Origin of the sequence: Pseudomonas brassicacearum, from assembly GCF_000585995.1 — a bacterium.
GTDB classification, from domain to species: Bacteria; Pseudomonadota; Gammaproteobacteria; order Pseudomonadales; family Pseudomonadaceae; genus Aquipseudomonas; species Aquipseudomonas brassicacearum_A.
Window position 1 is genome coordinate 1,483,495 of record NZ_CP007410.1, and the last position, 113,900, is coordinate 1,597,394.

At 60.9% G+C, this 113,900-nt stretch carries 102 protein-coding genes and 1 pseudogene (1 of these 103 running past the window's edge); 62 read left to right on the forward strand and 41 right to left on the reverse strand.

The window, feature by feature from the left end; genetic code table 11:
• Positions 1-225: 225 nt before the first annotated feature.
• Positions 226-1,353, reverse strand: coding sequence for a branched-chain amino acid ABC transporter substrate-binding protein (locus CD58_RS06440; RefSeq protein ID WP_025212223.1), 1,128 nt, complete (start codon positions 1,351-1,353; stop codon positions 226-228).
• A 340-nt stretch (positions 1,354-1,693) separates the two neighbouring features.
• Here CD58_RS06440 and CD58_RS06445 point away from each other — a divergent pair, with 340 nt between their 5' ends.
• Positions 1,694-1,999, forward strand: a complete 306-nt coding sequence (locus CD58_RS06445) for a DUF2288 domain-containing protein (protein ID WP_025212224.1) — start codon at positions 1,694-1,696, stop codon at positions 1,997-1,999.
• 285 nt (positions 2,000-2,284) lie between these two features.
• On the opposite strand, the gene CD58_RS06450 is transcribed toward CD58_RS06445, so the two are convergent.
• Complete coding sequence (locus tag CD58_RS06450) at positions 2,285-4,462, reverse strand: hypothetical protein (protein WP_025212225.1); 2,178 nt, start codon at positions 4,460-4,462, stop codon at positions 2,285-2,287.
• Between the two features lie 350 nt (positions 4,463-4,812).
• On the opposite strand from CD58_RS06450, the gene CD58_RS06455 reads away from it, so the two are divergent.
• Together CD58_RS06455 and CD58_RS06460 are read left to right on the forward strand one after the other, a co-directional pair.
• Entirely contained in the window at positions 4,813-6,165 is a 1,353-nt protein-coding gene (locus CD58_RS06455; RefSeq protein ID WP_025212226.1) for a spinster family MFS transporter, read from the forward strand.
• 174 nt (positions 6,166-6,339) lie between these two features.
• Positions 6,340-7,590 (forward strand): IS256 family transposase, encoded by a 1,251-nt coding sequence (locus CD58_RS06460; protein ID WP_025211138.1) that lies wholly within the window; start codon positions 6,340-6,342, stop codon positions 7,588-7,590.
• 150 nt (positions 7,591-7,740) lie between these two features.
• On the opposite strand, the gene CD58_RS06465 is transcribed toward CD58_RS06460, so the two are convergent.
• Together CD58_RS06465 and pobA are read right to left on the reverse strand one after the other, a co-directional pair.
• Positions 7,741-9,276 carry an MDR family MFS transporter gene (locus CD58_RS06465; protein WP_419178822.1) on the reverse strand — a complete coding sequence of 512 codons (1,536 nt, stop codon included), beginning with the start codon at positions 9,274-9,276 and terminating at the stop codon, positions 7,741-7,743.
• Between the two features lie 51 nt (positions 9,277-9,327).
• Positions 9,328-10,518, reverse strand: coding sequence for a 4-hydroxybenzoate 3-monooxygenase (pobA, locus tag CD58_RS06470; RefSeq protein WP_025212228.1), 1,191 nt, complete (start codon positions 10,516-10,518; stop codon positions 9,328-9,330).
• A 175-nt stretch (positions 10,519-10,693) separates the two neighbouring features.
• Between pobA and CD58_RS06475 the strand changes: the two genes are divergently transcribed.
• Positions 10,694-11,587, forward strand: coding sequence for a helix-turn-helix domain-containing protein (locus CD58_RS06475; RefSeq protein ID WP_025212229.1), 894 nt, complete (start codon positions 10,694-10,696; stop codon positions 11,585-11,587).
• Positions 11,588-11,594: 7 nt separating this feature from the next.
• Here the strand turns inward: CD58_RS06475 and CD58_RS31190 are convergent, their stop codons facing one another.
• The 6 genes from CD58_RS31190 to arcD (CD58_RS06505) all read right to left on the reverse strand — a co-directional run bounded on the left by CD58_RS31190 (position 11,595) and on the right by arcD (CD58_RS06505) (position 17,322).
• Positions 11,595-11,771, reverse strand: a complete 177-nt coding sequence (locus tag CD58_RS31190) for a hypothetical protein (RefSeq protein WP_185045826.1) — start codon at positions 11,769-11,771, stop codon at positions 11,595-11,597.
• A gap of 232 nt (positions 11,772-12,003) precedes the next feature.
• Positions 12,004-12,363 (reverse strand): DUF5064 family protein, encoded by a 360-nt coding sequence (locus CD58_RS06485; protein ID WP_025212230.1) that lies wholly within the window; start codon positions 12,361-12,363, stop codon positions 12,004-12,006.
• 64 nt (positions 12,364-12,427) lie between these two features.
• A complete protein-coding gene (gene arcC / locus CD58_RS06490; RefSeq protein WP_025212231.1) occupies positions 12,428-13,357 on the reverse strand; it encodes a carbamate kinase in 930 nt (309 codons plus the stop codon).
• Between the two features lie 165 nt (positions 13,358-13,522).
• Positions 13,523-14,533: an ornithine carbamoyltransferase gene (locus CD58_RS06495; protein ID WP_025212232.1), complete on the reverse strand. Its 1,011-nt coding sequence runs from the start codon at positions 14,531-14,533 to the stop codon at positions 13,523-13,525.
• A 71-nt stretch (positions 14,534-14,604) separates the two neighbouring features.
• Positions 14,605-15,861: an arginine deiminase gene (arcA, locus tag CD58_RS06500; RefSeq protein WP_025212233.1), complete on the reverse strand. Its 1,257-nt coding sequence runs from the start codon at positions 15,859-15,861 to the stop codon at positions 14,605-14,607.
• A 33-nt stretch (positions 15,862-15,894) separates the two neighbouring features.
• Positions 15,895-17,322, reverse strand: a complete 1,428-nt coding sequence (gene arcD, locus CD58_RS06505) for an arginine-ornithine antiporter (RefSeq protein ID WP_025212234.1) — start codon at positions 17,320-17,322, stop codon at positions 15,895-15,897.
• A 383-nt stretch (positions 17,323-17,705) separates the two neighbouring features.
• On the opposite strand from arcD (CD58_RS06505), the gene arcD (CD58_RS06510) reads away from it, so the two are divergent.
• Positions 17,706-19,133, forward strand: coding sequence for an arginine-ornithine antiporter (gene arcD / locus CD58_RS06510; RefSeq protein WP_025212235.1), 1,428 nt, complete (start codon positions 17,706-17,708; stop codon positions 19,131-19,133).
• A gap of 218 nt (positions 19,134-19,351) precedes the next feature.
• Here arcD (CD58_RS06510) and CD58_RS06515 read toward each other — a convergent pair whose 3' ends face one another.
• Both CD58_RS06515 and gap read right to left on the reverse strand, forming a co-directional pair.
• Positions 19,352-20,698: a CoA transferase gene (locus CD58_RS06515; protein ID WP_025212236.1), complete on the reverse strand. Its 1,347-nt coding sequence runs from the start codon at positions 20,696-20,698 to the stop codon at positions 19,352-19,354.
• A 254-nt stretch (positions 20,699-20,952) separates the two neighbouring features.
• Positions 20,953-21,954 carry a type I glyceraldehyde-3-phosphate dehydrogenase gene (gene gap / locus CD58_RS06520; RefSeq protein ID WP_025212237.1) on the reverse strand — a complete coding sequence of 334 codons (1,002 nt, stop codon included), beginning with the start codon at positions 21,952-21,954 and terminating at the stop codon, positions 20,953-20,955.
• Between the two features lie 218 nt (positions 21,955-22,172).
• Here gap and edd point away from each other — a divergent pair, with 218 nt between their 5' ends.
• From edd to CD58_RS06575, 11 genes are all read left to right on the forward strand, one after another.
• Positions 22,173-23,999 carry a phosphogluconate dehydratase gene (edd, locus tag CD58_RS06525; protein ID WP_025212238.1) on the forward strand — a complete coding sequence of 609 codons (1,827 nt, stop codon included), beginning with the start codon at positions 22,173-22,175 and terminating at the stop codon, positions 23,997-23,999.
• Complete coding sequence (locus tag CD58_RS06530; protein ID WP_025212239.1) at positions 23,996-24,955, forward strand: glucokinase; 960 nt, start codon at positions 23,996-23,998, stop codon at positions 24,953-24,955. Before edd ends, CD58_RS06530 begins: the two co-directional genes overlap by 4 nt.
• Before the next feature lie 178 nt (positions 24,956-25,133).
• Positions 25,134-25,865, forward strand: a complete 732-nt coding sequence (locus tag CD58_RS06535) for a response regulator (protein WP_025212240.1) — start codon at positions 25,134-25,136, stop codon at positions 25,863-25,865.
• Positions 25,855-27,324: an ATP-binding protein gene (locus CD58_RS06540; protein WP_025212241.1), complete on the forward strand. Its 1,470-nt coding sequence runs from the start codon at positions 25,855-25,857 to the stop codon at positions 27,322-27,324. The genes CD58_RS06535 and CD58_RS06540 overlap by 11 nt, the downstream gene beginning before the upstream one ends.
• Positions 27,325-27,571: 247 nt before the next feature.
• Complete coding sequence (locus CD58_RS06545) at positions 27,572-28,831, forward strand: AGE family epimerase/isomerase (protein WP_025212242.1); 1,260 nt, start codon at positions 27,572-27,574, stop codon at positions 28,829-28,831.
• A gap of 116 nt (positions 28,832-28,947) precedes the next feature.
• Positions 28,948-30,249: an ABC transporter substrate-binding protein gene (locus CD58_RS06550; RefSeq protein WP_025212243.1), complete on the forward strand. Its 1,302-nt coding sequence runs from the start codon at positions 28,948-28,950 to the stop codon at positions 30,247-30,249.
• 142 nt (positions 30,250-30,391) lie between these two features.
• Entirely contained in the window at positions 30,392-31,300 is a 909-nt protein-coding gene (locus CD58_RS06555) for a carbohydrate ABC transporter permease (protein WP_025212244.1), read from the forward strand.
• On the forward strand, positions 31,293-32,138 hold the full coding sequence (locus CD58_RS06560; RefSeq protein ID WP_025212245.1) for a carbohydrate ABC transporter permease: 846 nt from the start codon (positions 31,293-31,295) through the stop codon (positions 32,136-32,138). Before CD58_RS06555 ends, CD58_RS06560 begins: the two co-directional genes overlap by 8 nt.
• Positions 32,139-32,140: 2 nt before the next feature.
• Positions 32,141-33,301 (forward strand): ABC transporter ATP-binding protein, encoded by a 1,161-nt coding sequence (locus tag CD58_RS06565; RefSeq protein WP_025212246.1) that lies wholly within the window; start codon positions 32,141-32,143, stop codon positions 33,299-33,301.
• Positions 33,302-33,431: 130 nt separating this feature from the next.
• On the forward strand, positions 33,432-34,778 hold the full coding sequence (locus tag CD58_RS06570; RefSeq protein WP_025212247.1) for a carbohydrate porin: 1,347 nt from the start codon (positions 33,432-33,434) through the stop codon (positions 34,776-34,778).
• Positions 34,779-35,070: 292 nt separating this feature from the next.
• Positions 35,071-35,925: a D-hexose-6-phosphate mutarotase gene (locus CD58_RS06575; protein ID WP_025212248.1), complete on the forward strand. Its 855-nt coding sequence runs from the start codon at positions 35,071-35,073 to the stop codon at positions 35,923-35,925.
• Between the two features lie 158 nt (positions 35,926-36,083).
• Here the strand turns inward: CD58_RS06575 and CD58_RS06580 are convergent, their stop codons facing one another.
• On the reverse strand, positions 36,084-36,944 hold the full coding sequence (locus CD58_RS06580) for a MurR/RpiR family transcriptional regulator (protein WP_171061416.1): 861 nt from the start codon (positions 36,942-36,944) through the stop codon (positions 36,084-36,086).
• Between the two features lie 196 nt (positions 36,945-37,140).
• On the opposite strand from CD58_RS06580, the gene zwf reads away from it, so the two are divergent.
• Genes zwf through CD58_RS06595 form a run of 3 tightly spaced genes read left to right on the forward strand, consistent with a single transcriptional unit; the run spans position 37,141 to position 39,993 of the window.
• A complete protein-coding gene (gene zwf / locus CD58_RS06585) occupies positions 37,141-38,610 on the forward strand; it encodes a glucose-6-phosphate dehydrogenase (RefSeq protein ID WP_025212250.1) in 1,470 nt (489 codons plus the stop codon).
• Positions 38,597-39,310, forward strand: coding sequence for a 6-phosphogluconolactonase (gene pgl / locus CD58_RS06590; protein WP_025212251.1), 714 nt, complete (start codon positions 38,597-38,599; stop codon positions 39,308-39,310). The genes zwf and pgl overlap by 14 nt, the downstream gene beginning before the upstream one ends.
• Before the next feature lie 17 nt (positions 39,311-39,327).
• Positions 39,328-39,993: a bifunctional 4-hydroxy-2-oxoglutarate aldolase/2-dehydro-3-deoxy-phosphogluconate aldolase gene (locus CD58_RS06595; RefSeq protein WP_025212252.1), complete on the forward strand. Its 666-nt coding sequence runs from the start codon at positions 39,328-39,330 to the stop codon at positions 39,991-39,993.
• 250 nt (positions 39,994-40,243) lie between these two features.
• Here CD58_RS06595 and CD58_RS06600 read toward each other — a convergent pair whose 3' ends face one another.
• Both CD58_RS06600 and CD58_RS06605 read right to left on the reverse strand, forming a co-directional pair.
• Entirely contained in the window at positions 40,244-41,431 is a 1,188-nt protein-coding gene (locus tag CD58_RS06600) for an aminotransferase class V-fold PLP-dependent enzyme (protein WP_025212253.1), read from the reverse strand.
• A 16-nt stretch (positions 41,432-41,447) separates the two neighbouring features.
• Positions 41,448-41,684, reverse strand: coding sequence for a DUF3820 family protein (locus tag CD58_RS06605; protein WP_025212254.1), 237 nt, complete (start codon positions 41,682-41,684; stop codon positions 41,448-41,450).
• Positions 41,685-41,890: 206 nt separating this feature from the next.
• Here CD58_RS06605 and CD58_RS06610 point away from each other — a divergent pair, with 206 nt between their 5' ends.
• From CD58_RS06610 to CD58_RS06625, 4 genes are all read left to right on the forward strand, one after another.
• Positions 41,891-42,358, forward strand: coding sequence for a ferritin-like domain-containing protein (locus CD58_RS06610; RefSeq protein WP_025212255.1), 468 nt, complete (start codon positions 41,891-41,893; stop codon positions 42,356-42,358).
• A gap of 316 nt (positions 42,359-42,674) precedes the next feature.
• On the forward strand, positions 42,675-44,675 hold the full coding sequence (locus tag CD58_RS06615; protein ID WP_025212256.1) for an FUSC family protein: 2,001 nt from the start codon (positions 42,675-42,677) through the stop codon (positions 44,673-44,675).
• Positions 44,662-44,868, forward strand: a complete 207-nt coding sequence (locus tag CD58_RS06620; RefSeq protein WP_003198565.1) for a DUF1656 domain-containing protein — start codon at positions 44,662-44,664, stop codon at positions 44,866-44,868. Before CD58_RS06615 ends, CD58_RS06620 begins: the two co-directional genes overlap by 14 nt.
• Before the next feature lie 9 nt (positions 44,869-44,877).
• Positions 44,878-45,741 (forward strand): HlyD family secretion protein, encoded by an 864-nt coding sequence (locus CD58_RS06625; RefSeq protein ID WP_025212257.1) that lies wholly within the window; start codon positions 44,878-44,880, stop codon positions 45,739-45,741.
• 160 nt (positions 45,742-45,901) lie between these two features.
• On the opposite strand, the gene CD58_RS06630 is transcribed toward CD58_RS06625, so the two are convergent.
• A complete protein-coding gene (locus CD58_RS06630) occupies positions 45,902-46,372 on the reverse strand; it encodes a MaoC family dehydratase (RefSeq protein WP_003184579.1) in 471 nt (156 codons plus the stop codon).
• A gap of 43 nt (positions 46,373-46,415) precedes the next feature.
• Positions 46,416-47,360: an alpha/beta hydrolase gene (locus tag CD58_RS06635; protein ID WP_025212258.1), complete on the reverse strand. Its 945-nt coding sequence runs from the start codon at positions 47,358-47,360 to the stop codon at positions 46,416-46,418.
• Positions 47,361-47,584: 224 nt separating this feature from the next.
• Between CD58_RS06635 and fadD2 the strand changes: the two genes are divergently transcribed.
• Entirely contained in the window at positions 47,585-49,273 is a 1,689-nt protein-coding gene (gene fadD2 / locus CD58_RS06640; RefSeq protein ID WP_025212259.1) for a long-chain-fatty-acid--CoA ligase FadD2, read from the forward strand.
• 363 nt (positions 49,274-49,636) lie between these two features.
• Positions 49,637-51,328, forward strand: coding sequence for a long-chain-fatty-acid--CoA ligase FadD1 (fadD1, locus tag CD58_RS06645; RefSeq protein WP_025212260.1), 1,692 nt, complete (start codon positions 49,637-49,639; stop codon positions 51,326-51,328).
• A gap of 209 nt (positions 51,329-51,537) precedes the next feature.
• Here the strand turns inward: fadD1 and CD58_RS06650 are convergent, their stop codons facing one another.
• Positions 51,538-51,915: a hypothetical protein gene (locus CD58_RS06650; protein WP_025212261.1), complete on the reverse strand. Its 378-nt coding sequence runs from the start codon at positions 51,913-51,915 to the stop codon at positions 51,538-51,540.
• Between the two features lie 194 nt (positions 51,916-52,109).
• Between CD58_RS06650 and CD58_RS06655 the strand changes: the two genes are divergently transcribed.
• The 3 genes from CD58_RS06655 to def all read left to right on the forward strand — a co-directional run bounded on the left by CD58_RS06655 (position 52,110) and on the right by def (position 53,961).
• Positions 52,110-52,301, forward strand: coding sequence for a CsbD family protein (locus tag CD58_RS06655; RefSeq protein WP_025212262.1), 192 nt, complete (start codon positions 52,110-52,112; stop codon positions 52,299-52,301).
• 173 nt (positions 52,302-52,474) lie between these two features.
• Positions 52,475-53,425 (forward strand): YihY/virulence factor BrkB family protein, encoded by a 951-nt coding sequence (locus CD58_RS06660; protein WP_025212263.1) that lies wholly within the window; start codon positions 52,475-52,477, stop codon positions 53,423-53,425.
• Positions 53,422-53,961, forward strand: coding sequence for a peptide deformylase (gene def / locus CD58_RS06665; protein WP_025212264.1), 540 nt, complete (start codon positions 53,422-53,424; stop codon positions 53,959-53,961). Before CD58_RS06660 ends, def begins: the two co-directional genes overlap by 4 nt.
• A 125-nt stretch (positions 53,962-54,086) precedes the next feature.
• Here the strand turns inward: def and CD58_RS06670 are convergent, their stop codons facing one another.
• From CD58_RS06670 to CD58_RS06680, 3 genes are all read right to left on the reverse strand, one after another.
• Positions 54,087-54,509, reverse strand: a complete 423-nt coding sequence (locus tag CD58_RS06670) for a GNAT family N-acetyltransferase (protein ID WP_025212265.1) — start codon at positions 54,507-54,509, stop codon at positions 54,087-54,089.
• Between the two features lie 302 nt (positions 54,510-54,811).
• The gene (locus CD58_RS06675) at positions 54,812-55,366 is read right to left on the reverse strand and encodes a hypothetical protein (RefSeq protein WP_025212266.1); all 555 of its coding nucleotides are present in this window, start codon (positions 55,364-55,366) and stop codon (positions 54,812-54,814) included.
• A gap of 169 nt (positions 55,367-55,535) precedes the next feature.
• Entirely contained in the window at positions 55,536-56,567 is a 1,032-nt protein-coding gene (locus tag CD58_RS06680; protein ID WP_025212267.1) for a LacI family DNA-binding transcriptional regulator, read from the reverse strand.
• 215 nt (positions 56,568-56,782) lie between these two features.
• Between CD58_RS06680 and CD58_RS06685 the strand changes: the two genes are divergently transcribed.
• The gene (locus CD58_RS06685; RefSeq protein WP_025212268.1) at positions 56,783-57,316 is read left to right on the forward strand and encodes a gluconokinase; all 534 of its coding nucleotides are present in this window, start codon (positions 56,783-56,785) and stop codon (positions 57,314-57,316) included.
• A 92-nt stretch (positions 57,317-57,408) separates the two neighbouring features.
• Positions 57,409-58,761 carry a GntP family permease gene (locus tag CD58_RS06690; protein WP_025212269.1) on the forward strand — a complete coding sequence of 451 codons (1,353 nt, stop codon included), beginning with the start codon at positions 57,409-57,411 and terminating at the stop codon, positions 58,759-58,761.
• 162 nt (positions 58,762-58,923) lie between these two features.
• Here the strand turns inward: CD58_RS06690 and alaC are convergent, their stop codons facing one another.
• Complete coding sequence (gene alaC, locus CD58_RS06695) at positions 58,924-60,141, reverse strand: alanine transaminase (RefSeq protein ID WP_025212270.1); 1,218 nt, start codon at positions 60,139-60,141, stop codon at positions 58,924-58,926.
• A 208-nt stretch (positions 60,142-60,349) separates the two neighbouring features.
• Between alaC and CD58_RS06700 the strand changes: the two genes are divergently transcribed.
• Together CD58_RS06700 and CD58_RS06705 are read left to right on the forward strand one after the other, a co-directional pair.
• Positions 60,350-61,012: a LysE family translocator gene (locus tag CD58_RS06700; protein ID WP_025212271.1), complete on the forward strand. Its 663-nt coding sequence runs from the start codon at positions 60,350-60,352 to the stop codon at positions 61,010-61,012.
• Positions 61,013-61,089: 77 nt separating this feature from the next.
• On the forward strand, positions 61,090-61,578 hold the full coding sequence (locus CD58_RS06705; protein WP_025212272.1) for a GyrI-like domain-containing protein: 489 nt from the start codon (positions 61,090-61,092) through the stop codon (positions 61,576-61,578).
• Positions 61,579-61,709: 131 nt separating this feature from the next.
• On the opposite strand, the gene CD58_RS06710 is transcribed toward CD58_RS06705, so the two are convergent.
• Positions 61,710-62,195 (reverse strand): GNAT family N-acetyltransferase, encoded by a 486-nt coding sequence (locus tag CD58_RS06710; protein WP_025212273.1) that lies wholly within the window; start codon positions 62,193-62,195, stop codon positions 61,710-61,712.
• Positions 62,196-62,335: 140 nt separating this feature from the next.
• Between CD58_RS06710 and CD58_RS06715 the strand changes: the two genes are divergently transcribed.
• The 4 genes from CD58_RS06715 (at position 62,336) to CD58_RS06730 (ending at position 64,921) form a co-directional block, all read left to right on the forward strand.
• Complete coding sequence (locus CD58_RS06715; protein WP_025212274.1) at positions 62,336-62,770, forward strand: YybH family protein; 435 nt, start codon at positions 62,336-62,338, stop codon at positions 62,768-62,770.
• A 67-nt stretch (positions 62,771-62,837) separates the two neighbouring features.
• Positions 62,838-63,182 (forward strand): YciI family protein, encoded by a 345-nt coding sequence (locus CD58_RS06720; protein ID WP_025212275.1) that lies wholly within the window; start codon positions 62,838-62,840, stop codon positions 63,180-63,182.
• A gap of 27 nt (positions 63,183-63,209) precedes the next feature.
• Positions 63,210-63,686 (forward strand): SRPBCC family protein, encoded by a 477-nt coding sequence (locus CD58_RS06725; RefSeq protein WP_025212276.1) that lies wholly within the window; start codon positions 63,210-63,212, stop codon positions 63,684-63,686.
• A complete protein-coding gene (locus tag CD58_RS06730; protein WP_025212277.1) occupies positions 63,686-64,921 on the forward strand; it encodes an RNA polymerase sigma factor in 1,236 nt (411 codons plus the stop codon). The genes CD58_RS06725 and CD58_RS06730 overlap by 1 nt, the downstream gene beginning before the upstream one ends.
• Before the next feature lie 174 nt (positions 64,922-65,095).
• On the opposite strand, the gene CD58_RS06735 is transcribed toward CD58_RS06730, so the two are convergent.
• From CD58_RS06735 to CD58_RS06750, 4 genes are all read right to left on the reverse strand, one after another.
• On the reverse strand, positions 65,096-66,439 hold the full coding sequence (locus tag CD58_RS06735) for an imelysin family protein (protein ID WP_025212278.1): 1,344 nt from the start codon (positions 66,437-66,439) through the stop codon (positions 65,096-65,098).
• Positions 66,440-66,616: 177 nt separating this feature from the next.
• A complete protein-coding gene (locus CD58_RS06740; RefSeq protein ID WP_025212279.1) occupies positions 66,617-68,668 on the reverse strand; it encodes a putative bifunctional diguanylate cyclase/phosphodiesterase in 2,052 nt (683 codons plus the stop codon).
• Positions 68,669-68,972: 304 nt separating this feature from the next.
• Positions 68,973-69,569 (reverse strand): superoxide dismutase, encoded by a 597-nt coding sequence (locus CD58_RS06745; RefSeq protein ID WP_025212280.1) that lies wholly within the window; start codon positions 69,567-69,569, stop codon positions 68,973-68,975.
• Between the two features lie 175 nt (positions 69,570-69,744).
• On the reverse strand, positions 69,745-70,347 hold the full coding sequence (locus CD58_RS06750) for a LysE/ArgO family amino acid transporter (RefSeq protein ID WP_025212281.1): 603 nt from the start codon (positions 70,345-70,347) through the stop codon (positions 69,745-69,747).
• A gap of 96 nt (positions 70,348-70,443) precedes the next feature.
• Here CD58_RS06750 and CD58_RS06755 point away from each other — a divergent pair, with 96 nt between their 5' ends.
• The 4 genes from CD58_RS06755 (at position 70,444) to CD58_RS06770 (ending at position 74,508) form a co-directional block, all read left to right on the forward strand.
• The gene (locus tag CD58_RS06755) at positions 70,444-71,343 is read left to right on the forward strand and encodes a LysR family transcriptional regulator ArgP (protein ID WP_025212282.1); all 900 of its coding nucleotides are present in this window, start codon (positions 70,444-70,446) and stop codon (positions 71,341-71,343) included.
• 86 nt (positions 71,344-71,429) lie between these two features.
• Positions 71,430-72,422: an NAD-dependent epimerase/dehydratase family protein gene (locus tag CD58_RS06760; RefSeq protein ID WP_025212283.1), complete on the forward strand. Its 993-nt coding sequence runs from the start codon at positions 71,430-71,432 to the stop codon at positions 72,420-72,422.
• Between the two features lie 128 nt (positions 72,423-72,550).
• Positions 72,551-73,426 (forward strand): ATPase, encoded by an 876-nt coding sequence (locus CD58_RS06765; protein WP_025212284.1) that lies wholly within the window; start codon positions 72,551-72,553, stop codon positions 73,424-73,426.
• 239 nt (positions 73,427-73,665) lie between these two features.
• The gene (locus tag CD58_RS06770) at positions 73,666-74,508 is read left to right on the forward strand and encodes a cache domain-containing protein (protein ID WP_025212285.1); all 843 of its coding nucleotides are present in this window, start codon (positions 73,666-73,668) and stop codon (positions 74,506-74,508) included.
• A 152-nt stretch (positions 74,509-74,660) separates the two neighbouring features.
• Here CD58_RS06770 and rapA read toward each other — a convergent pair whose 3' ends face one another.
• The gene (gene rapA / locus CD58_RS06775) at positions 74,661-77,507 is read right to left on the reverse strand and encodes an RNA polymerase-associated protein RapA (protein WP_025212286.1); all 2,847 of its coding nucleotides are present in this window, start codon (positions 77,505-77,507) and stop codon (positions 74,661-74,663) included.
• Between the two features lie 249 nt (positions 77,508-77,756).
• Here rapA and CD58_RS06780 point away from each other — a divergent pair, with 249 nt between their 5' ends.
• The 3 genes from CD58_RS06780 (at position 77,757) to ccoM (ending at position 78,616) form a co-directional block, all read left to right on the forward strand.
• Complete coding sequence (locus tag CD58_RS06780) at positions 77,757-78,098, forward strand: hypothetical protein (protein WP_025212287.1); 342 nt, start codon at positions 77,757-77,759, stop codon at positions 78,096-78,098.
• Positions 78,099-78,191: 93 nt separating this feature from the next.
• A complete protein-coding gene (locus tag CD58_RS31195; RefSeq protein WP_003198631.1) occupies positions 78,192-78,353 on the forward strand; it encodes a hypothetical protein in 162 nt (53 codons plus the stop codon).
• A 146-nt stretch (positions 78,354-78,499) separates the two neighbouring features.
• Positions 78,500-78,616 carry a cytochrome c oxidase subunit CcoM gene (gene ccoM / locus CD58_RS31650; protein WP_025212288.1) on the forward strand — a complete coding sequence of 39 codons (117 nt, stop codon included), beginning with the start codon at positions 78,500-78,502 and terminating at the stop codon, positions 78,614-78,616.
• Between the two features lie 244 nt (positions 78,617-78,860).
• Here ccoM and CD58_RS06790 read toward each other — a convergent pair whose 3' ends face one another.
• Together CD58_RS06790 and CD58_RS06795 are read right to left on the reverse strand one after the other, a co-directional pair.
• The gene (locus tag CD58_RS06790; RefSeq protein WP_025212289.1) at positions 78,861-80,336 is read right to left on the reverse strand and encodes an inorganic phosphate transporter; all 1,476 of its coding nucleotides are present in this window, start codon (positions 80,334-80,336) and stop codon (positions 78,861-78,863) included.
• A gap of 364 nt (positions 80,337-80,700) precedes the next feature.
• Positions 80,701-80,901: a hypothetical protein gene (locus tag CD58_RS06795; protein ID WP_003184509.1), complete on the reverse strand. Its 201-nt coding sequence runs from the start codon at positions 80,899-80,901 to the stop codon at positions 80,701-80,703.
• A gap of 594 nt (positions 80,902-81,495) precedes the next feature.
• Between CD58_RS06795 and pcaR the strand changes: the two genes are divergently transcribed.
• From pcaR to pcaC, 11 genes are all read left to right on the forward strand, one after another.
• On the forward strand, positions 81,496-82,338 hold the full coding sequence (gene pcaR, locus CD58_RS06800) for a pca regulon transcriptional regulator PcaR (protein ID WP_003184507.1): 843 nt from the start codon (positions 81,496-81,498) through the stop codon (positions 82,336-82,338).
• A gap of 158 nt (positions 82,339-82,496) precedes the next feature.
• Positions 82,497-83,843 (forward strand): MFS transporter, encoded by a 1,347-nt coding sequence (locus CD58_RS06805; protein ID WP_025212290.1) that lies wholly within the window; start codon positions 82,497-82,499, stop codon positions 83,841-83,843.
• A 298-nt stretch (positions 83,844-84,141) separates the two neighbouring features.
• The gene (locus CD58_RS06810) at positions 84,142-84,999 is read left to right on the forward strand and encodes a CoA transferase subunit A (protein WP_025212291.1); all 858 of its coding nucleotides are present in this window, start codon (positions 84,142-84,144) and stop codon (positions 84,997-84,999) included.
• Positions 84,996-85,778 carry a CoA-transferase subunit beta gene (locus CD58_RS06815; RefSeq protein WP_200868919.1) on the forward strand — a complete coding sequence of 261 codons (783 nt, stop codon included), beginning with the start codon at positions 84,996-84,998 and terminating at the stop codon, positions 85,776-85,778. The genes CD58_RS06810 and CD58_RS06815 overlap by 4 nt, the downstream gene beginning before the upstream one ends.
• The gene (pcaF, locus tag CD58_RS06820; RefSeq protein WP_200868920.1) at positions 85,775-86,980 is read left to right on the forward strand and encodes a 3-oxoadipyl-CoA thiolase; all 1,206 of its coding nucleotides are present in this window, start codon (positions 85,775-85,777) and stop codon (positions 86,978-86,980) included. The genes CD58_RS06815 and pcaF overlap by 4 nt, the downstream gene beginning before the upstream one ends.
• Before the next feature lie 37 nt (positions 86,981-87,017).
• Positions 87,018-87,722 (forward strand): protocatechuate 3,4-dioxygenase subunit beta, encoded by a 705-nt coding sequence (gene pcaH, locus CD58_RS06825; RefSeq protein ID WP_025212294.1) that lies wholly within the window; start codon positions 87,018-87,020, stop codon positions 87,720-87,722.
• A 1-nt stretch (position 87,723) separates the two neighbouring features.
• The gene (pcaG, locus tag CD58_RS06830) at positions 87,724-88,290 is read left to right on the forward strand and encodes a protocatechuate 3,4-dioxygenase subunit alpha (RefSeq protein ID WP_025212295.1); all 567 of its coding nucleotides are present in this window, start codon (positions 87,724-87,726) and stop codon (positions 88,288-88,290) included.
• Positions 88,291-88,618: 328 nt separating this feature from the next.
• Positions 88,619-89,917, forward strand: a complete 1,299-nt coding sequence (locus CD58_RS06835; RefSeq protein ID WP_025212296.1) for an MFS family transporter — start codon at positions 88,619-88,621, stop codon at positions 89,915-89,917.
• 152 nt (positions 89,918-90,069) lie between these two features.
• On the forward strand, positions 90,070-91,434 hold the full coding sequence (locus tag CD58_RS06840) for a 3-carboxy-cis,cis-muconate cycloisomerase (protein ID WP_025212297.1): 1,365 nt from the start codon (positions 90,070-90,072) through the stop codon (positions 91,432-91,434).
• Positions 91,435-91,446: 12 nt separating this feature from the next.
• Positions 91,447-92,247: a 3-oxoadipate enol-lactonase gene (pcaD, locus tag CD58_RS06845; RefSeq protein WP_025212298.1), complete on the forward strand. Its 801-nt coding sequence runs from the start codon at positions 91,447-91,449 to the stop codon at positions 92,245-92,247.
• Positions 92,248-92,257: 10 nt separating this feature from the next.
• Positions 92,258-92,650 carry a 4-carboxymuconolactone decarboxylase gene (gene pcaC, locus CD58_RS06850; protein ID WP_025212299.1) on the forward strand — a complete coding sequence of 131 codons (393 nt, stop codon included), beginning with the start codon at positions 92,258-92,260 and terminating at the stop codon, positions 92,648-92,650.
• 226 nt (positions 92,651-92,876) lie between these two features.
• Here the strand turns inward: pcaC and CD58_RS06855 are convergent, their stop codons facing one another.
• Positions 92,877-94,130 carry an OprD family porin gene (locus CD58_RS06855; protein WP_025212300.1) on the reverse strand — a complete coding sequence of 418 codons (1,254 nt, stop codon included), beginning with the start codon at positions 94,128-94,130 and terminating at the stop codon, positions 92,877-92,879.
• A gap of 1,339 nt (positions 94,131-95,469) precedes the next feature.
• Between CD58_RS06855 and CD58_RS06865 the strand changes: the two genes are divergently transcribed.
• Positions 95,470-95,820 carry a DUF6124 family protein gene (locus CD58_RS06865; RefSeq protein WP_025212302.1) on the forward strand — a complete coding sequence of 117 codons (351 nt, stop codon included), beginning with the start codon at positions 95,470-95,472 and terminating at the stop codon, positions 95,818-95,820.
• A gap of 295 nt (positions 95,821-96,115) precedes the next feature.
• Here the strand turns inward: CD58_RS06865 and adeC are convergent, their stop codons facing one another.
• The 3 genes from adeC to CD58_RS06880 are packed head-to-tail and all read right to left on the reverse strand — an operon-like array spanning position 96,116 to position 101,895.
• The gene (gene adeC, locus CD58_RS06870; protein WP_025212303.1) at positions 96,116-97,573 is read right to left on the reverse strand and encodes an AdeC/AdeK/OprM family multidrug efflux complex outer membrane factor; all 1,458 of its coding nucleotides are present in this window, start codon (positions 97,571-97,573) and stop codon (positions 96,116-96,118) included.
• Complete coding sequence (emhB, locus tag CD58_RS06875) at positions 97,570-100,734, reverse strand: efflux RND transporter permease subunit EmhB (protein ID WP_025212304.1); 3,165 nt, start codon at positions 100,732-100,734, stop codon at positions 97,570-97,572. Before emhB ends, adeC begins: the two co-directional genes overlap by 4 nt.
• Positions 100,735-100,737: 3 nt before the next feature.
• Entirely contained in the window at positions 100,738-101,895 is a 1,158-nt protein-coding gene (locus CD58_RS06880) for an efflux RND transporter periplasmic adaptor subunit (RefSeq protein WP_025212305.1), read from the reverse strand.
• 265 nt (positions 101,896-102,160) lie between these two features.
• Between CD58_RS06880 and CD58_RS06885 the strand changes: the two genes are divergently transcribed.
• A complete protein-coding gene (locus CD58_RS06885) occupies positions 102,161-102,793 on the forward strand; it encodes a TetR family transcriptional regulator (protein WP_025212306.1) in 633 nt (210 codons plus the stop codon).
• Between the two features lie 151 nt (positions 102,794-102,944).
• Here CD58_RS06885 and CD58_RS06890 read toward each other — a convergent pair whose 3' ends face one another.
• The 4 genes from CD58_RS06890 to CD58_RS06905 all read right to left on the reverse strand — a co-directional run bounded on the left by CD58_RS06890 (position 102,945) and on the right by CD58_RS06905 (position 106,352).
• Positions 102,945-103,457: a hypothetical protein gene (locus CD58_RS06890; RefSeq protein WP_025212307.1), complete on the reverse strand. Its 513-nt coding sequence runs from the start codon at positions 103,455-103,457 to the stop codon at positions 102,945-102,947.
• 320 nt (positions 103,458-103,777) lie between these two features.
• Positions 103,778-104,827 (reverse strand): alkene reductase, encoded by a 1,050-nt coding sequence (locus CD58_RS06895; RefSeq protein ID WP_025212308.1) that lies wholly within the window; start codon positions 104,825-104,827, stop codon positions 103,778-103,780.
• Between the two features lie 38 nt (positions 104,828-104,865).
• On the reverse strand, positions 104,866-106,032 hold the full coding sequence (locus tag CD58_RS06900) for an MFS transporter (protein WP_025212309.1): 1,167 nt from the start codon (positions 106,030-106,032) through the stop codon (positions 104,866-104,868).
• A 17-nt stretch (positions 106,033-106,049) separates the two neighbouring features.
• On the reverse strand, positions 106,050-106,352 hold the full coding sequence (locus CD58_RS06905) for an ArsR/SmtB family transcription factor (RefSeq protein ID WP_025212310.1): 303 nt from the start codon (positions 106,350-106,352) through the stop codon (positions 106,050-106,052).
• A 167-nt stretch (positions 106,353-106,519) separates the two neighbouring features.
• Here CD58_RS06905 and CD58_RS06910 point away from each other — a divergent pair, with 167 nt between their 5' ends.
• A complete protein-coding gene (locus CD58_RS06910; RefSeq protein WP_025212311.1) occupies positions 106,520-107,104 on the forward strand; it encodes an ACP phosphodiesterase in 585 nt (194 codons plus the stop codon).
• 112 nt (positions 107,105-107,216) lie between these two features.
• On the opposite strand, the gene CD58_RS06915 is transcribed toward CD58_RS06910, so the two are convergent.
• Both CD58_RS06915 and olsB read right to left on the reverse strand, forming a co-directional pair.
• Positions 107,217-108,011, reverse strand: coding sequence for a lysophospholipid acyltransferase family protein (locus tag CD58_RS06915; RefSeq protein ID WP_025212312.1), 795 nt, complete (start codon positions 108,009-108,011; stop codon positions 107,217-107,219).
• The gene (olsB, locus tag CD58_RS06920) at positions 108,011-108,766 is read right to left on the reverse strand and encodes an L-ornithine N(alpha)-acyltransferase (RefSeq protein WP_025212313.1); all 756 of its coding nucleotides are present in this window, start codon (positions 108,764-108,766) and stop codon (positions 108,011-108,013) included. Before olsB ends, CD58_RS06915 begins: the two co-directional genes overlap by 1 nt.
• A 144-nt stretch (positions 108,767-108,910) precedes the next feature.
• Between olsB and CD58_RS06925 the strand changes: the two genes are divergently transcribed.
• From CD58_RS06925 to CD58_RS06945, 5 genes and pseudogenes are all read left to right on the forward strand, one after another.
• A complete protein-coding gene (locus tag CD58_RS06925; protein WP_025212314.1) occupies positions 108,911-109,783 on the forward strand; it encodes an acyl-CoA dehydrogenase in 873 nt (290 codons plus the stop codon).
• Positions 109,784-109,964: 181 nt separating this feature from the next.
• The gene (locus CD58_RS06930; RefSeq protein WP_025212315.1) at positions 109,965-111,059 is read left to right on the forward strand and encodes a serine hydrolase domain-containing protein; all 1,095 of its coding nucleotides are present in this window, start codon (positions 109,965-109,967) and stop codon (positions 111,057-111,059) included.
• Positions 111,056-111,363, forward strand: a pseudogene (locus tag CD58_RS06935) (amidase). The gene CD58_RS06930 and the pseudogene CD58_RS06935 overlap by 4 nt, the downstream one beginning before the upstream one ends.
• Before the next feature lie 247 nt (positions 111,364-111,610).
• Positions 111,611-112,201 (forward strand): YceI family protein, encoded by a 591-nt coding sequence (locus tag CD58_RS06940; protein WP_025212316.1) that lies wholly within the window; start codon positions 111,611-111,613, stop codon positions 112,199-112,201.
• A gap of 1 nt (position 112,202) precedes the next feature.
• Positions 112,203-113,360: a phospholipase D-like domain-containing protein gene (locus CD58_RS06945; protein ID WP_025212317.1), complete on the forward strand. Its 1,158-nt coding sequence runs from the start codon at positions 112,203-112,205 to the stop codon at positions 113,358-113,360.
• A 129-nt stretch (positions 113,361-113,489) separates the two neighbouring features.
• Here CD58_RS06945 and bglX read toward each other — a convergent pair whose 3' ends face one another.
• Positions 113,490-113,900, reverse strand: partial view of a beta-glucosidase BglX gene (bglX, locus tag CD58_RS06950; RefSeq protein ID WP_025212318.1) — the 3' end only. 1,881 nt of this gene lie beyond the right edge of the window; 411 of the gene's 2,292 nt are visible here — the last part of the coding sequence; the start codon falls outside the window, past its right edge; it ends in the stop codon at positions 113,490-113,492.

Consider the following 113,900-nt stretch of genomic DNA (forward strand, 5'->3'; position numbering starts at 1 on the left):
GCGCTCCTAAAAACCTGATACGCATTTCACTGGTGGAGTCATTTTCCCGCCCGGCCCCGTGGATCTGCATCCACTTCGAGCACGAGGTTTGCCAGCGAACCGCTGATGACGGTTTTGAGATTTTCAGGTGGGGAGACTGGCGGATCACGCCAGCGCGGCCCAATACATTTAAAACAAAGCCCACGGCACGCCGTGGGCTTTATTGGCAGTCAGTAAGGCCAGGCCTTACTGAGGCGAAGCTTCGGTTTTAGGTTTGCCGAAATGCCACTCGTAAACCACGAACTTGAAGTCTTTCAGGTCGCCGTTCTTGTCGAAGCTCAAGTCACCGGTAGGGGTCTTGAAGGTGCCGGCGTGGATGGCTTCAGCCACTTTGCCTGCGTCTTCGCTCTTGGCAGCCTTGATGGCGTCAGCGATCACGGTCACTGCGGAGTAGGACGGGAACACGAACGGACCGCTTGGGTCTTCCTTCTTGGCTTTGAATGCGTCAGCCAGGGCGATGTTGGCTGGATCCTGGTCGAAGGATTTCGGCAGGGTCACCAGCAGGCCTTCGGAGGACTCCTTGGCGATCTGCGAAATCGAGTCGTTACCCACGCCTTCCGGACCCATGAACTTGGCTTTCAGGCCTTTTTCCTGGGATTGACGCAGGATCAGGCCCAGCTCTGGGTGGTAGCCGCCGTAGTAGACGAAGTCGACGTTGGCTTGCTTGAGCTTGGCGATCATCGAGGAGAAGTCTTTGTCGCCGGCGTTTACGCCTTCGAACACAGCAACCTTGACGCCTTTGCCTTCGAGGGTTTTCTTCACAGCGCTGGCAATGCCTTCACCGTACTGCTGCTTGTCGTGCAGGACCGCAACGATTTTCGGCTTGACGTGGTCGGCGATGTAGTTGCCGGCCGCAGGGCCTTGGGCGCTGTCCAGGCCGATGGTGCGGAAGATCATCTTGTAGCCGCGAGCGGTGATGTCCGGGCTGGTAGCGGCCGGGGTGATCATGATCACGCCTTCGTCTTCATAGATGTCCGAAGCCGGCTGGGTGGAGCTGGAGCACAGGTGGCCAACCACGAACTTGATGCCGTCGTTGACGACTTTGTTCGCGACCGCGACCGCTTGTTTTGGATCACAGGCGTCATCGTACTCAACGGCTTCAAGTTTCTTGCCGTCGACGCCACCCTTGGCGTTGATCTGTTCGATGGCCATCTTGGCGCCACTGAACTGCATGTCGCCGTACTGGGCTACAGGGCCGGTTTTTGGGCCGGCGATGCCGATCTTGATGGTGTCGGCGGCAAACGAATGGCTGGCAACCCCGGCCAGAACCATAGCGGCAAACAGTTTGGAAATCTGCTTAGTAGCCTTAGTCATAGTGCTCCACTCATGCTGTTGTAGTTTTTATAGTCCTGGCGCCGTAGCAGCAGAACCGGGTCAGATATCTTGGATATCCCCGCGGAAAATGCCCCCGGCAACTGTACCGGTACAGTGTAGAGCGCCGATTGTTGGCAAGGGAAGCTGGCGCTTGGGGGCAAAACCTGAGGGTGTCGCTTAATTGAAAGAAAAAGACAGAATGGCGGCGGGGTTTGTCCGGACATATCGGCAATCCTTGGCTTTCCTGCGCTTTTCAATCGGTGCTGCAAATTGCTACCGGGTTTTTCTGCCAGACCACCGACGTTATCATTCGCGCCGATTTCTTTTCCGGACAGGTCCCATGAATCAAGAACCTAGCACCCTCTATGCCAAACTGCTTGGTGAAACCGCACCTATTACTTGGAAAGAGCTGGAGCCGTTCTTCGCCAAGGGTGCCCTATTGTGGGTCGATCCGGCACTGGATTTGATCGCCGCTGCCGAGGCCGTTGCCCAGGACGAAGGTACCAAAGTCGCCGCCTGGCTGGCCGCCGAGCAGGTCGCCAAGCTGTCTGAAACGCGGGCGCTGGATTTTCTGGAGCGTGATCCGCAGCTTTGGGCAGTGGTGGTTTCACCCTGGATTTTGATCCAGGAAAGAGCGTCGAACTGATCGATGCACCAACTTGGGTCGTGTTTTTTGTCGCGGGAAAGTGTGTAGGTGAGTAGCGTGATGGCAGCCTGCCGTGGCGAAACGCCACAAGGTAGGGTGACGTATACGTAACGGGAACAGTTTATGGAGCAGCCTTTGGGCTGCTCAATTGTTTCTGGATGTTGTTTCTTTGGCTCTTTAAGGCCGCCATCGCGAGCAAGCTCGCTCCCACATGGCGTTGTGAATACTGTCCAATGTAGGAGCGAGCTTGCTCGCAAAAGGGGCGACGCGGTGTTGCGCCGGGCCTCAGTAAGTCTTGCCCGTATGGTTGTTCAGGGAAATAACCTTGGTCTTGCCAATGCGGTGACGGTAAATCTCGCGCAGGTACTTGATGGCCTTCTTCACGCAGTCGCGGGACAGGCGGATGTCGTTGATCGAGACGAACTTGTCCTTGTCGCTGATCAGCTCGCGGTATTTCTTCTCGTACATCGGTTTGATCGCGTACCAATTGGTGTCGAGGATTTTCGCCGGGTTTTCGAATTCGTTGAGCAACTCGTCGATCCGTTCTTCGTCGAAGTCTTCATTGATGATGAAGTCCAGGATCGAGTTGTCCAGGGTGTCGTCGAAACGGTACGGGTTACGGGCGAAGCAGCGTTTGATAAAGGCCACGATCAGGGTCAGGAAGTCATCCGACAGGCACGGGCTCTTGGCGATCAGGGTGGTCAGCGACAAGTTGGCCGAGGCGCCGATCACCAGCGCGTAACGCTTGAGCGTGGTGTTGGGGAACAGGCTGTTGAGGTGGGTCTTGAGCCGGTTCAGGTCCATGTAGGACAGCTTGTAGTCCTTGGGCAACGAGACGATGGACACCACCGACGAGCAGTTCTTGAAGAAGTGCAGGTCATGCAACGCCGCGGCGTCGTAGCCGGAGTTCTTGTACTGCTCAAGCGAGGCGCGGTAGCGCTTGGATTCGATCGGCAGCAGGCTGATACCTTCGATGGCCTGGGTGACTTTATTGAAGTGCGGCAGGTCGATGGAGCGGAAGAACAGGTCGTCGATGTTCAGGCGTGGCGGCTCTTTCTCGAACACCTTGAACTTGTCGCCGCTGGGCGCCGGCGTTTCCGGGACGACGGATTCGGCGTAGGCAATCGCCACCGGGCCGGCCAGGCTCATGAACAGGTCGTTGGCGTCCAGGCGAATGGTTTCGCCGATGTCGATGCCGGCACGCCGGAAATAGTTCTGGTCGTAGTCGGTGGTCACGGCCTGGGCCGTCAGGATGTTGAAGATCTGCTGGGAGATGTACTGGTTGGCGTGCTTTTCCATGGCATTGACATCAATGTTCTGGATGTTGCCGTCATCGCTCTCTTCGGCGTAGCGCATGATGTCGTTGGAGATCAGCATCATCGCGTTCCACGGACGGATACGGCCCATGACGCTGGCTTCGCTGCTGTCTTCATTGGCGAAGTTGTACGAGAAATCCCATTCTTCCGACAGGTACTTGCACAGCAGGCGTCCGGCGTTGATGTGCAGGGCTTCGGACATTTCGCTGCGGTGGTCGGAAATGTTCGGCAGCACGCAGATGCCACTGGTGAAGATCGGTTCGAAGACGAAGGAATGACCGCTCTTGCTGTCGTGTTCGTCCATCGGCTTGGTGTCGAACGTCTTGTTCATGTACGAATACTGCTGGGCCAGGCCGAACTCCGAGGCCATGCCCGAACCCGTACCGCCGCCGGCACTGAAGATCGAGAAGTACAGGCGCGACTGGTTGGCCTTGATGCCGCAGCTGTCGATCAGGTACGAGTGGATCATTTTCCAGTCGGGGCTGGAGAAACGCTGGGTGTCCTTGTTCAGGATGATCTTGGCCAGGTACTGGCCCAGGATCGGTGCGTTGCCGGCGCCACCGGCATGGACTTCCGACAGGTCCATGATTTTCATTTTGCTGTAGTCGCGCAAGAAGCCGCTTTTCTCGCCCTTGCGTGAGAAGCGGATGCGCCCCGCGATGTCTTTGTCCAAGTCACCGAGCATCACCAGCGGTTCCACCAGGAACACCGGTTTGCTGGCCTTGCTGGTGCCCAGGCGCAGGTTGTTGCGGATCCACTGCGCAGGGCTGTAGCCCTTGTCGCTGTAGCCCTTGTCTTCAGCATTGAATTCGTTGAGGTAGAACTTGCGGGCGTTGTACACCAGCTCCGCCACGTCCAGGGCGATGTTGGAACCGCAACGTCCCAAGCCGATCAGGCACACCGACGGGAACTCCTGCTGGTCGCGCTCGCTGTTGTCATCCACCAGATGCGGCGGGCGTGGGAACACGGTGTCGCGCAGGCCGTCGAGGTTGTCGAGGATACGGTCGGTGTTGGTTTCGGTGAAATACAGATACTGCTGGGTCGACAGAGGGCGCGGGGGGCTCGACGGCTTCGAGACTTCCGGGCCGTTGGCGGCCGGGCTCAAGGTCAGATCGGATACCGCAGTGGCTGTTTTTTTTGAGGTCATTGTGCGCCATGTGCCTGAACTGGTGGCTCGACGAATGCAGTCATCGAACCATCGCGGATGGGAGCTCGCGTCCTTGGATGGCGCGAAGGTCGGCCCGAGCGTTCAGGGCTATAGCCTGAGCGCCGCTCGGGAGATTCTTTCCTGATAGGTTGGATCGGCCACCGGAAGACGATCTTTAATCAAGAATGGGCGAAATGATGGCAATTGTTACAGGAAATTGACCGTTATCAAAAAACGCGCCGCTTGCCATGGGTGGGTATCAGCCTTGCGAATGATTGGAGACAGCCTGCGCGCCGCTGTCTAGATTGCAGATTCCGCTAATGCTCCATAACAATAAAAGAGACGGACCCATGCAGAACTCGACCCAAGCGGCGAATGCCTGGCGCATTCTGTTCCTGCTGTTTCTGGCCAATCTGTTCAACTTCTTCGACCGCACCATTCCGGCAATCATCATTGAGCCGATCCGTATGGAATGGAGCCTCAGCGACTTCCAGATCGGCATCATCGGCACCGCCTTCACCATCGTCTACGCCATTGCCGGGTTGCCGCTGGGGCGCATGGCCGATACCGGTTCGCGCAGCAAATTGATGGGTTGGGGCCTGGCGACCTGGAGCGCGCTGACGGCGGTCAACGGCCTGGTGGGCAGTTTCTGGGCGTTCCTGGTGGTGCGCATGGGCGTTGGCATCGGTGAAGCCAGTTACGCGCCGGCGGCCAACTCGCTGATTGGCGATCTGTTCCCGGCCCATCGCCGGGCGCGGGCCATGGGCATCTTTATGTTGGGCCTGCCAATTGGCTTGCTGTTGGCCTTCTTCACCATCGGGGCGATGGTCAAGGCTTTCGACAGCTGGCGTGCGCCGTTCTTTATCGCAGCCGTGCCGGGGTTGGTGCTGGCCTTGTTCATGTTCTTCATCAAGGAACCCAAGCGCGGCGCGGCGGAAACCGTGCAGGTGTCCCAGGAAAAGGTCGACCGGCCGATCCGTCGGGTGCTGGCGATTCCTACATTCCTGTGGTTGGTGCTGGCGGGGCTGTGCTTCAACTTCGCCACCTATGCCTGCAATTCATTCCTGGTGCCGATGCTGCAACGTTACTTCCTGATGCCGCTGCACGAGGCCGCGGTGGCCACCGGGATCATGGTGGGCGTGACCGGGTTGTTCGGCTTGACCCTTGGCGGTTGGGTCGCCGATAAGATTCATCAGCGGGTGCCCAATGGTCGGCTGCTGTTCGCGGCGTTCAGCCTGGCCATTTCGACGGTCACCACGGCGTGGGCACTGCATGCCGGGCGAATTGAAATCGGCGTGTTCGTGGCGGTGTTCAGTGTGGGGTGGTTGTTTGCCTATAACTTTTACACCTGCGTCTACACCGCGATCCAGGACGTGGTGGAACCACGCCTGCGGGCCACGGCGATGGCATTGTACTTTGCCGGTTTGTATTTGCTCGGCGGTGGCCTGGGTCCGGTGGTGGTCGGTGGCCTGTCCGATTATTTCGCTCGCACGGCCATGGCGGCTGCGGGTGTCGATCAAATGACCGAAGCGTTCAAGGCCATCGGCTTGCATGATGCGATGTACCTGATACCGGTCGGGCTGCTCTTGACCATGCTGTTTTTGTTTCTGGCGTCGCGCTGTTTTGTGCGCGATGCCAAGCGGATGAAGGAGGGGATGAGTGTGGTGGGGGAGCCGGGAGTGGTGGTGGCGGCGACGGCTTAGTAGGGCCAGGCACGGGCTCTGTGGCGAGGGGATTTATCCCCGCTGGGCTGCGCAGCAGCCCTAAAGCCAATGTCGCGGTGTGTCAGATCGATTGAGTGCTTTTTGGGGGCTGCTTCGCAGCCGGGGGTGTCAGAAATTTTGTGTTCGGGCATAACATGAGTAAGAGGTGCATGTATGCCAACCAAGAAGAAACCCGCGTTGCGAGAGCTGCCGAAAATCCCGAAAGAGCTGCTTGAGCAATTTACCGATGGACCGATGACCGCTGAAGCCATTGAGGATGCCTCTGCGGCGTTCAAGAAGGCTTTGATCGAGCGAGCCTTGAGTGCTGAGCTTGGCCACCACCTGGGCTATCCGCCGGGCGCGCAGCGCCCAGAGGATGAAACCAACCAGCGCAATGGCAAAAGCGGCAAGACGGTTCTAACCGGTGATGGTCCGCTCCGACTGGATATTCCTCGCGACCGGGACGGCAGTTTTTCTCCCATCCTGATCCCCAAACACGAGCGGCGTTACACTGGGTTCGACGACAAGATCATCGCCATGTATGCCCGCGGAATGACTGTTAGAGAGATCCGTGCGTTTCTTTCCGAGCAGTACGGTACGGACGTTTCTCCCGACTTCATTAGCTCTGTAACCGACGAAGTCATGGCAGAGATCGGTGCCTGGCAACAGCGGCCTTTGGAGCCGATGTATCCGGTTATTTTCTTCGATGCTCTGCGGGTCAAAATCCGCGAAGAGGGGCTGGTTCGCAACAAGGCAATCTACCTGGCCTTGGGTGTTTTGCCTGACGGAACACGCGATATTCTCGGCATTTGGATCGAAACGACCGAGGGCGCCAAATTCTGGATGAAGGTGTTCAACGACCTCAAGACACGCGGCGTCGAAGACGTGTTGATTGCTGTGACCGATGGCCTTAAAGGCATGCCGGAAGCTCTCAGCGCTGTATTTCCGGACACGACACTGCAAACATGCATTGTTCATCTGATCCGCAACAGTCTTGATTACGCGGCTTGGGATAAGCGCCGCGAACTGGCCAAGGCGCTCAAACCGATCTATCAGGCAGTCACCGCCGAAGCGGCCGAGCAAGCGCTGGATGCGTTTGAAAGCGGGCCATGGGGCAAGCAGTATCCGACGGTAGTGGCTGCTTGGCGCCGCGCTTGGGATCGTGTGATTCCTTTTTTCGTTTTCCCGCCGGCGATCCGAAAAGTGATCTACACGACCAACGCCATTGAGAGCATCAACGCTCAACTGCGCAAGATCATCAAGACCCGAGGCCACTTCCCGACCGACGATGCGGCGACCAAGCTGATCTGGCTTGGGCTGCGCAATATCACAGCAAACTGGGGTTCAGCGGCCCATGACTGGAAAAGTGCGATGAATCAATTCGCGATTCTGTACGGAGATCGATTTATCAGACCGACCTGGTAAAAGCATGGCCTGCCTAACGGCAGGCCGTTACCGGCCCGCACACAAAATATCTGACAGTCCCTCGCAGCCCAACGGGGATAAATCCCCTCGCCACAGGATTGTGGTTGTCTCAGGTTTTGTGTTTTATCGCAGATCTTGTGTGCGTTCTGGCTACCGAACCTTTTCATCCCGCCCCCGCAACACCCGATTGGGCATCGCCACCGCCGCCGCCAACCCCAGCAACGACACCGCCGCGCTAATCAACAGCAAATGCCGGAACGTCGCCTGCAACGCCTGGCGCAAGGTGCTCTGCGCCTCGCCCGGAGCAGCGTTGAGACCGTCCAGCAACACATTGCCGGAATGTCCTTCGCCAACCAGCGACGCGCCGGAAAGCTGGGCAAAGCTTGAATCCTGTAGCAAGGCCAGCAACAACGCCGACATCAGCGACACGCCCACCGCGCCGCCAAGGGCGCGGAACAGGTTGGTGGTGCTGGTGGCGACGCCGATGTCCGCTTGTTCCACGGAGTTCTGCGAGCCCACCAATGAGGTTGGAAACTGCATGCCCGAGGCGATGCCACTGAGCAGCATGAACACACCGCTCAACCAGAGCGCGTCGGGCGCAGTGACGGCCATGCCGAGGATGGCAAACGGAAAGAGCAGCGCGCCGCTCAGGATCATCGGTTTGTAGCGCCCCGTGACCGAAGTCCTCCGCCCGGCGAAATACGCGCCGATCGGCAGCCCCATTACCAGCGGCAACAAGTGCAACGCCGCGCTGTCGGCGCCCGCGCCGGTCACGCTCTGAAAGCGCAGCGGCACCAGCACGGTCAGGGAAATCGCCTGGAAACTGGTGAAGAACACCGTGCACCAACACAACACCGCGTTGCGGTTGACGAACAGGTGCATCGGCAGCAACGGCTCCCGGGCCCGGCGCTCATGCCAGACAAACACCCCCAACGCCACCACCGCGCAACCCAACAGCCCCAGCACTTCGCGGCTGTGCCAGGCATGGCCCTGGCCGATCTCGGTGATGCCCAGCAGCAGGGCGGTCAAGCCAATGATCAGCAACACAGTGCCCAGGTAATCGATGATCGGCGTGCGTTGCGGCAGTGGCAGCCCGACCAGGGTGCGTCGGGCCACCCACCAGGCCGCCAGGCCCAGCGGCAGGTTGATCCAGAACACCCAGCGCCACGACAGGTATTCGGTCATGTAGCCGCCCAGCACCGGCCCCGCCACGCTGGCCACCGCGTACATACTGCTGAAATAGCCCTGGTAGCGGCCACGTTCGCGGGGCGGCACGATGTCGCCGATGATCGCCTGGCTCACGGAAATCATCCCGCCGGCGCCGATGCCCTGGAGAATCCGCGCCAGTACCAGTTGCTCCATGTTTTGCGCCAGGCCACAAAACAGCGAGGCCAGGGTGAACAGGCCCATGCCGAACAGCATCAGCGGCCGGCGACCGTAGAGGTCGCCGAGCTTGCCGTAGATCGGTACGGCCACGGTCATGGCGACCATGTAGCCGGAAATCACCCAGGCCAGCAGGCTGACGTCCTTGAATTGTGCGGAGATGGCCGGCATCGACACGGCGACGATGGTCTGGTCCAACGCACCGAGGAAAATCGCCAGCATCAGGGCCACCAGCACGCTGCGTATGGCTGGCGTCGGGGCTTGGAGGGTATTGAGCTGTGTCACGGCAGAACCTGCGGGCATCACGCCAATGAGGCGAATGGGACGGAGCCCGCAGTTTAAGTCGGTAGGCGGCTATTCGATAGCCTCGTAAGGAAGTCCGACGTAATTCTCTGCGATGGTTTTTCGACCGGCCTCGGAGTCGACGAAATATTCCAGCTCCGCTTCGCTGATGCGCTGGTTGAAGGCGTCGTCGTCGAAGCGGTGCAACATCGAGGTCATCCACCAGGAGAAACGCTCGGCTTTCCAGACCCGCCGCAGGCAGATGGCGGAATATTTTTCCAGCAAATCCACCCGGCCGTCGCGATAGACCTTGAGCAGGATGTTGAACAACGTGCTGACATCGCTGGCGGCCAGGTTCAGCCCTTTGGCACCGGTGGGCGGGACGATGTGGGCCGCGTCGCCCACCAGGAACATCCGCCCGTACTGCATGGGCTCGACCACGAAGCTGCGCAACGGCGCGATGCTTTTCTCGATGGATGGGCCGGTCACCAGCGCTTCGGCCAGATCAGCGGGCAGGCGGGTCTTCAGTTCAGTCCAGAAGCGCTCGTCCGGCCAGTCGGCCACTTGTTCCTCGGCGGGCACTTGCAGGTAATAACGGGTGCGGGTCTTGGAGCGCATGCTGCACAGGGCAAAACCGCGTTCGTGACGGGCGTAGACCAGTTCCTCGTGAACCGGTGGGGTGTCGGCCAACACGCCAAGCCAGCCAAACGGGTAGACCCGCTCGAAGACTTTCAGTTTTTCCGCAGGAATCGACTGGCGCGCCACGCCATGGAAACCGTCACAACCGGCAATATAGTCGCAGTCCAGGCGCCAGGTTTCCCCGTGATGCTCGAAGGTCACGCAGGGGTGGTCGGTTTGCATGTCGTGGGGCTGGGCGTTATCGACCTGGTACAGCGTGCGGGCGCCGGCGGCTTCACGGGCGGCCATCAAGTCACGGGTGACTTCGGTCTGGCCATAGACCATCACGCCTTTGCCACCGGTCAGCCCCTTGAGGTCGATGTGCACCCGGCGATCATTGAGCGCCAACTCAAAACCGTCGTGGGGCAGGCCCTCGGCGTCCATGCGTTGGCCCACGCCGGCCTGACGCAGCAGTTCGACCATGCCTTGCTCCAACACACCGGCACGGATGCGGCCCAGTACATAGTCGGGGGTCTGGCGTTCGAGGATGACGGTGTCGATGCCGGCGTTGTGCAGCAACTGGCCGAGCAGCAGGCCAGAGGGGCCGGCGCCGATAATGGCGACTTGGGTCTTGAGGGTTTTCATTGTTCTTATGACTCGCACGAAGCACGCGACCAAAGTCGGTGGTGATTGTTATGGACCGAGTGCTTGCATTTTTCGCTTGCTGGCCTGTCAATTGAAGGGGAAAACTGAGCCGATACCTGTACTTTCTGCCAATCGGTGCGATTATCGCCCGCAACCCCTGGCCCGGATCCACGTTATGAAAAAACCTGACCTGCCTTCGATCCCGGTGTTCAAGCTCTACGGCGAAAGCCAGGACTGGCCGACCCCGGATTTGCTGCATTGCGAAACCATTTCCAAGCGCAGTCGCGAGCACCAGTGGGAAATCAAACCCCATCGGCATGCTGATCTTTGCCAATTGCTGTTTGTCTTCAAGGGCCAGGCAGAACTGGAAATCGAGGGGCAGCGCACACAACTCGGTGAGCCGGCGGTGCAGATCCTGCCGCCGCTGTCGGTCCATGGCTTTCGTTTTTCCGAGGATGTGGAAGGTTACGTGGTGACCCTGGCGGCACCGCTGGTGACGCACCTGCAATCGCAGCTGGGCCATTCGGTCAATATCCTGGCCCAGGCCGAAAGCTACCCGGCCGGTGAAAACGCCGCCTACCTCAACAGCCTGTTCAGTGCCTTGCAGGCCGAATACGTCGGCCATCAGCCGGCGCGGGAGATGCTGATGCATGCCCTGGTCAGCGTGATCATGGTCTGGGTCAGCCGCCAGGTGATGCAGCGGCGCACCTCTACCCAGCGTCCACAGCGGGCCCGGGAATACCTCAACGGGTTCATTCAGTTGGTGGAAGAAACCTATCGCCAGCACGTCAAGGTCGAAGACTTGGCCCATCGCCTGGGGATTTCCGTGTCGCACCTCAACGGCACCTGCCGGGAACTGGCGGGGCAACCGGCGTTGCAGATCATGCATGAGCGCCAGTTGTTGGAAGCCAAGCGGCTGCTGACCTACACCGGCCTGACGATTTACGAGATTTCCGAGATGCTCGGATTCTCTGACCCGACCAACTTCACCCGACTGTTCCGTCGGCGTGTGGGAATCTCGCCCAAAGCCTTCCGCGACCGGCTCAAGACCGATCAACAGGACGACTGAGTACGCCTCAGCGCAACGCGTTCAGGGTCGCGCTGTGGGGGATGCACCGTTCGAAGTTGCAACTGGCGTATTCACGAGGCAGTTGCCGGGTCTGCTCGACCCGATAGGCCGCAGTGCCATACAGCGCCAGCGTGGCGGTGCAGGTGACAAAGATGGCGAGGCGTCTTTTTGTTTTGATGTTCATGGCGGTGACCTCTGAACGAATACCCTGGGGTACTGCTTTCAGCATAGGTCAGCCGTGGCGGGTTGCCAGCCTGGTAAGCGTTGCATTTAACCCGACATTCAGAATGCTGATATCCCCTGTGGGAGCGGGCTTGCTCGCGAAAGCGGTGTGTCAGTCACCATCAATGTTGACTGTTGCTCCGTTTTCGCGAGCAAGCCCGCTCCCACAGGGATAGAGGTGTTTTTCGGGCCGGTTATGCCAGGTGTTCTGGCTTCATCGGATCACCCGGCTTCACATCCAGTTGCTGGCGCACGTCTTCGAACATTTCGTCGTAGTACTTGTGCATCGAGCCGATGCTGGCGCTTTTGGGCAGGCCGTATTTCTGGGCGATGCGCGTGGCATGGCGGGCGAAGTCGAAGGCCTGGTCCTTGGCCAGGAAAAAGGTCTCGTCCAGGCTTGTGTCCTCGACCGTGCCATGCACCCGGAACGACATGCCGGCGCCTTCCTTGGGGTCCTGTGCAACCTCGTAGTCGATGCACAGGTTGTAGCTGAAATCTTCCTTGTTCAGCGCGTGGCGTTCCATGTGCAGGTGACCGGGTTCGAACATGGCCATAAACGACTCTCCTTCGAATGCATGGGAGTAAGGCAGACCCTGGATCTGCCATGCAAGTTTCCTGTTACCGATAAACGATGCCTGGTGTCGCCGTGCTGATGCGGGTGCCGGCCTTGCCTTGGACGATGGCGTCGATCTCCGAGAGTGATCCGATCACCGCGACCTTGCCAGTGTTGCGGGCGAATTCGCAGGCGGCCTGCACCTTCGGTCCCATGGAGCCGGCGGCGAAACCGAGCCGCTCCAGTTCGTCGGGGTGGGCCTGGGCGATGGCTTTCTGGGTCGGTTTGCCAAAGTCGATGAACGCTGCGTTGACGTCGGTGGCGATCACCAGCAGATCGCTTTCCAGTTGTTCGGCCAGCAACGCCGAGCACAGGTCCTTGTCGATCACCGCTTCCACCCCTTGCAGCTTGCCGTTGGCGTCGTACATCGTCGGAATGCCGCCACCGCCGGCGCAGATCACGATGCTGCCTTTTTCCAGCAGCCACTTGATCGGACGGATTTCAAAGATGCGCTTGGGCCGCGGGCTGGCGACCACTCGGCGGAACTTGTCGCCGTCCGGGGCGATGGCCCAGCCTTTCTCGGCGGCGAGTTTTTCTGCGTCGGCTTTGCTGTAGACCGGGCCGATGGGTTTGGTGGGGTTTTGGAACGCCGGGTCGTTGCCATCCACTTCGACCTGGGTCAGCAGCGTGGCGAACGGTACTTCGAAGTCCAGCAGGTTGCCCAGTTCTTGCTCGATGATGTAGCCGATCATGCCTTCGGTTTCGGCGCCGAGCACGTCCAGCGGATATGGCGTGACCGAGGTGTAAGCCGCCGCTTGCAACGACAGCAGGCCAACCTGTGGGCCGTTGCCGTGGGCGATGACCAGCTCATTGCCAGGGTGGATTTTCGCGATCTGCTCGGTCGCGGTGCGGATGTTGCTGCGTTGGTTGTCTGCGGTCATGGGTTCACCCCGACGCAGGAGGGCGTTACCGCCCAGGGCAACGACGATGCGCATAGTGCTGTCCTCTGACAGAGAAATATGGACCACTCGGTCCCTTGTGGGAGCGGGCTTGCTCGCGAAGACGGAGTAACAGGCACAGTTATTTCGACTGACCCACCGCTTTCGCGAGCAAGCCCGCTCCCACATTGGATAGCATTCCAGCTTGGGATCGGGCGACGTTTAGATATCCGCCAGCGCCGACACCAGGATCGCCTTGATGGTGTGCATGCGGTTTTCCGCTTGCTCGAAGGCGATGTTGGCCGGGGATTCGAAGACCTCTTCGGTGACTTCCACGCCATTGGCCAGGTTCGGATAGCGGGCGGCGATGTCCTTGCCGACCTTGGTTTCGCTGTTATGGAACGCGGGCAGGCAGTGCATGAATTTCACCCGTGGGTTACCCGAGGCTTTCATCATCTGCGCGTTGACCTGGTAGGGCAGCAGTTGCTCGATGCGCTCATCCCAGGCTTCCACCGGCTCGCCCATGGACACCCAGATGTCGGTGTGGATGAAGTCCACGCCCTTGACGGCTTCCTTCGGGTCTTCGGTGATGGTGATGCGTGCGCCACTTTCGACGGCGAAGGCCTGGCACTGGTCGATGAAATCCTGATGCGGCCACAGGGCTTTTGGTGCGCCGATGCGCACGTCCATGCCCAGTTTGGCGCCGATCATCAATAGCGAATTGCCCATGTTGTAGCGGGCGTCACCCAGGTACGCGTAGCTGATGTCATGCAGCGGCTTGTCGCTGTGTTCACGCATGGTCAGGGTATCGGCGATCATCTGGGTGGGGTGGAATTCGGCAGTCAGGCCGTTGAACACCGGCACACCGGCGAACTTGGCCAGTTCCTCGACGATCTCCTGTTCGAAGCCGCGGTACTCGATGGCGTCGAACATCCGCCCCAGGACGCGGGCGGTGTCTTTCATGCTTTCCTTGTGGCCGATCTGCGACGACACCGGGTCGATGTAGGTGACGTGGGCGCCCTGGTCATGGGCCGCCACTTCGAAGGCGCAGCGGGTGCGGGTCGAGGTCTTTTCGAAGATCAGCGCGATGTTCTTGCCCTTGAGGTGCGGCTGTTCGGTGCCGGTGTATTTGGCACGCTTGAGGTCGCGGGACAGGTCCAGCAGGTAATGCAGCTCGCGGTTGGTGTGGTGCATCAAACTCAGCAGGCTGCGGTTGCGCATGTTGAAAGCCATGATGTGGATCTCCTTGGGTTTCGGTTATCCCCTGGGCGGCTATCGGGTCGATACCCGCCCAGGCTCAAAGGTCAGTAGTCGATCGGGTCGCGAATGATCGGGCAGGTCATGCAGTGGCCACCGCCGCGGCCCCGGCCCAGCTCGCTGGCGCTGATGGTGATGACTTCCACCCCGGCCTTGCGCAGCAGGGTATTGGTGTAGGTATTGCGGTCGTAGCCGATCACCACGCCCGGTTCCAGGGCCACCACGTTGTTGCCGTCGTCCCATTGTTCGCGCTCGGCGGCGAAGCTGTTGCCGCCGGTTTCCACCACCCGCAGTGCCGGCAGCTTGAGAGCGGCGGCCACGGTGTCGAGGAAGCTGCCGTCCTCGCGGCGTACGTCGATGCCGCCGGGCTTGCTCTCGTCAGGACGCAGGGAAAACGCGACGATCTGGCTCACCACTTCGGGGAAAATCGTCACCAGGTCGCGGTCGCAGAAACTGAACACGGTGTCCAAATGCATGGCGGCGCGGGATTTCGGCAGGCCGGCGACGATCACCCGTTCCACGGCGTTGTGCTTGAACAGGTTCAGCGCCAGTTGGCCGATGGCTTGGCGGGACGAGCGTTCGCCCATGCCGATCAGCACCACGCCGTTGCCAATGGGCATCACGTCGCCGCCTTCAAGGGTCGCGTTGCCATGCTCCCGGTCGGGGTCGCCGTACCAGATCTGGAAGTCGGCCTGGGTGAACTCGGGGTGGAATTTGTAGATGGCGCTGGCCAGCAGGGTTTCCTGGCGGCGTGCCGGCCAGTACATCGGGTTCAGGGTGACGCCGCCGTAGATCCAGCAGGTCGTGTCGCGGGTGAACTGGGTGTTGGGCAGCGGCGGCAGGATGAAGCTGGAGTGCCCGAGGAAGTCGCGGAACATCTGGATGGTCTTGCCACCGAAGCTGTCCGGCAGGTCGTCGGCCGAGACGCCGCCGATCAGGAATTCGGCGATATGGCGCGGCTCCAGGCTGCGCAGCCACGAGCCGACTTCATTCACCAGGCCCAGGCCCACCGAGTTGGCGGTGATCTTGCGCTGCAGGATCCAGTCGAGGGCTTCGGGAATGGCGACGATGTCGGTCAGCAGGTTGTGCATTTCCAGTACGTCGATGTCGCGCTCGCGCATCTTGGTGACGAAGTCGAAATGGTCGCGCTTGGCCTGGTTGACCCAGATCACGTCATCGAACAGCAGCTCGTCGCAGTTGTTCGGGGTCAAGCGTTGATGGGCCAGGCCTGGGGAACACACCATGACTTTGCGTAATTTGCCGGCTTCGGAATGAACGCCGTATTTCACTTTTTCTGTGGTCATTACAAAGATCCTCCAGATAAAACAATCAGTCAGTTACAGGGTCAGGAAGCCGTCGTAGAGCCCGTAGGCGGCCACCAGGGCGCCTGCGACTACTGCAGCGAAAATCAGCTTCTCGACAGCGGTGAAAACCGGTTTGCCCACCTCGAGCTTGGCCTTGGCGAACAGGATCGCGCCGGGCGCATAGAGCAGGGCGGAGAGCAGCAGGTACTTGATCCCGCCGGCGTACAGCAGCCACATCGCGTAGATCAGGGCGATGGCGCCGATGACCAGGTCCTTGCGGCGTTCGGCCAGGGCGTTCTGATAGGTCTCGCCGCGCACCGCCAGCAGCACGGCGTAGGCCGCCGACCACAGGTACGGCACCAGGATCATCGAGGTGGCGAGGTAGATCAGTGAAAGGTAAGTGCTGGCCGAGAACAGGGTGATGACCAAAAACAGCTGGACCATCGCGTTGGTCAGCCACAGGGCGTTGGCCGGTACGTGGTTGGCGTTCTCGCGGCGCAGAAACTCGGGCATGGTGTGGTCTTTGGCGGCGGCGAACATGATCTCGGCGCACAGCAGCACCCAGGACAGCAGGGCGCCGAGCAGCGAGATGATCAAGCCGACGCTGATCAGCACCGCGCCCCAGTGACCCACCACATGTTCCAGCACCGCGGCCATCGACGGGTTCTGCAACTTGGCCAATTCCGGCTGGGTCATGATGCCCAGGGACAGCACGTTCACCAGCATCAGGAACAACAACACGGTGATGAAGCCGATTACGGTGGCCTTGCCCACGTCGGTGCGTTTTTCGGCGCGGGCGGAGAAGATGCTCGCGCCTTCAATGCCGATGAACACCCACACGGTGACCAGCATCATGTTGCGCACCTGGTTCAGCACGCTACCCAGGTCCGGGTTCTTCAGGCCCCAGATGTCAGCGGTAAAGATATCCAGCTTGAAGGCGAACACGGCGATCAGCACGAACAGCACCAGCGGCACGACCTTGGCAATGGTGGTCACCAGGTTGATGAACGCCGCTTCCCGGATGCCGCGCAGTACCAAAAAATGCACCGCCCAGAGGAGCACAGACGAGCCGATCACTGCCGCTACGGTGTTGCCCTCACCAAAAACCGGGAAGAAATACCCCAGGGTGCTGAACAGCAGGACGAAGTAACCGACGTTGCCCAGCCAGGCGCTGATCCAGTAACCCCACGCCGACGAGAAACCCATGTAGTCGCCGAAACCGGCCTTGGCGTAGGCATAGACACCGCCGTCCAGATCGGGTTTGCGATTGGCCAGGGTCTGGAACACGAAGGCCAGGGTCAGCATGCCGACGGCGGTAATCGCCCAGCCGATCAGCACGGCACCGACGTCGGCGCTGGCGGCCATGTTTTGTGGCAGGGAAAAGATCCCGCCGCCGATCATGGAGCCGACAACCAGGGCAACCAACGCACCCAATCGAAGTTTTCCGGGGGTATCAGACATTCGTGAGACTCCAATGCAGGAGAAGAGAGTCGACAGCCTAAGTCGATTTGAAAGTTGAGTTTCTGATCTGGATCAGTGCATGACAACATTCCATTGTTATTTAAGGGGTTAAAGCTTTCTTTATGTCCAAAAGTTGTCTGGGAGGCCTGTTTCAGAGGCGCTGGGGAGTGGGTTTCATCTACCACAGGGTATTCAAGCTAGTTGATTTATCTGCAGCCGTAATTATTTTGTAGGCGGCTTTCATGACAAAAATAATTCTGGGTCATAGCCTTTTTTATTAGCGTCTTGGAGAATGGCCGGCTAATAAGGCCGTGGACTTTGATTGCATGGCGTTATTCAAAAACGTTATGTCGCTTTATTTACTTAATTGACAGTGAGAAAAGATGCCGCAGCCCATTGAAAAGTTACGACTCGGTGCGCTGGTCGCACTGGTGGTGGGGTCGATGATTGGCGGCGGAATCTTTTCCCTGCCGCAAAACATGGCGGTCCACGCCGATGTCGGGGCGGTGGTGATCGGCTGGGCGATTACCGCCGTCGGCATGCTGACCCTGGCCTTCGTGTTCCAGACCCTGGCCAATCGAAAGCCTGAACTGGACTCGGGTGTCTACGCCTACGCCAAGGCCGGCTTCGGCGACTACCTGGGCTTCTCTTCGGCGTGGGGCTACTGGATCAGTGCCTGGATGGGCAACGTCGGCTATTTCGTGTTGCTGTTCAGCACCCTGGGGTACTTTTTCCCGGTGTTCGGCCAGGGCAACACGCCAGTGGCCATTGCCTGTGCATCGTTGCTGTTGTGGGCGGTGCATTTCCTGGTATTGCGCGGCATCAAGGAGGCGGCGTTCATCAACCTGGTGACCACCATCGCCAAGGTCGTGCCGCTGGTGATGTTCATTGCCATCGCCGCTGTGGCGTTCAAGGCCGAGGTGTTTGCCCAGGACATTTGGGGGACGATGAATCCGGACCTGGGCAGCGTGATGGACCAGGTGCGCAACATGATGCTGGTCACGGTGTTCGTATTCATTGGCATCGAAGGCGCCAGCGTCTATTCGGCGCGGGCGGAAAAACGCGCGGACGTCGGGCGCGCCACCGTGATCGGCTTCCTCGGGGTCCTGGCGCTGCTGGTGCTGGTGAACGTGTTGTCCCTGGGCATCATGAGCCAGCCCGCACTGGCGCAGTTGCAGAACCCGTCCCTGGCCGGTGTGTTGGAACACATCGTCGGGCCTTGGGGCGCGTTGTTGATCAGCCTGGGCCTGGCGGTGTCGCTGTTGGGGGCGTTGCTGTCCTGGGCGCTGCTGTGCGCCGAAATTCTCTACGCCACCGCCAGGGACAAGACCATGCCAGCGTTCCTGACCAAGGAAAACGCCAACCATGCGCCGGTCAACGCGTTATGGCTGACCAACGGAATGATCCAGCTGTTTTTGCTGATTACCCTGTTTTCCGCAGGCACCTACACCAGCCTGATCTACCTCGCATCATCGATGATTCTGGTGCCGTACCTGTGGTCGGCAGCCTATGCGGTGTTGCTTTGTGCACGGGGCGAAACCTATGGACAGGCCTCGGCCCGGCGCTTGAAAGACCTGTGCATCGGTGGCGTTGCGCTGTGCTATGCCGTGTGGCTGCTGTATGCCGGTGGCGTGAAGTACCTGCTGCTGTCGGCGCTGCTTTATGCACCGGGGGTCATCCTGTTTGCCCAGGCCAAGCGCGAGCAGCGGCAGGCGTTATTCACCCATGTGGAAAAAGGCATTTTCGCCTGCGTGATGTCCGGGGCGGGCGTGGCGGCGTATGGGTTGTACAGTGGATTTTTGACGTTGTAAGGCGAAGGTTGCTTTCTAGCGAGTTAGAGGCGGTCAGTGTGGCGAGGGGATTTATCCCCGCTGGGGTGCGAAGCGCCCCCAGAGAACGTTCGTGATTTTCCTGGCACACCGAGGCGCCAGGTTTCAGGGCCGCTTCACGCCCCAGCGGGGATAAATCCCCTCGCCACAACGGATTGTGATCGACACGTTGGCAAGGTTTGCTCGCGATTGGGCGGCCATCACCATTGTGGGCGATGAGCGCCCAGCTCGGCTGCTGGCAGTGCCCATTGCAACGGCGTTCCGGTGATTTTCAGCGGCACTTGCAGCCGATGGGCCGGTCCCCACGGCGTTTGTTCTATCAGCAACCCTTGGTCGTCATCGTCTTCAGGCCGCAATGCGGGCTGGGCGTGCGCTCCCTGTTCAATCAACAGCTTCGCCGTGCGGGCCAATGACAGACGTGCCGAGCCGCCGCGGCCGCTTTCCAGGCGTCGGGACAACAACACGATGGCGCTGGCGGCCATCAGGTACCCAGTGCCGTGGTCCAGTGCCTGCACCGGCAGCGGGGCCGGTTTGTCGGTGTGTTTCCAGGCCATGCCAGCTTCGGCGATGCCGCTGCTCATCTGCACCAGGCTGTCGAAGCCACGCCGGTTCTGCCACGGCCCGCTCCATCCATAGGCGTTGAGACTGACGTCGATCAGGCCCGGGGCCAGTTGCCGGCGTTGCTCGACACCGTAGCCCAGGCATTCCAGGGCGTCGGCGCGATAGCCGTGCAGGAGAATGTCGGCGTCCTTGAGCAATGCCTCGAATGCCGCGCGGTCGTCGGGTTGCTGCAAGTCGAGGCGGGTGCAGCGTTTGCCGAGGGTGACCTCCGGCACCACGCCGGGTTCGTTCCAGGTCGGCGGGTCGACGCGCAAGACATCGGCGCCCAGGCCTGCGAGGAAGCGGCTGGCGATGGGACCGGCCAGCACGCGGGTCAGGTCCAGCACCTTGAGGCCGGCCAGTGGCTGGGCCACGGAACCGAGCCAGGGCTGGTGCTGTTCGTCGACGCTTTTGTCCAGGTGCACCAGCGGCTCGGCATTCACCGCCGTGCCCTGCGGATGTGCCTGCCAGGCCTGCCACGAACGCATCTGGGCGGCACAACCGCCGGCGTCGACCACCGCTTGTTCCAGTTCGGCCTTGTTCCAGCGGGCCACTTTGCTCGCCATGTCGGCGCGATCGATGCAGGGGCCGAGGACTTTTTCGGCGGCCAAGCGGTGATGCGGCGCGTTGGTGTGCAAGCGAATCCAACCGTCGGCACTGGCATAGTCGCCGGCCACCGGGTCCCACATCGGCGGCACGCTCCAGCCGATGGGGCGCAGGGATGTGGAGAACCAGAACGAGGCCAAGCGCCGGTCAACCTCAAGGGGCGATAGGCGACCGGTTTGCTGGCGGATGAGCTCGGCGGCGGCCTGGCCGGCTGCCGCGATGCTGGCACAAGCCAGCTCCGTGACGGCGAATGCCGAGGGCAGGGCGCCTTCGCCAATGAACGGGATCGGGGTCGTGGGCAAGCCGAGCGCGGCTTGCATGGACGTGAGCAGATCGGTCATCGAAGGCCCTCCAAAACGAGAGAGCGAGCATAGATCAAAAATCTGTAGGGAGCCCGCTTCGCGCCCCAGCGGGAGCAAGCTCCCTCGCCACGGGAATGGCCATGGATAGGCTCTGGTCGGGACCAGATCCACAGGTTGCCCAGCCCCATGCCCCTGTGGGCTTGCTCGCGGAGCAACAGGCACAGTTATTTCGACTGACACGCCGCTTTCGCGAGCAAGCCCGCTCCCACAAAAAGCTGAACTGCCGTGTTCAGTTATTCCGCGTTACACAACGCCAGGCAGTTATCCAGCATGCGGTTGGAGAAGCCCCATTCGTTGTCATACCAGGCCAGTACCTTGAGCAGCTTGCCGCTGGCCTTGGTGTGGTTGGCGTCGAAGATCGACGACAGTGGGTTGTGGTTGAAATCGCTGGAGACCAGCGGCAGGGTGTTGTAGCCGAGGATTTTCGAATGCTGGCTGGCCTGGCGCAGCAGCTCGTTGACTTCCTCGGCCGAGGCTTCGCGCTTGAGTTGCACGGTCAGGTCCACCAGGGACACGTTGATCACTGGTACACGCACCGCCATGCCGGTCAGCTTGCCCGCCAGTTCCGGCAGTACCAGGCCCACCGCTTCGGCGGCGCCGGTCTTGCTCGGGATCATGTTCTGGGTGGCCGAACGGGCGCGGTACGGGTCGGTGTGGTAGACGTCGGTCAGGTTCTGGTCGTTGGTGTAGGCGTGGATGGTGGTCATCAGGCCACTCTCGATGCCCAGTTCGCGGTGCAGCACCTGGGCCACCGGGGCCAGGCAGTTGGTGGTGCACGAAGCGTTGGAAATGATCTGGTGGGATTGGCGCAGGATGTCGTGGTTCACGCCATACACCACGGTGGCATCGGCACCCTTGGCCGGGGCCGAAATGATCACCTTGCGGGCGCCGGCGGTGATGTGGGCCGCGGCCTTGGAGCGGTCGGTGAACAGACCGGTGCATTCGAACACCACGTCGATCTTCTCGGCGGCCCAGGGCAGTTCGGCCGGGTTGCGGATGGCGCTGACCGAGATGCGGTCGCCATTGACCGTCAGGCTTTCGTGATCGTGCTGTACATCTGCATCGAAGGTGCCGTGAACCGTGTCGAACTTGAGCAGATGAGCGTTGATCGCACTGTCACCCAGGTCATTGATGGCGACGATCTGCAAGTCGCGGCGATAGCCTTGGGTATACAGTGCACGGAGAACGTTGCGGCCGATGCGGCCAAAACCATTGATTGCAATTCGAAGAGTCATTAACTGCGCCGCCATCGATTTGTTGTTGGAATTACAAGATTATTCGCATAAAAATAGAAAACAAGCCTTTTTAGTGGCAATATTTTGTTTTATCTACAACGAGTGGCCTGAATCAACTGGTCCGAATGGTCAATAAACCGTCTGTCGCCCAACGCCAGGGGGCTTTTGACCAGCATAGACAATCAGGTCGCCACACCCGTTAGCCTGGAGTTCTACACATGCATCCCCGCGTCCTTGAGGTCACCGAACGGCTTATCGCCCGCAGCCGCGCCACGCGTGAGGCTTACCTTGCATTGATCCGTGGTGCAGCCAGCGACGGTCCGACGCGCGGCAAGTTGCAATGCGCCAACTTCGCCCACGGCGTGGCCGGTTGCGGCACCGAAGACAAGCACCACCTGCGGATGATGAACGCCGCCAACATCGCCATCGTGTCTTCCTATAACGACATGCTCTCGGCCCACCAGCCCTACGAAGTCTTCCCGGAACAGATCAAGAAAGCCCTGCGCGAGATCGGCTCGGTCGGCCAGTTTGCCGGCGGCACGCCCGCCATGTGCGACGGCGTAACCCAGGGCGAGGCGGGGATGGAACTGAGCCTGCCAAGCCGCGAAGTCATCGCGCTGTCCACGGCGGTGGCGTTGTCCCACAACATGTTCGACGGCGCGCTGATGCTCGGTATCTGCGACAAGATCGTCCCGGGCCTGATGATGGGGGCGCTGCGCTTCGGTCACTTGCCAACGATTTTCGTCCCCGGCGGGCCGATGGTCTCGGGGATTTCCAACAAGCAGAAAGCCGACGTGCGCCAGCGCTACGCCGAAGGCAAGGCCACCCGCGAAGAGCTGCTGGAATCGGAGATGAAGTCCTACCACAGCCCGGGCACTTGCACCTTCTACGGCACGGCCAATACCAACCAGTTGCTGATGGAAGTGATGGGCCTGCATTTGCCGGGCGCTTCCTTCGTCAACCCGAACACCCCGCTGCGCGATGCCCTGACTCGCGAAGCGGCGTTCCAGGTCACGCGCCTGACCAAGCAGAGCGGCAACTTCATGCCCATCGGCGAGATCGTCGATGAGCGTTCGCTGGTCAATTCCATCGTTGCGTTGCATGCCACCGGCGGCTCGACCAACCACACGCTGCATATGCCAGCCATTGCCATGGCGGCGGGCATCCAGCTGACTTGGCAGGACATGGCCGACCTCTCCGAGGTGGTGCCGACCCTGAGCCACGTCTACCCGAACGGCAAGGCCGACATCAACCACTTCCAGGCGGCAGGCGGCATGTCGTTCCTGATCCGCGAATTGCTGGAAGCCGGTTTGCTCCACGAAAACGTCAACACCGTGCTCGGTCACGGCCTGAGCCGCTACACCCAGGAACCGTTCCTCGAGGATGGCGAGCTGGTGTGGCGCGATGGCCCGATCGAAAGCCTCGATGAAAACATCCTGCGCCCGGTGGCCCGCGCGTTCTCGCCGGAGGGCGGCCTGCGGGTGATGGAAGGCAACCTGGGTCGTGGCGTGATGAAAGTCTCGGCCGTGGCCGTGGAAAACCAGATCGTCGAAGCCCCGGCCATGGTCTTCCAGGATCAACAGGACCTGGCCGACGCGTTCAAGGCCGGTCTGCTGGAGAAAGATTTCGTCGCGGTGATGCGCTTCCAGGGGCCACGCTCCAACGGCATGCCGGAGCTGCACAAGATGACGCCGTTCCTTGGCGTGTTGCAGGATCGTGGCTTCAAAGTGGCACTGGTGACCGACGGGCGCATGTCCGGCGCGTCGGGGAAAATCCCGGCGGCCATCCACGTCAGCCCCGAAGCTTATGTCGGTGGCGCGTTGGCCCGGGTGCAGGAGGGCGATATCATCCGTGTCGATGGCGTCGAAGGCACCTTGGAGTTGAAGGTGGACGCCGCGGAATTCGCAGCGCGCGAACCTGCCAAGGGCTTGTTGGGCAACAACATCGGCACCGGTCGCGAGCTGTTTGGTTTCATGCGCATGGCCTTCAGCTCGGCAGAGCAGGGCGCCAGCGCCTTCACTTCTGCCCTGGAGACGCTTAATTGAAACTGGCTTTGGTCGGTGACATCGGTGGGACCAACGCACGTTTCGCGTTGTGGAAGAACCACAACCTGGAAAACATCCAGGTGCTGGCGACGGCGGACTATGCCTGCCCTGAAGAGGCCATCCAGGTTTACCTGGCCGGCCTGGGCATGAAGCCGGGGGCCATCGGTTCGGTGTGCCTGTCGGTGGCCGGCCCCGTGAGCGGTGATGAGTTCCGTTTCACCAACAATCACTGGCGCCTGAGCAACCAGGCGTTCTGCAAGACCTTGCAGGTGGAGAAGCTGTTGCTGGTCAACGACTTCTCGGCCATGGCCCTGGGCATGACCTGTTTGCGGCCCGATGAATTCCGGGTCGTGTGCGAAGGCACCCCTGAACCGATGCGCCCGGCGGTGGTGATCGGCCCGGGCACCGGGTTGGGCGTCGGTACGCTGCTGGACCTGGGTGAAGGCCGTTTCGCGGCGCTGCCAGGGGAGGGTGGCCATGTCGACCTGCCCATGAGCAGCCCGCGGGAGACCCAGCTCTGGCAACACATCTACAGCGAAATCGGCCACGTCAGCGCCGAAACCGCCCTGAGCGGCAGCGGTTTGCCTCGGGTGTACCGGGCCATCTGCGCGGTAGACGGCCATGCGCCGGTGCTCGATACCCCGGAATCCATCACAGCAGCCGGCTTGGCCGGCGATCCCATCGCCCTGGAAGTGCTCGAGCAGTTCTGCTGTTGGCTGGGGCGTGTCGCCGGCAACAATGTGCTGACGCTAGGGGGGCGCGGCGGTGTCTATATCGTCGGCGGTGTGGTCCCGCGGTTCGCCGATTTCTTCCTTGAAAGCGGTTTCGCCCGTTGCTTCGCCGACAAGGGCTGCATGAGCGATTACTTCAAGGGCATTCCGGTCTGGCTGGTGACCGCGCCGTACTCCGGCCTGATGGGCGCGGGTGTGGCGTTGGAGCAATCGATTCCAGTTTGAAATGTGATCCCCTGTGGGAGCGAGCTTGCTCGCGATGACGGAGTGTCAGTCGCCATTGATGTTGACTGATACACCGCTTTCGCGAGCAAGCCCGCTCCCACAAAGGTTTTGTGGTGTGTTTGTAGTCCTCATCCATCAGGCATAATCCGCCCCAATCCAAACAACAAGGACGAGGCCCGTGAGTTCAGTGAACAAATCGATTTTGTTGGTCGACGACGACCAGGAGATTCGCGAACTGCTGGACACTTACCTCAGCCGCGCGGGTTTCCAGGTGCGCACCACGCCTGATGGTGCCGGGTTTCGCCAGGCGCTGAACGAGGCGCCGAGCGACCTGGTGATCCTTGACGTGATGCTGCCCGACGAGGACGGCTTCAGCCTTTGCCGCTGGGTTCGCCAGCACCCGCGCCAGGCCCACGTGCCGATCATCATGCTCACCGCCAGTTCCGACGAGGCCGACCGGGTCATTGGCCTGGAACTGGGGGCCGATGATTACCTGGGCAAACCCTTCAGTCCTCGCGAGTTGCAGGCGCGCATCAAGGCCCTGCTGCGCCGGGCGCAATTCGGCCAGGAACGCTCCGGCGGCGAAGTGCTGGCCTTCGACGAGTGGCGGCTGGACATGGTCAGTCATCGGCTGTTCCACACCGACGGTGAAGAGGTGATTCTCTCCGGCGCCGATTTCGCCCTGCTCAAGTTGTTTCTGGACCATCCCCAGGAAATCCTCGACCGCGACACCATCGGCAATGCGACCCGTGGCCGTGAGTTGATGCCCCTGGACCGGATCGTCGACATGGCCGTCAGTCGCCTGCGCCAGCGCCTGCGTGACACCGACAAGCCGCCGCGGCTGATCCGCACGGTGCGTGGCAGCGGCTATCAACTGGCGGCCAGTGTGGTTGCCAGCAATGGTCATTGACTGGGTCAAGAAAGTCGCCCGACGGGTACCGGTGCCGCGCTCGTTGTTAGGGCGGATGCTGTTGCTGACCTTGCTGGTGGTGCTGTTCGCCCAGACCCTGTCCAGCCTGATCTGGGTCTCGCAATTGCGCGCCACCCAGCTCGAAGGCCTGGTCACCAGCGCCCGTAGCCTGGCCCATTCGATGACCGCCAGCGTTAGCTACCTGCGCTCGCTGCCGGTGGCTTATCGGCCATTGGTGCTGGATCAGTTGCGCAGCATGGGCGGTACGCGGTTTGTCGTCACGCTCAACGACAAGCCCCTGGGCATGGACGTGCTGCCGGTGACGCCGCGCAAGCTGGCGGTGCTCAAGGCGGTGGACGATGTGCTGCGCCGGTCCCTGGGCAATAGCGCCGATATCTCGGTCAATTTTGTCAGCCCCGACGATCTGCGAATTTTCAACGCCGGGTTGAAACTCGACGAACTGCCCCGCTCGTGGGCCCACTACGCCTTGACGCTTGAGCCTGTGAACCCGCCAGTGCTGGTCACGCAAATCCAGATGGCGCCGGGCGAATGGCTGTACATCGCCTCGTTGCTGCCCGAACCCTACACCAGCCTCGAAGAGCAAGACCTGCCCAAGCAACAGGTCGGTTTCATCGTGCTCACCAGCAGCCTGCTGTTGCTGTTCATCGGCTTGCTGGTGCACTGGCAGAGCCGACCTCTGAAGCGCTTGGCTCGAGCGGCGCGGGACATGTCCCTGGGGGCTGAAGTGGAACCGGTGGCCGAGGGCGGCGGCAGCGAAGTGGTGGAAGTGGGGCGGGCGTTCAATGCCATGCGCGAGCGCATCAGCCGTTACCTGACCGAACGTAGCCAGTTGTTCAGCGCGATTTCCCATGACTTGCGCACGCCCATCACCCGGTTGCGCTTGCGGGTCGAGCTGCTGGAAGACGAAAACCTGCAAGCCAAGTTCGGCCGCGACCTGGACGAGCTGGAGCTGCTGGTCAAAGGCGCGCTGCAGTGCGTCAAGGACACCGACATCCACGAGAACATCGAGCCGGTGGACCTCAATCATGTGCTCGATTGCCTGGTCGAACCTTACCTGGCGCCCAACGGCAACGGCCGGGTGACCCAGGATGGTCGGGCGCTGGCGCCGTATCCCGGCAAGCCGCTGGCGCTCAAGCGCTGCATCGGCAACCTGATCGATAACGCCTTGAAGTATGGGCAGAACGCCCATCTACACATCGACGACGATGAAACCGCGTTTATCCTGCACGTCGACGACGAAGGCCCGGGTGTGCCGGAACAGCGCCTGGAGCAAGTCTTCGAGCCGCACTTCCGCCTCGCCGGCCAACAGCAGGGCTATGGCCTGGGCCTGGGCATCGCCCGCAACATCGCCCACAGCCATGGCGGCGAAGTGAGCCTGCAGAACCTGCGCGAGGGTGGGTTGCGGGTGACCTTGCAGTTGCCTCGCAGTGTGGAATAGCCGGACCGCGTCATCGTTCTTCGCGAGCAAGCCCGCTCCCACAGGGGATTTGGGTTGAACATGGAATCCATGAACACTGTGTACTTAGTGTGGGAGCGAGCTTGCTCGCGATAGTGTCAGCAGCTTCAATCTCTCATTCAGAGTTATGTCACAAATCGGTGACATAACTCGCCCCTTTCGTTACCTGCCCCTCCTCATCCCTTGTTTAGACTCCCTGCGTCAAAACAACAAAAAAAGGTACCTCTTGATGGACACCTTCCAACCGGCCTTCAGCAGTTGGCTGAACTCGCCTGCCCACCAGCAATGGCTGGCCGCCGAAGGCTTGCGACTGCTGGCGTTCGCCAAGGCCTCGAAGCTGCCGGATGGCTTTGGCAACCTGGACGAGCTGGGGCGCCTGCCGGCCAATGCCCGGGCCGAAACCATGAACACCGCGCGCATGACCCACAGCTTCGCCATGGCGCACATCCAGGGCCTGCCGGGGTTTGCCGAGCTGGTGGATCATGGCGTCGAGGCCCTGAGCGGCCCTTTGCGCGACGCCGAACATGGTGGCTGGTTCGCCACGGCGCAACCCCCTGAAGATGACACCGGCAAGGCCGCCTACCTGCATGCCTTCGTGGCCCTGGCCGCCAGTTCCGCCGTGGTGGCCCAGCGCCCCGGTGCCCAGGCATTGCTGGACGAAGCGGTGCGGGTCATCGACGCGCATTTCTGGAGCGAGGAAGAGGGCGCCCTGCGCGAGTCCTTCAACCGCGACTGGAGCATCGAGGAGGCGTATCGCGGCGCCAACAGCAACATGCACGCCACCGAGGCTTTCCTGGCCCTGGCCGATGCCACGGACGATCCGCGCTGGCTGGTGCGCGCCCTGCACATCGTCGAACGAGTGATCCACGGCCATGCCGCCGCCAACGACTACCTGGTGGTGGAGCATTTCGATCGCGATTGGCAGCCGTTGCGCGAATACAACCACGACAATCCCGCCGACGGTTTCCGCCCGTACGGCACCACCCCCGGGCACGGTTTCGAATGGGCGCGGCTGCTGCTGCACCTTGAAGCGGCGCGGGTGCAGATCGGCATGCTGACCCCCGGTTGGCTGGCCCAGGACGCGCAAAAACTGTTCGACCAGAACTGCCGTCACGGTTGGAATGTCGATGGTGCGCCAGGCATTGTCTACACGCTGGATTGGGACAACCGCGCCGTGGTCCGCCATCGCCTGCATTGGGTGCACGCCGAAGCGGCGGCCGCTGCCAGCGCCTTGCTCAAGCGCACCGACGAGGCGAAATACGAAGCCTGGTACCGACTGTTCTGGGAATTTTGTGACAAGCATTTCATCGACCGCTGCAACGGCAGCTGGCATCACGAACTCGACCCGCAAAACAGCCCTAGCGCCGACATCTGGCCAGGCAAGCCGGATCTGTATCACGCCTGGCAGGCGGTGCTGATTCCGCGCTTGCCCCTGGCACCCAGCATGGCCACGGCCCTGGCGAAATTCTCCAGTCCTGCGCCTGTGTAACCATGTCGTGACATTTGCACGTCCCTTCGTTACCTGCGAAGGGATTTCCCCTGTTTAGAATCCGTGCAGCGCAAGCTCCAGACTTGCATGCATAACAACAAGAAAGGTACTTCTAGATGAATGCGATTTCTCGCCTCGCTACTGTCATTTCTCTTGCTTCCTTGCTTCCCGTCGCAGCATTCCCTGTCAGCGCCCTTGCCGCCGAATCCAAAGGTTCCGTGGAAGTCGTCCATTGGTGGACGTCGGGTGGTGAAAAAGCCGCGATCGATGTGCTCAAGGCCCAAGTAGAGAAAGACGGCTTTACCTGGAAGGACGGCGCTGTCGCCGGTGGTGGCGGTTCCACAGCCATGACCGTGCTCAAGAGCCGTGCCGTGGCCGGCAACCCACCAGGTGTCGCCCAGATCAAGGGCCCGGACATCCAGGAATGGGCGTCCACCGGGCTGCTCGACACCGACATCCTGAAAGACGTTGCCAAAGCAGAGAAGTGGGACAGCCTGCTCGACAAGAAAGTCTCCGATACCGTGAAGTACGAAGGTGATTACGTGGCCGTGCCGGTGAACATTCACCGCGTCAACTGGCTGTGGATCAACCCCGAAGTCTTCAAGAAAGCTGGCATCACCAAGAACCCTACCACCCTCGAAGAATTCTACGCCGCCGCTGACAAGCTCAAGGCCGCAGGCTTCATTCCGCTCGCCCACGGTGGCCAGCCTTGGCAGGACAGCACCGTGTTCGAAGCCGTGGTGCTCTCGGTGATGGGCGCCGATGGCTACAAGAAGGCCCTGGTCGACCTGGATAACAAGGCCCTGACCGGTCCGGAAATGGTCAAGGCGCTGACCGAGCTGAAGAAAGTCGCGACCTACATGGACGCCGACGGCAAGGGCCAGGACTGGAACCTGGAAGCGGCCAAGGTCATCAACGGCAAGGCCGGCATGCAGATCATGGGTGACTGGGCCAAAAGCGAGTGGACCGCCGCGAAGAAAGTCGCTGGCAAGGACTACGAGTGCGTAGCCTTCCCGGGCACCGAAAAGGCCTTCACCTACAACATCGACTCCCTGGCGGTGTTCAAGCAGAAAGACAAAGGCACTGCGGCCGGTCAGCAGGATATCGCCAAGGTCGTGCTGGGTGAGAACTTCCAGAAGGTCTTCAGCATCAACAAGGGTTCGATCCCGGTGCGCAACGACATGCTCGGCGACATGGCCAAGTACGGTTTCGATTCCTGCGCCCAGACCGCTGCCAAGGACTTCCTGGCGGACGCCAAGTCCGGCGGCCTGCAGCCGAGCATGGCGCACAACATGGCGACCACGCTGGCGGTCCAGGGGGCGTTCTTTGACGTGGTGACCAACTACATCAACGACCCGAAAGCCGACCCTGCCGATGCCGCCAAGAAACTTGGCGCTGCGGTCCAGTCTGCCAAGTAATTTGCGCCGCGGTCCCTTGTGGGAGCGAGCTTGCTCGCGATAGCGGAGTGTCAGGCAGCAAATGAGTCACTGACACACCGTCATCGCGAGCAAGCTCGCTCCCACAAAGGGATGCCCTTGTAACCTTGTTTTGGATCTTCCCATGAGTTCTGTTGCTGTGTTCAGCAAGGCCTCGCCGTTCGATGCATTGCAGCGCTGGCTCCCGAAACTGGTGCTGGCGCCGAGCATGTTCATCGTTCTGGTGGGCTTCTATGGCTATATCTTGTGGACGTTCGTCCTGTCGTTCACCACGTCGACGTTCCTGCCCAACTACAAATGGGCGGGCCTGGCGCAATACGCACGGCTGATGGAGAACGACCGCTGGTGGGTGGCGAGCAAGAACCTGGCGCTGTTCGGCGGCATGTTCATCGGCATCACCCTGGTGATCGGCGTACTGCTGGCGGTGTTTCTTGACCAGCGTATTCGTCGCGAAGGTTTCATCCGCACCATTTACCTGTACCCGATGGCGCTCTCGATGATCGTTACCGGTACCGCCTGGAAATGGCTGCTCAACCCGGGCATGGGCCTGGACAAATTGTTGCGTGACTGGGGCTGGGAAGGCTTCCGCCTGGACTGGCTGATCGACCCGGACCGTGTGGTGTATTGCCTGGTGATCGCGGCGGTATGGCAAGCCTCGGGCTTCATCATGGCGATGTTCCTCGCTGGCTTGCGGGGTGTCGATCAATCGATCATTCGTGCCGCGCAGATCGATGGCGCGAGCATGCCGCGTATCTACTGGAAAGTGGTGCTGCCAAGCCTGCGTCCGGTGTTCTTCAGCGCTGTGATGATCCTGGCGCACATCGCGATCAAGAGTTTCGACCTGGTGGCGGCGATGACGGCCGGCGGCCCGGGTTACTCCTCTGACCTGCCTGCCATGTTCATGTATTCCTTCACCTTCAGTCGCGGCCAGATGGGCATGGGCTCGGCCAGTGCAATCCTGATGCTCGGTGCGATTCTCGCGATCATCGTGCCTTACCTGTACTCCGAGCTGAGGACCAAGCGTCATGACTAGTCTCGCTGCCAAACCTTCCATCAGCCTGAGTCGGATCGCGATCTACGCGGTGTTGATCCTCGCCGTATTGCTTTACCTGGTGCCGCTGGTGGTCATGCTGTTGACCAGCTTCAAGACGCCGGAAGACATCAATACCGGCAACCTGCTGAGCTGGCCGACCGTGGTCAGCGGCATCGGCTGGGTCAAGGCCTGGGCCACGGTGGACGGCTACTTCTGGAACTCGATCAAGATCACCGTTCCGGCGGTGCTGATCTCCACCGCCATCGGTGCATTGAACGGCTACGTGTTGTCGATGTGGCGCTTTCGCGGTTCGCAATTGTTCTTCGGCCTGTTGCTGTTCGGGTGCTTCCTGCCGTTCCAGACCGTCCTGCTGCCGGCCTCGTTCACCCTCGGCAAAATGGGCCTGGCCAGTACCACCACGGGCCTGGTGTTCGTGCATGTGGTCTACGGCCTGGCGTTCACCACGCTGTTCTTCCGTAACTACTACGTGAGCATTCCCGATGCGCTGGTGAAGGCTGCTCGGCTGGACGGTGCGGGTTTCTTCACCATCTTCCGGCGGATCATCCTGCCGATGTCCACCCCGATCATCATGGTCTGCCTGATCTGGCAGTTCACGCAGATCTGGAACGACTTCCTGTTCGGCGTGGTGTTCTCCAGCGGCGATTCGCAGCCCATCACGGTGGCGCTGAACAACTTGGTCAACACCAGTACCGGGGCCAAGGAATACAACGTTGATATGGCGGCGGCGATGATCGCCGGGCTGCCGACCCTGCTGGTCTATGTGGTCGCAGGCAAGTATTTCGTGCGCGGCCTGACGGCCGGCGCAGTCAAGGGGTAATCATGGCAACGCTTGAACTTCGCAACGTAAACAAGACCTATGGTGCCGGCCTGCCGGACACCCTGAAGAACATCGAGTTGTCGATCAAGGACGGCGAGTTCCTGATCCTCGTCGGCCCTTCGGGCTGTGGCAAGTCGACGCTGATGAACTGCATCGCCGGCCTTGAGACCATCACCGGCGGCGCGATCATGATCGGTGACCAGGATGTCAGTGGCATGAGTCCGAAGGATCGCGACATCGCCATGGTGTTCCAGTCCTACGCGCTGTATCCAACCATGAGCGTGCGCGAGAACATCGAGTTCGGCCTGAAGATCCGCAAGATGAGTCAGTCTGCCATCGACGAAGAAGTCACTCGCGTGGCCAAGCTGTTGCAGATCGAGCACCTGCTCAACCGCAAGCCGGGTCAACTCTCCGGCGGCCAGCAACAACGCGTGGCTATGGGCCGGGCGCTGGCGCGGCGGCCGAAGATCTACCTGTTCGACGAACCGCTGTCCAACCTCGACGCCAAGCTGCGGGTCGAGATGCGCACCGAAATGAAATTGATGCACCAGCGCCTGAAGACCACCACGGTCTACGTGACCCACGACCAGATCGAAGCCATGACCCTGGGCGACAAAGTGGCGGTGATGAAGGACGGCATCATCCAGCAGTTCGGCACGCCGAAAGACATCTACACCAACCCGGCCAACTTGTTCGTGGCGAGCTTCATCGGTTCGCCACCGATGAACTTCATCCCCCTGCGCCTGCAACGCAAGGACGGTCGCCTGCTGGCGCTTCTCGACAGCGGCCAGGCCCGATGCGAGTTGCCAATGGGCATGCAGGACGCCGGCCTGGAAGACCGTGAAGTGATCCTCGGCCTGCGCCCGGAACAGATCGCGCTGGCGGGCAGCGAGGCCAATGGCTTGCCGACCATTCGCGCTGAGGTGCAGGTCACCGAGCCTACCGGACCGGACACCCTGGTGTTCGTCAACCTCAACGACACCAAAGTCTGCTGCCGCCTGGCGCCGGACGTGGCGCCGCAGCCCGGGGAAACCCTGACGCTGCAATTCGATCCGTCGAAAGTGCTGCTGTTCGACGCCCAGTCCGGCGAACGCCTGGGCGTGGCCGGCCAGCCACAAGCTGACGTGCGGAGCGCCAACGTGGCGCAGTTCAAAGGCCGATGAAGAACAAATGTGGGAGCCAGCGTGCTCCCACAAAGAAGGAGTATGCGGTGAGTGGGGGACCACCCGCCGCAATCGTTGTAAACCGCGTTAGATAAAAACAGTTAATAACAATAAAGACGAGGATGTAGGGATGAAGAAGAAAAACAACGCCCAGCTAATCTGCCAGTTGTCAGCCGTTGCGGCGATGATGCTGGCCGGTAGCGCACACGCGGCCGACGCGTTCAGCGCCGACTCGCAGTGGATGACGGGTGACTGGGGCGGTGAACGGACCAAGCTCATCGAGCAAGGTATCGACATCAAGGCCGACTACGTCGGTGAAGTCGGCGGCAACCTGCACGGCGGCTACAACAACGACAAGACCGCGCGTTACGCCGACCAGTTTGGTCTGGGTGTGGCGCTGGACCTCGAAAAGCTGTGGGGTTGGGATAACACCCAGGCCAAGATCCAGCTCACCAACCGTAACGGTCAGAACATCTCCAACGACCGTGTCGGCGACCCACGTGCAGGCACCTTGAGTTCTTCCCAGGAAGTCTACGGCCGTGGTCACATGGTCCGCCTGACTCAATTGTGGATCAAGCACCAGTTCCTCGACGGCAAACTGGACGTCAAGGCCGGTTACTTCGGCGAAGGCGAAGATTTCAACACCTTCCCTTGCGAGTTCCAGAACCTGGCATTCTGCGGATCCCAGGCGGGTAACTGGGCAACCGGTATCTGGTACAACTGGCCGGTCATGCAAGCGGCAGTTCGCGTGAAGTACAACATCACGCCTGAGTTCTATGCGCAAATCGGCGCGTACAACCAGAACCCATCGCAACTGGAGCACGGCAACGGCTTCAAGCTCAGCGGCAGTGGTACCAAGGGCACCGTCATCCCGGTCGAGCTGGTCTGGTCGCCGAAGGTCAACAGCCTGCCGGGCGAATACCGTGTTGGTTACTACAAAAGCACGGCCAAGGCGGATGACGTCCTTGAAGATGACAACGGTGACAATGCCGCGACCTCCGGTAACGCCTATCGCAGCCACAGCAGCAAGCACGGTTACTGGTTCGTGGCACAGCAGCAACTCACCACCCACAACGGTGATGCTTCCCGCGGCCTGAACATCGCGGCGAACGCGACCTTCCACGACAAGGACACTAACTTCGTCGATAACTACCAGTCGTTGATGTTCGTGTACAAGGGGCCGTTCGATGCGCGTCCTAAGGATGACATCGGCATCGGTTTCGCCCGTATCCATGTCAACGAAGACGTGAAGAAAAACTCTGAACTGGTCAACGCTGCCAACGGTGTTACCGACTACAACGATCCGCTGTTCGCACCGCTGCGTAGCACTGAGTACAACTACGAACTCAACTACGGTATCCACGTTACCAACTGGCTGACCGTGCGTCCTAACCTGCAATACATCACTCACCCGGGCGGTGTGGATGAAGTCGACAACGCGCTGGTGGCCGGCCTGAAAATTCAGTCGGTGTTCTAACGCTGTTGCGATAAGCTCCTCTCTATGTGCGCATATTTGCGGACAGCCAAGGCTGTCCGCTTTTTTTTGGGGAAGCACTCCATTGTTTGGTCGGACACAGAGCCCTGTGGCGAAGGAGCTTGCTCCCGCTGGGTTGCGAAGCGACCCCAAAACCATTCACTGCGGTGCGTCAGCCAGACCGCATTTGCCTCGTTTACGACTGCTTCGCAGTCGAGCGGGAGCAAGCTCCCTCGCCACAAAAGAGCGCGTCGCGAACAGATGAGCAATTCAATGATCTCCAGGACCGCGGCCCATGCATGAGCATCCGCTACAACGCTTTTTCAGATCCTTGCGCGAACGCCCGGTGTTTGCGTGGGAGCGTTATCGGCAGCGCGATGTGCTGGTGATCGATCATCCGCTGTGCCAGGCGGTGTTCAGCCGCCAGGGTGCGCAGTTGCTGCACTTTCAACCGCGCGGCCAGAAGCCTTGGTTGTGGTGTGCGGCCAAGTGGCCACACGTCGGGGCGATACGCGGCGGGGTGCCGGTGTGCTGGCCGTGGTATGGCCGTCATCCGAGCGAAAACGCCTGGCCGTCCCATGGTTGGGCGCGCCTGATCGATTGGAAACTGCTCGACAGCCGCAGTGATGAAGAGGGCGTGCACCTGCATTGGCAGTTACAACTGTGCGACTGGCAGGTCGATCTGCATGCCGACCTGGGCGAGCGCATGGAGTTGCGCTTGAGCACCGAGCATCAAGACAGTTCTCCCTGCCAACTGAGCCAGGCTTTGCACGCGTATTGGCGTATTGGTGACATCGGTGAGGTAGCGCTGTCTGGGCTCGAAGGCGCGCAGGGGTACGACCAGTTGAGCCGTGCGGTTTGCCGGCAGGAAGGTGAATTGCGGGTCGAGGGTGGTTGTCAGCGGGTGTTCCAGCATGAGGGGGAATTGCAACTCAAGGACCACGCCTGGCAGCGGGAACTGTGCATCGACACGGGCGACAGCGCCGACACAGTGGTGTGGCATCCCGGCGCCCGGCCATTGCTGGGGGTGAGTTGGGATGAGGTGTCGGAATTCGTCTGCGTCGAAGCGGCCAGTGGCGGCACCGATAGCCTGTGCCTGGCGCCGGGGGAACGGGCGCATCTGAGTTTGCAGGCACGGGTGGGGGCTTGATTCAGGTTTGTGGGTGTCGCTGCTGGCCTCATCGCGAGCAAGCTCGCTCCCACGTTGGGGGTTGGATGGACACAAGATTTGTGTCCGGTACAAAACCACTGTGGGAGCGAGCTTGCTCGCGATAGCGATCCATCAGGCGAAACAATACCCAAGCCGGTTCAGTTGAACTCATCCCCCACCGGATACCGGCTGGCATTCAGACTTTCCTTGATTTTGCGCAAATGCGGCTGGAAGTCCACGCCCCGGCGTAGGGTCATGCCGGTGGCGAGCACATCCAGCACGGTGAGCTGGATGATTCGCGAGGTCATCGGCATGTAGATGTCGGTGTCTTCGGGCAGCGGAATATTCAGGCTCAGGGTGCTGGCCTTGGCCAGGGGCGAGCCTTCGGCGGTCAGGCCCAATACCGAGGCGCCGTTTTCCCGGGCGATGCGCGCCACTTCCACCAGCTCACGGGTACGACCGGTGTAGGAAATGATCACGAACAGCTCGCCCGTATGCGCCACCGACGCAATCATGCGTTGCATCAGCACATCGGCGTGGGCGGTCACCGCCAGGTTGAAACGGAAAAACTTGTGCTGGGCATCCAGCGCCACGGGCGCCGAAGCGCCGAGGCCGAAGAAGTGGATCTGGCGTGCCTGAATCAGCAGATCGACGGCCCGACTGATCAAATTGGGATCAAGGGCCTGGCAGGCGCTGTCCAATGAGGCAATGGCACTGCCAAAGATTTTCCGGGTGTAAGCTTCCGGATTGTCATCGGCCTCTACCGCACGGCTGACATAAGCGGCGCCGCTGGCCAGGCTCTGGGCCAGTTGCAGCTTGAGTTCCGGGTAACCGCTGACGCCGAATGAACGGCAGAAACGGTTGACCGTAGGCTCGCTGACCGACGCGGCCTGGGCGAGGGCGGCGATGCTGAAGCGGGTGGCCTGCTGTGGGTTGAGCAGGATCACCTCGGCCACCTTGCGTTCGGCCTTGTTCAGGTCTTCAAGGCGACTCTGGATCTGCTCCAGTAAATTTCGCACACGGTCCATACAAGATTCCTAGAAAGACGGGTCTTTGATACGACCCTTTGCGGTGGCCTATCCTACTGATGGCTCTGACGGACCACCACTCGGAATCGGAATTTTCGAAAAATGTTGTGGTTATTACTACATTTTTCCTTGAGTGATACCTTGAAAAAAGGTATTTGTAGCTTAACTTGATAAAAGAACAAACATCATGCATTCCATAACGGTTGAACCGTGCACATTTGCCTTGTTCGGTGCGTTGGGCGATCTGGCCTTGCGCAAGCTCTTTCCTGCCCTTTATCAACTCGATGGCGCGGACTTGCTGCACGAAGACACGCGGATCATCGCGTTGGCCCGTGAACCCGGCAGCGAGCAGCAGCACCTGGCGTTCATCGCCGCTGAGCTGCGCCGCTACGTGGGCGACAAGGACCTCAACGAAACCGTGCTCGAGCGCTTCCTGGCGCGACTGACTTACCTGCACGTGGATTTCCTCAAGGCTGACGACTATGTCGCCTTGGCCGAGCGAGCCGGTTCGGCCCAACAGGTCATTGCCTATTTCGCCACCCCGGCATCGGTCTACGGCGCCATCTGCGAGAACCTGGCCAAGGTCGGCCTGAGCGAGAACACCCGTGTCGTGCTGGAGAAACCCATCGGCTCGGACCTGGAATCCTCGCGCAAGGTCAACGACGCCGTGGCGCAGTTCTTCCCGGAAAACCGCACCTATCGCATCGACCACTACCTGGGCAAAGAGACGGTGCAGAACCTGATCGCCTTGCGGTTCGCCAACAGCCTGTTCGAAACCCAGTGGAACCAGAACTACATTTCCCACGTGGAAATCACCGTGGCCGAGAAGGTCGGCATCGAAGGCCGTTGGGGCTATTTCGACAAGGCCGGTCAACTGCGGGACATGATCCAGAACCACTTGCTGCAGCTGCTGTGCCTGATCGCCATGGATCCACCGGCTGACTTGTCCGCCGACAGCATCCGTGACGAGAAGGTCAAGGTGCTCAAGGCCCTGGCACCCATCAGCCCGGAAGGCCTCACCACCCAGGTGGTGCGCGGCCAGTACATCGCCGGTCACAGCGAAGGCAAGGCTGTACCCGGTTACCTCGAAGAACCCAATTCCAATACCCAGAGCGACACCGAAACCTTCGTCGCCCTGCGCGCCGACATTCGCAACTGGCGCTGGGCCGGGGTGCCTTTTTACCTGCGTACCGGCAAGCGCATGCCGCAGAAGCTGTCGCAGATCGTCATTCACTTCAAGGAACCGTCCCACTACATCTTCGCGCCCGAGCAGCGCCTGCAGATCAGCAACAAACTGATCATCCGCCTGCAACCGGACGAAGGGATTTCCTTGCGAGTGATGACCAAGGAGCAAGGCCTGGACAAGGGCATGCAATTGCGCAGCGGTCCGCTGCAACTCAACTTCTCCGACACCTATCGCAGCGCACGGATACCCGATGCCTACGAGCGGTTGTTGCTGGAAGTCATGAACGGCAATCAGAACCTGTTTGTCCGTAAAGATGAAATTGAAGCCGCGTGGACGTGGTGTGACCAGTTGATCGCCGGGTGGAAGAAATCCGGTGATGCGCCCAAGCCGTATGCGGCCGGGTCCTGGGGGCCGATGAGCTCCATTGCACTGATCACGCGGGATGGGAGGTCATGGTATGGCGATATCTGAAGTGAAACTGCCCCAGGGCGTCAGCGCCCTCGAGTTCAAAAGCCCGGTGTTGCTGGCTGAAGGCTTGGCGTTGAAAGTGGCCGAGCAGTTGCGGGGTGCGCTCGATGCCCGTGGCGCGGCCACCTTGGTGGTGTCCGGCGGTCGAAGCCCGGTGGCATTTTTCCAGAGCCTGGCCAAACAGCCGCTGGACTGGTCGAAAGTGGTGGTGAGCCTGGCCGATGAGCGCTGGGTGCCGGTTGAACATGCCGACAGCAATGCCGGCCTGCTCAAGCGCTATCTGCTGCAAGGTGCCGCGGCCAAGGCCCAGTTCCTGAGCCTCTACAGTGCCAGCGCCAACCTGGAGGCGGCTGCCGAACAGGCGGATCGCTTGTTGGCCGAGCTGCCGCCCATCGATGTACTGATATTGGGCATGGGCGACGACGGGCACACCGCCTCGCTGTTCCCTGACAGTCCGAACCTGGCCGAAGCCCTGGATGCCAACGGTACGCGCCGTTGCTGGCCGATGTTGGCGCCGACCGTGCCGCACCAGCGCTTGACCATGAGCCGCGCCTTGCTGGCCTCGGCGAAACACAAAGTGCTGTCGATTTCCGGTCAGTCGAAATTGACCACCCTGAACGCCGCGGTGGCCGGTGACGATGTCGCCCAAATGCCGATCCGCGCGTTTCTGCAACCTACGTTAGAGATTTACTGGTGCCCATGAACCAAGGATCAGCCGCTATGAAAAACCCTTCCCCGACCGTTTCCATGGCGGACAAAGTTACCCTGATCGACAGCCTCTGCGCCAAGGCGCGGATCCTGCCGGTGATCACCATCGCCCGCGAACAGGACATCCTGCCGTTGGCCGACGCCCTGGCTGCCGGTGGTTTGACGGCGTTGGAAGTGACCTTGCGTTCTCAGTACGGCCTCAAGGCCATCCAGGTGTTGCGTGAGCAGCGTCCGGAACTGGTGACCGGCGCTGGCACCGTGCTCGACCGTCACATGCTGGCCGCCGCCGAGGCCGCCGGTTCGCAGTTCATCGTCACGCCAGGCATCACCCGTGATCTGCTCGAGGCCAGTGTTGGCAGCCCTATCCCGTTGCTGCCGGGCATCAGCAACGCCTCTGGCATCATGGAGGGCTATGGCCTGGGCTATCGCCGCTTCAAGTTGTTCCCGGCGGAAGTCAGCGGCGGCGTCGCGGCCATCAAGGCCTTGGGCGGCCCGTTCGGCGAAGTGAAATTCTGCCCGACCGGCGGCGTGAGCCCGGCCAACATCAAGAGCTACATGGCGTTGAAAAACGTGATGTGCGTGGGCGGCAGCTGGATGCTTGATCCGGAGTGGATCAAGAACGGCGACTGGGCCCGCATCCAGGAATGCACCGCCGAGGCATTGGCGCTGCTGGACTGATTAGCTTTACCGAAACCTCGTTGGGTGTTCTACGGCTTTACGGTGCGCTTGGTCGGCGCGCCGTTTTTTTTTGCCCGGGATTTTGTATCGCGCATGACGGCACAACACTAAGCCCCGTGGCGAGGGAGCTTGCTCCCGCTGGGTCGCGCAGCGGCCCTGAAACCTGGCGACGCGGTGGATCAGGTTGACTGAGTGGCCTTTGAGAGGGGGCTGCTTCGCAGCCCAGCGGGAGCAAGCTCCCTCGCCACAACTATGTTCGGCTCAATTCCATCAGCGCCTGGACCAGTCGCTGGATATCACCGGCCAGGGTCGTCAGCCCCGGTGTAATGCGGATGCACGGCCCGACGCTGGTGTGGCGGACCACGGTGAAGATCCCATAGTCGTTGAGCAGTCGATCGGCCATCGCCTGCTGGTCCGTCTGGGCGGTGAAGCGCATCGAGGTGATGCCGCAATACAGGCTCGGATCGTCCGGGGTCATGACTTCGATACCCGGTACATCACGCACGGCATTCACCCACAGGTCCCGCAGATACTTGAGCCGCGCGCCCTTGGCCGCAGCGCCGCCCAGGGCATAATGCTCCTCGAACACCAGGGGCAGGGTCAGCAGGGCCGGGATGTTGGGCGTGCTATGGGGTATGCGCGAGCGGACGTCGGTGACGGGATAATGCCCTTCGTCCATGTCCGGGTCGATGTCGGCCAGCCGCTGCGGAGCAATGTATAAGAAACCCAGGGCCAGGGGCCCGCCGATCCACTTCTGCAGGTTGAACCCGGCGAAGTGAATGCCGAGTTTCTTGATGTCGAAATCGATCTGGCCCAAGGCATGGGCCCCATCGAGAATGATATCGACGTCAAACTCCTGGGCCGTCTCGGCAATGGCCTGGACCGGCATCACCAAGCCGGTGAGGTGGTTGACGTAGGTCAGCGCCATCAGCTTCACGCGAGGGTGGTCAATGAACGCTTTGCGATAGGTGCCCACCAGGCTTTCCAAACTCGCGGGGTGCTGGTGGACCAGTTCGATCACCTCTGCGCCACGCTGTCGGGCCAGCCAGCGCATCGCGCTTTTGACCGCCGCGTACTCCAGGTCACAGACCAGCACCTGATCCCCCGGCTTCAGCCTGTTGTAGTTGCGGATCAACGATTGCAGGGCATCCACGGCGCTGGTGGCCATCGCCACGGTTTGCGGTGCTACGTGGATCAGTTGCGCCACTTGGCGGCGAATCACTTCGCCCTGTTCCTGGTCGAAATGCTGGCGCACATACACCGAGTTGCTGCGGTTGATGAAGGCGATATTGCGCTGGTATTCCTCGACCACGGTTCGCGACATGCGACCGAAGTAGCCGTTTTCCAGATTGAGCGGCCCCTCGGTGTCGACCTCATAACGGCCGACATAGGTCTGCCAGAAGGCTTCGTCGTGGGCGCGCAGGGTATTTTCAGGCATGGACGGGGCTCAATCGTTAGTGGCGAGGCTTGGGTTTGCCGTGCTTGGCGCGCAATGGGTCGAGCAGATCCGACAGGCCGTTGTGGTCGATTTCCTGCATCAATGCCAGTAAACCGCCCAATTCTCCGTGGGGAAAACCTTCGCGGGCGAACCAGTTCAGGTATTGGCCAGGCAGGTCGGCGAGGATTCGCCCCTTGTATTTACCAAAGGGCATCTGGCGCGTGACCAGCAGTTCGAGCTTTTCCGGGTTCATGGCAATCGTCTTGATTCAAACAACTTGGAAAATACAGGCATTCTGCATGCAGGCCAAATGACAGATCATGCAAATAGCGCGGATACAGTTTTGAGCTGTTTTGATAACTTATTGATTTTAAATAGAATTAATTGAGTTCTAGGGCTGGCATGACCGATGCAATATCCCTTGCAGGTTTATCTATTCACCCGCAAAGGAACTGAAAAATGACCGACATTAATAAAGAATCCATTTCCGTCCTGAATGACCTGATCGAGACCAGCAAAGATGGTCAGGAAGGCTTCAAGACCTGCGCTGAAGACATCAAGCATCCAGAACTCAAATCGCTGTTTGTCCAGCGCGCCGCCGATTGCGCCACCGCTGCTGCCGAACTGCAAGCGGCCGTTCGTTCGCTGGGCGGCGACCCGGAAACTTCTACCAGCGTGGCCGGTGACCTGCACCGCCGTTGGGTGGACGTGAAGTCCATGTTCACCGGCAAGGACGAGGAAGCGGTGCTCAACGAAGCCGAGCGTGGCGAAGATCATGCCCTCAAGGCTTACCGCGAAGCCCTGGAGAAGATCACCAAGCACAACCTGGTGGGCATTCGTGACCTGGTTGAGCGTCAGTACCATGGCGTGCAACGTAACCATGATCAGGTCAAGGCCCTGCGTAACCAGGCACGCGCCCGTTCTTAAACGCGCCCTGAACTAAAAGAACGCCAGCTTGCCTGGCGTTTTTTTGTGGGAGGCTACTCAGATTGAAAGTGAACACCGTTGTGGCGAGGGGATTTATCCCCGTTGGGCTGCGCAGCGGCCCCCCTCGCCACAAAAGCGTTCGCTTCAGTAGCTGCTAAGGATTCCCTTTAACTGGGCGTCCTCCAGAAAAAGTGTGTTGTTAAATTCGCCAGTAATCACCTCTGGACTCACATAGTTAGCTAGCTAATAATTGGTGCCTGCCAACCATCCTATATTGCATCTATCGTTATTGCGTCCCCCCAGAAGAGTTTCCTGCGTGCCCATTACTTTCCAGGCCTTGTTCGCCCCTGACCGCCTCGCTGTGCAGTTCGCCATCAAAACCGTTCTCGGTGGCGGACTGGCGCTGTGGTTGGCGTTGCGCTGGGGGCTGGAGCAGCCGTCATGGGCGCTGATGACCGCGTTCATCGTGGCCCAGCCGTTGTCCGGGATGGTGCTGCAGAAAGGCTTGGCACGGTTGCTCGGCACGCTGGTGGGCACGGTCATGTCGGTGGTGTTCATGGGCTTGTTCGCCCAGGCGCCGTGGTTGTTCCTGCTAGCCCTGGCGCTATGGCTAGGGTTGTGCACCGCCTGTTCCACACTGCTGCGCAGTGCCTGGTCCTATTCATTCGTGCTGGCCGGGTACACGGTGGCGATCATCGCGTTGCCGGCTATTTCGCATCCGCTGGGCGTGTTCGACCAGGCCGTGGCGCGCTGTACCGAGATCAGCCTGGGAATTGTCTGCGCCACGGCGGCCAGCGCCTTGCTCTGGCCGTTGCGGGTTGAGCGGCAATTGGCCGGTCAGGCGCGGGCCGCCTGGCAGAGCGGCATGCAGGCGGCCCGTGCCACCCTGGCCGGCGATGCCCAGGCCCGTAAAGGGTTGCTGGAAATCCTCGGCAAGATCGTCGCGGTGGATGCCCAGCGCGAACACGCCTGGTTCGAAGGCCGCCTTGGCCGGCAGCGGGCCCGGGCCATCAGCGGCTTGAGCCAGAAACTGCTCATGCTATTGCGCCTTTCCCGTTCGGTGCGTCGGCAATGGCAACAGCTCGAACCCCAGGAGGCCGAGGCTCTCCAGCCGTGGATGAACGAGGTACGGCAAGCCCTCGACGCCGACAGCGCGACCCTGCAAGCCTTGCGTCCCCGGGTATGGGATGCATCTCACGATCCACAGATCAGCTCGGCGCAAAGTTACTGCCTGGCCCGTTTCGCGTTGTTGATCGATACCGCCATGGCCGCCTGCGCCGCGCTGACGGCCGTACAAGAGGGCAGGGAGGCGACCGATCCACCGCGAACCTTGACGCCCCATCGTGATCTGTCCCTGGCCATAGTGTTCGGTGCCCGTAGTGCCTTGGCGTTCCTGGCGGTTGCCTGTTTCTGGCTGGCGACCGCCTGGCCCGCCGCCTCGGGCGCGCTGGTGCTGACCTGCGTGGTGTGCAGCCTGTTCGCCAGTCGCGAAAACGGCGCGCAGATCGGCATGAGCTTCCTGCGCGGCATCCTGTTGGCGGTGCCGACGGCGTTTGTGATTGGCGAGATCGTGCTGCCGCAGTGGAGCAGCTTCGCGATGCTCTGCATGGCCATGGGGGTGCCGTTGTTTTTCGGGGCGCTGGGCATGGCCAAGCCGCAGATATTCGCCACGGCTACCTCGTTTTGCCTGCATTTCGTGGTGCTGGTGTCGCCGCTCAACGCCATGAAGTACGACGTCGCGGCTTTCTTCAACAACGCCCAGGCGATGATGATCGGCGTCGGTGCGGCGGTGCTGGCGTTCAATCTGCTGATTCTGCGCGACCCGGCCTGGCACAGCCGTCGCCTGCTGGCCGCGACGCTCCACGATCTGGTGCGCCTGACCCGGCGCAATCTGCGCGGCGCCGAGAGTTGGTTCGGTGGGCGCATGGCTGACCGGTTGCTGCAACTGGCGCGGCACTATCCCGAGCTGCCGGTACCGGCGCGCAGCCGTTGGGATGATGGATTGCTGGGCTTGGACATGGGTGATGAGCTGCTGCATTTGCGTCTGAGCCTGGCCGTCGCCCAAGTGCCCGACAATCTGGCCCAGCGCCGTTATTTTGAAACGTTGGAGCAGGTGCTCGAGCGCGGTCCGGTCGGTAGCCAGGCGGATGCCCTGGCCCCAGCGAGCGCCGAGTTCCTCAAACTGTTGTCGACGCAGCCGCCCGGGGATGCGCTGAAGCTGGCCCAAGGCGCGGTGGTGCAATTGCAGAACAGTTGGCGCGCCTGGTGCCGCCAGCACGAACCTGAACGACAGGAGCACAGCCATGGGCTTGCGTGAGTGGTCGATCGGCGGGGTGTTGCTCAGCCCGTTCCTGATTTATGTGGTGCTGGCCTTGTTGGTGACCGGTGCGTTGCGCCTGTTGCTCAGCCTGGTGCCGGCCGGGCGCTGGATCTGGCATGAAGCCTTGTTCGACTGCGCCCTGTATGTCTGTGTCCTGACTGTTATTACCGTGGTCCTCGGGCCGCTATAGGAGTTGAACATGCGTACCTCCGTACGTGTCGCCGTCACGCTGGGCGTGGTGGTCGTGGCGATCTTCGCCGGGTTTCATTTGTGGCAGTACTACATGCTCACGCCCTGGACCCGCGATGCGCGGATCCGCGCCGACGTGGTGGTGATCGCGCCCGACGTGTCGGGTTGGGTGCGCGAGCTCAAGGCTGTGGATAACCAGGCGGTCAAGGCCGGTGATTTACTACTGAGCATCGACCGCGAGCGTTTCGAGGCCGCGGTGGAGAAAGCTCGGGCGGTGGTCCAGACCCGTCAGCAGCAATTGAGCCTGCGTGAGCACGAAGCCAGTCGCCGCGCCGCCCTGGGGCCCCAGGCCATCAGTGCCGAGCTGCGGGAAAATGCCCAAATCAACGCGGGCATCGCCCGGGGCGAACTGCGTGAAGCCCAGGCCGAGGCCAAGGTCGCCGAGCTCAACCTGGCCCGCAGCCAGGTGCTGGCCCCACGCAGCGGCCACATTACCAACCTGCGCCTGGCCGAAGGCAATTACGTGAACGCCGGGCAGCCGGTCATGGCGCTGATCGACGATTCGACGTTTTATGTGCAGGCCTATTTCGAAGAAACCAAGCTACCGAGGATTCGCGTGGGTGATTCGGTCAAGGTCTGGCTGATGAGCGCCGACCATGCGCTGGAGGGCCATGTCGAAAGCATCAGTCGTGGTATCACCGACCGCAACACCAACCCCGATGCGCAGTTACTGGCCGAAGTTGAGCCGACCTTCAACTGGGTGCGCCTGGCGCAGCGGATTCCGGTGCGGATCAAACTGGACAAGGTCCCGGAAGGGGTGAGCCTGAGTGCGGGGATGACGGCGAGTGTGCAGGTGCAGGAGGGCCATCAGTAATTTTGTGGCGAGGGGATTTATCCCCGCTGGGCTGCGAAGCAGCCCTGAGACTCAACATAGAGATGTGTCAGGCTGACTGCTTTCAGCTTTTTGGGTCTGCTTCGCAGCCCAGCGGGGATAAATCCCCTCGCCACATATAATTCACTTTAGATCGCGGTAATCAACCAACAGTAATCGCCGGCAACGTCGGCAACGTCACGGTCTGTTGCTTGCGCGGTGCGAGGATTTCGGCTTCGCCATCCACCACCAGCTCATCGCGCTGATTGAACACGCGCGTGGCGATGCGCACGCGAAACTTCGGCAGTTTCTCCAGGATTTCCAGGCGCACGGTCAAGGTGTCGCCAATTTTCACCGGTTTCTGGAAGCTCATCTGCTGGCCGATGTAAATGGTGCCCGGCCCAGGCAGCTCGCAGGCTACCGCCGCGCTGATCAGCGCACCGCTGAACATGCCATGGGCAATGCGCTCCTTGAACATGCTCGCCGCGGCGAATTCGGCGTCCAGGTGCACCGGGTTATGGTCGCCCGACATCGCGGCGAACAACTGGATGTCGCGCTCTTCGACGGTTTTGCTGTAGCTGGCGGTCTGGCCGACTTCGAGGGCTTCGTAAGGGATGTTGGTAACCTGGGTCATCTGTTTCAAATCCTGTGAGGATATAAGGAAAACGCTGAAAGACTTACTCGCTTCGTGGCGGCCGTTTATGGCTCAGGGCCTGGGCAATCCAGGCCAGCACGTCGGCCGTCACTTCGTCGCGGTTGGTCTCGTTGAACAGTTCGTGCCGCGCCTGCGGATAAATCATCAGCTGCAGGTGCTGGCTGCCGGCCTCGCGCAGGGCGTCGGCCAGATCTTTCAGACGCTTGCCTTCGCTCACCGGATCACATTCGCCGCCGATGACCAGCAACGGCAGGCCCGGATCGATCTGGGCGAGATTGGACGCTTTGCTGATTTGCTGCAAGCCGCCGAGCAGGTCGATCCATAGCTGATTGGTGCAGCGAAAGCCGCACAACGGGTCATGAACGTATTTATCAACTTCGATCGGGTCGCGGCTGAGCCAGTCGAAGGGCGTGCGTGCCGGTTTGAATTTTTTGTTGAAACTGCCAAACGACAGCCACTCGATCAAGGCGCTGCGCCCCGTGGCGCCCTGGCGTCGACGCTCGAAGCGGGCGATCAGGCGAGCAGTGCGGTAGAGCGCCACCGGTTGAAAGTTCGAGCCGCTGAGAATCGCTCCGTGCAGGCTGGCGCTGTGGTGCAGCAGGTAACCCTGGGCGATGTAGCTGCCCATGCTGTGGCCCAGCAGCACAATGGGTGTCTCGGGATGTTGCTGGCCGATGTGCTGGTTGAGGCTGGCCAGGTCGCCGACCACTTTGGCCCAACCGTCCTCGTCTGCAAAGTGACCGAGAATCGCTTCTTCGCCGGTCTTGCCATGGCCGCGCAGGTCCGGCGCGTAGACACCATAGCCTGCATTGCACAGCGCCTGGGCCAGGCGCGCGTAGCGGCCGCTGTGTTCAGCCATGCCATGGGCCAGCATGATCAGCGCTTGCGGCTCGGTCTCGGGCAGCCACTCATTGACGAACAGGCGGCTGTGGTCGGTCGCGGTCAGCATGAACGTTTGGTGGATCATTGCGATTCCTTTACACAGGGGCTGGCGCAGGGTTGCTGCATTGTATAGCGCATCCGCTACGTCTCGCCTGATCAGCCTACGTCGAGGCAGGAAGATTCACACAATCTATGACGCAGGTCGCCATATTTGCCTGATTGGCCATAGCTGCTAGTGTCCCAAGAGCTCCGCCTCTGCAAGCAACACAGATGCGGCCCGGATACGCTCAGGTAAAGAGGACAAAAACAATGCAGCCTGATTTCTGGAATGACAAACGCCCGGCCGGCGTCCCCTCGGAAATAGACCTGGGGGCCTATAAGTCGGTAGTCGAGGTGTTCGAACGTTCCTGTAAGAAGTTTGCCGACCGTCCAGCGTTCAGCAACATGGGAGTGACCCTCACGTATGCCGAGGTCGAACGCTACAGCGCGGCCTTTGCTGGCTATCTGCAAGCCCACACCGACCTGGTCCCCGGTGATCGTATCGCGGTGCAGATGCCCAATGTCCTGCAGTATCCGATTGCCGTGTTCGGTGCCTTGCGCGCCGGGCTGATCGTGGTCAACACCAACCCGTTGTACACCCCGCGGGAAATGCGTCATCAGTTCAAGGATTCCGGTGCCCGGGCGCTGGTGTACATGAACCTGTTCGGGCAGAAAGTCCAGGAAGTGCTGCCCGACACTGACCTGCAATACCTGATCGAAGCAAAAATGGGCGACCTGATGCCCACCGCCAAGGGGTGGCTGGTCAATACCGTGATCAGCAAGGTCAAGAAGATGGTCCCCGACTATTCATTGCCCCAGGCCGTTTCATTCAAGAGCGCCTTGCGCCTGGGTCGGGGCCATGGCATCAAGCCGCTGAAGGTCAGCCTCGATGACATTGCGGTGCTGCAATACACCGGCGGCACCACCGGGTTGGCGAAGGGCGCGATGCTGACCCATGGCAACCTGGTAGCCAACATGCAACAGACCCGGGCGTGCCTGGGCCAGGTCGGTGACGACGGCCATCCGTTGCTGCGCGAAGGCCAGGAGGTGATGATTGCGCCGCTGCCGCTGTACCACATCTATGCCTTCACGGCGAACTGCATGTGCATGATGGTCACCGGCAACCACAACGTGCTGATCACCAACCCGCGGGACATCGCTGGCTTCATCAAGGAGTTGAAGAACTGGCGTTTCTCCCTGCTGCTGGGGCTCAACACGTTGTTCGTGGCGTTGATGGATCATCCGGATTTCAAGTCCCTGGACTTCTCCAGCCTCAAGGTCACCAACTCCGGTGGTACCGCGCTGATCAAGGCCACCGCCGAGCGCTGGGAACAGCTCACCGGTTGCGGCATCACCGAAGGCTACGGCCTGACCGAAACCTCGCCCGTGGCCTGCGCCAACCCGTATGGCGGCAAGTCCCGGTTGGGCACCGTGGGGTTGCCGGTGCCGGGAACGCTCATGAAAGTGATCAGCGATGACGGCGTCGAGCAACCCTTCGGCGAGCGCGGCGAGCTTTGCATCAAGGGGCCGCAGATCATGAAGGGTTATTGGGACAAACCTGAAGCCACGGCCGAAGTGCTGGACAGCGAAGGCTGGTTCAAATCCGGGGATATCGCGGTGATCGACCCGGACGGTTTCGTGCGTATCGTCGACCGCAAGAAGGACATGATCATCGTCTCGGGTTTCAACGTGTACCCCAACGAGATCGAAGACGTGGTGATGGCCCACCCGAAAGTTGCCAGCTGCGCGGTGATCGGCGTGCCGGACGAGCGTTCGGGGGAGGCGGTGAAACTGTTCGTGGTGGCGCGCGAGGCGGGCGTCAGCCTTGAAGAACTCAAGGCTTACTGCAAGGAAAACTTCACCGGCTACAAAGTACCCAAGCACATCGTGTTGCGCGAGTCGTTGCCCATGACGCCGGTGGGCAAGATTCTGCGGCGGGAGTTGCGGGATATCGCCTGAGGCGCCTGCCTCATGGAAACCCTGTGGGAGCGAGCTTGCTCGCGATTGCGGTAGGTCAGAGACAGAGATGTTGGCTGATACACCGCCATCGCGAGCAAGCTCGCTCCCACAGTTTTTTATGTATTCGAGGTCATTATCCAGGGCTTAGAATTTTTACTCTAAAAATGACCATAAAATATTCATGAGTCATGTTTGTGACTGTAGGGCCTTATTTTGGCTCTAGGCGACCCTTGGCAAAGCTGCTACTCTCGGCGCGCTTTTGTGACTTCTCGGCCTTCATTCAAGCCAGATTCACCAATAAACACACCAATAATAATCGCATCAAATGCGGTGAGAATTCGCGTTGCTGAGGAGTGGGCTTCCATGATTGAAGACTTTTGGAAGGATAAGTACCCAGCTGGGATTGCTGCCGGCATCAATCCAGATGAGTATCCGAATATTCAGGCGGTGTTGAAGCAATCCTGCCAACGCTTCGCCGACAAGCCGGCATTCAGCAACCTCGGCAAGACAATCACCTACGGTGAACTCTACGAATTGTCCGGTGCCTTTGCCGCGTATCTGCAACAGCATACCGATTTGCAGCCGGGCGATCGAATCGCCGTGCAATTGCCCAACGTTCTCCAGTACCCAGTGGCCGTGTTCGGTGCGATCCGTGCCGGTCTCATCGTGGTCAACACCAACCCGCTGTACACCGCGCGGGAAATGGAGCACCAGTTCAACGACTCCGGCGCCAAGGCGCTGGTCTGCCTGGCGAACATGGCGCACCTGGCCGAGACCGTGGTGCCCAAGACCTGCGTCAAGCACGTCATCGTCACCGAAGTCGCCGACCTGCTGCCGCCGCTCAAGCGTCTGTTGATCAACAGCGTGATCAAGTACGTCAAGAAGATGGTCCCGGCCTATCACTTGCCCAAGGCCATCAAGTTCAACGATGTGCTGAGCAAGGGCCACGGCCAGCCAGTCAACGAAGCCAACCCCACCAGCGACGACGTGGCCGTGTTGCAATACACCGGCGGCACCACCGGCGTGGCCAAGGGCGCGATGCTCACCCACCGCAACCTGGTGGCGAACATGCTGCAGTGCAAGGCGCTGATGGGCTCCAACCTCAATGAAGGTTGCGAAGTGCTGATCACGCCGCTGCCGCTGTATCACATCTATGCCTTCACCTTTCATTGCATGGCGATGATGCTGATCGGCAACCACAACATCCTGATCAGCAACCCGCGCGATCTCTCCGCGATGGTCAAGGAATTGTCGAAGTGGAAGTTCAGCGGTTTCGTCGGCCTCAATACGCTGTTCGTGGCCCTGTGCAACAACGAAGCCTTCCGCAAGCTGGATTTCTCGGCACTGAAAGTTACCTTGTCCGGTGGCATGGCCCTGCAACTGGCGGCAGCCGAGCGTTGGAAAGCGGTGACTGGTTGCCCGATCTGCGAAGGCTATGGCATGACCGAGACCAGTCCGGTGGCCACCGTCAATCCGATCCAGAACATCCAGATCGGCACCATTGGCATTCCCGTTCCGTCGACGTTGTGCAAGGTGATCAACGATGCGGGCGTCGAACAGCCATTGGGTGAAATCGGCGAACTGTGTGTGAAAGGTCCGCAGGTCATGAAGGGCTACTGGCAGCGCCAGGACGCCACCGATGAGATCCTCGACAGCGACGGTTGGCTCAAGACCGGTGATATCGCGGTGATCCAGCCAGACGGCTACATGCGCATTGTCGATCGCAAGAAAGACATGATCCTGATCTCCGGTTTCAACGTGTACCCCAACGAGCTGGAAGACGTGCTGGCGACCCTGCCGGGCGTGCTGCAATGCGCGGCCATCGGCGTACCGGACGAGAAGTCCGGCGAGGCGATCAAGATCTTCATCGTCGCCCGGCCGGGTGTCACGCTCACCAAGGAGCAGGTGATGGAGCATATGCGCGCCAACGTCACCGGCTACAAAGTGCCCAAGGCGGTGGAATTCCGCGATGCGTTGCCGACCACCAACGTGGGCAAGATCCTGCGGCGCGAGTTGCGTGATGAAGAACTCAGGAAGCTGGGTCTGAAGAAGTAAAAGCTTGTGGACAAAAAGCCCCGCAGAAGCGGGGCTTTTTGTTGGGCGATGACCTGAAGCGAGAGCGCCTTTGTGGCGAGGGAGCTTGCTCCCGCTGGACGCGCAGCGGCCCCTTGCGGTGTGTCAGTTAGATCGAAGGGGGCTGCTGCGCAGCCCCGCGGGAGCAAGCTCCCTCGCCACAGGGAGCGCAGTGCCTATCTCGGGCCCAGTTACAACCTGAACTGCGCAAAATCCAGGTTGGTGCCCCCTGGCCGCATGTCCTGCAGGTAGGAATCCTTGTCGGCACTCAATTCCAGGCTCAGGGCTGCCTTGCGCTTGCCTTGGTTGCGCACTTCCAGTCCTTCCAGTTTCTCGCGCAGGAACACCGTTGGCACTTTCAGGTGCAACAGCTCATCAGTGGCCGGCGTGTGCAGCAGCAGATGGATCCATTCGTATTGACCGATGGCCAGGCGCGCCACCGGGATATCGAACCAGAAGATGTTGCGGTTACGGTTCAATTCGCTGAAATGGCAGTTATTGACGCCCAGTACGGCGCCGCCCAGTTCCTGGTTTCTACGGGCAATGGCCTGCTTTTTATCGAGTTTCATAACGTTCCTACGGGATTGGAGCTTCGGGCCGCAGCCTGAATACGTGGCGCATTCTCGGGGGTTGATCGACAAACATAAAGTGCTACCTGCATTCGACGATGAAATGTACCGCTGAAAAATGAAACTCCCCGCAAACCGGCTCGGTCAACCCTTATGTAATGACTTTTCGTACAGTTGTTCACAGGAGAGACATCATGGGTAGCACGAGCGATAAAGTGAAGGGCGTTGCCAACGAAGCCGTCGGCAACATCAAGCAAGGCGTTGGCAAGGCCACCGACAATGACCGCATGCGCGCCGAGGGCGTGGTCCAGGAGAAAAAAGGTGAAGCCCAGCAAGCCGTGGGCAAGGCCAAGGATGCGGTCAAGAAAGGCGTCGACGAGGCATAACCGGCCTGTTGAAAAACGATTGTAACGGCCATCCGCGGGTGGCCGTTTTCGTGTCGGCTCGAACTTGCACCGGGGAAATTGCTCCAAAGTCACCAAACAGGCTACTTTGTTGTACATAACGGCCCCTCGAGTCGCCAAGCGACCAGCCTTTTTTGCGGCGAAAGGAGACGCACATGATGTTCCCGGCCTTGAAAGGCTTGCCCTTGCATCGTGTGATGATGCGCACCGTGACCGAGTTTCTCGACGACGAGATGTCGACCTACGCCTCGGCATTGGCTTACCAGATGCTGTTTTCGCTGTTCCCCTTCATCTTGTTTCTGATCGCGCTGATTGGCTTTCTGCACCTGCCGGACTTCTTCTCCTGGTTGCGCCTGCAATCGGAGCTGGTGCTGCCGCCCCAGGCCCTGGAACAGGTCAACCCGGTGATCGACCAGCTCCAGCAATCCAAGGGCGGGTTGTTGTCGGTGGGTATCGTCATTGCGTTATGGACGGCCTCCGCCGGTGTCCGGTTGATGATGAGCGCGATGAACGCTGCCTACGATGTGGTCGAGGGTCGTCCGGCCTGGAAGCGTTTCCCACTGTCGATTTTTTACACCATCGGCATTGCCGGCATGCTGCTGGCCGCCGCGGCACTGATGGTGCTCGGGCCACAGGTGATGGCTTGGATCGCGGCCCAGGTCGGGCTGGAGGAATTCATCGTCACGCTCTGGACCATCGTGCGCTGGCCGGTGATCGTGGTTTTGTTGATGGTGGCCGTGGCGCTGATCTACTACGTGATGCCCGATGTAAAGCAGGAGTTTCGCTTCATCACGCCGGGGTCGGTGCTGGCGGTGGTGGTGTGGATTGTCGCGTCATTGGGCTTCGCGTTTTACGTCAAGACCTTTGCCAACTACAACGCCATGTATGGCAGTATCGGCGCGATCATTGTGTTGTTGCTGTATTTCTATATTTCCGCGGCGGTGCTGTTGCTCGGTGCGGAAATGAATGCGGTGATCGAACACATGTCCACCGAGGGCAAGGACCGTGGCGAAAAGGTCGCCGGTGAGCACGAAAAACACCATGTGTCGGGCCTTGGGCGCGACCACTCCATCCCTCACACCCACACTGACGAAGCCCGACCATGATTCGCGACATCCTGAAAATGGGCGACGAACGCTTGCTGCGCATTGCCCCGCCAGTGCCCGTCGAAATGTTCGATAGCCCGCAACTGTGGCAATTGATCGACGACATGTTCCAGACCATGGAAAGCGTCGGCGGTGTCGGCCTGGCAGCGCCGCAGATCGGCGTTGACCTGCAGTTGGTGATCTTCGGTTTCGAACACAGCGAACGCTACCCCGACGCCGAGGCAGTGCCCCAGACGATCTTGATCAACCCGTTGATTACCCCGCTGAGCCCCCTGATGGAAGAGGGCTTCGAAGGCTGCCTGTCGGTGCCGGGCCTGCGCGGGGCGGTCGATCGTTACCAGCACATCCGCTACGAAGGTTTCGACCCGAAGGGCCTGCCTGTCGTGCGCACTGCCTCAGGCTTCCATGCACGGGTGGTTCAGCATGAGTGCGATCACCTGATCGGGCGCTTGTATCCTTCGCGCATCAGTGATTTCAGCAAGTTCGGGTTTACCGAGGTGATGTTTCCGGACATGGATCCGGCAGCAGACGACTGATCACCGGACACAAAACCCTGTGGGAGCGGGCTTGCTCGCGAAAGCGGTAGGTCAGCTTGCATGGATGTTGGATGTGCCGCCGTCTTCGCGAGCAAGCCCGCTCCCACATGAGATCTGTATTGCATTCAGGACAGGGTATTTAGCTCCCACCCCATCGCAATCATCGGCTTGCTGCGGGCATACCGGCTCAGGCGCTCAGCCATCGCATAAGGCAGCTCGGGATCGCAGCTGAACCCGCGCCGTTCATAAAAGCCGCGCAAGTCCGGGTGGCAGAACAGCCACACCGGCCCTTCAATACCTTTCACCGCTTCAGCGATCAACCGTGCCGCGATCCCTTGTACGCGGTACGCCGGATCGACAAACAACCCTGTCAACCAATGCCCACCCGACACCGGCCGCAAGCACAGCGCGGCGACGATTTCATCCCGCCGTGCCACCCATAGCTGAGCTTCACGTACCGCTTTCATCGAGGATTGCTGGGCGCGATAGAACTTGTTCATCAGCGGCCACAGCGGTTCTTCGAGCTGTGTGTAGTGGATTTCGGACATGGCGGGGTCGCGGATGATAAGGGGAGGGCGATTATAAAAGAACGCGGGTGCGGCGATAGGTGTATACCTGACTTCACATCCCGTATGAGTGGAGTACGTATCATGGCCAAAGGCATGGATTCAAAAAAAGCGGCAAAGAAAAAACCGGCGAAGACTGCCGATGAAAAACGCGCTGACAAAAAGACCAAGAAGGTGAATCTGTTCGGTCATTGAACCGGTACCGCCTCGGTTGACCCCAGGGATGAGCTGGGGCTGTCACCCCAACTCATGCGCTGAAGCCTTCAGCGTGGCGCTGCCCAGGCTCAAAGCGAGGCGAGAAACGTATCCGTGACAGGGTCCTTGTCACCCTTATGGCTCTGCTGCGCCTTTTCGACCTGGGCCATCGCCGACTTGTCCTGCATGCGCTGGGCAATCTCTTGGCTGACCGCCATTTGCTTCTCGGGCGGCATCGCCTCGAACTCTTCTTCAGTAATGCCCATCTCTTCGAGAATGCTGTCGCGCAGGCGCTCTTCGGGGGTCTTGCTCATGTACTCCTTGAACGCTGATGTCGCAGAGCTGCCAGGCGTGGTGGCCTCTTCGGACGCTGATGAGGCAAGGGTTTGCAATTGCACGCGGGTCTTGGCGAAAGCCTCATCGACATTATCGTTGATCGCGGTGGTCGCACTGACCTGTTGCGTGGCGCGGCGGGTGAAGGACTCCTGGACCTGGGCACTTCCCTGACTGGCCTGGGCCTGGACATTATCGCGCAACGCCTGCAACGCGGCGCTTTGCAGGCCGCTGGCGGCTTCGGCGGTTGGATCCTCGCCCGGGCGTTTGAGCGGCAAGACCATCGCTTGCTGTTTTGCACTGACCAACATGATGAATTCCTGTGGGTAATGGCTGAGCGATGGGCAGGAGCAAAACCCATGCCGCCGCCGCGAGCCTCCCGGATTTCAACGGCTATGGACGCAAGGGCTACGAGCCGGGTGGCCAACCCTTGCCGTCGGACGGCATGGATCGACCGCCTCCGTGCGGGAGGTCGCCGGATCAGGTGCTTTCGCGAACCTTGAGTTCAAAGCCCAAGTCCACCACCGGTTGAGCGATGCGGTTGCCCGCCATCAACGCCAGCATCTGTTCGGCGGCGCGGCGGCCAATGGCTTCCCGTGGCGTGCTGATGCTGCTCAGGCGCGGCACCATGTGGGCCGAGGCGGGCAGGTCGTTGAAGCCCAGGATCGAAACCTGCTCGGGGATCTTGATGCCACAGCGCAAGGCTTCGAGCAGGGCGCCGTGGGCCAGGTCGTCGTTGCCGAAGAAGATTGCATCGACGTCCGGATGGCTGGCCAGCAGTTGCAGGAACAACTCGCCGCCCAGGCCTACCGATGACGGGCGCGGTGTCAGCATTTCCAAGTCCGGATCGTACACCCGGGCCTTCTGCAGGGCGCGCCGGAATCCTTCTCCGCGCAACAGCGTGCGCTGGTCCAGTTGCGCGCCGATGTACGCCAGACGCTTGCGACCTCGGGAGATCAGGTGCTCGGCCGCTGTCTCGCCGGCCTTGAGCTGGGAAAAACCAACGCAGTTGAGGCCGGCGCCCGGGTCCAGCTCCATCATGTACACACAGGGAATATTGCTCGCCTCGATCATGCGTCGGGCGCTTTCGGTGCGGTCGAAGCCCGTCAGCAGCAAGCCACGCGGTTGATAGGCCATGTAGTTGCGCAGCAGGTCTTCTTCTTCGTCCCGGGAGTAGTGGTAGTTGCCGATCACCACTTCGAAGCCCTTGGGCCGTAGCACGCGATGAATGGCTTCCAGGGTGTCGATGAACAGCAGGTTGGACAACGACGGCACCAGTACCACCACCGAATGGCTCTGGGCCGAAGCCAGGGCGCGGGCAGCGGGGTTGACGACGTAGTTGAGTTCCACGGCGGCCTGGCGGACTTTTTCCACCAGGTCGGCGGCTACGGTGCTGACGCCACGCAGGGCACGGGAGGCGGTGATGGGGCTGACACCGGCCAGGCGTGCGACTTCATTGAGCGTAGGGCGACCGGTGGTGCGAGTATTCTTATCGTTTTTAGGGGCGGTCATCAGGGCGGCTTGCCAAACAAAAATCAAGGCACTAAGGTAGCGCTGTCTCGACGCGGCTGCAAATGCGTGAGTGGGGTTTGCCTGAGCCCCGTCCGTTGGTGTCGTGAACGAACATGCTGCAACCACAAAAATGACAAGAAGGCGTCGGCAACTTCTGCTTTTGCTACGGTGTCATAACTGGCAAAGGTAGCGCTGTCTGCGCGCTGAGGTGTTACATGACTAATCCCATCACCGCCCTGGTCATCATGGGCGTTGCCGGTTGCGGCAAAACGTGCGTCAGCCAGGCCTTGTGCCAGTTGAGCGGCGCCACCGCCATCGAAGGCGACACTTTCCATCCTGCGGCCAACATCCAGAAGATGAGCGCCGGTATTCCCTTGAACGACGACGACCGTGCCGGCTGGCTCGACAGCCTGTGCGATGAGTTGCGCCGTGTCGACGCCACGGGCGAGCGCCCGGTGCTGACCTGTTCGGCCCTCAAGCACAGTTATCGCGAGCGTCTGCGCAGCGCCTTGCCAGGGCTGGGCTTCGTATTTCTTGAATTGACCCCCGAAGTCGCCGCAGATCGCGTTTCCCATCGTCCCGGTCACTTCATGCCGTCGACCCTGATCGATAGCCAGTTTGCCACCCTTGAGTCCCCTGTCGGCGAGCCCCTGACCCTGGCTCTGGACGCGTCCAGCCACAGCGTCGATGAATTGGCTCATCAGGCTTACACCTGGTGGCTGGAACACGGTTTGAAGCTGGCCAGTTGAACTTCAACTCATTTGCGTCAGAAAGATAGCGCTGTCCCGACGGCTTACAAATAACTGCTTCAATAACAACAACAAATCAGGAGACACCTCCCATGTTCGGCATGTCCCACGAGACGTTCCTGCTGCTCGATGCAGTGGTCACGGTGATCGGACTCATTGTCCTTATCACCAAGTTCAAGTTCCACCCGTTCATTGCCCTGACCATCGCCGCCGCGTTCCTCGGCCTGACGTCGGGCATGGCGACCGGCACCATCATCAAGGCCTTCCAGGACGGCTTTGGTGGCGTGCTGGGCTTTGTCGGCATCATCCTGGCGCTGGGCACGATGCTCGGCAAAATGATGGCTGAGTCGGGCGGGGCTGATCAGATCGCCCAGACCCTGATCCGCGCCTTCGGCAAGGATAAAGTCCAGTGGGCCATGATGTTCGCCGCGTTCCTGGTGGGCATTCCGTTGTTCTTCGAAATCGGCTTCGTGCTGCTGATCCCGCTGGTGTTCATCGTTGCGCGCCGCACCGGTGTGTCGATCATCAAGATCGGTATCCCGCTGCTGGCCGGTCTGTCGGCGGTCCACGGCCTGGTGCCGCCGCACCCGGGGCCGCTGTTGGCGATTGGCGTGTTTGGCGCCGACATCGGTAAAACCATTCTCTACGGTCTGATCGTGGCGCTGCCAACGGCCATTATTGCCGGGCCGATCTTCGGTACGTTCATTGCCAAGCACATCCCCGGCCATCCGAATCAGGAACTGGTGGATCAACTGGCGCGCGAGACGGATTCCGCCGATCTGCCGAGCTTCGGCATCACCCTGGTCACCGTGCTGTCGCCGGTGTTCCTGATGCTGCTCAAGACCTTCGCTGACGTGGCGCTGCCGGACGGCAATATCTTCCGCGCCTGGATGGACATGATCGGCCACCCGATCTCAGCGTTGCTGCTGGCCTTGTTGCTGTCGCTGTACACCTTCGGCTACAAGCAGGGCATCGGTTCCAGCCAGATGCTCAAGTGGCTGGACGCAAGCCTGGCGCCAACCGCCGCGATCATCCTGATCATCGGCGCCGGTGGCGGCTTCAAGCAGATGCTGGTGACCAGTGGCGTGGGTGACGTGATTGGCCACATGGCGGTGAGCGCGCAGATTTCCCCGATCCTGCTGGCTTGGCTGGTGGCGGCGGTGATTCGCATCGCCACGGGTTCGGCGACAGTGGCAACCATTACCGGTGCCGGGATCGTGGTGCCGGTGGTGGGGATGATGCCGGGTGTGAACCGTGAGCTGCTGGTGCTGGCGACCGGTGCCGGTTCGTTGATCCTGTCCCACGTCAACGATGCGGGCTTCTGGCTGGTCAAACAGTACTTCAACATGACCGTGGCCGAGACCTTCAAGACCTGGACCGCGATGGAAACCATTCTGTCGGTGGTGGGATTGATCTTTATCCTGTTGCTGTCGCTGGTGGTCTAACCGACAACACAGTAGTCAATGTGGGAGCGGGCTTGCTCGCGAATGCGGACTGACAGTCAACAAACAGGTTGAATGTTACATCGCCTTCGCGAGCAAGCCCGCTCCCACACTGGTTTTTGGTAATCAACAAATCCAGGGGAATACCCACATTGGGTTTTTGTCTCAGCCGTTGGTTTTGTTGACCAACCCATCCGCCCTGAACATCCCACGGATCCCACGCACCGCCTGGCGGATCCGGTCCTGGTTTTCGATCAGCGCAAAGCGCACGTGATCATCCCCATACTCCCCGAACCCCACCCCTGGCGAGACGCAGACCTTGGCCTCGGCCAACAGCTTCTTGGCGAACTCCAGTGAACCCAGGTGTGCATAGGCCTCGGGAATCTTGGCCCAGACGTACATCGACGCCTTGGGGTTTTCCACCATCCAGCCCAGTTCATGCAGCCCCCTGACCAGCACATTGCGGCGCTGGCGGTATTGCTCGGCGATGTCGCGCACGCATTGTTGGTCGCCTTCGAGGGCCGCAATGGCCGCCACCTGCAACGGGGTGAAGGTGCCGTAATCGTGGTAGCTCTTGATCCGCGCCAGGGCGTTGACCAGTTCCGAGTTGCCCACCATGAAGCCGATGCGCCAGCCGGCCATGTTGTAGCTTTTGGACAGGGTGAAGAATTCCACGGCAATGTCTTTCGCGCCGGGCACCTGCATGATCGACGGGGCTTTCCAGCCGTCGTAGACGATGTCGGCGTAGGCCAGGTCGTGAATCACCAGCACGTCGTACTGCTTGGCCAGGGCGATGACCCGTTCAAAGAAGTCCAGCTCCACGCATTGGGCGGTGGGGTTGGACGGGAAACCCAGGATCATCATCTTGGGTTTCGGAATCGAGCCGCGAATGGCCCGCTCCAGTTCGTCGAAGAAATCCACACCGGGCACCAGCGGTACCGAACGCACCTGGGCGCCGGCAATCACCGCGCCGTAGATGTGGATCGGGTAACTGGGGTTGGGCACCAGCACCGTGTCGCCCTGGTCCAAGGTCGCCAGCATCAAGTGCGCCAGGCCTTCCTTGGAACCGATGGTGACGATGGCTTCGGTTTCCGGGTCGATGTCCACTTCATAGCGGTCCTTGTACCAGCGCGAAATGGCGCGGCGCAGGCGCGGGATGCCTTTGGAGGTGGAGTAGCCGTGGGTGTCTTCGCGCTGGGCGACGGTGACCAGTTTTTCCACGATGTGTGGTGGCGTGGCGCCGTCGGGGTTACCCATGCTCAAGTCGATGATGTCTTCGCCGCGCCGACGCGCAGCCATCTTCAGCTCGGCAGTGATATTGAATACGTACGGGGGGAGTCGATCGATGCGCGCAAAGCGGCGCGGCGAACCTTGTTCGGCCATTGTTGCCTCGAGATACGTGAGCGCCCGGAACCGTCCGAGCGACGTTGGCCACTGCGGTGGCCTGCGGCGGAAGATAATGGGGCTGATGGCAAATTGTCCAGTAGCGGCGCAGAACTATTTTCGACGACACTGTCGACCCGCACGTGCGAGCTTCATCCACGCCTGCGGACGGTTAACCCGACCTAGTCAAAATTCGAACGGAATGATGATGGAATTTTCCAGCGGTTTCTTGCTGAGCCTCTCCTTGTGCCTGGACATTGGCGTGGCCAATATCGCGATGATTACCCTGGCGATGCAGCGCGGTTATTTCCAGGGTTTCGCCCTGGGCCTGGGTACCTGCGTGGGCGACCTGGTCTACGCCGTCCTGGCCCTGGCCGGCATGACCGTGCTGTTGCAATACGCAGCGGTGCGCTGGGTGCTGTGGATCGGCGGTTCGGTGTTGCTGCTGTATTTTGCGGCGAAAATGATCCATTCAGCGATTTACCACAGCGCAGTGTTGGCGCAGGCGGGTGAGGGGCGGGGCGATTCTTCCGGCCAGGCGTTCTTTCGCGGGATTTTCCTGGCCATGTCATCACCCAGTGCCATTCTCTGGTTCGCGGCTGTGGGCGGCACACTCATTGCTCGTTCAGGCGGTGGAACATTGCTCAGTTCGGCGCTGTTCCTCAGCGGTTTTCTCTGTGCCGGACTGTTGTGGTGCGCAGCCCTGTGCCTGGCGGCGACCCAGGGCGGCAAATTATTGGGCGATAAACTGTTGCGCTACTCCTATTGGGCATCGGCGGCGATCTTCTGCTATTTCGCGGTCTATGTGATTGTTTCTGGGTACAACGAGTTTGTAGGGAAAGCCGCTGCGACCGTGCTGCCTGGACTCTGATAAGCGAAACGGCCTGGCAATCACTGTTTGGCTTCTATACTGCCAAGCCCGACCTCACGTTTCCGGAGTGTTGACGCATGGAAAAGCACAAACGCGATAACGCAGCCGAGCCACGCTTTGAACACGGACGTTTTCAGCTGATCGCGGGTTTTGGTGCCCGTTTTACCCAGGAAACCGCCCAGGACATTCCGCTGCTCTGGGAAAAGTTTTTGCCCTGGCTCGGTAAGGTGCCAGGGCAGAAAGACGAGGTGACCTACGGCGTGTGTTGCAACGCGGACGGGGAGGGCGGGTTTGAATACATCGCCGGGGTGGAAATCAGCCGGCTCGACGATCTTCCTGAGCAATACCGCTGGATCGAGATCCAGCCCGGGCACTACGCGGTGTTCGAACACAAAGGCCCGTTGAAAAGCCTGCCGGACACGTTCCAGTACATCTGGAAAGAGTGGTTGCCGCAGTCCGGGCATGAAGCGGCGGACGAACCGGAATTCGAACGCTACAGCGAAGATTTCAACCCCAAGACCGGCGAAGGCACCCTGGAGATCTGGATACCGCTCAAGCCGAGCTGATCGATGTGGACCCCTGTGGGAGCGGGCTTGCTCGCGAAGGCGGTGGGTCAGCTTGCATCAGTGTTAAATGTGCTGGCACTTTCGCGAGCAAGCCCGCTCCCACAGGAGATGGTGGCGCCCTTCAGCGATGGTTAAAACACCAATCCCATCCGCCGCTCATAACCGATGCGGCCTTTGTAAGCCTCGCCGCAGTCGACCCAGCCCAGCCGGGTGTACAGGCCAATGGCCGATTCGTTTTGCGCATCCACCGACAGTTCCAGCCCTTTGATCTGCGGCCACGCCGCGCGAGCCACCTCGGGCAGTGCCAGCAAGCAGGCCTTGCCGTAACCCTTGCCCTGTGCCCGATAGTCGACTTGCAGCGCGTGCAGGGTGGCGCTGTGCTCATCGGCCCAGGCGGGCAGTACTGGCGGGCGCTTGAGCAACAGGAACGCCACTGGCACGTCGTCAGCCAATAGCGCGAACCCCTTGACCCCCGGACTAGGCCTGGGCAGGAGCGCATGCAGCGCACCGTAGATATCGCCGACGAACTTGACCTGTTCGGGGTGGACCTCGATGGCTTCGACCTGCTGACGTTGAAGTGCGTTGAGCGCTTCGTAAGGTATGAGCTGAGCGGTCACAAAACGTCCGTTGGCTGTTGGCAGGGTGGGTCTGGAATTCTAGCGAACTTTTTTCTTTGGATTATTTTGTTTGATTGTCGATTTGCCGTTTCTCCAAACGACAAAGGGTGTCTTCAACAAAAAATCTGCGGAGAATCATCATGAACACCCAAGCCACTGAAACCGAGATCCAAGCCCTGATCGATACGTATCGCCAGGCCGTCATGACCAAGGACGTCGAAAAAGTCATGGCGCTGTATGACGAGAACATCGTCTCGTTCGATGCCATCCAGGCCTTGCAATTCAAAGGCAAGGCCGCTTACCGGGCCCATTGGCAGGCGTGCATGGAGATGTGCCCCGGCCCGCACAAATTCGACTTTCATCAAGTCAAGATTACCCCGGCCGACACCATCGCCTTCGCCCACTGGCTGGCCTATTGCGGCGGCACCAACGAGAAGGGCGAGGAACAGGCCTGCTGGATGCGCGTCACCGCCTGCTACCAGCGTGTAGCCGGGCAATGGCGGATCGTCCATGAACACTGGTCCGCCCCGTTCGACCCGATGGCCGGTACAGCGTTGTTCGACCTGCAGCCCTGATCGTCGGTTTTTTCGCCAAGCGTCTTTGCGCCGTCCATAGTTGATCAGTTCGATCACGGAGCTTTCCATGAAGTACTTATGCCTGGTCTATAGCAACGAACACGTGCTGCACAGCTCGCCTGACAGTCCGGAGGATGCCGAGTGCATGGCCTATGCCGAATCGATCCAGGGCAGCGGGCGGATGCTCGCCGCCGAGGCCCTGGAGTCGGTGCAGACCGCCACCACGGTGCGCATGCGCGGCGGCAAGCTGTCGATCACCGATGGCCCGTTCGCTGAAACCAAGGAGCAACTGGCGGGCTTCTACCTGATCGACGCCAAGGATTTGAACGAAGCCATCCAGGTCGCCGGCAACATTCCGGCGGCCCGGGTCGGCTGCGTCGAAGTCCGACCGGTACGCCAACTGAATCCCTGAACAACAATCACAAACAGGACTTCATCCATGAACCTCAAGCCTGCCCCTTTTGAGCTATCCATCAGCCGGGTGATCGATGCCCCGCGCCAGAAGATTTTCCGCGCCTGGACCGAGCCGGCCCTGCTGGTCCAATGGTGGGGCCCCCACGGTATGACCACGCCGGAGTGCGAAATGGACCTGTGGGTCGGCGGCCAGTTTCGCACGCTGATGCGCGCGCCCGACGGCAGTGAATACCCGACCCTGGGGGTATTCCTGGAAATCGTCGCGCCGCGGCGCCTGGTGTTTACCGATGCGTTTGTGCCCGGCTGGATACCTTCCGGCAAAGCTTTCATGACCGCCGAAGTGCTGCTCGAGGAGGATGACGGTAAAACCCGTTACACCGCCCGCGCCCTGCACTGGACTGAAGAAGACCGCCAGGCCCACGAGGCCATGGGCTTCCATGAGGGCTGGGGGCAAAGCCTGGACCGGCTCGAAACGCTGGTGACACAAGGCATGCCCGACTGATGTCGGCCGAAGCGGTCAAGGCGCGGGTCGAGCAGGTTTATCGGCAGGACTCGCGGCGGATCCTGGCGACCCTGATTCGCCTGCTGGGGGATTTCGACCTCGCCGAAGAAGCCTTGCACGAGGCTTTCTTCATCGCGGTCGAGCGCTGGCAGCGTGACGGTGTGCCGGACAATCCGCGGGCGTGGCTGGTGTCTGCCGGGCGCTTCAAGGCCATCGACAGTTTGCGTAAGCGGGCACGTTTTGCCGCCTCCCGACCGCTGTTGATTGCCCAGCTCGAAGAACTGGAGCAGGCCGACTGGAGTGAGGAAGACGTGGAAGACGATCGTCTGCGACTGATTTTCACTTGTTGCCACCCAGCCCTGGCCGCGGATGCCCAGGTACCGCTGACGCTGCGGGAAGTGTGCGACCTGACCACCGAGGAGATTGCCCGGGCTTTCCTCGCCGCCCCAGCGGCCATTGCCCAGCGCATCGTGCGGGCCAAGGCGAAAATTCGCGATGCGAAGATCCCTTATCAGGTCCCCTCTCGCTCGGAACTGCCCGATCGGCTGGACAGCGTGCTGCGGGTGATTTACCTGGTGTTCAACGAAGGTTACTCGGCGTCCATGGGCAGCGAGCTGACCCGCGAAGACCTGACCCGCGAAGCGATCCGCCTCGGGCGCCTGCTGATGGAGCTGCTGCCCGAAGCCGAGGTCATGGGGTTGCTGGCGTTGATGCTGCTGCACGAGTCTCGACGGCCGGCGAGAACCTCACCCGCCGGTGAGCTGGTGCTGCTCGATGAACAGGACCGCTCCCTGTGGGACGCCGCGCTGATCGCCGAAGGCTGTGCCCTGGTGGAAGCTGCGCTGAGTACCCGGCGGTTTGGACCTTATTGCCTGCAAGCGGCGATTGCGGCGGTGCATGCCGAAGCGCCCACGGCGCAGGAGACCGACTGGCCGCAGATCGTCGGGCTTTACGATGTGCTGCTGCGTGCCGTGCCCTCACCGGTGATCGAGCTCAATCGCGCTGCCGCGCTGGCCAAACGCGATGGGCCGCTGGAAGGGTTACGCTTGATCGATGGGATCCTGGGGCGCGGTGAGTTGCTGGACTATCACCTGGCCTACTCGGCGCGGGCCGAATTCTGTCGGCAGTTAGGGCGATTGGATGAGGCGAGGGCAGCGTATCGACGGGCATTGGAGTTGACGCAGCAACTGCCGGAACGGCGGTTTATCGAGGGGCGGCTTGCGGGGTTGCAGTAATTGATGACTGATCTCGCATTTATGAACACCAGAAATCAATGTGGGAGCGAGCTTGCTCGCGATAGGGGTGCATCAGCCAACATTGATGTCGACTGATAAGCCCCTATCGCGAGCAAGCTCGCTCCCACAGGTTTTTGTGGCTGGCTGCGTTAACCTTCAGCCAGCCAATGTTGATCAGAACTCGTGATCAGCGCTGTCCGGGTTCAGGTCGCTGATACCCAGTTTGCCCGCAGCCTGTTCAATCGAACCAGTCTGCTTGACCAGGGCGGCAATGGCGTCGCGCACGATCTGGTTGCCGGCGGTGTTACCGGCGGCGATCAGTTGGTCGTAGTGCTCACCCTTGTTGGCGTGATCGACCATGACCTGGATCTTGGCTTCGGTGTCGGCCAGATCGGCCTTGAGCGCGGTGTCGGCGGCCGGGTCGGCCTTGGCCACCAGGGACGACAGGCTGGCGCCGGTCATCTTGGTACCGTCGACGCGGGTGTATTCGCCCAGATACACGTTACGCACGCCTTTGGCATCGTAGAAATGCGAATTGTGCGTGTTGTCGCTGAAGCAGTCCTGCTCGTCTTCTGGCGAGTTGGCTTCCAGGGACACCTTCATGCGTTCGCCCGCCAGTTCACCCAGGGACAGGCTGCCCATGCCGAACAGCATCTTGCGCAGGCCGCTTTCGGCCGGCTCGGCTTCCAGGGTGGCGCGGTAGTTGTCAGCCACGTTCGGCTTCCAGTTGCCGACCATTTCTTCCAGGTCGTTGACCAGCAGTTGGGTCACGGACTTGAGGTAGGCACGACGACGATCGTTGTGGCCGCCAGTGGCGCCGGCGCCTTGCAGGTAGTCGGAAGCCGGACGGTTGCCCGCGCCAGGGCCGGTGCCGTTGAGGTCCTGGCCCCACAGCAGGAATTCGATGGCGTGGTAGCCGGTGGCGACGTTCGCCTCGGAACCGCCCAGCTCGTTGAGGCTGGCGAGTTTTTCCGGGGTGATGTCTTTCACGTCGACCTTGTCTTCACCCACCTGGACTTCGGTGTTGGCGATGATGTTGGCGGTGGCGCCCGGGTTACCCAGCGCGTGCTCGTAGGATTTGTCGACGTAGTCGATCAGGCCTTCGTCCAGTGGCCAGGCGTTCACTTGGCCTTCCCAGTCGTCGATGATGGTGTTGCCGAAGCGGAACACTTCGCTCTGCAGGTAAGGCACGCGTGCGGCGACCCAGGCGGCCTTGGCGGCTTTCAGGGTATCGGCGTTCGGCTTGGCCAGGAACGCGTCGACGGCGGTTTGCAGGGTTTTCGCGGTGGATTCGGCATCGCTGTAGACGGCATAGACGACGTCGGCGTAGTGGGCGACAACGGCCTTGGCGGCGGCTTCGTCAACTTTGCCGGTGGCCGCCGGGGCAGCCGGTGCCGCAGTGCTGGCAGCTGGCGTTGGCGCCTGCGGCGCGGCGGCCTTGTCTTTGCCTTCGCCGCAACCGGCGAGGGAAATAGCAATGGCCAGCAGACTGGCGGTGGCCAGGGGCATACGAATCATGGCGAACATCCTGCTTCGGTAATGGGATGGGACAGGCGCGAGGTGCGCAAAGCTGCGACATAATGCGAAAGATTTGCATTATGTGTAAAGGGTTATGGTTGTAAATATTTCTTATTTAATATTACGAGATTGCCGCCTTCGCCAGCGCCTGCAAGGGGCCTGGCACCAGGGGATGAATCAGAGGATGGACACCTTACTGCGCTCCGCCTGCTTCAGATAAGCGCCCAACTCCCGCGCCGGCAACGGTTTGCTGTAGTAATACCCCTGACCTTCGTGACAGCCCTCGGCGATGATGTACGCCTCCTGCTCGACCGTTTCGACGCCTTCGGCGATCACCTGCATCCCCAGGCTTTTGCCCAGCTGGATGATGGCTCGGACGATGGTCGCGTCGTCCTCGTCATCGAGTAGGTCCTGGACGAAGCTCTTGTCGATCTTGATTTTGTCCAGCGGCAGGCTCTTGAGGTAACTCAAGGACGAGTAACCGGTCCCGAAGTCATCGATGGCGATCAGCGCGCCGGAGCGGCGCAGGCTCAGCAAGTGCTGGGCGGCGGTGGTGATGTCTTCCATCAGGCCGGTTTCGGTGACTTCCAGCTCCAGGCTGCGCGGCGGCAAACGGTACATTTGCAGGAGATTGTTCACCACCCGTGGCAGTTCGGCGTGGTGCAGTTGCACCGTCGACAGGTTGACCGCCATGCGCAGGTCGACGAAGCCCTGGTCGTGCCATTCGCGCAACTGTTTGCAGGCCTGGTCCAGTACCCATTCGCCGATGGCGATGATCGTGCCGTTCTGCTCGGCCAAGGGAATGAACAAGTCCGGCGGCACGAGACCGTGTTCAGGGTGATGCCAGCGGATCAGGGCTTCGATCCCCACCACCCGCAGGTCGCGGTAGCTGATTTGCGGCTGGTACACCAGGGAGAATTGCTCGCGGGCCAAGGCTTCGCGCAGGTCTTTCTCCAGTTCGCGACGGCGGCGCATTTCGCTGTCGACGCTGGCGATGTAGAACTGATAGCGATTGCGCGAGCGGGCCTTGGCCAGCGTCATGGTCTGCTCGGCTTTCTGCAAGAGCTTCTCGGTACTGTCGCCGTCCTCGGGGAAGAGGGTGATGCCGATGGTGGCCCGCAGTCGGATCTGCTGGTCGTCGATGGCGAATGGCGCCTCCAGGTCATCCAGGATGCTCTGGGCCAGCTCGGCGGCTTCATAGGGCTGCTCGATGTCGGCCTGGACCAGGGCGAACTGGTCACCCCCCAGTCGCGCCAGGGCCCCGAGACGTCCGCTGTGGGCCCGCAGCCGATCCGCGAGGGCCAGCAGCAACTGGTCGCCGGTCTGATAGCTGAACTGTTCGTTGATGCCCTTGAAATCATCCAGCCCCACACACAGCACCGCCACCCGCCGTTGCAGGCGCCCGGCGTCCACCAGGATCTTGTCCAGTTGCTGTTGAAGCTGCTGACGGTTGGGCAGGCCGGTGAGGAAGTCATACTGGGCCATTCGCAGCAGACTGTTTTCCGCTTCGTGGCGCAGGTGTGTGTTGCGCTCGATGGATTCGAGCAATTGGTTGGCGGTATTGATCCACAGGCCCAGCTCGTTTTTCTCGTGGCCTTTAAGTTGCGGAATCTTGTGTTCGCTGGGGCGATCGGGATTGATCTCGGTCAGGTGCTCGATGATCCGCGACAGCGGCTTGGTCAGTAGCCAGTGATAGACCAGGTACAGCACCAGGCCCATGGCCAGGGCTCGCAGCATCCCGGAGATGAAGATGATGACCGAGTTGACGATGAAACTCTGGCCATAGGTGGCGGTGTCGAGGGTGATGCTCAGGTCGCCGTAATATTCACTGTAGGGCCCGCGTCCCACCAATTGCGTCGTGAAGGTGCGCTCCTTGCCCAGGATCAAGTCGGTCAGCCAGCGGCTTTCGGACTTCTGCAAGGGCCGGGTTTTTTCGGCGAGCATGGTCTCGCGAGGGTGGCCGATGGAGGCCATGCGCACGGCGTCGTCCTGGAACAACCCCTCGATCACCTGCATGCCCATTTCCCGGTCCAGACTGTAGACGGCCTGGGTCGAAGGGTCCCGGAACATATCGAGAATCCGCTGGGCGTCGCTGGCCACGGCCCGGTCGGTTTTGTAGGCATCGAACACGATCTGGGCACAGCTCAAGACCATGCCAACGATCAATGCCGAGAGGAGCACGACCCGGAGCAACTTCACAGACAAGCTGTTCTTGAGTTCCAGCTTCAAAGAGGGGTTCCTTGTTCCGTGCGGGTAGCGTCAAGTTGCCATGAGTATTGGCAATCCTGTGATGTCAGTCAAAGGGACAATCAAACACAGGGGTTTTCGCTTGAGGCCTGGCCGATACGCCGTTTTTTCCGAGCTATTGCTCTATGGTCATTGTGTCGGTTGGAAAGGGCCGCAACTTGAGGCCAGGAAGGACTTTTTATTGGATTCCGGATGCGAGGTTGTGTCCCCGAATGGAGTGCCGATCCTGGCTGCAAGGTAAAAAAAACCCGGCAAGGCGCCGGGTTCTTTTGTCTGGCATCACGACTTAAGCGGTGAAGGTCTTGCCTTCGAACTGCTCAGCCACGAATTTCCAGTTGACCAGGTTCCAGAACGCTTCGACGTATTTCGGACGAACGTTACGGTAGTCGATGTAGTAGGCGTGTTCCCACACGTCGCAGGTCAGCAGCGGGGTGTCGCCGCTGGTCAGCGGGTTGCCGGCGCCGATGGTGCTGGCCAGGGCCAGGGAACCGTCAGCCTTTTTCACCAGCCAGCCCCAGCCGGAACCGAAGGTGCCGATGGAGGTTTTGCTGAACTCTTCCTTGAACTTGTCGAACGAACCGAAGGCCTTGTTGATGGCTTCAGCCAGGGCACCGGTTGGTTGACCGCCGGCGTTTGGCGCCAGGCAGTTCCAGTAGAAGGTGTGGTTCCAGACCTGAGCGGCGTTGTTGAAAATACCGCCCGAGGAAGTCTTGACGATTTCTTCCAGGGTCTTGCCTTCGAACTCGGTGCCAGGCACCAGGTTGTTCAGGTTCACGACGTAGGTGTTGTGGTGCTTGTCGTGGTGGTATTCCAGCGTTTCTTTGGAAATGTGCGGCGCCAGTGCGTCGTGTGGATAGGGCAGCGGCGGCAATTCGAAAGCCATGGTGATTCTCCTAATCAGGTCAGTTGCGGTGAGCGCAAGGCCGATCACGGGCGGCCAGACTAGCGCCGGGGAGTTTGTACTCTTTGCGGCGCAGGAGTCGGATCATAGCACCGGGGGTGCGGCATAACCACGCAACAACTGTGTGGGATAGAGGTTCCAGAGCGGTTTGGAATAATCAACCCGAGACGATCAACTGCACCGCCACGGTGAACATCATCATCGCCACCAGCACGTCCAGTATCCGCCAGGTACTTGGCCGGGCCAGCCACGGGGCCAGCCATGCGGCGCCCAGAGCCAGGGTGAAGAACCACAGCAGCGAGGCACTGGCCGCGCCCACGACATAGGCCCCGGGCACGCTTTGCTGGGCGCCGAGGGAGCCGATCAGCAGCACGGTGTCGAGGTACACGTGAGGATTGAGGAGTGTCACCGCCAGCGCGCTGAGCAGCACTGCCCGTAGTGAGCGCACGACCTGTTTCCCGTCCTGTTGCAGGCTCTGCTTCGAACAGGCCCGACGCAACGCCAGGCTGCCATACCAGAGCAAGAACGCCGCGCCGCCCCAGCGAGCGATCGCCAGCAACAACGGGCTCTGGGCCAACAGCGTTGCCAACCCGAATACGCCGGCGGCCACCAGCAGCGCATCAAAGGTGACGCACAGCGCGGCCACCGGCAAGTGATGCTCGCGGCGCAAGCTTTGGGCCAGTACAAACGCGTTCTGCGCGCCAATGGCCATGATCAGTCCAAGGGCCACCAGCAGTCCGTTCACGTAGCTTTGCCACATAGTGTTTACTCCCGTCGATGCTTGAATGCTGGCCATTCTCTGGTTTGACGCTGTATAAGAAAAACCAATCTTGCTGATTGCTCATTAGGAAAACTGATGTTCGATTACAAATTGCTTTCCGCCCTGGCTGCGGTTGTCGAGCAAGCCGGTTTCGAACGGGCCGCCCAGGTGTTGGGGCTGTCGCAATCGGCCATTTCCCAGCGGATCAAACTGTTGGAAGCGCGGATCGGCCAGCCTGTGCTGGTGCGCGCCACGCCGCCTGCACCGACCGAGATCGGCCGCCGCTTGCTCAATCATGTGCAACAGGTGCGGCTGCTCGAGCGTGACCTGCAGAGCCTGGTGCCGGCGCTGGACGAAGAGGGCCTGCCCGAGCGTCTGCGCATCGCCCTGAATGCCGACAGTCTGGCGACCTGGTGGGCGGCCGCCGTGGGCGATTTCTGCGCCGAGCACCATCTGTTGCTCGACCTGGTAGTGGAAGACCAGACCGTCGGCCTCAAGCGCATGCGCGCCGGTGAAGTGGCGGCCTGCGTCTGCGCCAGCGAGCGCCCTGTGGCCGGCGCCCGCAGCGTATTGCTGGGGGCCATGCGTTATCGGGCTCTGGCCAGTCCAGCGTTCATTGCCCGGCACTTCCCTGACGGGGTGCGCGCTGACCAATTGGCCCGTACCCCGGCGCTGGTGTTTGGCCCGGATGACTTCCTACAGCATCGCTACCTTGCTTCTCTGGGTATGGAGGGCGGTTTCGAACACCACCTGTGCCCGTCGTCCGAAGGATTTATCCGCCTTGCCGAAGCCGGACTGGGCTGGGGGCTGGTGCCAGAGCTGCAAGTACGCGAACAACTGGCGCGGGGTGAGCTGGTGGAGGTGCTGGCAGATAAACCGATTGATGTGCCGCTGTACTGGCATCATTGGCGCACGGGTGGGCAGTTGCTCGGTTTATTGACCGAACAGCTGATCCGTTCCTCCAGGCAATGCCTGGTGCCTTGGGCGCCGCAATAAGCGTCAAGTTGCAGGTAAAAAACGACGCAAAGATTAATTTGCAGGTTGTAGCTTGAGGCTCGTAACCGCACTTTTTAGGAGCATTCATGAAAATTCTGGTCACCGGCGCAAGCGGCTTCATTGGCGGGCGCTTTGCGCGCTTCGCCCTGGAGCAGGGCCTGGATGTGCGGGTCACCGGTCGCCGGGCCGAGAGCGTGGAGCATCTGGTGCGTCGCGGTGCGCAGTTCATCCCGGGGGATTTGAGCGATCCGCTGCTGGCCCGCGATCTGTGCCTGGATGTCGAGGCCGTGGTGCATTGCGCCGGTTCGGTAGGGCTCTGGGGCCGTTACCAGGATTTTCACCAGGGCAATGTGCAGGTCACGGAAAATGTGGTCGAGGCTTGCCTCAAGCAGAAGGTCCGACGGCTGGTTCATCTGTCGTCGCCTTCCATTTACTTCGACGGACACGACCACCTCGGGCTGACTGAAGACCAGGTGCCCAAGCGTTTCAAGCACCCCTACGCCGCCACCAAGTACCTGGCCGAACAGAAAGTCTTCGGCGCCCAGGAGTTTGGCCTCGAGGTACTCGCACTGCGCCCGCGCTTCGTGACCGGCGCGGGTGATATGAGCATTTTTCCGCGCCTGTTGAAAATGCAGCGCAAGGGCCGACTGGCCATCGTTGGCAACGGCTTGAACAAGGTGGATTTCACCAGCGTGCAGAACCTCAACGAAGCGCTGCTCAGCAGTCTACTGGCCACTGATTCTGCCTTGGGCAAGGCCTACAACATCAGCAACGGGGCGCCGGTCCCGCTGTGGGATGTGGTGAATTATGTGATGCGACAGATGGAAGTCCCACAGGTCCGGCGTTATCGTTCCTACGGATTGGCTTATAGTGTCGCTGCCCTGAATGAAGGTTTTTGCAAGGTGTGGCCGGGCCGCCCTGAGCCGACGCTGTCGCGCCTGGGCATGCAGGTCATGAACAAGAATTTCACCTTGGACATCAGTCGCGCCCGGCATTATCTCGATTACGATCCACAGGTCAGCCTGTGGACGGCCCTCGATGAATTTTGCGCCTGGTGGAAGTCCCAGGGGCCTGTGTGAAGGCCTCCGGACGCCCGCTGATCGGTCCGTCATGAACCGAGTGCCAGGTTCGGGGTCAATCGGTGCGGCGGGCGAGGGGGTTATACTCGCCGCATCTAGCCATTACCGGTTTCCCAAAGGTTGAACCCATGCCCATGCGTAACGATGCCAACGACGACTTCGACGATATCCCGAGCCTGCGGATGCGGGCCGATATTCCCGATGACGATGACTTTCTGCCCAAGCGCCAGCCCCATGTGCAAGCACGTCCGGCGCCCGTTGTCGCGGACAAGGTCAAGGGCCCTAGCACTGGGCCGCTGTGGGCATTGGTCGGCGCGCTGTTGTGTGCATTAGGTTTCTTGGCCTGGTGGAGTTTCCAGCAAATTTCGCTGATGGAACAGCAACTGGTGGCCACCCAGGAAAGCTTCGCCCGGATCAGTGAGGATGCGGCGGGCCGTTTGCAGGAGTTTTCCGGCAAGGTCGTCGCCGGACAATCCAATGTGATGAGTGACAGTGAAGCCTTGAAGCTGCAGATCAAACAGTTGGACAACAAGTTGCAGGAGCAGAACCGGCAATTTGAAGGCAAGTTGCAGGATCAGTACAGACAACTGCAAGGCGTGTTCGGCCCGTCTGCCGACCTGGACAAGGAGCTGGCCCAGATCATTGCCCAGACCACTGAACAGCAGAACACCAACACTCAGTTGCAAGCTTCCAACAAGGAACTCCAAGCCCAGGTCAAGGCGTTGGCGGCTGAAGTTTCCGCCCTGAAAAACCAGGGTGAGGGTGGTGCCCTGGATGCCCAGCTCAAGAGCATCGGTGCGGACATCACCGCCCTGAAAAGAGCCACCTCCAACTCTGCCATCGAGCGCCTGGAGCAGGACATGATCGTGCTCAAGAGCCAGCAGGATAAGGGCGGTAGCACCGCCGAGTTCGATGCGTTCCGTGGTCAGGTCACCCGCAACATCAATACTTTGCAAGCGCAGATCCAGCACCTGCAGCAGCAACTCGGCGCTCGGGCTCAATAAGTCGTTTGTTCGCGAGAGTGGAACGTCAGTGCGCATCATTCTGAATGTGCCGCCGCTATCGCGAGCAAGCTCGCTCCCACAGGGTCAGCACCCTCCAGTGTGGGAGCGAGCTTGCTCGCGATGACGTTCTGTCAGTCAATATCAATGCCCACAGGCTCCCTAGCAATCCCCTGAATACTTCTACATCACCCCACGCCGTCTACGCTCTTGAAACACCAACAAGAACGAGGGGCGTGCGTATGGGTTTATTTCATAAGATGGCCTGGCTGGGCGCAATGCTGGTGCTGGGGTTGGCACCGGTTCACGCCGCGACACCCGACGATGGCCAGGCGGCCCGGGCCTTGCTGGAAAAGGCCCTGGCCTATTACCACGACAACGGCGACAAAGCATTTGCCGCTTTCAGCCGACAAGGGGAGTTCGTCGATCAGGACCGCTACGTGTTCGTGGTCGATACCCAGGGCGTCATGCTCGCCAGCGGCGGTCCTTCTTCGGCGCTGATCGGGCGAGACGTTTCCGAAGTATTGGGACCGGACTTGCGCAAGGCTTTCAAGGACGCCCTGAAAACCCCGGAAGCCAGTGGCATCCAGCAGGCCGAGTATCGCTGGCAGAACTGGGCGGACGGTAAGGTCGAGCGCAAGCATGTGTATTTCCAGCGGGTCGGCGAACGAATCCTGGCCGTCGGCTACTACCTGCCACGGGCTTCCGCCGAGCAGGCCAAGGCGCTGCTGGGCAAGGCCTCGAGCGATTTGTTGAAGAACGAGAAGGCCACGCTGACGGCGGTTAACTCCCTCAAGGGCGGTTACCTGCAGGATGATCTGTATGTCTTTGTCGTCGACCTCAATACCCGGCGCTATGTCGGCCACGGCACCAACCTGCGGTTGATCAATACCGACTTCGCCAAGGTCAAGGACCCGGATGGCAAACCGGTGGGCGAGCCGATCCTGACGTTGATCGGGAAACAGGACGAGGGGGAGTACGAGTACCGCTGGAAGAACCCGGTGACCGGCAAGGTCGAGGATAAGCATGCATACCTGAAGAAGGTCGGGCATTTCCTGGTGGCGGTGGGGTATTACAGTCCTTGAGGCGAGGCACTGGACATCGTGGCGAGGGAGCTTGCTCCCGCTGGGCTGCGAAGCGGCCCCTTTTTTGGGGAGCGCTGCGCACTCCAGCGGGAGCAAGCTCCCTCGCCACAAAAGCTCTCCGGCACAATGAATCGGGTTGATGTTCGGGTTTGTCAGCCCGCCACCAACACCCGAATCGCCTCCAGGCGCAACGCCGCCTTCTCAAGCATCGCCAGGCCTTGCTCGCGCTGTTGGCGCAGGGCTACCAGTTCACTGTCGCGCACCGTCGGGTTGACGGCTTGCAGGGCAGTCAGGCGTGCCAGTTCTTCGTCGGTATCGGCGGCCAGGCGCCGCTGGGCCTCGGCCACGCGTTCGGCGTGGCGCGGGGCGATCTTCTCTTCGCCGGCATTGATCCGTGGCGTCAGTTGGTCACGCTGGGCCTGGATGAACTTGTTGGCGCTGGCACGGGGCACGCTTTCGAGCTGGTCGTTCAGGGTTTCGAACGCGACCCGGGCGGCCAGGTCGTTGCCGTTGGCGTCCAGCAGGCAGCGCAGGGCGGCTGGCGGCAGGTAACGACCCAGCTGCAACGAGCGCGGGGCAACCACTTCACTGACGTAGAGCAGCTCCAGCAACACGGTGCCGGGCTTGAGGGCCTTGTTCTTGATCAACGCCACCGCGGTGTTACCCATGGAGCCGGACAGCACCAGGTCCATGCCACCCTGCACCATCGGGTGCTCCCAGGTGATGAACTGCATGTCTTCGCGAGACAGCGCCTGGTTGCGGTCGTAGGTGATGGTCACGCCTTCGTCGTCGCCCAGCGGGAAGCTGGCGTCGAGCATTTTTTCGCTCGGCTTGAGGATCAGCGCGTTTTCCGAATGGTCCTCGCTGTCGATGCCGAAGGCGTCGAACAGGGTTTCCATGTAGATCGGCAGGGCGAACTGGTCGTCTTGCTCGAGAATGGCCTCCACCAGCGCATCACCTTCACCCGCACCGCCGGAATTGAGTTCCAGCAGACGGTCGCGACCGGTGTGCAGCTCGGCCTCCAGGCGTTCGCGTTCGGCCCGGGCTTCGTCGATCAATGCTTGCCACTGGCCGTCATCGGCTTCTTCCAGCAACGGCAGCAGGCGCGGGCCGAACTGATGCTGCAAGGCGTTGCCGGTCGGGCACGTGTTGAGGAAGGCATTCAGGGCTTCGTGATACCACTGGAACAGCCGCGCTTGCGGACTGGTTTCCAGGTAAGGCACATGCAGCTCGATGATGTGCTTCTGACCGATCCGGTCCAGACGACCGATGCGTTGCTCCAGCAGGTCCGGGTGCGCCGGCAGGTCGAACAGCACCAAGTGATGGGCGAACTGGAAGTTGCGACCCTCACTGCCGATTTCCGAGCAAATCAGCACTTGGGCGCCGAACTCTTCGTCGGCGAAATAGGCCGCCGCGCGGTCACGCTCCAGGATGTTCATGCCCTCGTGGAACACCGTGGCCGGGATGCCGGAGCGCACGCGCAGGGCGTCTTCCAGGTCCATGGCGGTTTCGGCGTGGGCGCAGATCACCAGCACTTTGGTGCGCTTGAGCATCTTCAGGGTGTCGATCAGCCACTCGACCCGTGGGTCGAAACGCCACCAGCGTTCTTCTTCGCTGGCGTCCGGCTGGGCCTGGAAGCTGACTTCCGGGTAGAGCTCGGCGTGATCGCCCAACGGCAGTTCGAGGTATTCGTCCGGGCATGGCAGCGGGTAGGCGTGCAGCTTGCGCTCCGGGAAACCCTGCACGGCGGCGCGGGTATTGCGAAACAGCACGCGGCCGGTGCCATGGCGGTCCAGCAGTTCGCGGACCAAGCGGGCGCTGGCTTCGATATCGCCATCATTGACGGCGGTCAGCAAGGCTTCGCCTTCGTTCCCCAAAAAGCCGTGGATGGTCTTGTGGGCTTCGGGCGAGAGACGGCCCTTGTCCAGCAGCTCCTGCACGGCCTCGGCCACCGGGCGATAATTCTCGCTCTCGGCGCGGAAGGCCTTGAGGTCATGGAAGCGGTTCGGGTCCAGCAGGCGCAGACGAGCGAAGTGGCTGTCCTGGCCCAGTTGTTCCGGGGTCGCGGTCAACAGCAGTACGCCCGGGATTGTCTCGGCAAGCTGTTCGACCAAGGCGTATTGCGGGCTGACCTGATCCTCGTGCCATACCAGGTGGTGGGCTTCATCGACCACCATCAAGTCCCAGCCGGCGGCGAACAGCGCATCCTGGGCCTTCTCGTCGTCTACCAGCCACTCCAGCGCCACCAGGGCCAGTTGGGTGTCTTCGAACGGGTTGCTGGCATCGCTTTCGATGAAGCGTTCTTCATCGAACAGTGCGACCTGCAGGTTGAAACGCCGACGCATTTCCACCAGCCACTGGTGCTGAAGGTTTTCCGGCACCAGGATCAGTACGCGGTTGGCGCGGCCGGAAAGCAGTTGGCGATGGATCACCAGGCCGGCTTCGATGGTCTTGCCCAGGCCGACTTCGTCCGCCAGCAACACCCGCGGTGCAATGCGGTCGGCCACTTCGCGGGCGATATGCAGCTGGTGGGCGATCGGCTGGGCACGTACGCCGCCCAGGCCCCACAGCGAAGACTGCAACTGGCGGCTGGTGTGTTCCAGGGTGTGATAGCGCAGGGAAAACCAGGCCAGCGGGTCGATCTGGCCGGCGAACAGACGGTCGCTGGCCAGGCGGAACTGGATAAAGTTCGACAGCTGGGTTTCCGGCAGGGTGACGACTTCGTTCTGCCCGTTGAGGCCGTGGTAGACCAGCAGCCCGTCGACATCATCGACTTCGCGCACGGTCATTTTCCAGCCTTCGAAGTGAGTGATCACATCGCCCGGCGAAAACCGTACACGGGTGAGGGGCGCATTCCGTAGCGCGTACTGGCGGGTGTCGCCAGTGGCCGGATAGAGCACGGTCAACAAGCGGCCGTCCTGTGCCAGAACGGTGCCTAAACCCAGCTCGGCTTCGCTGTCACTGATCCAGCGTTGCCCCGGTTGATACTGCTGCGCCATGCTGCCTGACTCCCGCCTTGAAAAAGCCGGTTATCTTAACGGAATGATCCCTCAGACCAAAGGAATTACGTACGCACTACGCTGCCATGGGGGTTGATTCATCACTCGGCGGTACGGAACTTAAGCGTGTTCGGCGATCAAACAAGCTCGGCCCCGAGTGTTGCTGCAATGCCAACTGGGTCACAAGTTTCTGACCGGCGGTTCAAGCTGCCATCCCCTCAGCCGACAACCTGAAGACAGGAGACCTTTATGTTGCCACCCATACTTCCCTTGAGCGTCGTACCGATCAACGCTCAAACGGACCCGGTCCGCCAGCGACCGGACATACCGCCCGTGGTCCCGGTGCAGCAAAGCTCGAACGAAAGCACCATCGACCTGCAAAAGCGTGATCCGGAAGAGGCCGCGTTGTTGCTGCGCGAGGAACAGCGTCGCCAGCAGGAACGCGACAAGCGCCGCCACGAAGCCGACGAAGACCCCGAGGAACACCTGGCGGTACCGGGTACCGAACTCAATGCCGATAACACTGTGCCGGTAGTGCCGCTGATGGAAGAAGAGTCGCGCCAGGGCCTGTGGGTCGATATCCAGATCTGATTCAGGCTTTGCCGACGTACGCAGGCTGGTCAACGCCGCCAACAGCCCGCATCATGGGCGCATCCGCAATTCACTGCACGATGCCGACACGCCATGAGCCAAGACGACAAACTGATCGACCTCAGCGCTGAGCGCGCCAAGCGCGTTCACGACCTCAACGAAAAACGCCTCAATGAAGTCCGCCAGGCTTTTGAACAAGCCATGCCTTTGGGTAAACCCAAGAAAAAGTCGAAGAACAAACCGAAAAAGCGTTGAAAACCCCCTCGATCCATTGATGTAGATCAGTTATTTCCCCACCTTTGCGCCCCGTTGCGGGCGTTATTGACCCCGGTCAATTTTCATCCAGGCCTGATTGGTTAACTTGAACCCATCGCAACAGGGGCAAGACCAGGAGGCCAGTCATGTTTTTCGATAATGTGGTGTTTGCCGGGGTGTTGACGGTCGGCCTCATGTTCGTGTTTTTCGCAGGCTTTGGATTATTCATCTGGAAAGACGCACATAAGCGCAAAAAGCCGTAGGTCTTTCTGGTTACAACGAGCACGCAAGGCATTTTGGGCGACTTCGGTCGCCCTTTTTTTTGGGCAATTTTCCGGTATACACAAATCAAAATGTGGGAGCGGGCTTGCTCGCGAAGGCGGTGTGTCAGCCGATTTATGAGTAACTGACACGACGCTTTCGCGAGCAAGCCCGCTCCCACAGTGGTTTTGGCATAAAAAAAGGTGCGACCCGCCAGGGTCGCACCTTTTTTGTGGGCCGCTGGAATCAGCTACCCAGGGCCTTCGATGCGAGCCAGAACAACCCGGCCGACAGCGCCACCGTCGCCGGCAGGGTCAACACCCAGGCCAGCAGGATGTTGCGCACGGTGCCACCTTGCAGGCCGCTTTTGTTGGCGACCATGGTGCCGGCCACACCCGAGGACAGCACGTGGGTGGTGGAAACCGGCAGGCTGAAGATGTTCGCCGCACCGATCATGCACGCCGTGGTGATCTGGGCCGACATGCCCTGGGCATAGGTCATGCCTTGCTTGCCGATCTTCTCGCCGATGGTCAGCACCACGCGCTTCCAGCCGACCATGGTGCCCAGGCCGAGGGCCAGGGCGACTGCGAGGATCACCCAGAACGGGGCGTATTCGGTGGTGGCGGTCAGGTCCTTGCGCAGCTTGTTCAGGTCGTCTTTCTCGCGGGCCGCCAGGCTTGGCAACTTGCCAACCTTCTTCGCCGTGTCATCCAGGCAGAGCAGGTAGCGGCGCACCTCGATGCGGCTCTCCGACGGCAGCGAATGGTAGTCCGCCACGCCTTTGAGGGTGTCGAGCAGTGCAGCAATGGTCGGTTCGGTCTGCTGCGGGTTGCAGCGGAATTTCTCCGGCAGGTCGCCTTTCACGCTTTTGCCCAGCGCCAGGTACTCACCCAGGGATTCGTTGTTGCGCTGGTAGAACTGGCTCAGGTGCAGGGTCGCGTCACGGGTCCGCTCGATCTGGTAGGTGGTGCTGCCCAGGTCAAGTACGAACTGCGCGGGCACGATACCGATCAGCACCAGCATGATCAGGCCGATACCTTTCTGGCCATCGTTGGAGCCGTGGACAAAGCTGACAGCCATGGCCGAGATTACCAGCACCAGGCGATTCCAGAACGGCGGGTGCTTTTTATCGTCGATCTTGCGGCGCTGTTCCGGTGTCTTGTGCATCTTCGACAGTGGACGCCACCATTTCAGGCCAATCAACACCAGGGCGGCGATCAGGAAACCGGCCATGGGCGAGAACACCAGGGAGGCGCCGATATCGATCGCCTTCTGCCAGTTCACCCCGTCGGCCAACGGAATATCGTTGATCAGGGCGTTGGCCAGGCCGACGCCGAGGATCGAGCCGATCAGCGTGTGCGAACTGGAGGCCGGGATACCGAAGTACCAGGTGCCCAGGTTCCAGGTGATGGCCGCTGCGAGCAGCGAAAACACCATGGCCAGTCCGTGTCCGGTGTTCACATTGATCAGCAGCTCCACGGGCAACAGGTGGACGATGGCATACGCCACCCCCACGCCGCCCAGCAGCACGCCGAGGAAATTGAACACACCGGAAAAGAACACCGCCAGATGAGGCGGCATGGCTTTGGTGTAGATAACAGTGGCAACCGCGTTAGCGGTGTCATGAAAGCCGTTGATGAACTCGAAGGCGAGGACAAAAGCCAGGGCGAGCAAGAGGCTCACAAGCACCCAAGCATCCAGTCCGCTGAATAAATCGATCATGAAGGTTTTCTGACCCGGTCGTAAGGGGGCGCGATTATGCCAGAAAACCTCGGCAATCGATGCATCGGCTGCTCATCGGTAACATTCTTCAACGAAATAATTTGTAGGAAACGCCCTGGGCCGGGGATTTCGACAGGGTACGCAAGCCATTGATTTCGAGCTGGAAAGCACGAAATGCAAGGACCGTCTCGGCGCAGAAGGTGCTTCAGGTGGTTGTATGAAATATCTGAAAAAGATCGAGCACGAATACACCTCGACCGTAGGCGGAAGGAGAGGGCGGCCCGCTCATGGCGGGCGTCCAGCATCGGCGTCCGGCCTGGGTGTCGGCCGGATACCGCTTCACAAGAACATCAAGTCTTGAGCGTCACTGCTCTTCGGCCTTGAGTTCTTTTTCCATTTTTTGCAGTTCCTGGGTGAAGGCCTGGTCCTGAACGGTGGCACGCTTACGCCAGGGTTTGCGTTCCGGTTCAGGCTGCGCGGCGTAGGTGGTGACTTCCCCGCCGTAAACTTCCTTGTAACGTTGTTCCTGGCGCTCAAGTTCCGCGCGCAGTTCGTCTTTCGTCACAGTTTTACCTAATAAAATGAAATTGAATCTGGTGATACGCACTGCATGTAAACATGCAGACGGCCACGGCACCAGAGCTGACAGCTGACGTAGCATCAGGGCTTCGTGTTGTTGCCAATACAGGGGAAGCGGCCATTAAGGTGCTTCGGGCACCTGTTGCGGGCACCACGCAATAATCTGCAGTGCCTGCGGACGGGAACGGTCGATTGGCCGCTTCGTCACTGAAGTGCATTATAGCGGCCCACTCGAAGAACACTATCGGGAAAAATTAAAAGTATCCGTTGTTGTGTGAATCCATGTTTGTATTGCGCAACTTGTGGCAATTAGGTTTCAGGACATGCCCGACAAGTGCCGGAAGACTGACGCCATTGAAGGTGACAAGTTCAATATCCCAGGCATGGTGTTCAAGTCCATTCCCCTGGGATCGTCGAACTTATAGTCCGCTCTGCAGGCGAAGCGGATTTCTGTTGCTGGGCAAGCTGATTGCGATTATCGGTCGCTGGTTCGATAATCGAACGGTCTTGGCGGTCCAGCCCTTGTCTGTCGGTCGGGCAGCCGCTTGTAATAGCCGTCATTCGCCGGGAAGGACCAGACATGAACGACCAACTGCGCAACGCCTTCACTTCAGTAGCGCCTCCGATCGTCGCCTCGCCGGCCAAGCGGATCCAGGCGCTGACTGGCGACCCGGACTTCATGACGTCCCTGGCCCGGGGACTGGCCGTGGTCCAGGCTTTCCAGGAGCGCAAACGGCACCTGACGATCGCCCAGATCAGCCACCGCACGGAAATCCCCCGCGCCGCTGTCAGACGTTGCCTGCATACCTTGATCAAGCTCGGCTACGCCACCACTGACGGACGCACCTATTCACTGTTACCCAAAGTGTTGACCCTCGGCCACGCCTATCTGTCATCGACGCCCCTGGCAGTTTCCGCCCAGCCGTACCTGGACCGCATGAGCGAACAGTTGCACGAAGCCTGCAACATGGCGACGCTCGAAGGCGACGACATTCTCTACATCGCCCGGTCGGCCACCACTCAGCGGCTGATTTCCGTGGACCTGTCCGTTGGCGGGCGTCTGCCGGCCTATTGCACCTCGATGGGCAGGATTCTCCTGGCCGCCCTGGATGATGCTTCGCTGCGTGACTACCTTGACCACGCCGACCTGCAGGCCAAGACCAGCCGCACCCTGCACACGCCCGAGGCGTTGCTTGAGTGCCTGCAACAAGTGCGGCAGCAGGGCTGGTGCATCGTCGACCAGGAATTGGAGCAGGGCCTGCGTTCGATTGCCGTGCCGGTGTACGACGCCTCCGGTCAAGTGGTGGCGGCGCTGAATGTCAGCACCCACGCCGGGCGAGTCAGCCGCAATGAGCTGGAGCAGCGGTTCCTGCCGGGCTTGCTGGGGGCCAGTCGCGACCTGAGTGCGCAACTGTTCACTTAAGCTGTTCGATAAACGCACAGAGTCGCCTCTGGCGAATTGACGGTGTTTGCCGCGCCTCATTAATGTCGCGGCAGCGTCATCCGGCGTGGTCGAGCCAGGCTCGACCGCTGGAAGGCGCTCTCTGTTCGCCTGCGTTTCTTGCGTGGAATAAAAATAAAATGAACCAGCCCCAGACCTCCGTAGGCAATTGCCTCGATGTGCAGTCCTTCATCAACGCTCAACCCATCTCACGCTATCAATGGCGGGTGGTGATTCTCTGCTTCCTGATTGTCTTCCTCGACGGCCTCGATACAGCGGCCATGGGCTTCATTGCCCCGGCCCTGTCCCAGGACTGGGGGATCGATCGCGCCAGCCTCGGCCCGGTGATGAGTGCCGCGTTGATCGGCATGGTGTTCGGCGCACTGGGTTCCGGCCCATTGGCTGACCGCTTCGGGCGAAAAATCGTACTGGTGGGCGCGGTCCTGTTGTTCGGCGCGTTCAGCCTGGCGTCGGCCTACAGCACCAACGTCGATCAATTGCTGGTGCTGCGTTTCCTGACGGGCCTGGGGTTGGGCGCCGGGATGCCAAACGCCACCACGCTGCTGTCGGAATACACCCCGGAACGCAAGAAATCCCTGCTGGTGACCAGCATGTTCTGCGGTTTCAACCTGGGCATGGCCGGTGGTGGGTTCATCTCCGCCAAGCTGATACCCGCGTACGGTTGGCACAGCCTGTTGCTGATCGGCGGGATCCTGCCGCTGATCCTGGCGGTGGTGCTGCTGTTCTGGTTGCCGGAGTCGGCGCGTTACCTGCTGGTGCGCAATCGAGGCACCGACAAAGTGCGCAAGGCCCTGGCGCCGATCGAACCCAATACGATTGCCCAGGCTGCGAGCTTCAGCGTGCCGGAACAGAAAACCGTGAAGGCTCGAAACGTATTGGCGGTGATTTTCTCTGGCACCTACAGTGCCGGCACGCTGCTGCTGTGGCTGACTTATTTCATGGGCCTGGTGATCGTCTACCTGCTGACCAGTTGGCTGCCGACGCTGATGCGCGACAGCGGCGCGAGCATGGAGCAGGCGGCGTTTATCGGCGCGTTGTTTCAATTCGGTGGCGTATTGAGTGCGGTCGGGGTGGGGTGGGCGATGGACCGCTTCAATCCGCACAAGGTCATCGGCCTTTTCTATCTGATGGCCGGGATATTTGCCTACGCGGTAGGGCAGAGCCTGGGCAACATCACCTTGCTCGCCACGCTGGTGCTGGTGGCCGGTATGTGCGTCAACGGTGCGCAATCGGCGATGCCTTCCCTGGCGGCGCGTTTCTATCCCACCCAAGGCCGGGCCACGGGCGTGTCCTGGATGCTGGGCATCGGTCGTTTCGGCGCGATCCTCGGTGCCTGGATGGGCGCGACCCTGTTGGGCCTGGGCTGGAACTTCGAACAGGTCCTGACCGCCCTGGTCATTCCGGCTGCCCTGGCGACCACGGCGGTGGTGATCAAGGGCATGGTCAGCCATGCGGATGCGACCTGAGCCAGTGAGCTTAAGCCTGTAAGCAACCTGTGGGAGCGAGCTTGCTCGCGATGGCGATGTGTCAGCGACTGGTGCCTATCTGATCCGCCGCCATCGCGAGCAAGCTCGCTCCCACAGGGTGGGATCTCTGTGTATTTGGATTAATCGATAGCTAAACAACAATCTGTTCGATAAACGAACACTCAGTCGATTATCGGATTGTTTGGCGTTTTTTCTCAGCTTAATCTTCAGTCACTCCGGCGCTTAACCTCGCGCCTTTTTCTTCATGTCGGTCTACTGGAAAACGGGAGCCTGCCCCATGGCTGAAATCCTTTCGCTGCACGACGCGGTGAAGCAGTTCGTCAACGACGGCGATACCGTCGCGCTCGAAGGCTTCACTCACCTGATTCCGACGGCGGCGGGTCATGAAATCATTCGCCAGGGCAAGAAAGATCTGACGCTGGTGCGAATGACGCCTGACCTGATCTATGACCAGTTGATCGGTGCCGGTTGTGCTCGCAAATTGATTTTCTCCTGGGGCGGTAACCCGGGTGTGGGCTCGCTGCACCGCCTGCGTGACGCGGTAGAGAAGCAGTGGCCACACCCGCTGGAGATCGAGGAACACAGCCACGCCGACCTGGCCAACGCCTATGTCGCCGGGGCCTCCGGCCTGCCGTTCGCGGTGCTACGGGCCTACGCCGGCTCCGACCTGCCCAAGGTCAACCCGCTGATCAAAAGCGTGACCTGTCCCTTCACCGGTGAAGTCCTTGCCGCAGTGCCTTCGGTACGCCCGGACATCACGGTGATCCATGCCCAGAAAGCCGACCGCAAGGGCAACGTGCTGCTGTGGGGCATTCTCGGTGTGCAGAAAGAGGCCGCCCTGGCCGCCAAGCGCTGCATCGTTACCGTGGAAGAAATCGTCGACGACCTGAATGCGCCAATGAACGCCTGCGTCCTGCCGACCTGGGCGCTGAGTGCGGTGTGCCACGTACCGGGCGGCGCCCATCCGTCCTACGCCCACGGCTACACCGAGCGTGACAATCGTTTCTACCAGGCGTGGGACCCCATCGCCCGGGACCGTGAGACCTTTACCGCCTGGATCAACGAATACATCCACGGCACCCGGGACTTCAGTGAATTCCAGGCCCGACTGGCAGCCGCTTCGGAGGCGAAATAATGACGTACTCCACCAACGAAATGATGACCATCGCCGCGGCCCGCCGGTTGAAGAACAACGCCGTGTGCTTCGTGGGCATCGGCCTGCCGTCGAAAGCGGCCAACCTGGCGCGGCTGACGTCTTCGCCGGATGTCGTGTTGATCTATGAGTCCGGTCCGATCGGTGCCAAGCCCAGCGTACTGCCGCTGTCCATTGGCGACGGTGAGCTGGCGGAAACCGCCGATACCGTCGTGCCGACCGGTGAGATTTTTCGCTACTGGCTGCAGGGCGGGCGTATCGATGTCGGTTTCCTTGGCGCGGCCCAGGTCGATCGTTTTGGCAACATCAACACCACCGTGGTGGGCGACTACCATCAGCCGAAAGTCCGTCTGCCGGGTGCCGGTGGCGCACCGGAAATCGCCGGCTCGGCCAAGAGTGTGCTGATCATTCTCAAGCAGTCGGCGCGTTCGTTTGTCGACAAGTTGGACTTCATCACCTCGGTCGGTCACGGCGAGGGTGGCGATTCGCGCAAGCGCCTGGGGCTGCCGGGCGCCGGTCCCGTGGGCATCATCACTGACCTGTGCATCATGGAGCCGGAAGCCGACACCCACGAATTCGTGGTCACCGCGTTGCACCCCGGTGTGACCCGTGAGCAAGTCATTGCTGCCACCGGGTGGGCGATTCGTTTTGCCGATCAGGTGCAGACCACCGCCGAACCGACCGAGGTAGAGCTGAGCGCACTGCGTGATCTGGAAGCTCGCACTGCGGCGGCCCACGGCCAGGCACCGGGAGAAGCCTGATGCGCGACGTGTATATCTGTGATGCGATTCGAACCCCCATTGGCCGGTTTGGCGGCGGTTTGTCCGCCGTGCGCGCCGATGACCTGGCGGCTGTGCCGATCAAGGCGCTGATGGAGCGCAACCCGTCGGTGGACTGGAATGCAGTGGACGAGGTGTTCCTCGGTTGCGCCAACCAGGCCGGCGAAGACAACCGCAACGTGGCGCGCATGGCGCTGTTGTTGGCGGGCCTGCCGGAGAGCATTCCCGGCGTGACCCTCAACCGTCTCTGCGCCTCGGGCATGGACGCCATCGGCACGGCGTTCCGCGCCATCGCCAGCGGCGAAATGGAACTGGCCATCGCTGGCGGCGTGGAGTCGATGTCCCGTGCACCGTTTGTGATGGGCAAGGCTGACGCGGCGTTCTCGCGCAACATGAAACTGGAAGACACCACCATTGGCTGGCGCTTCATCAACCCATTGATGAAAGCCCAGTACGGTGTGGATGCGATGCCGCAGACAGCGGACAACGTGGCCGACGATTACGCCGTCTCCCGCGCCGACCAGGATGCTTTTGCCTTGCGCAGCCAACAGCGTGCGGCGGCGGCCCAGGCGGCAGGTTTTTTCGCCGAAGAAATCATTGCTGTGCGCATTGCCCACAAGAAAGGTGAAACCGTGGTCGAGCAGGACGAGCATCCTCGTGCCGACACCACTTTGGAAACCCTGGGCAAACTCAAGCCGGTCAACGGCCCGGACAAGACCGTCACCGCCGGCAACGCCTCAGGTGTCAATGACGGTGCGGCGGCGCTGATCCTGGCCTCGGCCGAAGCGGTGAAGAAACATGGCCTGACGCCGCGTGGCAAGGTGCTTGGCATGGCCAGTGCCGGCGTGGCGCCACGGGTGATGGGCATCGGCCCGGTGCCAGCGGTGCGCAAGCTCACTGAACGGCTGGGCCTGGCGGTCGCGGATTTCGACGTGATCGAACTCAATGAAGCCTTTGCCAGCCAGGGCTTGGCGGTGCTGCGCGAGTTGGGGCTGGCGGACGATGCGCCGCAGGTCAACCCAAACGGTGGCGCCATCGCCCTCGGCCATCCCCTGGGCATGAGCGGGGCGCGGTTGGTGCTGACGGCGCTGCATCATTTGGAAAAGACCGGCGGCAAGAAAGGCCTGGCGACCATGTGTGTAGGCGTCGGCCAGGGTCTGGCATTGGCAATCGAACGCGTCTGACGCGTCGTTCTACTAATAAGAAACCGAGGAATGCTTCATGACTGACAAGCCTGGTTATCGTCGTCCCCAAGCGGGCACCCAGCCGGAGTATTTGCACCCACCGTATCAGTCCACCAACCTGCGCTCGCCGTCCAAGCCGTTGGTGTATCTGCCGCACTCGCTGTCGGAAATTACTGGTCCGACCGTAGGCGCTGATCGCCTGAAGGAGAAGGACAACGACTTGACCGCCCAGCATGCCGGCGAGCCGCTGGGGGAGCGGATCATCATTCACGGGCGCGTACTGGATGAGCACGGCCAACCTGTGCCGGGCATCCTGGTGGAGATCTGGCAGGCCAACTCCGCCGGTCGCTACAACCATGATCGCGATAACCATGACGCGCCGCTGGACCCGAACTTCACGGGCACCGGTCGCACCGTCACCGACGCTGACGGCTGGTATCAGTTCCAGACCATCAAGCCCGGCGCCTACCCTTGGGGCAACCATCCCAATGCCTGGCGCCCGGCGCATATCCATTTCTCACTGTTCGGGCCGAGCATTCTGACGCGCCTGGTGACGCAGATGTATTTCCCTGGCGACCCGCTGCTGGCCTACGATCCGATCTACAACTGCGTACCGGATACAAGTGCCAAGGAACGCCTGATTGCCAGTTTCGACCTGGAAAAAACCCTCCCTAACTACGCCCTCGGTTATCGCTGGGACATCGTATTGCGCGGCCGCGATGCCACGCCGATGGAGAAATAAGATGACGCTCACCGCCACCACGTCCCACACCGTTGGCCCGTACTACCACATCGGCCTGACCTGGCTGAACCGCGAAGACCTGACCGTCGCCCAAACCCTTGGCCAGCGCGTGGCGATCACTGGGCAGGTGATCGATGGCAACGGCCAGTTCGTCAACGACGCGATGCTGGAAGTCTGGCAGGCCAACGCCGCCGGTAAATATGCCCATCCTGAAGACGACCAGGACAAACCCCTGGACCCGCACTTCGAAGGTTTCGGCCGGGTACCGGTGGACGCCGAAGGGCGCTTCCGCTTCACCACCATCAAGCCCGGCAGCGTGCCAGGGCTGAGCGGCACGACCCAGGCGCCGCACCTGGTGGTACTGGTGTTTGCTCGTGGGCTGGTCAAGCATTTGTTGACGCGGATCTACTTCGATGGCGAACAGGCCAATGAAGCCGATCCGCTGCTGGCCTGCGTGCCCGAGGAGCGACGCGCCACCCTGGTGAGCAAGCCCGATGCTTCGGGTGTGTACCAGTGGAACGTGGTCCTGCAGGGGACGGATGCCGAGACGGTGTTCTTCGATTACTGAGTCATGATTGCCCCGTGGCGAGGGAGCTTGCTCCCGCTGGCTTGCGCAGCAAGCCCAAAGCCGGCGACCGGGTGTATCAGGATGACCTCGTAGCCGGTTTGCGACTGCTTCGCAGCCGAGCGGGAGCAAGCTCCCTCGCCACAGCGGGATATGAATCCAGCCCAGAAGTGTATGGGCCACAGGGCCCAAGAATGTATGAGTCCCCGCGGGAGCGGGCTTGCTCGCGATGGCGTCAACACAGGCGCTATCGCTTCAACGTCTGTTTGTGGAACGGGTCTGTTACGAAGTGTGTCTAGACTTTGTCCATTCCCCAACGAGTGAATAATCCATGGCCACCCCAATCATCAGCCACTACACCGGTGAAGAGCGCAGCAAGCGCATCTTCGCCATCGTCGGCGCCTCATCCGGCAACCTGGTCGAATGGTTCGACTTCTACGTCTATGCGTTCTGCGCGATCTATTTCGCGCCGGCGTTCTTTCCGTCCGACAACCCCACGGTGCAACTGGTCAACACGGCCGGTGTATTCGCCGCCGGGTTCCTGATGCGGCCCATCGGCGGTTGGATTTTCGGCCGGGTGGCGGACCGTCACGGGCGCAAGAATTCGATGATGATTTCGGTGCTGATGATGTGCTTCGGCTCGTTGCTCATCGCCTGCCTGCCCACTTACAAGGACATCGGTGTCTGGGCGCCGGTGCTGCTGTTGCTTGCCCGCTTGCTGCAAGGCCTGTCGGTGGGCGGCGAATACGGCACGACTGCCACCTACATGAGTGAAGTCGCCCTCAAGGGCCAGCGCGGTTTTTTTGCCTCGTTCCAGTACGTGACGCTGATCGGCGGGCAACTGCTGGCGGTGTCGCTGGTGGTGGTCCTGCAACAGTTTCTCAACGAAGACGAACTGCGTGCCTACGGCTGGCGGATCCCGTTCGTGGTGGGCGCGGCGGCGGCATTGATTTCCCTGTTGCTGCGGCGTTCCCTGAAGGAAACCAGCAGCAAGGAAATGCGCGAGAACAAAGACGCCGGCAGCATCGCGGCGCTGTTTCGCGACCACAAGGCGGCGTTCATCACCGTGCTGGGCTACACCGCCGGCGGTTCGTTGATTTTCTATACCTTCACCACGTACATGCAGAAATACCTGGTGAACACCGCCGGCCTGCACGCCAAGACCGCCAGCTACATCATGACCGGCGCGCTGTTCCTGTACATGTGCATGCAACCGTTGTTCGGCATGCTGGCGGACAAGATCGGCCGACGCAACTCCATGCTCTGGTTCGGTGCCTTGGGCGCGTTGTGCACCGTGCCGATTTTGCTGACCCTGAAAAGCATCAGCAGTCCGTTCCTGGCGTTCGTCCTGATTACGCTGGCGCTGGCAATCGTCAGTTTCTACACCTCTATCAGCGGCCTGGTGAAAGCGGAAATGTTTCCACCCGAAGTCCGGGCGCTGGGGGTAGGGTTGGCGTACGCGGTGGCGAATGCAATTTTTGGCGGTTCGGCCGAATACGTCGCCTTGAGCCTGAAAGCCCAGGGCATGGAAAACGCCTTTTATTGGTATGTCACGGTCATGATGGTGGTGGCGTTCCTGTTCAGCCTGCGCCTGCCCAAGCAGCCGGCGTATTTGCACCACGACCTTTGAATCCACCTGATCATTTGAGGCTTGTTTGAGTCATTGTGGCGAGGGAGCTTGCTCCCGCTGGGCTGCGTAGCAGTCCTCTCTTGTGAGCGCTTCGCACTCAAGCGGGAGCAAGCTCCCTCGCCACAGGACATCCACCTTCCCAAGGACTGTTTATGAGCGAACGACCGGGCAATCAGCTGTTCGATGCCTACTTCACCGCCCGCGACATGCGCGAGGTGTTCTGCGATGCGGGCCGGGTCCAGGCCATGCTGGACGTCGAGGCGGCATTGGCCCGGGCTGAGGCGCGGGTGGGGTTGATTCCGCAAAGTGCCGTGGCGTCGATCGAAAAGGCCTGTCGCGCCGAGCTTTATGATTTTTCGGTGTTGAGCGAAGCGATCGCCAGCGCCGGCAATTCGGCGATCCCGTTGGTCAAGGCGTTGGGCAAGCGCATCGCCGCCGAGGACGCCGAAGCCGAGCGCTACGTGCACCTGGGCGCGACCAGCCAGGACGTGATGGACAGCGGGTTGGTGCTGCAACTGCGCCAGGCATTGGCGCTGATCGAAGGCGAGCTGGCGCAGTTGGCCGCCACCCTGACCCGACAAGCCGAACACTACGCCGCCACGCCGCTGGCCGGGCGCACCTGGCTGCAGCACGCCACGCCGGTGACCCTGGGCATGAAGATCGCCGGTTGGCTGGGCGCCATCACCCGTAGTCGCCAGCGCTTGAAAGAACTCAAGCCGCGCTTGCTGGTGCTGCAATTTGGCGGTGCTTCTGGAACCCTCGCCGCCTTGGGTGAACACGCCTTGCCCATCGCCGAAGCCCTGGCCGCCGAGCTGCAACTGAACCTGCCGGAACAGCCGTGGCACACCCAGCGAGATCGCCTGGTGGAGTTTGGTTCGGTGCTGGGCTTGATCGCCGGCAGCCTGGGCAAACTGGGCCGCGACATCAGCTTGTTGATGCAGACCGAGGCCGGCGAAGCGTTCGAGCCTTCGGCGCCGGGCAAGGGTGGTTCGTCCACCATGCCCCACAAGCGCAACCCGGTGGGTGCGGCGGTGTTGCTCGGCGCGGCGACGCGGGTGCCTGGTTTGTTGTCGACGCTGTTCAGCGCCATGCCCCAGGAGCACGAGCGCAGCCTGGGCCTGTGGCACGCCGAATGGGAAACCCTGCCGGAGATTTGCTGCCTGGTGTCCGGTGCCCTGCAACAGGCGCGCTTGTTGGCCGAAGGGCTGGAAGTCGACGCGGCGCGCATGGCCCGCAACCTGGAACTGACCCAAGGGCTGGTGCTGGCCGAAGCGGTGAGCATCGTCCTGGCCCAACGTGTGGGGCGCGACACCGCGCACCATCTGTTGGAGCAATGCTGTAAACGCGCCGTGGCCGAACAACGCCATTTGCGGCAGGTACTGGGGGACGAACCCCAGGTCACCGCGCAGTTGTCCGCCGCCGAGCTCGATCATTTGCTCAACCCCGCCCATTACCTCGGCCAGGCCCAGACCTGGGTGGCGCGAGCGGTGGCCGAACACCTGGCCTTCAATGCCTGAAAGGAGATTGTTGTGGGATTCGTCAAACTCGCCGAGGGCGAACTGAATTATTGTATCGACGGGCCGCAAGACGCCCCGGTGTTGCTGCTCTCCAACTCCCTGGGCACCAACCTGCACATGTGGGATGAGCAGGTCGCGGCGTTCAGCGATCACTTTCGCGTGCTGCGTTTCGACACGCGCGGCCATGGCCAGTCACTGGTCACTGAAGGACCGTACAGCATCGAGCAATTGGGCCTCGATGTGCTGGCGATGCTCGATCAGTTGAACATCGACAAGGTGCATTTCTGTGGGTTGTCCATGGGCGGGTTGATCGGCCAATGGCTGGGAATCAACGCCGGCGAGCGCCTGCACAAACTGGTGGTGTGCAACACCGCCGCGAAGATCGGCGACCCTTCGGTGTGGAACCCGCGCATTGAAACCGTGCTGCGCGATGGCAAGGCGGCCATGGTGGCCCTGCGGGATGCTTCGATTGCCCGCTGGTTTACTGCGGATTTTGCCGAGGCCCAACCTGCGAAGGTGAAGAAGATCACCGACATGCTCGCCGCCACTTCGCCCCAGGGCTACGCAGCCAACTGTGCGGCCGTGCGTGATGCCGATTTTCGTGAGCAACTGTCGTCGATCCGCGTGCCGTTGCTGGTGGTGGCCGGCACTGAAGATGCGGTGACACCGCCGTCAGGTGGGCACTTCATCCAGGAGCGGGTCCGCGGGGCCGAGTACGCCGAGTTCTATGCCGCGCACCTGTCCAACGTCCAGGCCGGCGCCGCGTTCAGCGCGCGGGTGCTGGATTTCCTGCTTGATTCCAGCCGCGCCTGAGGAGTTTTTTGTGGACGAGAAACAACGTTACGACGAAGGCATGCAAGTGCGCCGCGCGGTACTGGGCGATGCCCACGTCGATCGCAGCCTCAATGCCCTGACCGAGTTCAACAGCGAATTCCAGGAGATGATCACCCGCCACGCCTGGGGCGACATCTGGACCCGCCCGGGCCTGCCGCGCCACACCCGCAGCCTGATCACCCTCGCCATGCTGATCGGCATGAACCGCAACGAAGAACTCAAGCTGCACCTGCGCGCCGCTGCCAACAATGGAGTGAGCCGCAGCGAGATCAAGGAAGTGATCATGCAGAGCGCCATCTACTGCGGCATTCCGGCAGCCAACGCCACCTTCCACCTGGCCGAATCGGTCTGGGATGAGTTGGGCGTCGAATCCCGGGCTTAAGGGCGTATCTCATTCCCTGTGGGAGCGGGCTTGCCCGCGAAAGCGGTGGGTCAGTCGGCGAGGATGCTGACAGTGCCGCCGCCATCGCGAGCAAGCTCGCTCCCACATTGGATCCGCGGCGAACGTAGATTATGTGATCACCGCCAATTCTCCTGTGGGAGCGAGCTTGCTCGCGATAGCGGTGGAACAGCATCGAACATCTCAGCAGGCTCACCGCATCCAGGCTTTACAACAAACTGATCGGATAGCTGACGATCAACCGATTCTCATCAAACTCGTTGGTGCTGTAGTCCCGACGCATCGTCGAGTTACGCCACTTCACATTCAGGCTTTTCAGCGCGCCGCTCTGCACGGTGTAGGCCAGTTCGGTTTCGCGACCCCATTCCTTGCCATCGTCGACGGTGGCGGTGTGCACGTTGTCGCCGCTGATATAGCGGTTCATCAACGTCAGGCCCGGCACGCCGACAGCGGCGAAGTTGAAGTCGTGGCGTACTTGCCAGGATTTTTCCTGGGCGTTGTCGTAGCTGGAGTTGTAGCTGTCGTTCGCCAGCGTGCCGCCGCTGGTGCCGTTGACGCGCATCCAGGCGTCATCGCCGCTGAGTTTTTGCAGGCCGACGTAGAAGGTGTTGCCGCCGTACTTGGCCGAGAGCATGGCGAAGGCGGTTTTGTTGTCCAGGTCGCCGGCCAAGGCGTTGCCGTCTTCCTTGCCGATGAAGTAGCCGAGGTTGGCGCCCAGGGTCCAGTCGCCGATGGGTTGGCTGTGGGTCAGGTTGAAATACTTTTGCTGGTAGATGTCGGACAGTTCCGAGTACCAGACGCCGACCTGGGTGCGTTTTTCGTTGAAAGCGTATTCGCCGCCGCCGAAGTTGAAGCGGTCGGAGGTGAACGCGCCCCGGCCGTTCATCGACATGTCTTCCATGCTCGCATCGTTGCGCGGGCTGTTGGCGCGGAACTGGCCGCCGTACAGGGTCAGGCCGCTGATTTCGGTGGAAGTCACCTGGCCGCCACGGAAGGTTTGCGGCAGGGAACGGCCATCGTCGGAGCGCAGGATCGGCAGCACCGGCATCCACTCGCCGACCTTCAATTCGGTCTTCGAGACCTTGCCCTTGAGGGCCACGCCCAGGCGCCCGAAGTCATCGGCCGGACGGCCATCGTCATGCACCGGCAGTAACTGCGTACCCGCCGTGCCACGACCACCGTCGAGCTTGACCGAGTACATGCCCAGCACGTCCACACCGAAACCGACTGTGCCCTGGGTGAAACCGGACTTGGCGTCGAGGATGAAACTCTGGGTCCATTCCTCGGCCTTGCCCTGGGCGTTGTTCGAGTTGGTGAAGTTGCGATTGAAGTAGAAGTTACGCAGGTTCAGCGTGGCTTTCGCGTCTTCGACAAACCCTGATTCCGCGGCCAGGACGGGCAGGGCGGTACTGGTCAGGGCGACGGCAATGAGGCTGGGGAAAAAATGCTGTGTGGGCTTCATGGGCGTTGTCTCTATTTTTTGTGGACGAAGCGGGTCGTTGCCGCACTTTTTGAAAGTGCAGGCGCTAAGGGTGGAGCCAGGGGCGTCAGGGCGATCGGGGATCAGCCGGGCGAGGCGGGGCGTATGGGCATGGCGTCGAACCTGTTGTTATTGGTTTTGTGCGAGGGATGGTGATGGGCGGGGCGGGAGCGGTTCAATTGCCGTTTGCGGGTTTTGGGCGATTATCGAACAGCAAAACAATGGTTGGATGGACCGGGTAAATATCCATTGCTGCGGTAACGGCCACTTATGGTTTCGCCCTTACGGCGACTCACTTTCGAAAAGCGCGAAAGTAAGCAAAGCGCTTTTGCCCCACCACTTGGTGCCTCGCCTAGGCTCGGCCATCGTGGTTAACGGGGCGCCGAGATCAACGTCCACCGCGAGGCGGCCTTAGAGCCGGCCTGACTCTTCCGGTCGTACACCCATCAGACCTGTGGGAGCAAAAGCTTGCTCGCGAAGGCGGCCTTACAGCCGACCTGATTCTGGCATCTGGACTCCGATCCAATGTGGGAGCGAGCTTGCTCGTGAAGACGGCGGCACATCCAACGCTGATGCAGGCTGATCCACCTCCATCGCGAGCAAGCTCGCTCCCACAGGAATTTGCGGTGCCCGCAAATCCATAGGTCGTCACTGAGCCAATGTGGGAGCGAGCTTGCTCGCGAAGACGATGGCGCAGTCGTTGGAGATGTTGAATGCTCCGGCCTCTTCGCGAGCAAGCCCGCTCCCACAGGGAAAACGCGGTCCCACCAAGAACCAGGTCGGCTACTAGGCCGCCTCGCGGTGGATGTTGATCTCGGCGCCCCGTTAACCACGATGGCCGAACGTAGGCATTGTGGAGTGGGCATCCCGGCATGGATGCCGGGATAGCCGCGCTGGGCCATGGATGGCCCTTCGCGGCGGGCCCACGGAGCAATGCCGGAGTGCGGGCATGCCGAGCCTAGGCGAGGTGCCGAGTGGTGGGGCAGAAGCGCTTTGCTTACTTTCGCGCTTTTCGAAAGTGAGCCGCCGTCAGGGCGGAACCCTAAGTGGCCGTTACCGCAGGAATGGATATGTACTCGATCAACAATTTTCTGGCCGTAAGGCCGCCATCGCGAGCAAGCTCGCTCCCACAAGATTTGTGGCCGGTCTGACAGACGCGGCGAATTTTCCGACGAGGTTTTAAGGTTGCTGCTCGGAAGCGGAATCTCTAGCTTGTTTGGGTCGCTGCCAATCCAGCGATCGGGACTGCAAGCCCGCCGAATTTGTTAGGCGCCAGCGCCCGGGCCCACGTCTCGGGCTCCATTGATGCAGGAGCGCCGTTATGAAAAAACATCATCCTTCTTCGCCATCAGAGAGCACTTTCCCCTACAACGACCCCGATCCAGAAAAGCTCCAAGAGGCCGCAGACCGGGCACTCGATTACCATCTGGGCACCCACCCTGATCCCAAACCTAAAACCTCAACACAAGTTTTCACCGTCATCGATACCATCGACACCGAATGCCTACTGGCCAATCTCAGCGAAACCCTGGCCTCGGCCAATGCTATGGTCAGTGACCTGGCGTTCGAGTTGGAGGGCTCGCGACGGCATGTCGCACTTGGCGTGGCGCAGATGATCGAGCTGAGTGAGCTGTTGGCAAACCGAGCGCTGGATATCGTCGACCCGCGTTAGCCAAGTCGGAGTTGAAGCAGACACAAACAAAAAGCCCACCTTTCGGTGCAATGCGGTTCATTCAAGAAAAAAGATGGACCTGTGGCGAGGGAGCTTGCTCCCGCTCGGCTGCGAAGCAGTCGTAAACCGGCAGGTGCGGAGTGACTGATGCTCCCATTTGGCAGGTTTTGGGGCCGCTTCGCGGCCCAGCGGGAGCAAGCTCCCTCGCCACAGGTTTGTGTGTTGAGCTCGGACGCGGTTGAAAACAAAAAAGCCCACCTTTCGGTGGGCTTCGTGTTTAGCGTTCAAGCGTCGATCAGAACAGTTTCGTCTCTGGCGCTTGTTCTTTTACCGGTTCGTTCTTGCCGGTATCGGCATTCCAGCCACCACCCAGTGCCTTGTACAGGTTGACCTCGCTGGTCAGCTGCGAGAGGCGGTCGGTGATCAGCGATTGTTGGGCGCTGAACAGCTGGCGTTGGGCGTCGAGGAAGGTCAGGTTGCTGTCGACGCCGATGCGGTAGCGACGCTCGGCCAGGCGGTAGTAGTCCTGGTTGGCGGCGACGAAAGCGGTCTGGGCCTGCAACTGTTCATTGTAGGTCCGGCGTGCGGCCAGGCCGTCGGAAACTTCCTGGAACGCGGTCTGAATCGACTTCTCGTAATTGGCGACGTTGATGTCTTTCTGGATCTTGGCGTAATCCAGGCTCGCCCGCAGGCTGCCGGCGTTGAAGATCGGCAGGTTGATTTGCGGGGCGAAGGTCCAGGTGCCCGAACCGCCCTTGAACAGGCCGGACAGGTCCGGGCTCAAGGTGCCGGCATTGGCCGTGAGGCTGATGCTCGGGAAGAACGCGGCCCGTGCGGCGCCTATGTTGGCGTTGGCGGCCAGCAGGTTGCGTTCGGCCTGGAGGATGTCTGGACGGCGTTGCAGCAGGTCCGACGGCAGCCCGGCTGGCATTTCGCTCAGCAAGTCATCGCTGAGCGGTTGCGAGTTCAGGTTCGCCGGCAGGCCGGTGCCCAGCAGCAGGGTCAGGCTGTTCTCATCCTGGGCCACTTGGCGGGTGTAGCGGGCCAGTTGCACACGGGCGTTTTCCACCGCCGTGCGCGCCTGGCTCAGGTCCAGGGCCGAGGCCACGCCGACTTCGGCGCTGCGCGAGGTCAGCTTGAGGCTTTGATCGTACGCCCCCAGGGTTTCCTGGGTCAGCTTGAGCAGTTCCTTGTCGGCCTGCCAGGTCAGGTAGGCGTTGGCGACGCTGGCCACCAGGCTGATCTGGGTGCTGCGGCGGGCTTCTTCGGTGGCGAAGTAGCTTTGCAGCGCTTGCTCGCTCAGGCTGCGAACCCGACCGAACAAGTCCAGCTCATAGGCGCTGATGCCCAGGGTGGCCGAGTAGGAACTGCTGATGGCCGCTTCACCGGTTTGCGAAGCCCGGGCCGGCACGCGCTGGCGACTGCCGGAACCGGTAGCCGAGACCGCCGGGAACAGGTCTGCCCGCTGAATGCGGTACTGCGCGGCGTAGGCGTCGATGTTCAGCGCCGCGACGCGCAGGTCGCGGTTGTTTTCCAGGGCCACCTGGATCAACTGTTGCAGCGCCGGGTCATGGAAAAACTGTTTCCAGCCCTGCTCGGCGGCGGCCTGGCCAGGCGCGTTGGCCGACTCGTAGGCCGGGCCTTGCGGGTATTGCGCCGCGACCGGTGCGTCGGGCCGCTGATAGTCGGGGATCAGCGAGCAACCGCTGAGCACGACGGCGGCGATGGTCAGGGAGAGGAGCGACTTGCTCATTGGCCAGCCTCTTTAGAAGTTTCAGGAGTATCGTCCTGGTCGGCATTCTTGCGGCGACCTATCGACGACACAGTCACAAAGAACAGGGGAACCCAGAAGATTGCCAGAATCGTAGCGGTCAACATACCGCCGATCACACCGGTACCGATGGCGTGCTGGCTACCCGAGCCGGCGCCGGTGGAGATCGCCAGCGGGACCACGCCGAGCACGAACGCCAGGGACGTCATGATAATCGGCCGCAGACGCATCCTACAGGCTTCGATGGCAGCTTCCACCAGCGTTCGGCCCTGTTCGTGGAGTTCCTTGGCGAATTCCACGATCAGAATGGCGTTTTTCGCCGCCAGGCCGATGGTCGTCAACAGCCCCACCTGGAAGTACACGTCGTTGGACAGACCACGCAGGCTGGTGGCCATCAAGGCACCGATGATCCCCAGCGGCACCACGAGCATGACCGCGATCGGGATCGACCAGCTTTCATACAGCGCCGCCAGGCACAGGAATACCATCAGCAGCGACAAGGCGTACAACGCGGGTGCCTGGGAGCCCGACAGACGTTCCTCATAGGACAACCCTGTCCAGGAAATACCCACACCGGCCGGCAGCTTCTTGGCAATGGCTTCGACTTCGGCCATGGCCTCACCGGTGGAATAACCCGGAGCCGGAGTACCGAGGACTTCCATGGCTTCCACACCGTTGTATCGAGCCAGCTTCGGTGAGCCGTAGACCCAGTCGCCCTTGGCGAATGCGGTGAACGGCACCATCGTCCCGGCGCTATTGCGCACGTACCACTTCTTCAGGTCTTCGGGGCTCATGCGAGCACCTGGCTGACCTTGCACGTACACCTTCTTCACCCGACCACGGTCGATGAAGTCGTTCACATAGCTACTGCCCAAGGCAATCGACAAGGTGTTGTTGATGTCCGAGAGGGTAATGCCCAGTGCGCTGGCTTTCTCGTCATCGATTTCCAATTGGTATTGCGGCTCATCGTTAAGACCGTTCGGACGCACCTGGGACAGGATCTTGCTCTGGGAAGCCATGCCCAGGAACTGGTTACGTGCCTCCATCAACTTCTCGTGGCCAATGCCGGCGCGGTCCTGCAGGAACACATCGAAACCGGTGGCGTTACCCAGTTCCAGCACCGCTGGCGGAGCGAAGGCGAACACCATCGCGTCACGGAAGGTGAAGAAGTGCTGCTGGGCGCGAGCCGCGAGCTTGAACACGCTGTTGTCGGCGTTACGTTCGTCCCACGGCCTGAGCATGATGAACGCCATGCCGGAGCTTTGGCCGCGACCGGCGAAGTTGAAGCCGGTCACGGTGAATACCGAGGCCACGGCATCGCCTTCACCGCCGTCCTTGCTCGGACGCAGCAGGAACTCACGCATCTTGTCCACCACCGCCTGGGTGCGTTCGGCACTGGAACCGGCCGGTGTCTGCACCTGGGCAAACAACACGCCCTGGTCTTCTTCCGGCAGGAACGCCGTTGGAATCCGGGTGAACAGCCAGACCATGCCGACCACGATGATGATGTAGGCCAGCAGGTACGGGGCCTTGTGCTTGAGCATGTTGCCCACGCCGCGCTCGTAGCTCCTGACGCCACGGTCGAAGGTGCGGTTGAACCAGCCGAAGAAGCCGCGTTTCGGCGTGCCATGCTCACCTTTCGGAATCGGCTTGAGCATGGTGGCGCACAGTGCCGGGGTGAAGATCAGCGCCACCATGACCGACAGGGCCATGGCCGAGACGATGGTGATGGAGAACTGCTTGTAGATCACACCGGTGGAACCGCCGAAGAACGCCATCGGCAGCAGCACCGCCGAAAGCACCAGGGCGATACCCACCAGGGCACCTTGGATCTGGCCCATGGATTTCTTGGTGGCTTCCTTGGGCGACAGGCCTTCTTCGCTCATCACCCGTTCGACGTTTTCCACCACGACGATGGCGTCGTCCACCAGCAAGCCGATGGCCAGCACCATGCCGAACATGGTCAGGGTGTTGATGCTGAAACCGAACGCGGCAAGGATCCCGAAGGTACCCAGCAGTACCACCGGCACGGTCATCGTGGTGATGATGGTGGCGCGGAAGTTCTGCAGGAACAGGAACATCACCAAGAACACCAGTACGACTGCTTCGACCAGGGTTTCAACCACCCCCTTGATCGATTCACTCACCACTGGCGTCGTGTCGTACGGAAACACCACTTCCATGCCTTGCGGAAAGAACGGCTTGAGGTCGTCGATGGTCTTGCGCAGGGCCTTGGCCGTGTCGAGGGCGTTGGCGCCGTTGGCCAGTTTTACCGCCAGGCCCGAAGCCGGGGCGCCGTTGAACTGGGCACTGACGCTGTAGTTCTCACCGCCCAGGCCGACATCGGCGACATCGCCGACGCGCACTTGTGAGCCGTCCGGATTGACCTTGAGCAAAATCGCCTTGAACTGCTCTGCGGTCTGTAAACGGGTCTTGCCGATGATGGTGGCGTTCAGTTGCTGGCCGGGCAGGGCAGGCAGGCCGCCGAGCTGGCCGGACGAGACCTGGACGTTCTGCGCGGCGATGGCGTTTTTCACGTCCACCGGGGTCAGGTTGAAGTTGTTCAACTTGGCCGGGTCGAGCCAGATCCGCATCGCGTACTGGGCACCGAAAACCTGGAAGTCACCGACACCGGCGGTGCGCGATATGGGGTCCTGCATGTTGGACACGATGTAGTTGGACAGGTCGTCCTTGGTCATGCTGCCGTCGCGCGACACCACGCCGATCACCATCAGGAAGTTCTTCACTGACTTGGTCACGCGGATGCCCTGTTGCTGCACTTCTTGCGGCAGCAGCGGGGTAGCCAGGTTCAGCTTGTTCTGGACCTGGACCTGCGCGGTATCAGAGCTGGTGCCCTGCTCGAAGGTCGCGGTGATGGTCATGCTGCCGTCGGAGTTACTTTCCGAGGACACATAACGCAGGTTGTCGATACCGTTGAGCTGCTGCTCGATGACCTGCACCACAGTGTCCTGCACGGTTTGCGCGGACGCACCCGGGTAGGTCACTTGGATGGCAATGGCCGGTGGTGCGATGCTCGGGTACTGGTTGATCGGCAATTTGAGGATCGATAGAGCCCCGACCAACATGATCACCAGGGCGATCACCCAGGCGAAAATCGGACGGTCGATAAAAAATTTCGACATGGTTTACTCCCCTTTGCCGCCGGCTGCTTTATCAGCTGCCTGAGCGGGGGCCGGGTTCTTAGCGCCAACGTTAGTGGCTTCAGTGGCTTTGACTTCCACGCCTGGCCGTACGTACTGCAACCCTTCGGTGATCAGGCGATCGCCGGCCTTGAGCCCGTCTTCGATCAGCCACTGGCTGCCGACGGTACGGCTGGCCTTGAGTTGACGCAGTTCGACCTTGTTGTCAGGGCCTACCACCAGGGCGGTTGGCGCGCCTTTGAGGTCACGAGTCACGCCTTGTTGCGGCGCCAGGATGGCCGCGCTGTTCACACCGGCTTGCAATTGTGCGTGGACGAACATGCCCGGCAGCAGGGTGTGGTCCGGGTTGGGGAACACGGCGCGCAAGGTCACGGAACCGGTGGTCTGGTCGACAGACACTTCCGAGAACTCCAGCTTGCCTTCATGTGGGTACTGGCTGCCGTCTTCCAGGGTCAGCTTGACCATGGCGGCGTTGTCGCCGGCCTTCTGCAAGCGGCCACTTTCCAGCTCACGGCGCAGTTGCAGCAGCTCCACCGAGCTTTGCGTCACGTCTACGTAGATCGGGTCCAATTGCTGGATGGTCGCCAGGGCGTCGGCCTGGCCATTGCTCACCAGCGCGCCTTCGGTGACCGAGGAACGACCGATGCGGCCGGAGATGGGCGCGTAGACCTTGGTGTAGCGCACGTTGATCTGGGCGGTCTGCAGGTTGGCTTCCGACTCCAGGCGATTAGCCACGGCAGTGTCGTACTCCTGGCGGCTGACGGCCTGTTCGTCCACCAATTGCTTGTAGCGATCGGCAATCGACTTGGTGGACCGCAGGTTCGCCTCGGCGCTTTTCAGGGTCGCTTCATACACGGCTGGATCGATCTGGTACAGCTGCTGGCCGGCCTTGACGTCAGCGCCTTCCTTGAACAGGCGCTTGAGGATGATGCCGTTGACCTGCGGACGAACTTCCGCAACGCGGAACGCACTGGTGCGGCCCGGAAGCTCTGACGTCAGGGTGAAAGGCTGGGCCTTGAGGGTTACGACGCCGACCTGAGGGGTGGGGGGCGGAGGTGCCGCCTCTTCCTTCTTGCATCCGCTGAGCAGCGATGCCAGGGCGATGGCGGTAACCAGAGCGGTAACAGCTGGCTTGAATTGCATGGAAATCCTCGGGTCCAGGCGCGCAACAGGCGCGCTCGAAAAGTGGAAAGTGGAAAAAGAGCGCGATAAGCAATTAGTAGGATGCTAAGAAATATACTTACGTACATGGTTGTTTGTAAACAGCCAAATTGCGTACCATCCGTATTTACAAAAGCCTGACAAAGGCATTCGTAGGTCGGGGACGCGCTCTGAGAAACGCTGCCTCATATTTGTTCAACTGATCCATACGCATTGCTGATGCATCCTGATTGAGGTGTTTACTGCCATGGTCCGTCGTACCAAAGAGGAAGCTCTGGAGACTCGCAGCCAGATACTTGAAGCGGCCGAAAAAGCCTTCTTCGAGCGAGGCGTGGCTCGCACGACGCTGGCCGATATCGCGACACTGGCCGGTGTGACGCGCGGCGCCATCTATTGGCATTTCAGCAATAAGGCGGACCTGCTCCAGGCCATGCTCGATACCTTGCAGGAACCGCTCGATGAGCTGGCCCGCGCCAGTGAGAGCGAAGAGGAGCTTGATCCGTTGGGCTGTATTCGCAAGCTGTTGGTGCAGTTGTTCCGGCAGGTGGCCCTGGACCCGAAAACCCGACGCATTAATGAAATTCTGTTCCATAAGTGCGAATTCACCGATGAAATGTGCGATTTGCGCCAGCAGCGGCGCGAGGTCAGTCTCGACTGCAATGTGCGGATCGTGCTGTCGCTGAGCAATGCGATGAAGCGCGGTCAATTGCCCAATGACCTGGACCCCGAAAGGGCGGCGGTTGCCATCCACGCCTATATCGACGGCATTCTCTACCAATGGCTGCTGGCTCCCGACAGTTTCGCGTTGGCCGGTGAGGCTGAGCGCTGGGTAGACATCGGGCTGGATATGCTGCGCCTGAGCCCAAGCCTGCGCAAATGAAACAAAATGCGTAATTGCGTCGGTTTGTGTCAATAGCTGATCGATAAAGACACCGCCGGGCCTTGATCCCGCCGAGTCCTTTTTTAGATGAAGCACAGGCGCCATGCAGGCACCTGTGCGGGTAGTGTCATCCTGTGACCCGCCCCTTGGACTATTCGATAATCAGGCGCACGGTATAGCTGAAGGGTGGTTCGAGCATTTTCTGGGAAACTTCGGACCGGCAGGTGTATTCGCCATTGCCGGTGTATGCGGTTTTGCTTTTCCAGTTTGGCCTGTAGCGAGACTCCAGGACACCGAAACCGATGGGGGCTTCAAACAGGGTTTGCATCTGACAGCCGAAGTTGAAGTTGCTCATTTGATAGGACAGAACCAGCTCAATAGGTTTGATTTTTCTCTGCGTCGGTTGCCAGCCAGCGGCAGGGTAGGTGAATCTCCTGTCATGAACGAAATATAGTTCGCTGGCGGTTTTCGCGGGAACGCCATAAGCGCTCAAGGAAAAATCCGAGGGCGTGGGCACCTCAGTTAGAATGTTGGTCATTTCCATGGCGTTGGAAGTGTTGTTTATGATTTCCACGGTGATGGCTGTGTTGGCCAGGCTGGTGGCAACGGCTAAGGGCCCCAGGAGCAGGCCGAGAATCAGGTTTTTCATAATGTTCATTGTCATATGTCTCTCATGAATGCGAGGCACGCTAAAGCCTGCATAAGATTATTGTGCGTGATTGAAGTTGTTTGGTTGGGTGTGGTTTTAAAGGTTTGAAGTTACTTATTGAAAATAATAGAGGTCGATTGAGTCCATTCAATGGGTGGGTTGTTGTGCGGGCTTATTATTAGCGTTGTTGAATCTATTAATCCATGGCAAGTCAGTGTTGTGTTGTTATTTGATGTTTCGACTTCTGAGGGGTTGTATTGAAGTTGAAGTGTGCGGATATAAAAAAGCCCCGGCTCTTTCGAGTCGGGGCTTTTTTACAAGGTTAGGTTTTCGATTTACATCACCGGATAATCGATATAACCCACTGGGCCTTTCCCATAGAACGTTTCCGGATGAGGCTCGTTCAGCGGCGCATCAGCTTGCAAACGTGCCGGCAGGTCCGGGTTGGCAATGAACGGCACGCCAAAGGCGACGGCATCTGCCTTGCCCTCGGCCAGCCAGGCATTGGCGCTGTCCTTGGTGAAACGTTCGTTGGCGATGTACGGGCCGCCAAAGGCTTGCTTGAGTTGCGGGCCAATGCTGTCGTCACCTTCCTTCTCGCGGGAGCAGATGAAGGCGATGCCGCGCTTGCCCAGCTCGCGGGCCACGTAGCTGAAGGTTTCCAGACGGTTCTCGTCGCCCATGTCATGGGAGTCGGCCCGTGGCGCCAGGTGCATGCCAACCCGGCCGGCGCCCCAGACTTCGATGACCGCGTCGGTCACTTCCAACAGCAGGCGAGCACGGTTTTCCAGGGAGCCGCCGTACTGGTCGGTACGCTGGTTGGTGCTGCTTTGCAGGAATTGGTCGAGCAGGTAGCCGTTGGCGCCGTGGATTTCCACACCGTCGAAACCGGCGGCCTTGGCGTTCTCGGCACCTACGCGGTAGGCATCGACGATGTCGGCGATCTCAGCGGTTTCCAGCGCGCGCGGCGTCGGGTAGTCGGCCAGCGGGCGCACCAGGCTGACGTGGCCTTTGGGCTGGATAGCGCTAGGGGCCACCGGGGTTTCACCGTTCAGGTACGACGGATGAGAAATCCGGCCCACGTGCCACAGTTGCAGGAAGATCTTGCCGCCGGCGCCGTGGATCGCCTTGGTGACGTTGCTCCAGCCGCGCACCTGGTCGTTGGACCAGATGCCCGGGGTGTCCGGGTAGCCGACGCCCATCGGCGTGACAGAGGTCGCTTCGCTGAGGATCAGGCCGGCGGAGGCGCGTTGCACGTAGTACTCAGCCATCAGTGCGTTAGGCACGCGGCCCGCGTCGGCGCGGCAGCGGGTGAGCGGGGCCATGATGATGCGGTTTTTCAGCTCGATGTCGCCAAGTTTGATCGGATCGAAAATAGTCGTCATGAATTACAACCTCGTCAGAATCAGGGAGTGGTTAAAAGTCAGTGAGTCGCCGGAGCCAGTTCGGCATTGCCGCCCTGGCGGAAAGTGATCAGGGTGACCAGCAGCGCCAGCACGGCCAGCGCGCCGGCGGCCAGGGGCACGGAAGTCAGGCCCAGGCCGTGGTCGATGACGCTGCCGCCGACCCAGGCGCCCAAGGCGTTGCCGATGTTGAAGGCGCCGATGTTCAGGGTGGACACCAGGTTCGGCGCGGCTTTGCCGAAGGTCACTACGTTGACTTGCAGCGCTGGTACAGCGGCGAAGCAGGCGGTGGCCCAGAGGAACAGGGTGATTTCGGTCGGGATCAGCGCCACGCTGGTCCAGCTCAACACGGTGGACACCACGGCCATGGTGAGGAAGACGCCCATCAGTGTGTTGGCCAGGCTCTTGTCCGCCAGTTTGCCGCCGATGATGTTGCCCAGGGTCAGGCCCAGGCCGATCAGTACCAGGGTCCAGGTCACGCCACGGGGCGATACCCCGGTGACTTCGCCCAGCAGCGGGGCGACATAGGTGAACAGGGTGAACACCGAGGCGGAGAACAGCGCGGTCATGCTCAGGGACAACCACAGGCCCGCGCCCTTGAGGGCGACCAGCTCCGAGCGCATGTCGAGTTTTTCTTCATCGCGCTTGGCCGGCAGGAAGCGGATCAGGCCGATCAGAGCAATCACACCGATGACGGTCACGGCCCAGAAAGTCGAGCGCCAGCCCGCTTCCTGGCCCAACGCGGTGCCCAGCGGGACGCCAAGCACGTTGGCGAGGGTCAGGCCGGTGAACATCAGGGCCACGGCCGAAGCGCGCTTGTTGGGCGCCACCAGGCCGGCGGCCACCACTGAACCGATACCGAAGAACGCGCCGTGGCACAGGGCCGTGACGACCCGGGCGAACATCAGCACGTTGTAGTCGCTGGCGATGGCGCAGAGCAGGTTGCCGATGATGAAAATCCCCATCAGCGCCACCAGGGCCGCCTTGCGTGGCAGCCGTGCGGTAGCCAGTGCCATGAACGGCGCACCGATGGCCACGCCCAGGGCATAGCCGGTCACCAGCCAACCGGCACCGGGGATCGATACACCGAGGTCGGCCGCCACTTCGGGCAACAGGCCCATGATGACGAACTCGGTGGTGCCGATAGCGAAGGCGCTCAGGGCCAGGATGAGGAGTGAGAGAGGCATGTCGGGTCCTTGTCAGATCAGAGCTCTTGGCTCATTTGCTTGAGGAACTGCTGGATCACTTCCTCGTTGCGTTTGAAGAAATGCCATTGACCGACCTTCTGGCTGGTGATCAGTCCCGCCCGTTGCAATACCGCCAGGTGGGCGGAAACCGTGGACTGCGACAGGCCGCAACGTTGGTCGATCTGCCCAGCGCAGATGCCGAACTCGTGGTTGTGCAACTGTTCGGGGAACTGGAGCTTGGGGTCTTTGAGCCAGTTGAGGATGTCTCGCCGTACTGGGTGTGCCAGGGCTTTTATTATTTCGTCGAGGTCAAGGGGCATGGGGGGCAGCTCGTGATGGGCTTGCAATGGATAAAACGCTATATCGCGATGAGGCGAACTTTAAATCGTTATTTCGCGATATACAAATATGGATTTGATCTGAATGCCGAACGAATCGCTATATCGGGTTATAACGATATTGGCGCAACGGTGCTAAGCTGCGGGCCATGAACTATCTCGCGCACCTGCACCTCGGCGGCCCTGGCCGGGAACAACTGCTCGGCAGCCTCTACGGCGACTTCGTCAAAGGGCCGCTGCAAGGGCAGTACGATCCACAGATCGAAGCGGCGATTGCCCTGCATCGGCGCATCGACATGTACACCGACCGCCATCCCTTGGTGGACATCGCCCTGTCGCGTTTTTCCACCGTGCGGCGGCGGTATGCCGGGATCGTGCTCGACGTGTTCTTCGACCACTGCCTGGCTCGGGACTGGACGCTGTACGGCGAAGGACCGCTGGTGGACTTCACGTCTCGTGTGTATCAGGTACTCAGTGCCGAACCCCAGCTGCCGGGGCGTTTGGCGCAGGTCGCGCCGTATATGGCGGCGGATGACTGGTTGGGGTCTTATCGGCAGTTCGAGGTGCTGGGGCAGGTACTGCGCGGTATTTCCCGACGCCTGTCGCGGCCGGAGGAACTGGCGGGGGCGATGCAGGAGTTGATCGAGCTCTATGAGCCGTTGAGCGAAGATTTCCGACTGTTCTATCCGCAGTTGCAGGATTTTGCACAAAACCAAGCCACGCCGCAGATCTAATGGTGGGAGCGGGCTTGCTCGCGAAAGCGGTGGCACATTCAACCTCTCTACTGAATGTTCAACCGCTTTCGCGAGCAAGCTCGCTCCCACAAGGGCTGCGCAGAAATCCGGGTCAGGCCGCAATCGCCGCAGGCCGCATCGGCGCTTGCTGCTTCTCGGGGATCGTGCCGAACAACGCCTTGTGCACCGCCTGTTGCGCCTGGAACGCCAGCGCCGCGCGCTCCTGGCCGTGGCAGGCGATGGGGTGCAGCAGGTGGATGTGTACGTCGCCGCGATCGTGGGCAAACAAGCGCATGAGGTGCGACAGCAAGTCATCGTCGCCAATGAACGGTGCCAGCGAGTCAGGTTCACCGTCGCGCAGGTAACGAATCGCCACCGGTTGCAACGCCACATCGGCATCGATGGCAGCGGATAACAAGCGACCATGGAAAGTCCGCAAGGAGCGGCCATCGGTGGTGGTTCCTTCGGGGAACATCAACAGCGGATGGGCCTGTTCCAGATGGCGGCTCATCTGCTTGCGGATCAACTGGCTGTCACCCGAGCCGCGGCGGATAAACAGGCTCCCTGCCTTGGCCGCCAGCCATCCGGCCACCGGCCAGGTGCGCACTTCGGCCTTGGACAGGAACGACAGCGGCGCGAGCATGCCCAGCAGTGGGATGTCGGTCCAGGACACGTGGTTGCTGACCCACAGCATCGGCCGTTGCGGCAGTTGGCCATGGACGGTCACGGAAAAGGGCAGGGCACGGCTCAGTCGTGCCATGAAGAACCGTGACCAACGTTGGCGGCGGACCATGGAATTGGCGATACCCAGGCGCTCGAACAGGCCGAACAGACCGGCCATGCTCAAGCCCAACGCGACCACCAGCACCACGCGCGCAATCCGCGCATACACCCGTAGCCGGCTCATCACACAGCCGCCTTGAAATGGCGAGCGTAGCGCGGGCAGAGTTCGTCGCGCTTGAGCAGGATGAACACGTCGGCGACCTGGAAGTCTTCGTCCCAGCACGGCTCGCCGCAGATCTTCGCGCCCAGGCGCATATAGGCCTTGAGCAGCGGCGGCATTTCGGCGATGACGTTGGACGGCACGTCCAGGGCAGGCAGCGGTTTTTTCGGCACGGCTTGCAGGTGTTCGGTGCACAGGTAGCGTTCGCGCAGGCGCTGCATGATCGCCTGGGCCTGGATACCGCCATCCTGCATTGGGATGCTCGCGCAGCCCATCAGGTAGCTGTAGCCGCCTTCGTTCAGCACTTCGGCCAGCTCGCCCCAGAGCACCGCGATGGTGCCGCCGTTGCGGTAGGCCGGGTCGACGCAAGTGCGGCCGATTTCCAGGATGGGGCCCTTAAGGTGGACCAGGCCGTTGAGGCTGAATTCTTCTTCGCTGTAGAACCGGCCCAGGCTGCTGGCGGCCTGATGGTCAAGCAGGCGCGTGGTCGCCACGAGACGGCCGGTGTTCAGGTCGCGTACGCCGATGTGGGCGCAGTGAACATCATAATCATCCATGTCCAGACCCACTTCCGCGCCTTTGAGCTTGGCGTTGAATTCGCCGCTGAAGACGTTGAAACGCAGGGCCTGGGCTTCTTGCAGAGCGTTGGCGCCAATCAGGCGTTCGGCTTGCAGGCGGCGTTCATTGCCGGTGTCGCTGATGCGGGCGATCTGGGTCATAGCGAATCTCCGTGCGGGCTGTTCAGTTGCAGCCAATCGACTTTCTTTATGCAGCCATGTTGTGCAAAGTCAGGCTATGTAGCCCCGGTGTCATCGCCATGAAGCTTTGGTGATGCTTATATGACAGCCCTCGAGGAGCCTCCTATGCCCTGGCAAACCCTGATCGAACGCGGCGAGCGCCTGCCGGCCCATCCGGACCTGGCCGAAGGTTATGCAACCTTGCTGCAACGCCTGGGGCCGGTGACACCGTTCGAGCTGGCGGTGACTGGAGCACGGTTGATGGCCACGCCGGGGCTGGCTTTCCTGGTGGGGTATCAGGCGGCGCTGCGGGTGCTTTGGCCGAGCGCACCGCAGAGCCTTGGCGCCCTGTGTGCCACCGAACAGCGCAGCCTGCGCCCGGCGGACATGCGGACCCGCCTCAGCGATTTGCGCTTGAGCGGACGCAAGGATTTCGTCACCGCCGGCGATGCCGCCGAATGGCTGCTCATCGCCGCTCGCAGCGAAGCACCCGGTGAAACGCCACGACTGAACCTGGCCGTGGTCTATCCCGGCGAGCCCGGCGTAACCCTGGAAAAACTCCCGGCCATTGCCTTGATGCCAGACGTCAGCCATGGCCGCGTCCTGCTCGACGACGCGTTGTGCGAGTTGCTGGCGGGGGACGGTTGGGATGCGTACGTCAAACCGTTTCGCACGCTGGAAGATCTTTACGTGCTCAGCGCCATGACCGCCTGGCTGTATGGCGTGGGGCAGGAATGCGCCTGGCCCCAGGCGTTGCAGTTGCGTCTGCTCGCGTTGCTGGCCGGTTGCGCGGAGGTGAGCCGGCACAACCCGTCCAGCGCGGCCGGGCATGTGCTGCTGGGCGGGTTGTTCGCGCAGTTCGACGGGCTCGATGGCGAGCTGAACACTGCACTGGCCAACGGGCCTGGGTCGTGGCGCGAGATGTGGACGCGGGATAAAGCGGTGATGGAGATGGCGGCGGGCGCGCGGGCCAAGCGGTTGGCCAAGGCGTTGGGTTAGCCCTCCAAACGACCACCCCCTGTGGGAGCGAGCTTGCTCGCGATATCGCCGGATCAATAACAATGATGCTGGCTGACACTCCGCCATCGCGAGCAAGCTCGCTCCCCCAGGGGGCCACACAAACTCAAATTGTCATCAAGTCTGCATAGGCTCTGAAGGTTCAACCCTGCGAGCCCCAAGCATGTCCAAAGGCTGGTTCCTGATCCCGCTGCTGATACTCAACCTGAGCGTCCAGGCCGAAGACTGGCCCGGCGAGCAATGGCCAAGCGGCCCGACTCCGAGCGGGCCGGCCATCGAAGCGTTGGAGCAATACGCCTTCCCGCCCCGGGACGATGCAACCCGCCAAGGCATCCGCACCGACGCGCTGCTGGTGATCCAGGACGGTCGGCTGGTCTACGAACGCTACGCCGGACCGACCACCGCCGAGACCCCGCACCTGACCTGGTCCATCAGCAAAAGCCTGATGGCGACGGTGTTCGGCGTGGCCTACGGTGAAAAACTGTTTGGCCTGCAAGACCCGGCCGCCCAGTACTACCCGGCGTTGGGCAAGCACCCGGGCCTGACCCTGGCCGATCTTTTCCACTGGGCTTCGGGCCTGGATTGGCAGGAAGACTACGAATATGCGCCGCTCAATTCCTCGGTGGTGGCGATGCTGTATACCCGGGGACGCCGCGACATGGCGGGGTTCACTGCGCAGCACGAAAGTTTCAGCCCGCCAGGGCAGGTGTTCCGTTATTCCAGCGGCGACAGCAACCTGCTGGCCGCCGCGCTGAAAAACATCGTCGGCCCGCAGCGCTATCCCGATTACCCCTGGACGGCCTTGTTCGAACCGCTGGGCATCCGCCGCGCCATTTGGGAAACCGACGCCAGCGGCACATTCGTTGGTTCGTCCTATGCCTACCTCACGGCGCGGGACCTGGCGCGTGTCGGGCTGTTGATGCAGCGGGACGGTCGCTGGGGCGAACGGCAGTTGATCCCCAGGGATTGGGTCGCGTTCAACCGCGAGCCTTTCGCCCGATTCCAGGTCGGCCAGGACGAAGCCGTGCCCGGCGGCCATTGGTGGCTCAACCGCGCCGCCGACCCAGCGATCCGGCCCTGGCCTGACGCGCCGCCAGATACCTTCGTCGCGCTGGGGCACTGGGGCCAGGCGTTGTACATCATCCCCAGCGCCAAACTGGTGATCGTGCGCTACGGCGACGACCGCGACGGCAGCTATCGCCACAACGAACTGCTCAAACGAGCCATGGCGGCGTTCGCCGGGGCGGTGCAGCCATGAGGCGCAGGTGGCTGTTCACGCTGGTGTCGGTGCTGCTCGTTGCCCTGTTGAGCTGGATCTGGCTCGAGCGGGTGGCGCTGCGGGCCTTTCCCGACATCATCAGTGCCTACACCGCCAAGGAGTATTGCTCGTGTCGCTACGTGATGGAGCAACCGGCGGACTACTGCCGTGGCTATGTGAAGCAGTCGGTGCCCATCAGCGACTTTCTCGAGACCCCTGACGCGAAACGCATCACCGTCAGCGGGTTGGGGCGTAGCCACAGTGCGCGGTGGCTGGGGCGCGGCAGGGGTGTCGGTTGGAGTAATTAAAGAACGGTGCGAACCTTGTGGCGAGGGGATTTATCCCCGTTGGGCCGCGCAGCGGCCCTATAGCTGACAATGAGGTCTATCAGACCGCATCGCCTGTTTTTGGGGCTGCTACGCAACCCAACGGGGATAAATCCCCTCGCCACAGGATCATCTGTGTTTCTGGCCGTTGTTGAAACAGACAGTTTGCAAGCGCCCTCGGCGCGGTTAAGGTTCGCCACAGGTTTATCTGCCCCCCGAGTGTGTATGTTCAAGCGGTCTTTCTCTCTCGCTGTCGCGAGCTTATTGCTGGCCTGCGCCGCGTTGCCGGCCCAGGCCGATTGGTACCTGGACGGCGAATCGTCGCGGCTGTCGTTTATCAGCAGCAAAAACGGCAATGTCTCCGAGGTCCAGCGGTTCCTGGTGCTCCACGGCCAAGTCCAGCCCGAGGGGCTGGCACGCCTGGAAGTGGAGCTGGAGTCGATCAACAGTGGCATTCCCTTGCGGGACGAGCGCATGCGCACTGAGCTGTTCGAGATCAAGCAATTTGCCGAAGCCACCGTCACCGCGCAGCTCGATCTCGCGCCGATCCAGGACCTGGCCAACGGTGCGCAGTTGGAGTTGCGCCTGCCGCTGACGGTGAACCTGCACGGCAAGTCGCATGAATACAACGTCGAACTGCTGGCGACGCGCCTGGATGAACGTCGCTTCCAGGTGGTGACCCTGGAGCCGGTGGTGCTCAACGCCGCGGATTTCGATTTGGCGCCGGGCCTGGAGAAATTGCGAAACCTGGCCGGGTTGTCGGCCATCAGTCTGTCGGTGCCGGTGAATGCGGTGCTGATTTTCACGGCTCGCTGACATGAGCGGCCCGGTATTCCCCTGGCGTGAAGGCAATCGCTTCGAGTTGTTGGTCGACGGCCCGCAGTTCTTCCCGCGCATGTTGGTGGAAATCGCCCGTGCCCAGGAACAGGTTGAGCTGGAACTGTACTTGGTAGAGGCGGGGGCCTGCGCCGAGGCGATGGTCCAGGCCCTGGTCCAGGCCGCCGAGCGCGGCGTGCGGGTGCGCTGCCTGTTCGATGACTACGGCAGCCTGGCGTTTACCCTGGGCCTGCGCAACCGCCTGACCGAGGCCGGCGTGGAGTTGCGGTTCTACAATCGCTTGAGCTGGCGCCGCTGGGTGCGCAACCTCTACCGGGATCACCGCAAGTTGTTGTTGGTGGATCAGCGTTTGGCCGTGGTCGGCGGCACTGGGGTGACCGATGAATTCTGGAACCCCCTCGATGACCACTGTGAGTGGCACGAAGTGATGGTGGAAATCGTCGGGCCGCTGGTGCTCGACTGGCAGTTGCTGTTCGATCGCCAATGGCTCGCCAACCGTCATCGACGTGCCTGGAAGCCGGCGTCCAACTTTGGTTTGCCACGCTTGCCCCGCGTGCCGCCTATGGGTGAGGGCATGGGGCGGGTGGCGTATGCCGACGCCCGCCAGCATCGCGACATCCTGCAATCGCTGTCCCGGGCGTTAAACAGCGGCCAGAAGCGGATCTGGATGGCGACGCCGTATTTCCTGCCGACCTGGAACGTCCGCCGCTCCCTGCGCAAGGCCGCGGCCCGGGGCATCGATGTGCGCCTGTTGCTGACCGGCCCGCGCACCGACCATCCGTCCGTGCGCTACGCCGGGCACCGTTACTACCCAAGGCTGCTCAAGGCCGGCGTGAAAATATTCGAATACCAACCGTGTTTCCTGCACCTGAAGATGGTGCTGGTGGACGATTGGGTCAGCATTGGTTCCTGCAATTTCGATCACTGGAACCTGCGTTTCAACCTTGAGGCGAACCTCGAAGCCCTCGACCCGGCCCTCAGTGCCGCGGTGGCGGCGAGTTTCGAACGGGACTTCGCCCAGAGCCTGCAAGTCAGCCTCGACGCCTGGCAGCGTCGGCCGCTGTGGAAGCGGGTCAAGCAGCGGTTGTGGGGATGGGTGGATCGGTTGGTGGTGAATCTGTTGGATCGGCGGGGTTAGGCTCACCGCAAGCCCGTGTGGGAGCGGGCTTGCTCGCGAAGGGGGCATAACAGTCAACATCTCCGTTGGTTGTTAAACCGCTTTCGCGAGCAAGCCCGCTCCCACACTGGTTTTTGTGGTGTTCGGGACTCAGAGCAACTCAAAACTCTGCTGCTTCACATCCTGGGAGTCCAGGCCGATCTGCACGTTGAACTTGCCCGGCTCCGCCGCGTACTTGAGCTGGGCGTTGTAGAACTTCAGGTCGTCTTCGGTGACGGTGAAGTGGACGACTTTCTTCTCGCCGGCCTTGAGCATCACCTTGCGGAAGTTCTTCAGCTCCTTCACTGGGCGGATGATCGAGCCGGTGACGTCCTGAATGTACAGTTGCACCACGGTTTCGCCGTCACGCTTGCCGGTGTTTTCCACCGTGACGCTGGCGTCGAGCTTGCCGGTCTTGTTCAGTGTGGTGGACGACAGGGCCATGTCCGACAGGCTGAACTCGGTGTAGCTCAGGCCATAGCCGAACGGATAGAGGGGACCTGTGGTGTCATCGAAGTACTG

Excerpts from the sequence above, each read along its gene's own strand:
- CD58_RS06655 (WP_025212262.1), top strand. The coding sequence starts at position 52,110 with ATGGGTAGCACGAGCGATAAAGTGAAGGGCGTTGCCAACGAAGCCGTC.
- fadD1 (WP_025212260.1), top strand. The coding sequence starts at position 49,637 with ATGATTGAAGACTTTTGGAAGGATAAGTACCCAGCTGGGATTGCTGCC.
- pgl (WP_025212251.1), top strand. The coding sequence starts at position 38,597 with ATGGCGATATCTGAAGTGAAACTGCCCCAGGGCGTCAGCGCCCTCGAG.
- CD58_RS06440 (WP_025212223.1), bottom strand. The coding sequence starts at position 1,353 with ATGACTAAGGCTACTAAGCAGATTTCCAAACTGTTTGCCGCTATGGTT.
- CD58_RS06700 (WP_025212271.1), top strand. The coding sequence starts at position 60,350 with ATGGAATTTTCCAGCGGTTTCTTGCTGAGCCTCTCCTTGTGCCTGGAC.
- CD58_RS06565 (WP_025212246.1), top strand. The coding sequence starts at position 32,141 with ATGGCAACGCTTGAACTTCGCAACGTAAACAAGACCTATGGTGCCGGC.
- CD58_RS06940 (WP_025212316.1), top strand. The coding sequence starts at position 111,611 with ATGTTCAAGCGGTCTTTCTCTCTCGCTGTCGCGAGCTTATTGCTGGCC.
- CD58_RS06605 (WP_025212254.1), bottom strand. The coding sequence starts at position 41,684 with ATGAACCCGGAAAAGCTCGAACTGCTGGTCACGCGCCAGATGCCCTTT.
- CD58_RS06625 (WP_025212257.1), top strand. The coding sequence starts at position 44,878 with ATGCGTACCTCCGTACGTGTCGCCGTCACGCTGGGCGTGGTGGTCGTG.
- CD58_RS06715 (WP_025212274.1), top strand. The coding sequence starts at position 62,336 with ATGAACACCCAAGCCACTGAAACCGAGATCCAAGCCCTGATCGATACG.
- pcaG (WP_025212295.1), top strand. The coding sequence starts at position 87,724 with ATGACGCTCACCGCCACCACGTCCCACACCGTTGGCCCGTACTACCAC.
- adeC (WP_025212303.1), bottom strand. The coding sequence starts at position 97,573 with ATGAGCAAGTCGCTCCTCTCCCTGACCATCGCCGCCGTCGTGCTCAGC.
- pcaR (WP_003184507.1), top strand. The coding sequence starts at position 81,496 with ATGAACGACCAACTGCGCAACGCCTTCACTTCAGTAGCGCCTCCGATC.
- CD58_RS06630 (WP_003184579.1), bottom strand. The coding sequence starts at position 46,372 with ATGACCCAGGTTACCAACATCCCTTACGAAGCCCTCGAAGTCGGCCAG.
- CD58_RS06855 (WP_025212300.1), bottom strand. The coding sequence starts at position 94,130 with ATGAAGCCCACACAGCATTTTTTCCCCAGCCTCATTGCCGTCGCCCTG.
- CD58_RS06755 (WP_025212282.1), top strand. The coding sequence starts at position 70,444 with ATGTTCGATTACAAATTGCTTTCCGCCCTGGCTGCGGTTGTCGAGCAA.
- CD58_RS06890 (WP_025212307.1), bottom strand. The coding sequence starts at position 103,457 with ATGACAATGAACATTATGAAAAACCTGATTCTCGGCCTGCTCCTGGGG.
- CD58_RS06895 (WP_025212308.1), bottom strand. The coding sequence starts at position 104,827 with ATGACGACTATTTTCGATCCGATCAAACTTGGCGACATCGAGCTGAAA.
- pobA (WP_025212228.1), bottom strand. The coding sequence starts at position 10,518 with ATGAAAACCCTCAAGACCCAAGTCGCCATTATCGGCGCCGGCCCCTCT.
- ccoM (WP_025212288.1), top strand. The coding sequence starts at position 78,500 with ATGTTTTTCGATAATGTGGTGTTTGCCGGGGTGTTGACGGTCGGCCTC.
- CD58_RS06945 (WP_025212317.1), top strand. The coding sequence starts at position 112,203 with ATGAGCGGCCCGGTATTCCCCTGGCGTGAAGGCAATCGCTTCGAGTTG.
- CD58_RS06765 (WP_025212284.1), top strand. The coding sequence starts at position 72,551 with ATGCCCATGCGTAACGATGCCAACGACGACTTCGACGATATCCCGAGC.
- CD58_RS06915 (WP_025212312.1), bottom strand. The coding sequence starts at position 108,011 with ATGAGCCGGCTACGGGTGTATGCGCGGATTGCGCGCGTGGTGCTGGTG.
- CD58_RS06495 (WP_025212232.1), bottom strand. The coding sequence starts at position 14,533 with ATGGCTTTCAACATGCGCAACCGCAGCCTGCTGAGTTTGATGCACCAC.
- CD58_RS06880 (WP_025212305.1), bottom strand. The coding sequence starts at position 101,895 with ATGCAATTCAAGCCAGCTGTTACCGCTCTGGTTACCGCCATCGCCCTG.
- CD58_RS06805 (WP_025212290.1), top strand. The coding sequence starts at position 82,497 with ATGAACCAGCCCCAGACCTCCGTAGGCAATTGCCTCGATGTGCAGTCC.
- CD58_RS06735 (WP_025212278.1), bottom strand. The coding sequence starts at position 66,439 with ATGATTCGTATGCCCCTGGCCACCGCCAGTCTGCTGGCCATTGCTATT.
- CD58_RS06650 (WP_025212261.1), bottom strand. The coding sequence starts at position 51,915 with ATGAAACTCGATAAAAAGCAGGCCATTGCCCGTAGAAACCAGGAACTG.
- CD58_RS06610 (WP_025212255.1), top strand. The coding sequence starts at position 41,891 with ATGACCGACATTAATAAAGAATCCATTTCCGTCCTGAATGACCTGATC.
- CD58_RS06670 (WP_025212265.1), bottom strand. The coding sequence starts at position 54,509 with ATGTCCGAAATCCACTACACACAGCTCGAAGAACCGCTGTGGCCGCTG.
- CD58_RS06600 (WP_025212253.1), bottom strand. The coding sequence starts at position 41,431 with ATGCCTGAAAATACCCTGCGCGCCCACGACGAAGCCTTCTGGCAGACC.
- CD58_RS06465 (WP_419178822.1), bottom strand. The coding sequence starts at position 9,276 with ATGCCCGCAGGTTCTGCCGTGACACAGCTCAATACCCTCCAAGCCCCG.
- CD58_RS06725 (WP_025212276.1), top strand. The coding sequence starts at position 63,210 with ATGAACCTCAAGCCTGCCCCTTTTGAGCTATCCATCAGCCGGGTGATC.
- zwf (WP_025212250.1), top strand. The coding sequence starts at position 37,141 with ATGCATTCCATAACGGTTGAACCGTGCACATTTGCCTTGTTCGGTGCG.
- arcD (WP_025212235.1), top strand. The coding sequence starts at position 17,706 with ATGCCGCAGCCCATTGAAAAGTTACGACTCGGTGCGCTGGTCGCACTG.
- CD58_RS06750 (WP_025212281.1), bottom strand. The coding sequence starts at position 70,347 with ATGTGGCAAAGCTACGTGAACGGACTGCTGGTGGCCCTTGGACTGATC.
- olsB (WP_025212313.1), bottom strand. The coding sequence starts at position 108,766 with ATGACCCAGATCGCCCGCATCAGCGACACCGGCAATGAACGCCGCCTG.
- CD58_RS06560 (WP_025212245.1), top strand. The coding sequence starts at position 31,293 with ATGACTAGTCTCGCTGCCAAACCTTCCATCAGCCTGAGTCGGATCGCG.
- CD58_RS06450 (WP_025212225.1), bottom strand. The coding sequence starts at position 4,462 with ATGACCTCAAAAAAAACAGCCACTGCGGTATCCGATCTGACCTTGAGC.
- CD58_RS06900 (WP_025212309.1), bottom strand. The coding sequence starts at position 106,032 with ATGCCTCTCTCACTCCTCATCCTGGCCCTGAGCGCCTTCGCTATCGGC.
- CD58_RS06570 (WP_025212247.1), top strand. The coding sequence starts at position 33,432 with ATGAAGAAGAAAAACAACGCCCAGCTAATCTGCCAGTTGTCAGCCGTT.
- CD58_RS06930 (WP_025212315.1), top strand. The coding sequence starts at position 109,965 with ATGTCCAAAGGCTGGTTCCTGATCCCGCTGCTGATACTCAACCTGAGC.
- CD58_RS06780 (WP_025212287.1), top strand. The coding sequence starts at position 77,757 with ATGTTGCCACCCATACTTCCCTTGAGCGTCGTACCGATCAACGCTCAA.
- arcC (WP_025212231.1), bottom strand. The coding sequence starts at position 13,357 with ATGCGCATCGTCGTTGCCCTGGGCGGTAACGCCCTCCTGCGTCGGGGT.
- CD58_RS06455 (WP_025212226.1), top strand. The coding sequence starts at position 4,813 with ATGCAGAACTCGACCCAAGCGGCGAATGCCTGGCGCATTCTGTTCCTG.
- CD58_RS06770 (WP_025212285.1), top strand. The coding sequence starts at position 73,666 with ATGGGTTTATTTCATAAGATGGCCTGGCTGGGCGCAATGCTGGTGCTG.
- CD58_RS06485 (WP_025212230.1), bottom strand. The coding sequence starts at position 12,363 with ATGGCCATGTTCGAACCCGGTCACCTGCACATGGAACGCCACGCGCTG.
- CD58_RS06810 (WP_025212291.1), top strand. The coding sequence starts at position 84,142 with ATGGCTGAAATCCTTTCGCTGCACGACGCGGTGAAGCAGTTCGTCAAC.
- CD58_RS06515 (WP_025212236.1), bottom strand. The coding sequence starts at position 20,698 with ATGACCGATCTGCTCACGTCCATGCAAGCCGCGCTCGGCTTGCCCACG.
- fadD2 (WP_025212259.1), top strand. The coding sequence starts at position 47,585 with ATGCAGCCTGATTTCTGGAATGACAAACGCCCGGCCGGCGTCCCCTCG.
- CD58_RS06835 (WP_025212296.1), top strand. The coding sequence starts at position 88,619 with ATGGCCACCCCAATCATCAGCCACTACACCGGTGAAGAGCGCAGCAAG.
- CD58_RS06910 (WP_025212311.1), top strand. The coding sequence starts at position 106,520 with ATGAACTATCTCGCGCACCTGCACCTCGGCGGCCCTGGCCGGGAACAA.
- CD58_RS06790 (WP_025212289.1), bottom strand. The coding sequence starts at position 80,336 with ATGATCGATTTATTCAGCGGACTGGATGCTTGGGTGCTTGTGAGCCTC.
- CD58_RS06660 (WP_025212263.1), top strand. The coding sequence starts at position 52,475 with ATGATGTTCCCGGCCTTGAAAGGCTTGCCCTTGCATCGTGTGATGATG.
- CD58_RS06745 (WP_025212280.1), bottom strand. The coding sequence starts at position 69,569 with ATGGCTTTCGAATTGCCGCCGCTGCCCTATCCACACGACGCACTGGCG.
- CD58_RS06690 (WP_025212269.1), top strand. The coding sequence starts at position 57,409 with ATGTTCGGCATGTCCCACGAGACGTTCCTGCTGCTCGATGCAGTGGTC.
- CD58_RS06865 (WP_025212302.1), top strand. The coding sequence starts at position 95,470 with ATGAAAAAACATCATCCTTCTTCGCCATCAGAGAGCACTTTCCCCTAC.
- CD58_RS06905 (WP_025212310.1), bottom strand. The coding sequence starts at position 106,352 with ATGCCCCTTGACCTCGACGAAATAATAAAAGCCCTGGCACACCCAGTA.
- CD58_RS06540 (WP_025212241.1), top strand. The coding sequence starts at position 25,855 with ATGGTCATTGACTGGGTCAAGAAAGTCGCCCGACGGGTACCGGTGCCG.
- CD58_RS06675 (WP_025212266.1), bottom strand. The coding sequence starts at position 55,366 with ATGTTGGTCAGTGCAAAACAGCAAGCGATGGTCTTGCCGCTCAAACGC.
- CD58_RS06445 (WP_025212224.1), top strand. The coding sequence starts at position 1,694 with ATGAATCAAGAACCTAGCACCCTCTATGCCAAACTGCTTGGTGAAACC.
- pcaH (WP_025212294.1), top strand. The coding sequence starts at position 87,018 with ATGACTGACAAGCCTGGTTATCGTCGTCCCCAAGCGGGCACCCAGCCG.
- CD58_RS06925 (WP_025212314.1), top strand. The coding sequence starts at position 108,911 with ATGCCCTGGCAAACCCTGATCGAACGCGGCGAGCGCCTGCCGGCCCAT.
- gap (WP_025212237.1), bottom strand. The coding sequence starts at position 21,954 with ATGACTCTTCGAATTGCAATCAATGGTTTTGGCCGCATCGGCCGCAAC.
- arcA (WP_025212233.1), bottom strand. The coding sequence starts at position 15,861 with ATGACCACAGAAAAAGTGAAATACGGCGTTCATTCCGAAGCCGGCAAA.
- CD58_RS06575 (WP_025212248.1), top strand. The coding sequence starts at position 35,071 with ATGCATGAGCATCCGCTACAACGCTTTTTCAGATCCTTGCGCGAACGC.
- CD58_RS06545 (WP_025212242.1), top strand. The coding sequence starts at position 27,572 with ATGGACACCTTCCAACCGGCCTTCAGCAGTTGGCTGAACTCGCCTGCC.
- CD58_RS06685 (WP_025212268.1), top strand. The coding sequence starts at position 56,783 with ATGACTAATCCCATCACCGCCCTGGTCATCATGGGCGTTGCCGGTTGC.
- CD58_RS06760 (WP_025212283.1), top strand. The coding sequence starts at position 71,430 with ATGAAAATTCTGGTCACCGGCGCAAGCGGCTTCATTGGCGGGCGCTTT.
- CD58_RS06555 (WP_025212244.1), top strand. The coding sequence starts at position 30,392 with ATGAGTTCTGTTGCTGTGTTCAGCAAGGCCTCGCCGTTCGATGCATTG.
- CD58_RS06680 (WP_025212267.1), bottom strand. The coding sequence starts at position 56,567 with ATGACCGCCCCTAAAAACGATAAGAATACTCGCACCACCGGTCGCCCT.
- CD58_RS06730 (WP_025212277.1), top strand. The coding sequence starts at position 63,686 with ATGTCGGCCGAAGCGGTCAAGGCGCGGGTCGAGCAGGTTTATCGGCAG.
- CD58_RS06705 (WP_025212272.1), top strand. The coding sequence starts at position 61,090 with ATGGAAAAGCACAAACGCGATAACGCAGCCGAGCCACGCTTTGAACAC.
- rapA (WP_025212286.1), bottom strand. The coding sequence starts at position 77,507 with ATGGCGCAGCAGTATCAACCGGGGCAACGCTGGATCAGTGACAGCGAA.
- CD58_RS31195 (WP_003198631.1), top strand. The coding sequence starts at position 78,192 with ATGAGCCAAGACGACAAACTGATCGACCTCAGCGCTGAGCGCGCCAAG.
- CD58_RS31190 (WP_185045826.1), bottom strand. The coding sequence starts at position 11,771 with ATGAACATCAAAACAAAAAGACGCCTCGCCATCTTTGTCACCTGCACC.
- CD58_RS06460 (WP_025211138.1), top strand. The coding sequence starts at position 6,340 with ATGCCAACCAAGAAGAAACCCGCGTTGCGAGAGCTGCCGAAAATCCCG.
- CD58_RS06475 (WP_025212229.1), top strand. The coding sequence starts at position 10,694 with ATGAAAAAACCTGACCTGCCTTCGATCCCGGTGTTCAAGCTCTACGGC.
- CD58_RS06635 (WP_025212258.1), bottom strand. The coding sequence starts at position 47,360 with ATGATCCACCAAACGTTCATGCTGACCGCGACCGACCACAGCCGCCTG.
- edd (WP_025212238.1), top strand. The coding sequence starts at position 22,173 with ATGCATCCCCGCGTCCTTGAGGTCACCGAACGGCTTATCGCCCGCAGC.
- CD58_RS06595 (WP_025212252.1), top strand. The coding sequence starts at position 39,328 with ATGAAAAACCCTTCCCCGACCGTTTCCATGGCGGACAAAGTTACCCTG.
- def (WP_025212264.1), top strand. The coding sequence starts at position 53,422 with ATGATTCGCGACATCCTGAAAATGGGCGACGAACGCTTGCTGCGCATT.
- arcD (WP_025212234.1), bottom strand. The coding sequence starts at position 17,322 with ATGTCTGATACCCCCGGAAAACTTCGATTGGGTGCGTTGGTTGCCCTG.
- CD58_RS06840 (WP_025212297.1), top strand. The coding sequence starts at position 90,070 with ATGAGCGAACGACCGGGCAATCAGCTGTTCGATGCCTACTTCACCGCC.
- CD58_RS06620 (WP_003198565.1), top strand. The coding sequence starts at position 44,662 with ATGGGCTTGCGTGAGTGGTCGATCGGCGGGGTGTTGCTCAGCCCGTTC.
- alaC (WP_025212270.1), bottom strand. The coding sequence starts at position 60,141 with ATGGCCGAACAAGGTTCGCCGCGCCGCTTTGCGCGCATCGATCGACTC.
- CD58_RS06885 (WP_025212306.1), top strand. The coding sequence starts at position 102,161 with ATGGTCCGTCGTACCAAAGAGGAAGCTCTGGAGACTCGCAGCCAGATA.
- CD58_RS06550 (WP_025212243.1), top strand. The coding sequence starts at position 28,948 with ATGAATGCGATTTCTCGCCTCGCTACTGTCATTTCTCTTGCTTCCTTG.
- CD58_RS06720 (WP_025212275.1), top strand. The coding sequence starts at position 62,838 with ATGAAGTACTTATGCCTGGTCTATAGCAACGAACACGTGCTGCACAGC.
- emhB (WP_025212304.1), bottom strand. The coding sequence starts at position 100,734 with ATGTCGAAATTTTTTATCGACCGTCCGATTTTCGCCTGGGTGATCGCC.